General features: G+C 55.2%; 99 protein-coding genes. 83 read left to right on the top strand and 16 right to left on the bottom strand.

Features of this window, described 5'->3' with window-relative positions; translation table 11 throughout:
* Positions 1–341 precede the first annotated feature (341 nt).
* The gene (locus ACTCIA_RS00995; RefSeq protein WP_462999938.1) at positions 342–1,787 is read right to left on the bottom strand and encodes a class I adenylate-forming enzyme family protein; all 1,446 of its coding nucleotides are present in this window, start codon (positions 1,785–1,787) and stop codon (positions 342–344) included.
* Positions 1,788–1,841: 54 nt separating this feature from the next.
* Between ACTCIA_RS00995 and ACTCIA_RS01000 the strand changes: the two genes are divergently transcribed.
* From ACTCIA_RS01000 to ACTCIA_RS01090, 19 genes are all read left to right on the top strand, one after another.
* Positions 1,842–2,216 carry a hypothetical protein gene (locus ACTCIA_RS01000; protein WP_462999939.1) on the top strand — a complete coding sequence of 125 codons (375 nt, stop codon included), beginning with the start codon at positions 1,842–1,844 and terminating at the stop codon, positions 2,214–2,216.
* 274 nt (positions 2,217–2,490) lie between these two features.
* Positions 2,491–3,435, top strand: coding sequence for an ACP S-malonyltransferase (locus ACTCIA_RS01005; protein WP_462999940.1), 945 nt, complete (start codon positions 2,491–2,493; stop codon positions 3,433–3,435).
* Positions 3,432–4,373: an SDR family oxidoreductase gene (locus ACTCIA_RS01010; RefSeq protein WP_462999941.1), complete on the top strand. Its 942-nt coding sequence runs from the start codon at positions 3,432–3,434 to the stop codon at positions 4,371–4,373. The genes ACTCIA_RS01005 and ACTCIA_RS01010 overlap by 4 nt, the downstream gene beginning before the upstream one ends.
* Before the next feature lie 4 nt (positions 4,374–4,377).
* A complete protein-coding gene (locus ACTCIA_RS01015; protein ID WP_462999942.1) occupies positions 4,378–5,364 on the top strand; it encodes a ketoacyl-ACP synthase III in 987 nt (328 codons plus the stop codon).
* Between the two features lie 167 nt (positions 5,365–5,531).
* On the top strand, positions 5,532–6,092 hold the full coding sequence (fabA, locus tag ACTCIA_RS01020; protein ID WP_462999943.1) for a bifunctional 3-hydroxydecanoyl-ACP dehydratase/trans-2-decenoyl-ACP isomerase: 561 nt from the start codon (positions 5,532–5,534) through the stop codon (positions 6,090–6,092).
* Between the two features lie 123 nt (positions 6,093–6,215).
* Positions 6,216–6,977: a 3-oxoacyl-ACP reductase family protein gene (locus ACTCIA_RS01025; RefSeq protein WP_462999944.1), complete on the top strand. Its 762-nt coding sequence runs from the start codon at positions 6,216–6,218 to the stop codon at positions 6,975–6,977.
* Positions 6,967–7,440, top strand: coding sequence for a 3-hydroxyacyl-ACP dehydratase FabZ family protein (locus ACTCIA_RS01030; RefSeq protein ID WP_462999945.1), 474 nt, complete (start codon positions 6,967–6,969; stop codon positions 7,438–7,440). Before ACTCIA_RS01025 ends, ACTCIA_RS01030 begins: the two co-directional genes overlap by 11 nt.
* Positions 7,433–8,716: a beta-ketoacyl-[acyl-carrier-protein] synthase family protein gene (locus ACTCIA_RS01035; RefSeq protein ID WP_462999946.1), complete on the top strand. Its 1,284-nt coding sequence runs from the start codon at positions 7,433–7,435 to the stop codon at positions 8,714–8,716. Before ACTCIA_RS01030 ends, ACTCIA_RS01035 begins: the two co-directional genes overlap by 8 nt.
* 18 nt (positions 8,717–8,734) lie before the next feature.
* Positions 8,735–9,001: a phosphopantetheine-binding protein gene (locus ACTCIA_RS01040; protein WP_462999947.1), complete on the top strand. Its 267-nt coding sequence runs from the start codon at positions 8,735–8,737 to the stop codon at positions 8,999–9,001.
* Between the two features lie 8 nt (positions 9,002–9,009).
* A complete protein-coding gene (locus ACTCIA_RS01045) occupies positions 9,010–9,750 on the top strand; it encodes a lysophospholipid acyltransferase family protein (protein ID WP_462999948.1) in 741 nt (246 codons plus the stop codon).
* Complete coding sequence (locus tag ACTCIA_RS01050; RefSeq protein ID WP_463000035.1) at positions 9,740–10,405, top strand: 4'-phosphopantetheinyl transferase superfamily protein; 666 nt, start codon at positions 9,740–9,742, stop codon at positions 10,403–10,405. The genes ACTCIA_RS01045 and ACTCIA_RS01050 overlap by 11 nt, the downstream gene beginning before the upstream one ends.
* Positions 10,406–10,665: 260 nt before the next feature.
* Positions 10,666–10,956: an acyl carrier protein gene (locus ACTCIA_RS01055; protein WP_462999949.1), complete on the top strand. Its 291-nt coding sequence runs from the start codon at positions 10,666–10,668 to the stop codon at positions 10,954–10,956.
* Positions 10,956–12,194, top strand: coding sequence for a beta-ketoacyl-[acyl-carrier-protein] synthase family protein (locus ACTCIA_RS01060; protein WP_462999950.1), 1,239 nt, complete (start codon positions 10,956–10,958; stop codon positions 12,192–12,194). Before ACTCIA_RS01055 ends, ACTCIA_RS01060 begins: the two co-directional genes overlap by 1 nt.
* A 1-nt stretch (position 12,195) precedes the next feature.
* Positions 12,196–12,966, top strand: a complete 771-nt coding sequence (locus ACTCIA_RS01065; protein ID WP_462999951.1) for a lysophospholipid acyltransferase family protein — start codon at positions 12,196–12,198, stop codon at positions 12,964–12,966.
* Between the two features lie 78 nt (positions 12,967–13,044).
* A complete protein-coding gene (locus tag ACTCIA_RS01070) occupies positions 13,045–14,814 on the top strand; it encodes a sigma 54-interacting transcriptional regulator (RefSeq protein ID WP_462999952.1) in 1,770 nt (589 codons plus the stop codon).
* A 233-nt stretch (positions 14,815–15,047) separates the two neighbouring features.
* Entirely contained in the window at positions 15,048–16,226 is a 1,179-nt protein-coding gene (locus ACTCIA_RS01075) for a thiolase family protein (RefSeq protein WP_462999953.1), read from the top strand.
* Between the two features lie 37 nt (positions 16,227–16,263).
* Positions 16,264–18,078 (top strand): acyl-CoA dehydrogenase, encoded by a 1,815-nt coding sequence (locus ACTCIA_RS01080; RefSeq protein ID WP_462999954.1) that lies wholly within the window; start codon positions 16,264–16,266, stop codon positions 18,076–18,078.
* A 45-nt stretch (positions 18,079–18,123) separates the two neighbouring features.
* Complete coding sequence (locus tag ACTCIA_RS01085) at positions 18,124–18,858, top strand: acyl-[acyl-carrier-protein] thioesterase (protein WP_462999955.1); 735 nt, start codon at positions 18,124–18,126, stop codon at positions 18,856–18,858.
* A 27-nt stretch (positions 18,859–18,885) separates the two neighbouring features.
* Positions 18,886–20,328, top strand: coding sequence for a 4-hydroxyphenylacetate 3-hydroxylase family protein (locus tag ACTCIA_RS01090; protein WP_462999956.1), 1,443 nt, complete (start codon positions 18,886–18,888; stop codon positions 20,326–20,328).
* A gap of 21 nt (positions 20,329–20,349) precedes the next feature.
* Here the strand turns inward: ACTCIA_RS01090 and ACTCIA_RS01095 are convergent, their stop codons facing one another.
* Entirely contained in the window at positions 20,350–21,015 is a 666-nt protein-coding gene (locus ACTCIA_RS01095) for a TetR/AcrR family transcriptional regulator (RefSeq protein WP_462999957.1), read from the bottom strand.
* Between the two features lie 287 nt (positions 21,016–21,302).
* On the opposite strand from ACTCIA_RS01095, the gene ACTCIA_RS01100 reads away from it, so the two are divergent.
* The 11 genes from ACTCIA_RS01100 to ACTCIA_RS01150 all read left to right on the top strand — a co-directional run bounded on the left by ACTCIA_RS01100 (position 21,303) and on the right by ACTCIA_RS01150 (position 33,706).
* Positions 21,303–22,499 (top strand): thiolase family protein, encoded by a 1,197-nt coding sequence (locus ACTCIA_RS01100; protein WP_462999958.1) that lies wholly within the window; start codon positions 21,303–21,305, stop codon positions 22,497–22,499.
* 76 nt (positions 22,500–22,575) lie between these two features.
* On the top strand, positions 22,576–24,363 hold the full coding sequence (locus ACTCIA_RS01105) for an acyl-CoA dehydrogenase (RefSeq protein WP_462999959.1): 1,788 nt from the start codon (positions 22,576–22,578) through the stop codon (positions 24,361–24,363).
* 27 nt (positions 24,364–24,390) lie between these two features.
* A complete protein-coding gene (locus ACTCIA_RS01110; protein WP_462999960.1) occupies positions 24,391–25,644 on the top strand; it encodes a thiolase family protein in 1,254 nt (417 codons plus the stop codon).
* A gap of 170 nt (positions 25,645–25,814) precedes the next feature.
* Positions 25,815–26,978, top strand: coding sequence for a glutaryl-CoA dehydrogenase Acd (gene acd / locus ACTCIA_RS01115; RefSeq protein WP_462999961.1), 1,164 nt, complete (start codon positions 25,815–25,817; stop codon positions 26,976–26,978).
* 117 nt (positions 26,979–27,095) lie between these two features.
* Positions 27,096–28,361 carry an ABC transporter substrate-binding protein gene (locus ACTCIA_RS01120; protein WP_462999962.1) on the top strand — a complete coding sequence of 422 codons (1,266 nt, stop codon included), beginning with the start codon at positions 27,096–27,098 and terminating at the stop codon, positions 28,359–28,361.
* A gap of 187 nt (positions 28,362–28,548) precedes the next feature.
* Positions 28,549–29,808, top strand: coding sequence for an ABC transporter substrate-binding protein (locus ACTCIA_RS01125; protein WP_462999963.1), 1,260 nt, complete (start codon positions 28,549–28,551; stop codon positions 29,806–29,808).
* A gap of 91 nt (positions 29,809–29,899) precedes the next feature.
* Positions 29,900–30,763 (top strand): branched-chain amino acid ABC transporter permease, encoded by an 864-nt coding sequence (locus tag ACTCIA_RS01130; protein ID WP_462999964.1) that lies wholly within the window; start codon positions 29,900–29,902, stop codon positions 30,761–30,763.
* Between the two features lie 3 nt (positions 30,764–30,766).
* Complete coding sequence (locus tag ACTCIA_RS01135) at positions 30,767–31,741, top strand: branched-chain amino acid ABC transporter permease (RefSeq protein WP_462999965.1); 975 nt, start codon at positions 30,767–30,769, stop codon at positions 31,739–31,741.
* A 15-nt stretch (positions 31,742–31,756) separates the two neighbouring features.
* Positions 31,757–32,515 (top strand): ABC transporter ATP-binding protein, encoded by a 759-nt coding sequence (locus tag ACTCIA_RS01140; protein WP_462999966.1) that lies wholly within the window; start codon positions 31,757–31,759, stop codon positions 32,513–32,515.
* Entirely contained in the window at positions 32,515–33,225 is a 711-nt protein-coding gene (locus tag ACTCIA_RS01145) for an ABC transporter ATP-binding protein (RefSeq protein ID WP_462999967.1), read from the top strand. The genes ACTCIA_RS01140 and ACTCIA_RS01145 overlap by 1 nt, the downstream gene beginning before the upstream one ends.
* Before the next feature lie 88 nt (positions 33,226–33,313).
* A complete protein-coding gene (locus ACTCIA_RS01150; protein ID WP_462999968.1) occupies positions 33,314–33,706 on the top strand; it encodes a universal stress protein in 393 nt (130 codons plus the stop codon).
* A gap of 96 nt (positions 33,707–33,802) precedes the next feature.
* Here the strand turns inward: ACTCIA_RS01150 and ACTCIA_RS01155 are convergent, their stop codons facing one another.
* Entirely contained in the window at positions 33,803–35,209 is a 1,407-nt protein-coding gene (locus ACTCIA_RS01155) for a sigma 54-interacting transcriptional regulator (RefSeq protein WP_462999969.1), read from the bottom strand.
* Between the two features lie 253 nt (positions 35,210–35,462).
* Between ACTCIA_RS01155 and ACTCIA_RS01160 the strand changes: the two genes are divergently transcribed.
* From ACTCIA_RS01160 to ACTCIA_RS01360, 41 genes are all read left to right on the top strand, one after another.
* Positions 35,463–37,892, top strand: coding sequence for a tetratricopeptide repeat protein (locus ACTCIA_RS01160; protein WP_462999970.1), 2,430 nt, complete (start codon positions 35,463–35,465; stop codon positions 37,890–37,892).
* 9 nt (positions 37,893–37,901) lie between these two features.
* Entirely contained in the window at positions 37,902–38,306 is a 405-nt protein-coding gene (flgB, locus tag ACTCIA_RS01165; RefSeq protein WP_462999971.1) for a flagellar basal body rod protein FlgB, read from the top strand.
* A 17-nt stretch (positions 38,307–38,323) separates the two neighbouring features.
* Positions 38,324–38,755, top strand: coding sequence for a flagellar basal body rod protein FlgC (gene flgC, locus ACTCIA_RS01170; RefSeq protein WP_462999972.1), 432 nt, complete (start codon positions 38,324–38,326; stop codon positions 38,753–38,755).
* A gap of 5 nt (positions 38,756–38,760) precedes the next feature.
* Positions 38,761–39,057, top strand: coding sequence for a flagellar hook-basal body complex protein FliE (fliE, locus tag ACTCIA_RS01175; RefSeq protein ID WP_462999973.1), 297 nt, complete (start codon positions 38,761–38,763; stop codon positions 39,055–39,057).
* A 110-nt stretch (positions 39,058–39,167) separates the two neighbouring features.
* Complete coding sequence (gene fliF / locus ACTCIA_RS01180) at positions 39,168–40,709, top strand: flagellar basal-body MS-ring/collar protein FliF (RefSeq protein WP_462999974.1); 1,542 nt, start codon at positions 39,168–39,170, stop codon at positions 40,707–40,709.
* Between the two features lie 6 nt (positions 40,710–40,715).
* Positions 40,716–41,726 carry a flagellar motor switch protein FliG gene (fliG, locus tag ACTCIA_RS01185; RefSeq protein ID WP_462999975.1) on the top strand — a complete coding sequence of 337 codons (1,011 nt, stop codon included), beginning with the start codon at positions 40,716–40,718 and terminating at the stop codon, positions 41,724–41,726.
* A complete protein-coding gene (locus tag ACTCIA_RS01190; protein WP_462999976.1) occupies positions 41,719–42,474 on the top strand; it encodes a FliH/SctL family protein in 756 nt (251 codons plus the stop codon). Before fliG ends, ACTCIA_RS01190 begins: the two co-directional genes overlap by 8 nt.
* Positions 42,475–42,476: 2 nt before the next feature.
* The gene (gene fliI / locus ACTCIA_RS01195; RefSeq protein ID WP_463000036.1) at positions 42,477–43,787 is read left to right on the top strand and encodes a flagellar protein export ATPase FliI; all 1,311 of its coding nucleotides are present in this window, start codon (positions 42,477–42,479) and stop codon (positions 43,785–43,787) included.
* Positions 43,787–44,224, top strand: coding sequence for a flagellar export protein FliJ (gene fliJ / locus ACTCIA_RS01200; protein WP_462999977.1), 438 nt, complete (start codon positions 43,787–43,789; stop codon positions 44,222–44,224). Before fliI ends, fliJ begins: the two co-directional genes overlap by 1 nt.
* On the top strand, positions 44,221–44,730 hold the full coding sequence (locus ACTCIA_RS01205) for a MotE family protein (RefSeq protein ID WP_462999978.1): 510 nt from the start codon (positions 44,221–44,223) through the stop codon (positions 44,728–44,730). The genes fliJ and ACTCIA_RS01205 overlap by 4 nt, the downstream gene beginning before the upstream one ends.
* 67 nt (positions 44,731–44,797) lie before the next feature.
* On the top strand, positions 44,798–46,384 hold the full coding sequence (locus tag ACTCIA_RS01210; RefSeq protein ID WP_462999979.1) for a flagellar hook-length control protein FliK: 1,587 nt from the start codon (positions 44,798–44,800) through the stop codon (positions 46,382–46,384).
* A gap of 20 nt (positions 46,385–46,404) precedes the next feature.
* Positions 46,405–47,067: a flagellar hook assembly protein FlgD gene (locus ACTCIA_RS01215; RefSeq protein ID WP_462999980.1), complete on the top strand. Its 663-nt coding sequence runs from the start codon at positions 46,405–46,407 to the stop codon at positions 47,065–47,067.
* Positions 47,068–47,162: 95 nt separating this feature from the next.
* Positions 47,163–48,839 carry a flagellar hook protein FlgE gene (locus ACTCIA_RS01220; protein WP_462999981.1) on the top strand — a complete coding sequence of 559 codons (1,677 nt, stop codon included), beginning with the start codon at positions 47,163–47,165 and terminating at the stop codon, positions 48,837–48,839.
* A 229-nt stretch (positions 48,840–49,068) separates the two neighbouring features.
* Positions 49,069–49,848 (top strand): motility protein A, encoded by a 780-nt coding sequence (locus ACTCIA_RS01225; RefSeq protein ID WP_462999982.1) that lies wholly within the window; start codon positions 49,069–49,071, stop codon positions 49,846–49,848.
* A gap of 21 nt (positions 49,849–49,869) precedes the next feature.
* Positions 49,870–50,628 carry an OmpA/MotB family protein gene (locus ACTCIA_RS01230; protein WP_462999983.1) on the top strand — a complete coding sequence of 253 codons (759 nt, stop codon included), beginning with the start codon at positions 49,870–49,872 and terminating at the stop codon, positions 50,626–50,628.
* Between the two features lie 79 nt (positions 50,629–50,707).
* Complete coding sequence (locus tag ACTCIA_RS01235; RefSeq protein ID WP_462999984.1) at positions 50,708–51,202, top strand: flagellar basal body-associated FliL family protein; 495 nt, start codon at positions 50,708–50,710, stop codon at positions 51,200–51,202.
* An 18-nt stretch (positions 51,203–51,220) separates the two neighbouring features.
* Positions 51,221–52,234, top strand: coding sequence for a flagellar motor switch protein FliM (locus tag ACTCIA_RS01240; protein ID WP_462999985.1), 1,014 nt, complete (start codon positions 51,221–51,223; stop codon positions 52,232–52,234).
* A 3-nt stretch (positions 52,235–52,237) separates the two neighbouring features.
* Positions 52,238–52,621 carry a flagellar motor switch protein FliN gene (fliN, locus tag ACTCIA_RS01245; RefSeq protein WP_462999986.1) on the top strand — a complete coding sequence of 128 codons (384 nt, stop codon included), beginning with the start codon at positions 52,238–52,240 and terminating at the stop codon, positions 52,619–52,621.
* Between the two features lie 5 nt (positions 52,622–52,626).
* On the top strand, positions 52,627–53,010 hold the full coding sequence (locus ACTCIA_RS01250; protein ID WP_462999987.1) for a FliO/MopB family protein: 384 nt from the start codon (positions 52,627–52,629) through the stop codon (positions 53,008–53,010).
* Entirely contained in the window at positions 53,007–53,765 is a 759-nt protein-coding gene (gene fliP / locus ACTCIA_RS01255) for a flagellar type III secretion system pore protein FliP (protein WP_462999988.1), read from the top strand. The genes ACTCIA_RS01250 and fliP overlap by 4 nt, the downstream gene beginning before the upstream one ends.
* A gap of 179 nt (positions 53,766–53,944) precedes the next feature.
* Entirely contained in the window at positions 53,945–54,211 is a 267-nt protein-coding gene (fliQ, locus tag ACTCIA_RS01260) for a flagellar biosynthesis protein FliQ (protein ID WP_462999989.1), read from the top strand.
* On the top strand, positions 54,201–54,977 hold the full coding sequence (gene fliR, locus ACTCIA_RS01265) for a flagellar biosynthetic protein FliR (protein WP_462999990.1): 777 nt from the start codon (positions 54,201–54,203) through the stop codon (positions 54,975–54,977). Before fliQ ends, fliR begins: the two co-directional genes overlap by 11 nt.
* Positions 54,978–54,989: 12 nt before the next feature.
* Complete coding sequence (gene flhB / locus ACTCIA_RS01270) at positions 54,990–56,057, top strand: flagellar biosynthesis protein FlhB (protein WP_462999991.1); 1,068 nt, start codon at positions 54,990–54,992, stop codon at positions 56,055–56,057.
* Positions 56,054–58,138: a flagellar biosynthesis protein FlhA gene (gene flhA, locus ACTCIA_RS01275; RefSeq protein WP_462999992.1), complete on the top strand. Its 2,085-nt coding sequence runs from the start codon at positions 56,054–56,056 to the stop codon at positions 58,136–58,138. The genes flhB and flhA overlap by 4 nt, the downstream gene beginning before the upstream one ends.
* On the top strand, positions 58,128–59,357 hold the full coding sequence (gene flhF / locus ACTCIA_RS01280; RefSeq protein ID WP_462999993.1) for a flagellar biosynthesis protein FlhF: 1,230 nt from the start codon (positions 58,128–58,130) through the stop codon (positions 59,355–59,357). Before flhA ends, flhF begins: the two co-directional genes overlap by 11 nt.
* 26 nt (positions 59,358–59,383) lie before the next feature.
* Positions 59,384–60,214 (top strand): MinD/ParA family protein, encoded by an 831-nt coding sequence (locus ACTCIA_RS01285; RefSeq protein ID WP_462999994.1) that lies wholly within the window; start codon positions 59,384–59,386, stop codon positions 60,212–60,214.
* A 16-nt stretch (positions 60,215–60,230) separates the two neighbouring features.
* The gene (locus ACTCIA_RS01290; protein ID WP_462999995.1) at positions 60,231–60,947 is read left to right on the top strand and encodes a FliA/WhiG family RNA polymerase sigma factor; all 717 of its coding nucleotides are present in this window, start codon (positions 60,231–60,233) and stop codon (positions 60,945–60,947) included.
* Positions 60,948–60,976: 29 nt separating this feature from the next.
* Positions 60,977–61,378, top strand: a complete 402-nt coding sequence (locus ACTCIA_RS01295; RefSeq protein ID WP_462999996.1) for a hypothetical protein — start codon at positions 60,977–60,979, stop codon at positions 61,376–61,378.
* Between the two features lie 129 nt (positions 61,379–61,507).
* Positions 61,508–62,236, top strand: a complete 729-nt coding sequence (gene flgF / locus ACTCIA_RS01300; protein WP_462999997.1) for a flagellar basal-body rod protein FlgF — start codon at positions 61,508–61,510, stop codon at positions 62,234–62,236.
* A gap of 34 nt (positions 62,237–62,270) precedes the next feature.
* Positions 62,271–63,059, top strand: a complete 789-nt coding sequence (gene flgG, locus ACTCIA_RS01305) for a flagellar basal-body rod protein FlgG (protein ID WP_462999998.1) — start codon at positions 62,271–62,273, stop codon at positions 63,057–63,059.
* A 4-nt stretch (positions 63,060–63,063) separates the two neighbouring features.
* Positions 63,064–64,008 carry a flagellar basal body P-ring formation chaperone FlgA gene (gene flgA / locus ACTCIA_RS01310; protein ID WP_462999999.1) on the top strand — a complete coding sequence of 315 codons (945 nt, stop codon included), beginning with the start codon at positions 63,064–63,066 and terminating at the stop codon, positions 64,006–64,008.
* A 1-nt stretch (position 64,009) separates the two neighbouring features.
* Positions 64,010–64,726: a flagellar basal body L-ring protein FlgH gene (locus tag ACTCIA_RS01315; protein WP_463000000.1), complete on the top strand. Its 717-nt coding sequence runs from the start codon at positions 64,010–64,012 to the stop codon at positions 64,724–64,726.
* Between the two features lie 16 nt (positions 64,727–64,742).
* Complete coding sequence (locus tag ACTCIA_RS01320; protein ID WP_463000001.1) at positions 64,743–65,843, top strand: flagellar basal body P-ring protein FlgI; 1,101 nt, start codon at positions 64,743–64,745, stop codon at positions 65,841–65,843.
* A 22-nt stretch (positions 65,844–65,865) separates the two neighbouring features.
* Positions 65,866–66,183: a rod-binding protein gene (locus ACTCIA_RS01325; protein WP_463000002.1), complete on the top strand. Its 318-nt coding sequence runs from the start codon at positions 65,866–65,868 to the stop codon at positions 66,181–66,183.
* A 153-nt stretch (positions 66,184–66,336) separates the two neighbouring features.
* Positions 66,337–66,627, top strand: coding sequence for a flagellar biosynthesis anti-sigma factor FlgM (gene flgM, locus ACTCIA_RS01330; RefSeq protein ID WP_463000003.1), 291 nt, complete (start codon positions 66,337–66,339; stop codon positions 66,625–66,627).
* Complete coding sequence (locus tag ACTCIA_RS01335; protein WP_463000004.1) at positions 66,620–66,985, top strand: hypothetical protein; 366 nt, start codon at positions 66,620–66,622, stop codon at positions 66,983–66,985. The genes flgM and ACTCIA_RS01335 overlap by 8 nt, the downstream gene beginning before the upstream one ends.
* A 3-nt stretch (positions 66,986–66,988) precedes the next feature.
* Positions 66,989–68,653, top strand: a complete 1,665-nt coding sequence (flgK, locus tag ACTCIA_RS01340) for a flagellar hook-associated protein FlgK (protein WP_463000005.1) — start codon at positions 66,989–66,991, stop codon at positions 68,651–68,653.
* Positions 68,654–68,659: 6 nt separating this feature from the next.
* Entirely contained in the window at positions 68,660–69,592 is a 933-nt protein-coding gene (locus ACTCIA_RS01345) for a flagellin N-terminal helical domain-containing protein (protein WP_463000006.1), read from the top strand.
* A 109-nt stretch (positions 69,593–69,701) separates the two neighbouring features.
* Positions 69,702–70,697, top strand: coding sequence for an ABC transporter substrate-binding protein (locus ACTCIA_RS01350; RefSeq protein ID WP_463000007.1), 996 nt, complete (start codon positions 69,702–69,704; stop codon positions 70,695–70,697).
* Positions 70,698–70,873: 176 nt separating this feature from the next.
* On the top strand, positions 70,874–71,116 hold the full coding sequence (gene csrA, locus ACTCIA_RS01355) for a carbon storage regulator CsrA (RefSeq protein WP_463000008.1): 243 nt from the start codon (positions 70,874–70,876) through the stop codon (positions 71,114–71,116).
* Complete coding sequence (locus ACTCIA_RS01360) at positions 71,113–71,565, top strand: flagellar assembly protein FliW (RefSeq protein ID WP_463000009.1); 453 nt, start codon at positions 71,113–71,115, stop codon at positions 71,563–71,565. Before csrA ends, ACTCIA_RS01360 begins: the two co-directional genes overlap by 4 nt.
* Positions 71,566–71,602: 37 nt before the next feature.
* Here the strand turns inward: ACTCIA_RS01360 and ACTCIA_RS01365 are convergent, their stop codons facing one another.
* Both ACTCIA_RS01365 and ACTCIA_RS01370 read right to left on the bottom strand, forming a co-directional pair.
* The gene (locus ACTCIA_RS01365; RefSeq protein WP_463000010.1) at positions 71,603–72,742 is read right to left on the bottom strand and encodes a hypothetical protein; all 1,140 of its coding nucleotides are present in this window, start codon (positions 72,740–72,742) and stop codon (positions 71,603–71,605) included.
* 85 nt (positions 72,743–72,827) lie between these two features.
* Complete coding sequence (locus ACTCIA_RS01370; RefSeq protein WP_463000011.1) at positions 72,828–73,256, bottom strand: hypothetical protein; 429 nt, start codon at positions 73,254–73,256, stop codon at positions 72,828–72,830.
* A 770-nt stretch (positions 73,257–74,026) separates the two neighbouring features.
* Between ACTCIA_RS01370 and ACTCIA_RS01375 the strand changes: the two genes are divergently transcribed.
* A complete protein-coding gene (locus ACTCIA_RS01375; protein WP_463000012.1) occupies positions 74,027–75,034 on the top strand; it encodes an HD-GYP domain-containing protein in 1,008 nt (335 codons plus the stop codon).
* Between the two features lie 18 nt (positions 75,035–75,052).
* Here ACTCIA_RS01375 and ACTCIA_RS01380 read toward each other — a convergent pair whose 3' ends face one another.
* Both ACTCIA_RS01380 and ACTCIA_RS01385 read right to left on the bottom strand, forming a co-directional pair.
* Complete coding sequence (locus ACTCIA_RS01380) at positions 75,053–77,269, bottom strand: HAD-IIB family hydrolase (RefSeq protein ID WP_463000013.1); 2,217 nt, start codon at positions 77,267–77,269, stop codon at positions 75,053–75,055.
* Positions 77,253–78,170, bottom strand: coding sequence for a carbohydrate kinase family protein (locus tag ACTCIA_RS01385; protein WP_463000014.1), 918 nt, complete (start codon positions 78,168–78,170; stop codon positions 77,253–77,255). Before ACTCIA_RS01385 ends, ACTCIA_RS01380 begins: the two co-directional genes overlap by 17 nt.
* Before the next feature lie 148 nt (positions 78,171–78,318).
* On the opposite strand from ACTCIA_RS01385, the gene ACTCIA_RS01390 reads away from it, so the two are divergent.
* The 9 genes from ACTCIA_RS01390 (at position 78,319) to ACTCIA_RS01430 (ending at position 87,891) form a co-directional block, all read left to right on the top strand.
* Positions 78,319–78,441 carry a hypothetical protein gene (locus tag ACTCIA_RS01390; RefSeq protein WP_463000015.1) on the top strand — a complete coding sequence of 41 codons (123 nt, stop codon included), beginning with the start codon at positions 78,319–78,321 and terminating at the stop codon, positions 78,439–78,441.
* Entirely contained in the window at positions 78,438–78,821 is a 384-nt protein-coding gene (locus tag ACTCIA_RS01395) for an ArsR/SmtB family transcription factor (RefSeq protein WP_463000016.1), read from the top strand. The genes ACTCIA_RS01390 and ACTCIA_RS01395 overlap by 4 nt, the downstream gene beginning before the upstream one ends.
* Before the next feature lie 18 nt (positions 78,822–78,839).
* Positions 78,840–80,852, top strand: coding sequence for a heavy metal translocating P-type ATPase (locus ACTCIA_RS01400; RefSeq protein WP_463000017.1), 2,013 nt, complete (start codon positions 78,840–78,842; stop codon positions 80,850–80,852).
* Between the two features lie 44 nt (positions 80,853–80,896).
* Positions 80,897–82,171 (top strand): molybdopterin molybdotransferase MoeA, encoded by a 1,275-nt coding sequence (locus ACTCIA_RS01405; protein WP_463000018.1) that lies wholly within the window; start codon positions 80,897–80,899, stop codon positions 82,169–82,171.
* A complete protein-coding gene (locus ACTCIA_RS01410; protein ID WP_463000019.1) occupies positions 82,164–82,376 on the top strand; it encodes a hypothetical protein in 213 nt (70 codons plus the stop codon). The genes ACTCIA_RS01405 and ACTCIA_RS01410 overlap by 8 nt, the downstream gene beginning before the upstream one ends.
* 121 nt (positions 82,377–82,497) lie before the next feature.
* Complete coding sequence (ptsP, locus tag ACTCIA_RS01415) at positions 82,498–84,813, top strand: phosphoenolpyruvate--protein phosphotransferase (RefSeq protein WP_463000020.1); 2,316 nt, start codon at positions 82,498–82,500, stop codon at positions 84,811–84,813.
* Between the two features lie 25 nt (positions 84,814–84,838).
* Positions 84,839–85,489: an HAD-IB family phosphatase gene (locus ACTCIA_RS01420; RefSeq protein ID WP_463000021.1), complete on the top strand. Its 651-nt coding sequence runs from the start codon at positions 84,839–84,841 to the stop codon at positions 85,487–85,489.
* Between the two features lie 145 nt (positions 85,490–85,634).
* Positions 85,635–87,284 carry a phosphoglucomutase (alpha-D-glucose-1,6-bisphosphate-dependent) gene (gene pgm, locus ACTCIA_RS01425; RefSeq protein WP_463000022.1) on the top strand — a complete coding sequence of 550 codons (1,650 nt, stop codon included), beginning with the start codon at positions 85,635–85,637 and terminating at the stop codon, positions 87,282–87,284.
* Positions 87,274–87,891 (top strand): class I SAM-dependent methyltransferase, encoded by a 618-nt coding sequence (locus ACTCIA_RS01430; protein WP_463000023.1) that lies wholly within the window; start codon positions 87,274–87,276, stop codon positions 87,889–87,891. Before pgm ends, ACTCIA_RS01430 begins: the two co-directional genes overlap by 11 nt.
* Here ACTCIA_RS01430 and ACTCIA_RS01435 read toward each other — a convergent pair.
* Together ACTCIA_RS01435 and ACTCIA_RS01440 are read right to left on the bottom strand one after the other, a co-directional pair.
* The gene (locus ACTCIA_RS01435; protein WP_463000024.1) at positions 87,875–88,588 is read right to left on the bottom strand and encodes a class I SAM-dependent methyltransferase; all 714 of its coding nucleotides are present in this window, start codon (positions 88,586–88,588) and stop codon (positions 87,875–87,877) included. The two genes, ACTCIA_RS01430 and ACTCIA_RS01435, sit on opposite strands and share 17 nt — an antisense overlap.
* A complete protein-coding gene (locus tag ACTCIA_RS01440) occupies positions 88,569–89,822 on the bottom strand; it encodes a glycosyltransferase family 4 protein (protein WP_463000025.1) in 1,254 nt (417 codons plus the stop codon). The genes ACTCIA_RS01435 and ACTCIA_RS01440 overlap by 20 nt, the downstream gene beginning before the upstream one ends.
* Before the next feature lie 374 nt (positions 89,823–90,196).
* Between ACTCIA_RS01440 and ACTCIA_RS01445 the strand changes: the two genes are divergently transcribed.
* Positions 90,197–91,120, top strand: coding sequence for a dihydroorotate dehydrogenase (locus ACTCIA_RS01445; protein ID WP_463000026.1), 924 nt, complete (start codon positions 90,197–90,199; stop codon positions 91,118–91,120).
* Between the two features lie 32 nt (positions 91,121–91,152).
* On the opposite strand, the gene ACTCIA_RS01450 is transcribed toward ACTCIA_RS01445, so the two are convergent.
* The 7 genes from ACTCIA_RS01450 to ACTCIA_RS01480 form a co-directional block, all read right to left on the bottom strand.
* Positions 91,153–92,691 (bottom strand): 2-isopropylmalate synthase, encoded by a 1,539-nt coding sequence (locus ACTCIA_RS01450; RefSeq protein ID WP_463000027.1) that lies wholly within the window; start codon positions 92,689–92,691, stop codon positions 91,153–91,155.
* On the bottom strand, positions 92,688–94,307 hold the full coding sequence (gene cimA, locus ACTCIA_RS01455) for a citramalate synthase (protein WP_463000028.1): 1,620 nt from the start codon (positions 94,305–94,307) through the stop codon (positions 92,688–92,690). Before cimA ends, ACTCIA_RS01450 begins: the two co-directional genes overlap by 4 nt.
* Before the next feature lie 98 nt (positions 94,308–94,405).
* The gene (gene ilvC, locus ACTCIA_RS01460) at positions 94,406–95,458 is read right to left on the bottom strand and encodes a ketol-acid reductoisomerase (protein ID WP_463000029.1); all 1,053 of its coding nucleotides are present in this window, start codon (positions 95,456–95,458) and stop codon (positions 94,406–94,408) included.
* A gap of 240 nt (positions 95,459–95,698) precedes the next feature.
* Positions 95,699–96,187, bottom strand: coding sequence for an acetolactate synthase small subunit (ilvN, locus tag ACTCIA_RS01465; protein WP_463000030.1), 489 nt, complete (start codon positions 96,185–96,187; stop codon positions 95,699–95,701).
* A gap of 51 nt (positions 96,188–96,238) precedes the next feature.
* The gene (gene ilvB, locus ACTCIA_RS01470; RefSeq protein WP_463000031.1) at positions 96,239–97,927 is read right to left on the bottom strand and encodes a biosynthetic-type acetolactate synthase large subunit; all 1,689 of its coding nucleotides are present in this window, start codon (positions 97,925–97,927) and stop codon (positions 96,239–96,241) included.
* Positions 97,928–98,085: 158 nt separating this feature from the next.
* Positions 98,086–99,756: a dihydroxy-acid dehydratase gene (gene ilvD / locus ACTCIA_RS01475; RefSeq protein WP_463000032.1), complete on the bottom strand. Its 1,671-nt coding sequence runs from the start codon at positions 99,754–99,756 to the stop codon at positions 98,086–98,088.
* A 362-nt stretch (positions 99,757–100,118) separates the two neighbouring features.
* Complete coding sequence (locus ACTCIA_RS01480; RefSeq protein WP_463000033.1) at positions 100,119–100,835, bottom strand: alpha/beta hydrolase; 717 nt, start codon at positions 100,833–100,835, stop codon at positions 100,119–100,121.
* A 719-nt stretch (positions 100,836–101,554) separates the two neighbouring features.
* Here ACTCIA_RS01480 and rlmD point away from each other — a divergent pair.
* The gene (gene rlmD / locus ACTCIA_RS01485; RefSeq protein WP_463000034.1) at positions 101,555–102,943 is read left to right on the top strand and encodes a 23S rRNA (uracil(1939)-C(5))-methyltransferase RlmD; all 1,389 of its coding nucleotides are present in this window, start codon (positions 101,555–101,557) and stop codon (positions 102,941–102,943) included.
* Positions 102,944–103,087: the final 144 nt, after the last annotated feature.

Genomic DNA, 103,087 nt, shown 5'->3' on the forward strand with positions numbered 1-103,087 from the left:
GCCCGGGGGTGGTTTGCGAGTCGCATTGAGCGCGCAAGCGGTCAGCAGGGAGCAAACCGCCACCGGGCCGGCATCATGCGAAAATTATAGAACCAGGCAATAACAGCAACTGTTTTGATGTTACTTAGAAGTGTTCCCCCCGGGCCGCAGCCCAGGACCGAACACTGCAAATAACTTTTTGCCATATGCTTAAAAGCTTTGATTTTATTTTTTTGAGCCTTGAGCCTTGAGCCTTGAACCTTGAACCTTGAACCTTGAACGAAGTTATTTAGAAGAAGCCGTGTGCAAACATCCAGAGCCAGGGAAAAACAAAGTTCCCGCAGCGAACATGAGAGAAGGGTCTATTCTGCGTCCAGGAGCTTGCGGATTTGGGTGCTGTCGTATTTACCGGCCGGTGATACCGGGATCTGGTCGGTGAGCCGGATTTTGCGGGGCAGGGCATAGCCGGGAAGGCGGTCTGTGAGGTGGCGGCGGATTTGGGACAGAGAGGTTTGTGCAGCGGCAAGGGCCCGGATTTCGTTTCCCCGGCTGCCGTTGTCGGCCACGCTCAATACGGCTGCATCCGATACTTCCGGCATTTCCAGTAAGACCGCCCGGATTTCATCCAAATCCACCCGCTTTCCCCCCACCTTGACAATCCGGTCGGCCCGGCCCTCCAGGGAAAATGCATTGGGCCCCACCACGCGGATGCGGTCGCTGGTGACAAAAAAGTTGTCTGCATCCACGGGAAGCTCCGGGGATATGAAATTCGAGCTGATGGCCAGGCATCCGTCTGTTTGTTTCCATTGAATGCAGTCAAAAGGCGTAAAATGCGGCTGGACGGTTGTGCATACCCGGGAGGCGATGCCGCCGGTCTCGGTGGAGCCGTAAATTTCAGTGATGCCAAGGCCGGTTTTTTCATAAAAGGCCCGGCTGTCCCCGGGCTCCAGCCGGGCTGCGGAGCAGAGGGCGACTGCCAGGCTCGAAGCCGGCAGATCCATGCCTGCAGCCATCCTGTAATGAAGCGGGATGCTCACAAGGTATGTGGCCCGGTGTTTTTCAATGGCGGCCCGGATTTCATTGGGGTAGGTCGGTACCCCCTCGACAACCCCGGCGCCCGCCACAAGGGGGGTGAGCACGGAAAACAGCAGGCCGTAGATGTGGCAGGGCGGGACCGTGGCCACAAACCGGTCCTGTTGGGTTACCTGCATTTTTTGTGCGTGATAAATGGCTTCAAAAAACAGGTTGCCGATGGTTTTGCTCCAGGTGCGGGGGGCGGCTGTGGAGCCGCCGGTAAAAAGCTTGACAAAGACCTCGCCGGGCTCCCGGATCAAAGAGGCGTCAAAAGTCGTATGCCCGACAGAAGGCGGTACCGGGCTCACTGCTTCAACCTCCGGGGGCAGCTCCTCCGGGGCATCTGTGACAGCCTTTGAAAAACCATGCTCCTGCCGGATCCGGGCGAGCACGGATTTTTCATATGAATAGGGCAAAATAAGGGTTGCCGGGCGGGTAAGCGCTGCAAGCAGGGCCGCGGCGATTTTCCCGCGGTCGGTTGTACACAGACACAGGCTGACCGGTCGGTCTTTGTCAAACACCCCGTGCTGAAACCCGGCGGCCATTGAATAGATGTTTTTGTAGGTCCAGCTTCCGGGAACAAAGTCATCATCTGCGTTGGCCGGGCCTGCGGCCACATTTTTCAGAATTGTAAAAGGCGGCATCATGTCTTTTCGGATCAATATACGGGTAAACAGAATCAAAATCAGATGAAAATCAATCCTTGCGCGAGAATTGGATATAATATATTGCATTTTGACTTGCAAGCGGTTATTTCCGGAATTATTCAACCCCATAAGGAGGCGATTGTGGGTCTTTCCAGAATGCTGGCCGTAAAATTGATTAAAACACGCTTTGTCCGCCGCGCTGTGCGGGAAAACGCCGACCTGGAGATTTTCCGGCAAAAACCCACTCCCCGGTTCATTGCCGGCCTGGTTTTGATTGGGGCCAGTTATGTCTTTTGCTGGCCGGTTATCAGTGCCCTGGGGGTTTTTGCCGCCTACATGCGCCAACCCCTGTGGGTGGTGGCCGGCGCCCCCTTGGTTTGGACCACGACCCATTTTCTGTGCATGTTCGGCGCATATCTGGCCGGCAAGGAGCATTCCAGGGCCTTTTTGAAATGGGCTCTGCGCCTTTTTGTTGAAAAACACGCCCCTGACTGCCTTCCGGACAAAATCTGCTGATTTGCCGGCCCCCGTCTTTGTGATCTTCTTTTAATATCTTGTTTTTATTTGATTATGATTTGTGCCCGACATTGCGTGTACCCGGCTTGTACACGCAATGTTTGATTGGAGGGCTTTGAGACGGGTCTCTTCGTGGCGGAATAATTCCATTTATTTTTAAAATTCAAATAGTTGTCCTGAGAATCCATGTTTTGGTATGGTTCTTGTATGCAATATAGCGAACAACACACAACCATTTATCTATTATTCAAGCGGTTCGCATATGGAGGTTAAAATGAGCAGCAATACAAAAACAGCAGTGGTTTTTCCGGGACAGGGAACCCAGCGGCCGGGCATGGGCAAGGATTTTTATGACAATGTATCCGCCAGCCGCCTTGCTTACGAGGAAGCATCTGACGTACTGGGATGGGACGTTGGCGCCATGTGCTTCGGGGAAAATGAAAAAATCAATCTCACCGAGTACGCACAGCCTTCCATCCTGGCAACCGAGATCGCGATGTTAAGGGGTCTTCAGGAACTTTACGGCTTTTATCCGGATTATTTCGGCGGTCACAGCCTGGGAGAATACACGGCCCTGGTGGCCGCCGGCGCCATGCCCTTTGCAGACGCCCTGAAAACCGTGGAAACCCGCGGCCATCTGATGCAGGAGGCCACCCCCCCCGGAATCGGCGCCATGGCGGCAGTGATTGCCAAAAACATTGATATTGAAAAAATCCGCAAAATGCTCGAAGATCTTCCCATGGATGTGGCCAATATCAATTCCACCGACCAGGTGGTGATCAGCGGCCATGCCGGCAGCATGGACAAGGCAAAAGAGCGCATCAGCGGGTCCATGGAAAATCAGGACGACATGCGTTTTGTGCCCCTAAACGTCAGCGCGCCTTTTCACAGCCGCTTTATGAACGCCATCAAGGAAGCCTTCCGGGAAGTGCTGGCCGCGGTTTCCGCAAGGATGAATTCCAAAAACGCTGCACGGGTGACCTCCAATTACACGGGTTTGTTTCATGGGGCCACATCCGACCGGGTCATTGAGGCATTGGTGGCCCAGTTGAGCGGTTCGGTGAAATGGCGTGACAACATGCAGGCCCTGGCGGCCCAATCCCGGCAGATCTATGAGATCGGGCCGAACCGTCCGCTGAAGAATTTTTTTCGCAGTCTGGATATCCAGTGCAAGTCCATTACCAGTCTTTCGGCAGCAAAAAGGGAATTTAGTGCATGATGGCTTTTGACAGCAACTATTGGGCGGTCATTATCGGCGGCTCCAGCGGCTTTGGCCTGGCTGCGGCCAAAAAACTGGCCGCCCATGGAATGAATCTCTGTATTGTACACCGGGACCGGCGCAGCGCAATGAAGAAAATCGAGCCGGAATTTGACAAATTGCGCCAGACCGGTGTGAATCTGCTGGCTTTCAATCTCGACGGACTCTCTGATGAGGGACGGACCCGGGTTCTTGACGAGCTTTCCCATACCCTGGCCGATCAGGGACGCATCCGCCTTGTGCTCCACAGCGTGGCTTTTGGCAATCTCAAGCTGCTGGGTCCCTATCCGGGCTCTCCTGTGCCGGGCCAGACCCGGAACCTGCTGGCCAATGAGGCAGGAGTGTCTGCCGAGCGCATGGACGAGATTGTGCAAAGCGCGTTTTCACAAGGCTACAATGCCGTCTATCCCCTGGTTGATGACAAGGGCGATTACAGCAACCGCCAGTTTCTCGGGGCGGAGGATTTCAACCGCACCCTCCAGGCCATGGGATACAACATTGTGGAATGGGTCCAGGATATCCTGTCCAGAAACCTTTTTGCAAAAGACGCCCGGGTGCTTGGCCTGACAAGCGAGGGAAACACCGTGGCCTGGAAGGGGTATGCGGCAATTTCCGCGGCCAAGGCGGTGCTTGAATCCGTCAGCCGCGCCATGGCTGTTGAATTTGCACCCAGCGGGATCCGCTCCAATATCATCCAGGCCGGCATCACCGATACTCCGGCCCTTCGCGCCATTCCCGGAAGTGACCGGATCCGCGCCCAGGCTGTCTTGCGCAATCCCTTCGGCCGCCTGACCACCCCGGAGGACGTGGCGGATGTGATTTATCTGTTGTGCACGGATGAAGCCGCATGGATCAATGGTGCGCTCATCTGCGCGGATGGCGGGGAGAGGGTCGGATAAGCCAATGCTTTACCTTCACGGCCTGGGTCATTTTTACCCGGACAATGTCATTGACAATCAGTTTCTCAGGGATCTGGATATCGGCAGCGATGAGCAGTGGATTCTGGAGCGCGTGGGCATTGCCGCCCGCCGTACCTCCCTTCCCCTGGATTATATCCGGCACACCAAAAACCGTGATCCCAGAGCGGCCACCGAGGCAAGCCTGTATACCCGGTCCGGGGCCGGGGCGGCGGCAGCCCGCATGGCCCTTGAGCGGGCGAAAATTGATACCCAGGATATCGGCATGGTGATTTCCGGGACCTCCACGCCCAGATACACCATTCCTGCAGAAGCCTCTGTGATTGCAGCAGAACTGGGCATTCAGGCCCCGTGCATGGACATGAACGCGGCCTGTTCCACTTTTCTGGTGCAGCTGGCTTTCCTTGATGCCATGGCCCCGGAAAAGGCCCCGGGTTTTATCCTGGTGGTCAATCCGGAAAATTACACCCATGTGGTGGATTATTCCGACCGCAGGGTGGCGCCTTTGTTTGGTGACGGTACCAGCGCGGCCGTGGTTTCAGCCCGGCATCCGTCACGCTTCTGCTTTGAATCCCTGCAGTACGGATCTGATCCGGCCTCCTGGGACAGGGTGCAGATTCCCAGCGGCGGCCATTTCAGGCAGGACGGCAGTCAGGTTCAGCGCTTTGCCATCCGCAAGGCCACAGAAGGCGTGCGCCGGCTTCAGGAGGAATACCCTGAAAACCGGGACCAATTTCGGTTTGTGGGCCATCAGGCCAACCTGATGATGCTTCAAACCGTCTGCCGCAGGTGCGGAATTGATGAAGGCCGGAACCTGTACAACGTGGTCGAATACGGAAATACCGGGTGCTCAAGCGCACCGGCCGTGCTCAGCCAGAATTGGGAGCAGCTGCAGCCGGGTGATCACATTGCCGTGGCAGTGGTGGGCTCCGGTTTGACCTGGGGCCACGGTTTGCTTAAAATCAACGATTGATGGCGCCCTAAAAGTCCAATATCTGCGTTACACGCAATTTCTCAGAATTTCACGTACGTCTAAGTACGCTGCATTCTTCGAAATTGCGCAAGCCTTGATCTTGAACTTTTTATGGCGCCATCTGAAATCAGACATTTTACAGTGTCATGAACGATTCGGAATAAAATATGCAATACCAACAGTTTTTACAGCAGGAGCAATTTGATCTGGCTCAGCTCATCGCCTTTTCCTACGGCCGACTGGTCAGCGACCCTCCGGCGGATTTTGACGCCCGGCTGCCGGCACCGCCTTTTTTGATGATCGACCGGATCGTGTCCCTTGAGGCCAACGGCAACAAGGGCGTTATCACGGCTGAACAGGACATCCGGCTGGACGCCTGGTATTTCCAGTGCCATTTTCCGGGTGATCCGGTACAGCCCGGATGCCTGGGCGTGGATGCGGTCTGGCAGCTGCTTGGCTTCTACGGGGTGTGGCGCGGGGCATTGGGCGCGGGCCGGGCCCTGGGATGCGAGGAAGTGGTGTTCAACGGCCAGATCCGCCCGTATAACGAGGTGGTGCGCTTTGAAATCGAGGTGCTCCGGTTCAGGGAGATGAAAAGCAACGGATCTGCCATTGTGATGGCCAACGCACAGATTCTGGCCGACAACACCCCGGTTGCCACGGTGAAAAAAGCCCGGGCCGGGATTTTTAAAAACATCGCAGACAGCAATTATCCGAGAATAGAATAGAAAGTTTTAAGTTTTAAGTGTTAAGTTTTAAGTATTTCCTTTCAAGTCTTAACTCCTTGGTTTTTTTCTTAATACTTAAAACTTAAAACTTAAAACTTAACACTTTTTTTAACCGAGGTATATATGACCGATACAGAAAAGACATGCGCAGACAAGCCCGTGGCCCTGGTCACCGGCGGGGCCGGGGGCATTGGAGCGGCCTGCTGCCGGGCGCTTTGCGACAAAGGCTTTTGCGTGGCCATCCATTTCCGCAAAAGCGCCGAACCCGCCCGGAAATTGCTCGAAGAGCTCCAGGCCAGGGGCGGGGCCGGTTTTCTGCTTCAGGCGGATCTGGCATCTGCAGAACAGATCGATGCCATGGTCAATGAAATCAAAAAACAGGCCGGTCGTGTGGATGTGCTCGTCAATAATGCGGGTTTTACCTTAAATGACATGATCCTGACCATGAAGCTCGATGACTTTGACGCCCAGCGGAGCGTGGGGCGCGGGGCCTGGTACCTGACCAAGCGGGTGCTGCGGGTGTTTATGTTCCGGCGGGCATCCGGCCGGATCATCAATATTTCCAGTGTTGTGGGTCACACCGGGAACGCCGGCCAGGTCCCCTATACCATGGAAAAGGCGGCCACCGATGCCATGACCAAATCCCTTGCCAAGGAACTGGCCGGGAAAAACATCCTGGTCAATTCCGTTGCCCCGGGTTTTATTGATACGGACATGACAGAAGCCCTGCCCGAAGACATCCGTGAACAGATCCTTTCGGCAGTGCCCCTGGGCCGGATGGGCCGGCCTGATGAAGTCGCCGAAGTGGTGGGTTTTCTGGCCACGGGTGCATCCTATATTCAGGGCAGCGTGATCCATGTCAACGGAGGCATGTATGGGGGCTGATGCGCGGATGATCCAACAGGTCCTGGATCTGATTCCCCAGCAGCGGCCCTTTCGTTTCATCGACGATATTCTGGAAGTCGATGACAAGCACATCAGGGCCGTCTACCGGTTTCGGGACGATGAGTTTTTTTATCAAGGCCATTTCCCCGGCCATCCGGTCACACCTGGGGTGATTCTGATTGAGACCATGGCCCAGGCCGGGGTCGTGGCCCTGGGGATTGCCATTTTGCTGCACCAGAACCGGCCGGTATCTGAAATCCGGCAGTTAAAGACGCTTTTTACATTTGCCGAATCCGTGGAGTTTACCGGCATGGTGGCGCCCGGGGAAAAAGTGGCAATACTTGGAGAAAAGATTTATTTTCGCAGGGGCAGCATTAAAACAAAGGTCAGCATAGAGCGGCAAAACAAGCAAAGCGTTTGTACGGGCGTGCTGATGGGAACAGGAGTGAAACTCGATGCATAAAAGGGTTGTTGTTACGGGAATGGGCGTTGTCAGCCCCAACGGCATAGGATTGGACAATTTTGAAACCGGCCTGCGCCGGGGAGCCTCCGGGATTCGTTTTATACCCCGGCTTGAAGATCTGAAATTCGGATGCCGCATCGGTGCCGTACCCGAAGGTTTTGACGAGGCTTGCAGCCGGTATTTTGATAATTTCCGGCAGCAGTCGTTTTTGAGCGAAACCATCCGGTATGCGGCTGTATCGGCCATGGATGCCTGGAAAGATGCCGGTTTTGCCATTCCCGGAGACGAAGATGGCCCGGACTGGGATTCGGGCACGGTGTTTGGCTGCGGCATATCGGACATGGAGGTGATCGCAACAGAAGTGGTGCCCACGGTCAATGAAGGAAGGGTCAAAAGACTGGGCACCCGGGTGGTGGAACGGGTCATGGGCAGCGGCACAAGTGCGCGCATCGGCGGACTGCTGGCTTTGGGAAACCAGGTGACCTCCAATTCCTCGGCCTGCAGCACGGGCTCAGAGGCCGTGGTGGAGGCGGTCTGGAAGATCCGCACAGGTCTTGCCAAACGAATGGTGGCCGGCGGTGCTGAAGGCGCTTCGCCTTACACATGGAGCGGATTTGATTCCATGCGCGTTCTGGCCAGGAAATTCAACGATGATCCTGAAAAAGGATCCCGGCCCATGAGCGCATCCGCATGCGGGTTTGTGCCTGGCGCCGGGGCCGCGGCCCTGGTGCTCGAAGACCTGGAAACCGCTCTGGACCGGGGCGCGCGGATTTATGCCGAGGTCAAGGGTGTTATGGCCAATTCCGGCGGCCACCGAAACGGCGGTTCCATGACCGCGCCCAACCCCGAAGGAGCCCAGCGCTGTATCCGCGGGGCAATGAAGGATGCCGGGGTCGGCCCGGAGCAGATCGATGCCATCAACGGTCATCTCACTGCCACGTTTGCCGATCCCCATGAGGTGAAAAACTGGTCCGCCGCCCTGGGCCGGCAGGCGGCGGATTTTCCGTGGATCAATTCCACCAAGTCCATGATCGGCCACTGCCTGGGCGCCGCAGGTGCCATTGAAACCGTGGCGGCCGTGCTGGAACTTGATCGGGGTTTTCTGCACCCGTCGATAAACTGCGAGGATCCCCATCCGGAGATTGCCTCTTTTGCGCACCGGTTTGTCACCACGTGCAAGGAAATGCCGGAACTCAAAACCATTGCCAAGGCCTGTTTCGGATTCGGGGATGTCAATTCATGTCTGATTCTGCAAAAATGGGAAAATAAATATTAACATATGGAGGTAACAAAAATGGATAAACAACAGATTTTCGACGATGTGGTGGGCATTATCAAAGACTATGTCAAGGATGAATCAAAACTGGCAAACGTGAGCATGGAAACCTCCATTCTCGATGATCTCAAGGTCAATTCCGCCCGTCTCGTTGATATCATTATCCAGTTTGAAGACACCTTTGACATTGAAATCGACGATGATGACGCAGACAGTATCCGCTCCATCGGTGATGCGGTCAATTATATCGCTGGCCGGGTGGGCGCAGACCAGGGCGCTGAATAATTCATCCTATGGACGACCGGATAAAACGCTCTTTAAACACCCAGGAGATGCTGGGCCGGTTTGCCGTGTGGCTCACCGCGCCCCTCATTGTCCTGGCCATCCGTCTTGCCGGCTGGCGGATCCGGGATCTGGCCGCGGTGCGCCGCCGGATCCGGGATTTAATGCGCCAGCACAAGGGGCCATGGCTGATTTGCGCCAATCATCTGACCCTGATTGATTCCTTTATCCTGGCCTATGCCATGTTTCCCACCTGGCGATACATGACAGATTTTCACATGGTGCCCTGGAACATGCCGGAATACATGAATTTTAACCGCAATCGCCTGGTGGGGGGATTTTGCTATCTCACCAAGTGCATTCCGGTGGTCCGGGGCGGCGACCGGGAGGGGGTCAAGCAGAGCCTGGAAAAATGCGTGCAAATCCTTCAAAAGGGCCAGAACCTCATGATTTTTCCCGAAGGCACCCGTTCGCGAACCGGGCGGGTCAACACCCGGGATTATACCTATAATGTGGGGCGATGGATGTGTCAGATGTCTGACGTCCGGGTGCTGTGCATGTATCTGCGCGGCGACAGCCAGGATACCTACAGCGATTTTCCCGTCCGGGGCGAAACCTTTACCCTCATGGTGGAGCCGTGCCGCCCGGCAACCAAACTCAAGGGACTGCGGGCCCACAGGGATTGTGCCGGGCAGATCATCGGGCATCTTGCGGATATGGAGAAGCGGTATTTTGCGCGCAGTGGGAAATGATGTGGTGGATCTGGGAACAGACGGCGCATGCGGTAAAAGCCGGGACAGGCGCTTTGTTTCCCGTGTGCTCACGGCATCTGAGCAAAACCGGCTGGCAGAAAGCCAACACCCCGACGCCTGTCTGTGGGCGATGTGGGCCGCCAAGGAGGCCGCCTACAAGGCCGTATCCAGAATTTTTCCGGATATTTCCGCATGGCCCGGCCGCTACGAGACGGTGTTTGACCATCCGGGCCTGCCCCGGCAGTTTGCCGGCACGGTCAGCACCCCTGAAGTATCCGTGTGTGTGCGCCTCCATTGGGATGAAAACCGTGTCCATTGTGTGGGGCTAATCGGTTCTTCGGAGTTATGGCAGGACCTGACAGCCCATGTGTTCGAACCCGATTACGATGCACATCCGGAAATACAGTCTTCAGCAAAACAACTTTCCGCCGCTGCCCGCACCGCTGCGGCCGCAGCCATTGGTCTGCATACGGGCCTGCCCCAGGGCCTTGTAAAAATTGAGCGTACTCGCGTTTCTCAGCGCTCGGTCCCGCCTGTTGTCAAAATTCAGGGCATCCACACGGAAATTCCCGTCAGCCTCAGCCATCACGGCCGGTTTGCGGCTTTTGCCTTCCTTGCACCCCTTCAGGCCCAATCTGCTGCAATGTGTTCTTGACTATTTACACCGTATTTTTTACAAATAGATTTTGATGGCGCCGTAAAGAGTCCAATATCTGCGTTACGCGCAATTTTTCAGAATTTCACGTACGGATAAGTACGCTGCATTCTTCGAAATTGCGCAAGCCTTGATCTTGAACTCTTTACGGCGCCATCTGAAAAGTTCCAAGGAAGTCCAATTTTGCAAAAATCTAAATCCGGGCATGGCCCTTTGCGGTTTTGTGCGGGTGTTTTTCAAACAACCGGGCAGATATCCATATGAGCAGTAGCCGACAGGACATTGAGGCCGAAATATACAGAATTTTCCGGGAGCAGTTTGAAATCGAGGATCCGGGTCCGGATGAGGATCTGCGGGAAGTCCATGGTTTTGACAGCATTGACGCCATTGAACTGCTCATGGAAATTGAAAAGCTTTTTCAGGTGGAAATGGATCAGGAAACCAAAAAGGAAGCCTTGTCCTATATCCGGACCATAAACGGTATCTGCGATTACATAGAGCAGGTTCTGCCCGATGCAGATGCCCGGGTATCAGAGGCGGTCAACCGCTGATGGATCGAAGAGTCGTCATCACCGCAGCATCTGCCGTCACGCCCATCGGCAATTCAAAGCAGAAGATTGTCCACAGCCTTCAAAACGGCGTTTCCGGGGTCCTGCCCCTGCGCCATGACGATCTGCTGGCCGATTATCTGCACTGCCGGGTCTTTGGCACTGTGCAGGAACCCATAGAGTACGGTTTTGAGCGAAAATACCGCAAAACCATGGGGCCGGTGTCCTATTACGCCTGCCACGTGGTTGGACAGCTGCTGGAGCAGTCCGGGCTGAGCCGGGAATTTGTCTCCTCGGGCCGCCTGGGCGTGGCCTTCGGCTCCACCCACGGCAGCCCCTCGGTGCAGCGCCACATCTACAAGGCCCTTTACCACCAGGAAAAAGGTGTTTCCGGCTCCCTTGGCGCGGTGGATTACCTGAAGTCCATGGTGCACACCACGGCGGTGAACATCACCAAAATGTTTGAGATCACCGGCCGGGTGATCTGTTCCTCCACTGCCTGCACCACAAGCAGTCAATCCATCGGCTACGGTTATGAAATGGTGAAATACGGAATGCAGGATGCCATGGTGTGCGGCGGTGCCGATGAATACGACACCACCACCGTGGCGGTGTTTGACAACCTGCTGGCCTGCTCCACGGCATACAATGACCGGCCCGGACAGACCCCCCGCCCCTTTGACGACGACCGCGACGGTCTGGTTGTGGCCGAAGGCGCCGGCGCGGTGCTGCTGGAGGAATACGAAGCCGCCAGAAAGCGGGGCGCCCCGATTCTGGGCGAAGTCATCGGGTTTTCCTGCAACAACAACGGCGGTGATCTGATTTTTCCCAATCTCGACGGCATCACCCGCACCATCCAACTGGGCCTGGAAAGCGCCGGGATCGGGCCGGAGGCAATGGATTTTATCAGCGCTCATGCCACGGGAACCAAAATGGGCGATGTTATTGAGGCCCGGGCCATTGAGCAGGTTTTCGGAAACTCGCCCATGGTGACCGGACTGAAGGGATACACCGGCCATACCATGGCCTCCTGCGGCGTGATTGAAACCATCATGACCCTTTACATGATGGAAAATGGCTTTGTCGCCCCCACCCTGCACCTGGAAAATATTGATTCCAGATGTACCGGAATCGGCCATGTCACCCAATTGAAAGATAAAGCCATTGATATTGCATCCGTGCAGAATTTCGCATTCGGCGGGGTCAATACCAGCCTTGTGCTAAAAGTCCCTGCGCTCTGATATGAGCCGGTTTGTCCGATTTTTCAAGCCTGTGGTGGACACCGGGGTGACCCTGGTGCTTTGGGGGTATTTCATTTTCGGGTTTCTTTTTTTCTTCTCACCGGTTTACGCCTGGGCGTTTTTATTTGCCGCAGACCGGACCCGGGCCTTTCAGCGGCTCAATCACCTGTTTTTCAAAAGCTTTGTCCGACTGGTGCGCTTTGTTGTGCCGGGTTTGAAAATTCGCATGGATAAAAGCCTTGAGGGTCTTGGCCCCTGCGTGGTGGTGGCCAATCACCGCTCCTATCTGGACCCGGTTTTGCTGACCGCAGTTTTTGAAAAACACACCACCATTGTCAAAAGCGCATTTTTCCGCACCCCGGTGTTCGGCCGGGTCATCCGCACAGCCGGCTATATCCCCTCGGATACCGCCAACGGGTTTTCGGATCTGTTGCTCTCCCGCATGCAGCAGTTTCCTGCTTTTTTCCAACAAGGCGGAATTGTGTTTATTTTCCCTGAAGGCACCCGAAGCAGAACCGGCCGCCTGGGGGAATTTAATCCCGGGGCGTTTAAAATCGCCCGCCGGTTTGGAGTGCCTGTGGAAGTGCTTTGCGTCACGGGCACGGACCGGTTGTTTTCTCCGGGCCGGTTTTTATTTCACACCTGCATTGAAAACCGCATCACGGTCTGCCGGGCCGGAGCCATCTCCGCAGATCAGGTCCGGCAGCTTTCCTTAAAGGAGCTGATGCAAAAAAGCCGGGAAATTATGGAAGCCGGTCTTTCGGATTCGTGATTTGCCGGTGGCGATTGTGGTAATGGTGCAGGTTGGCATTGGCAATAAAACCGCAGAATATTTTGGCAAAAAATGGACATGACAGAAAACAACCATTCCGGCCGGTCCCTAGGGGAACGTCTGCTTGAGCTGGAAGCCGAGAAAAAATCCCTGGAAACCATCATAGAGAGTATCGAGGATGGTTTTATCGAAACCGACCTGCGGGGCAATATTACCCGGTTTAACCGGGCCTTTTGCCATATCAGCGGCTATGGGCCCGAAGAAGCCCACGGGCTTTCCTACCGCAAATACATGGATGAGCCCACTGCCCTGAGCGTGTACCGGGCGTTTAACAAGGTATACAAGACCGGGGTGTCCAACAAGGCATTTGATTATGAGATCATCCGCAAAGACGGCCAGCGCCGCAACCTGGAAATCTCCATTGCCCCCATCCAGGGCGAGGACGGGCGGGTCAGCGGGTTTCGGTGCGTGATGCGGGATGTGACCAAGCGCAAAAGGGCCGAAAACGAGCTAATGGGCCAGCGCCGACGGCTGGAGGCCATCTTCCGGAGCGTGGATGACGCCATTGTCACCGTGGACACGGATCTCAACGTGGTTGAGGCCAATGACGCGGCAGCCAAGATTTGCGGGATCCAGGCAGAAAAACTGCCGGCAGCGTTTACATGCGGCCATGACGGGCAATGCAGCTGCGCATGCCTGGATATTGTCAAGGAAACCCTGGCCAGAAGAAGGGCCATGCGCGATTATCAGGTCGCCTGCGGCCGGCAAAGCGCGCCCATGCAGAAGGTAAGCCTTTCCTGCGCCCCCCTGGAGGATCCCGCAGGAAGCTTTCTGGGCGCGGTGCTGGTGATCCGCGACATCACCCGTCTCACGGATCTGGAACGAGAGCTGGAACAGCGGCACCAGTTTCACCGTATCATTGGCAAAAGCCACCAGATGCAGAAGATCTACCGCCTGGTGGAAGATATTTCCGATTATGAGGCAACTGTTTTGATCCGCGGAGAAAGCGGCACCGGCAAGGAGCTGGTGGCAAGGGCCATCCACGACAGCGGCAGCCGGCGTTTTAAGCCATTTGTCACGGTCAACTGTTCGGCCCTGGCCGAACAGTTGCTGGAAAGTGAACTCTTCGGCCATGTAAAGGGGGCGTTCACAGGTGCGATCCGGGACCATATCGGCCGGTTTCAGGCCGCCAACGGCGGCACCCTGCTGCTTGATGAAATCGGGGAAATCTCGCCGCTGATCCAGCTCAAGCTGCTGCGGGTGCTTCAGGAAAAAGAATTCGAGCGGGTGGGCGATTCGCGTTCCGTGCGCGTGGATGCCCGGGTGATTGCCTGCACCCACCAGGATTTAAAGGAAAAGGTCCGGCGCGGGGAGTTTCGCGAGGATCTTTATTACCGGTTAAATGTCCTGGAAATCCGGATTCCGCCTTTGCGCGAGCGTCCCGAGGATCTGCCCCTTCTGGTGGAGCATTTTGTGCGCCGGTTTGAGAAAAAATTCCGCATGTGCATCGACGGGGTCAGCCCCGAGGTGATGGATGTGTTTATGAAATATCACTGGCCCGGCAATGTCCGGGAGGTGGAGCACTGCATTGAACGGGCCGTGATCTTAAGCCGGGGCGGTACAATCGGCATTGAACATATTTCCGGGGAAATTCTGGGCAGCATCCGCTCGGGCAGACCGGCAAAGGCCATGAAAAAAGAAGACGAAATCCGCAGAATTGCCCAAATCCTGGAGCAGACCGACTGGAACAAGGCCAAATCCGCCCGGCTTCTGGGCATCAGCCGCAAGACCTTGTATCAGAAAATCCGCAAATATCAGATTGCTCCGGAAAAATCCGCCCAGGTGTAACCGGTTTCACATGTGTGGGGTGACAATTTTGTTTCTTTTATTCACGAATCCGGCTGCAATGGCTGGATGACATTTGGTAAGCCCTTCCTTTTTTTCATTTCTTCCGGTTGGTTATCCTCTATTCAAAAGGCGGCCTATCAGCTGACTATAATGGCATGGATTTTGATAGTCTGATGTGAAGACATGTTTCCTGTATACCAGAGGAATAAAATCATACCAGGAGAGGTTTACCCATGAAGGAAGTGGTCATTACAGCAGCGGTCAGAACGCCTGTGGGCAAATTCGGGGGGGTGTTTCAATCCCTGGGGGCCCTGGATCTGACCATTCCGGTGATCCGGGCGCTGGTGGAAACAACCGGCATTAACGCCGGCATTGTCGAGGACGTGTTCTGGGGCTGCAACTATCAGAAAACCTACCGGGAAAACAACCTGGCCCGGGTGGCCGCGGTAAAGGCGGGTCTTCCTGTAAGCGTTGCCGGCATTACCCTTCATCGCAACTGCACGTCCTCCATGTCGGCCATCCAGATGGCCTATTACCAGATCAAATGCGGGGAGGCGGATGTGATCATGGCCGGTGGAACCGATTCCATGAGCAATGCCTCCTACACCATAGAGAAAATGCGAAACGGCGCTCGCATGGGCCACACCCAGGTCCGCGATTCCATGTGGGATTCTCTGACAGAGCTCGGCATTGGCCCGGCCATGGGCATTACTGCTGAAAATCTGGCGGAGAAATATGACATCAGCCGCCAGGCCCAGGATGAGCTGGCCCTGACCAGTCATCAGCGGGCAGTGGCAGCCATTGATCAGGGTAGGTTCAAAGATGAAATCCTGCCCCTGGAGGTTAAAGCCGGAAAAGAGACCCGTACGGTGGACACGGACGAACACCCCCGCAGGGACGTGTCCATGGAAGGCTTTGCCAGGCTCAAGCCGGCGTTTAAACCCGACGGTACGGTGACGGCCGGAAATGCCTCTGGGATCAACGACGGTGCCGCGGCAATGCTTCTGATGTCTGCGGAAAAAGCCAGAGAACTCAACCTGCCGGTGCTGGCGGTGGTTTCCTCTGCTGCCACTGTCGGCGTGGATCCGGATATCATGGGCATCGGACCTGTTGAGGCCATTCCAAAGGCCCTGAAAAAAGCCGGGTTTTCCATTGCCGACATTGAGCTTTTTGAGATCAACGAGGCCTTTGCCGCCCAGTATCTGGCCTGTGAAAAGGCCCTTGAGCTCAACCGGGACATCACCAATGTCAATGGCAGCGGCATCAGCCTCGGCCATCCCGTGGGCGCCACGGGCGCCCGGATTACCACCACACTGCTTTTTGAAATGAAACGCCGCAATCTCAGTAAAGGTGTTGCCTCCCTTTGCGCCGGCGGCGGAATGGGGACCGCCCTGGTTGCTGAGCGGGCATAACCGTTTTGACTTTATAGACAAAGAAAGAACAAAAATCATGGCCCAGATTCTTGCAGACCGCAGAGATATCGATTTTGTGCTCTATGAGCAGTTTGATGCAGAGCAGTTGACCCGCTTTCACAAGTTTGCCGATCAGAACAAAAAACTTTTCGACATGCTCATCACAGAGGCCCGCAACCTTGCCGTCAAAGAGATTCTGCCCACAAATGCGTTAGGCGATGAGCAGGGCGTTGTTTTTGAAAACGGGCAAGTGCGGGTGCCGGAATGCTTTCACCGTCCTTTCCGCCTGCTGCTCGACGGGGAATGGACTTCGATGATCGAAAGCCCGGAATACGGCGGCCAGGGCATTCCCAACATGATCAACACCGCTGTGCTGGAATATATCTGGGGCGCCAACTACTGCCTGGCCAATTACGGCATGATGGGACACGGCACCGGAAAGATGATCGAGCTGTTTGGCACACCCGAACAAAAGGCTCTTTTTGTCAAAAAGCTCTACAAGGGCCAGTGGGGCGGCACCATGCTGCTGACCGAACCCGAGGCCGGATCCGATGTGGGTGCACTGACCACATCAGCGCGCAAAAACGCTGACGGCACCTACTCGATTACCGGAAACAAGATATTTATCACCAACGGCGAACATGATCTCACCGAAAATATCATCCATCCGGTCCTGGCCCGGGTGGAGGGAGCGCCTGCGGGCACCCGGGGGATTTCCATTTTCATTGTGCCAAAGATCCGGGTCAATGCGGACGGCTCGCCCGGGGAGCCAAATGATGTGGTCTGCACCGGGGTGGAAAAAAAGATGGGTATCCACGCCAGCGCCACCTGCAGCATCGCACTTGGCCAGAAAGGACAGTGCCGGGGCCTTTTGCTTGGCGAGGAAAACCAGGGCATGCCCATTATGTTTCACATGATGAATGAGGCACGCTTAAACGTGGGTTTTCAGGGATTTACCTATGCCTCTGTGGCGTATTTGTATGCAGCCAATTATGCCAAACAGCGCATCCAGGGAAGAGACATTGCCGCGGGAAAGGATCCCGAGGCGCCAAACGTGCCCATTGTGTCCCATCCGGATGTCCGCAGGATGCTGATGTGGATGAAAGCTCATGTGGACGGCATGCGAAGCTTTATCTACTATGTATCGCTTCTTATGGACCGCAAAAACGCCGACCCGGAAGGCAGCCGGTCTGAAACCGACCAGGATCTCATTGATTTTTTCATCCCCCTGGCAAAGGCTTACTGCAGTCAGCGCAGCTTTGACGTTTGCGCAACCGCCATGCAGGTCTACGGCGGATACGGGTATACCCGGGAATTTCCGGTGGAGCAGCTCATGCGCGACTGCCGGATCACCTCCATTTACGAGGGCACAGACGGCATTCAGGCCATGGATCTCATCGGGCGCAAACTGCGGCTCAAAAACGGGCGCTTGTTTGCCTGTTTTGTCGAAGACGTGGGAAAAACCATTTCCCGGGCAAGGGATATACCGGCTCTCACGGACCTGGCCGATGTTCTGGCCCGGGCGCTGGCCAGGCTGGAGCAGGCCGCGGGCAAAGTGTCCGGGCAGGGCTCTGCTGATCAGATCAGAACCGCCTATGCCTATGCATTTCCGTTTCTGGAGGCCACCGGTGATGTGATTGTGGCATGGATGCTGTTGTGGCGGGCCTGCGTGGCCTCGGAAAAATTGGCGGCCAAAGTGCGCAAAAAGGATAAAAACTACTATCAGGGCATGGTGCAGACGGCTGAATTTTTCATTTGCAATCTGCTGCCCCCGGCCATGGGAAAGATGGATTCCATTGTTTCGCCCGTCAGTGCGGCCATTGATATCGCTGATGACTGCTTCGGCGGATAAAAAGACCAATAAGTCCGCCGCCGCCGGCATTTTGCAGGAGAGCCCATGAAAGTTGCCACCAGCAGGGATATTTGTTTATTTGAAGTGGATGAAGACTTTGTCCTGCGGCCCAGGGTCCTGCTTAACTGCATGCAGCAGGCCGCTGCCCTGCATTCCCAACAGGCCGGGTATGCAACCCCGGATATGTTAAAGCAGCAGAAAGCCTGGGTCCTGTATCGTCTTGCATTACAGGTGCACAACCAGCCGGTTTTCGGCGCGCCCCTGGAAATCGTGACCTGGCACAAGGGCACCCGTGGGTTTCGGTCATACCGGGATTTTGAAATCTATCAGCAGGGGCGCAAAAGCGTGTCCGCCGCCAGCCTGTGGCTCTACATTGATCTTGTCCGCAAAAAAATTCTCAAGGTGCCCGGAGATGTGGCCCAAAGCTATACCGTGGAGACAGATGTTGCCCTGGATGCTGACCTGGACCGCTGGAAGCCGCCGGCCATCCATGAGCCCGACATCACACGGACAATTGCCATCCGCTCTTCGGATTATGACCCCCTGGGGCATGTCAACAATGCCCTGTACTTTGACTATCTTGAAACCCTGGCTGCACCCCTGCTGGAAAACCGCCTGAAGTTCGGCGCTATTGTCATCCAGTACAACAGGGAAATCCCCGGACAAACCCCGGAGGTCTGCGCAGCCTTGAAAAAAGGGGAAAACGGCTATATTTTTGAAATCAGATCCGCAGCAGACGTGCATGCAGCAGGCGAGTTTGTTTTGCATCCACAGAAATAAAACAATTTTACATATAGAGGTGCCACCATGATGACAGCCCGGCAATATGAAGAAAGCCTTCGAAAACTAAACCTTGTGGTCTACATGTTTGGCGAGCGCATCTCCAATCCTGTGGATCATCCCATTATCCGCCCTTCCATGAATGCGGTGGCCAAGACCTATGAACTGGCCCATCAGCCGGAACACGAAGATCTGATGACCGCAACCTCGCATTTGACCGGAAAGAAGATCAACCGGTTTACCCATATCCATCAAAGCGTTTCCGACCTGGTAAAAAAAACAAAAATGGGCCGGCTGCTCGGAGCCCACACCGGCTGCTGTTTTCAGCGGTGTGTGGGCATGGATGCCTTAAATGCCATTTCCATTGTCAGCCATGACATTGACGCCAAGTATGATACCCAATACAAAGACCGGTTTTTGAAATACCTTGAATATGTGCAGGAAAATGATCTCACCTGTGACGGGGCCATGACCGACCCGAAGGGGGACCGCTCCCTTCCGCCCCACAAGCAGCCGGACCCGGACATGTACGTGCATGTGGTAAAGGAGACCGAAGAGGGCATTGTGGTGCGCGGGGCCAAGGCTCATCAGACCGGGGCGGTCAATTCCCATGAAATCATTGTCATGCCCACCATTGCCATGCGCGAGCAAGACCGGGACTATGCGGTCTGCTTTGCCCTGCCCAGCGATGCTGAGGGCATTACCTATATCATGGGGCGCCAGTCCTGTGACACCCGAAAGACCGAGCAGACCCGGCTCGATACCGGAAATCCGGCATTCGGCGGACATGAGGCCCTGGTGATCTTCGATGATGTGTTTGTCCCCTGGGACCGGGTTTTCATGTTCCGGGAATATGAGTTTGCCGGCGTTCTCGTGGAAAAGTTTGCCGGCTATCACCGCCAGAGTTATGCCTGCAAGTCCGGGGTGGGCGATGTGCTCATCGGGGCCACCCAGACCGTGGCCGAATACAACGGCACCCAGGGAGCCTCCCATGTAAAGGACAAAATCATTGAGATGAACCATCTTAATGAAACCCTTTTCTGCGGATCTTTGTCATGCGCCGCAGAAGGCCATAGAGAACCCAGCGGCACCTACAGCGTCAACACCCTGCTGGCCAATGTGTCAAAGCAAAACGTGACCCGTTTTCCCTATGAAATCGCCAGGCTGGCCCAGGACGTGGCCGGCGGGCTCATGGTGACCCTGCCGTCGGCTGCTGATTTTGCCTCTTCGGAAACCGCCCACTGGCTGGAAAAATATTACGGTGCCAGTGCGGATGTGCCAACTGAAAACCGCCGCCGTATTCTGCGGCTTATTGAAAACCTGACTTTGGGAACCGCTGCAGTGGGTTATCTCACCGAATCCATGCACGGGGCGGGCTCACCCCAGGCTCAGCGGATCATGATTGCCCGCCAGGTGAACATGCAGCAGAAACAGCAGATGGCCAAAAGCCTCTGCGGCATTGAGGAGTAAGGGCCTTTTGGATCGGGGGTGTTATTCGGATCTTGTCATGTGGACGTTGATGTTGACGGGGGGTTGCTCGGCAGTGGCGCGGATGCCGGCGAAAAGGGTGTTAAAAAGCGTATCTGTCAGGCTTGTCAGATTTTCGGGCTTGCCCAGCAGGCTTTTTCGGGTGACCAGGTGCTCGATGCTGCCCCAGATCATGGCACGGATCACATACGGGTCCAGGTCCGGCCGGAATTCATTGCTTTCGATGCCTTCTTCCAGCACCTGGATGTAGTTTCGCGCAGAGGATTGAACAACCCGGTAGGCCTCGGTTTTTAAAAAGTTGGGATTGCCCTTTAAAATCAGCATCACCACGTTGGCGTAATCCGGATTGTCCTCGTAAAGGGCCAGGTGGCGGTGGATCAAAAAGCGCAGTTTGTTTGCGGCACCGTGTATGTAGGGCAGAATCTCGCGGTTTTTTTCCTGGTACTGCTGGATGATTTCCGCGGGAATGGCAAACAGCAGCTCTTCTTTGGATGAGAAGTATTCGTAAATGGTTGCTTCCGATACCTTGGCCTTTTTGGCGATATCGGAAATCGTGGCGGTCTGAAAACCCTTCCGGGCAAAAATGTACTCAGCGGCCTTTAAGATGGCTGCGGCTTTTTTGGGGTTTTTCAGATTTTTTTGGCTGCTTTTGGGAGTTTTGTTCGTCATTGTATACACCGGTTATTGGGTTGATCGATCTTTATTCTATCAAAATTGAAACATACTAAAATTTATTTTTAAATGTCAAGGCTTATTTTTAGTTGGATAATAAAAAACATTGTTTTTTTTAAATGGAACTATGATTTTTTCAAAAAGAGCATTGACAGACTTGGTTTTCTCCGCTAATTTTTCTTCTTATACAATCACCGCACAAGGATCGCCGACCAGGGTGGCCCTTGCTGCAGCCCGGATCCGGTAAAGACCGGATCGGTACAGAGGAAACGGGAGATGCATAAATGTCCAGTCCTTTCAGCGATGTGGTGGTAGTCGATGCCGTGCGGACCGCTTTCGGCCGTGCCGGTGAAAAGGGAATCTTCTGGAATACGCGGGCCGAAGATCTGTGCATCCCTTTGTTAAAGGCGCTTGTTGAGCGCAATAGCGGCTTTTTGCCGGACATGGTGGAAGACAGCATCTGGGGGGTCACCAACCAGGTCAAGGAACAGGGGGGGACCATCGGCCGCCTGATTCCGATTCTGGCAGACTGGGGATGGGAGATTCCGGGATGTTCCATTGATCGCATGTGCGCAAGCGGGCTGACCGCAGTGGGTTTTGCTTCCAGCCATATTGCCTGCGGCATGGCAGATTGCCTTCTGGCCGGCGGAGTGGAGCACATGGGCCATCTGCCCATGGGATTTATGCGCGATCCCCACCCGGATGCCGAGCAGATGCTGGGCGGTCCTTCAGCCTTTAACATGGGCATGACAGCGGAAAATATCCATGACCGGTTCCCGGAGTTCACCCGGCAGATGGCTGATGAATACGCTTATCACTGCCAGCGCAAAACCGATGAGGCCGTGGCTGCGGGAAAAATGGACCACATGATCGTGCCCGTTGAAGTACAGCTGCCCGACGGTACAAAAACCGTTGCAGGCAAGGATCAGCATCCCCGCCCCGAAACCACCCTGGAAGGCCTGTCCAAGCTAAAGACCCCGTTTCGGGAGCAGGGCGGCCGTGTGACAGCGGGCAATTCCTCGGGATTAAATGACGGGGCTGCCGTGGTGCTGCTCATGAGCCGGGACATGGCGGAAAAACACGGCCTTGTTGCCAAAATGCGGTGGGTGTCCACCGGTGTTGCCGGCGTGGATCCCACAATCATGGGCACCGCACCGGTCCCGGCCACTCAAAAAGCCCTGGCAAAAGCCGGGCTGACCATGGATGACATGGACATCATTGAAATCAATGAAGCCTTTGCCGTCCAGGCCCTTTACTGCCTGGACCGCCTTGGCGTGGCTGCAGATGACCCCCGTGTGAACAAGTGGGGCGGGGCCATTGCCTACGGCCATCCCCTTGCCGCTTCCGGGCCCAGGCTGGTGGCTTTCATGAAAGGCCTGTTTGCAGAAAACCCAAATGCCCGCTATGGCCTGACCACCATGTGCGTGGGCAGAGGGCAGGGCTACTCCATCATATGGGAAAACCTCAACCGGGCATCATAGGGCGTTTTTTCAACACCGGCTTCCGGATTTTTCTTCGTTTGTCTAATTCAATTAAGGATTTGCCCGAGGATTTGTTATGACGCATTTTAAAATCAACCAGAAAGACATCTTTTTCATATTAAAGGAACAGCTCGGCTACGGCAGTCTCTGCAGCCTTAAGCGTTACCGGTCATTGACCGAAGAAACTTTGGATCTGCTGGTCACAGAGGCCATCCGGTTTGCCAAAAAAGCCGTGGCCCCCTTAAACGAGATCGGCGAAGAGCAGGGCATCCGCTACGAGAAGGGACAGGTGCGCTGCCCGCCGGAGTTTGCCGAGGTTTTCCGCACATACGGACAGGACGGCTGGACAGCAGCGGCCCGGGACCCCGAGTACGGCGGCCAGGGCTTTCCCCACATGATGCGCATTGTGGTCAATGATTTCATGTACGGGGCCTGCCAGTCCTTTAACATGGCCCCGAGCCTGACCCACGGCGCCGCCCACCTGATTGAAAGCTTCGGCACCACGGATCTTAAAAAGGCTTTTGTCCCCCGGATGTATGACGGCACATTTTCCGGCACCATGTGTCTGACAGAGCCTGATGCCGGCTCCAACCTGGCCGCCACCCAGACAGTCGCGTATCCGGAAGGAGATGATTATAAAATCAAGGGCAGCAAGATTTTTATCTCCTGGGGGGAACACAACATTGCCGATAACATTGTGCACCTGGTGCTTGCCCGTATTGACGGCGCCCCTGAGGGGGTCCGCGGCATATCCCTGTTTGTTGTGCCCAAGTACCGGTTAAATGAGGACGGCAGTGTGGGAAAATTCAATGATGTGGTCTGCACGGGTATCGAGGACAAGCTGGGCCTGCACGCCTCTCCCACAGCAGCCCTGAGCTTTGGTGCAAAAGACGGGTGTGTGGGGTATTTGTGCGGCGAGCCCAACCGCGGCCTGGCCCACATGTTCCAGATGATGAATTCCGCACGGATCAATACGGGTGTGTCCGGGATGACCCTGGCCAGCACGGCCTATCAGAACGCCCTGGAATACACCCGCCAGCGGGTCCAGGGCAGGGATCCGGCCAAAAGAAAAGACGGCTATGTGTCCATTATCCATCATCCGGATGTGCGCCGGATGCTGCTGTGGATGAAGGCCTCGGTGGACGGTATGCGCTCGATGATCTATACGGCCGCCTTTTGGGCGGATCTGGCCGCTGAAGGCGAAGATGAGCAAAGCCGGCAGCATTACCAGGCCCTTACCGATTTCATGACCCCCATTGTCAAGGCCTATTGCTCGGATGCGGGTTTCCGGGTCTGCGAAACGGCCATGCAGTGCCTGGGCGGCTACGGCTACTGCCGGGATTACCCAATTGAACAGTATATGCGCGATGCCAAGATCATGAGCCTCTACGAGGGAACCAACGGGATTCAGGCCATTGATCTGATGGGCCGAAAAATGCGGATCAATGACGGGGCCATGTTTGCCGCATTTGCCAGAGAGCTGGAAAATTTTATTGATGCCCGGCGGGATCATGAGCATCTGGGCGGCCATGTGCGGGATCTGGAAAACGCCTTTGCCCGGGTGCGGGAAATGGCTGATGAAATGAGCCGCCGCAGCAAGGATGATCCCCTTCAGTGGGCTTCTTACACGTATCCGGCCCTGTTGTGCTTCGGGGATCTGGTGATGGTGTGGCGGCTTTTGGACATGGCCTGCATCGCCTGGGACCGGGCCCGGAAAAAGGGCCGGAAAAACGAGTTTTTCCGGGGCAAGGTGGCCCAGGCCACGTTTTTTGCCGACATGGTGCTGCCCCATACCATTCAGCGCGCCGGCACCTGCACGCGCCAGGGCCGGGAGATTGTCGAAATTGCCGATACGGCATTTTAATAAAGTCAACGTTTCAAGGAGCAAGTGATGTCTGATGACCGCATTGTGATCGCAAACGGCGTGCGAACGCCGGTGGGTGCATATATGGGCGGCCTGCGAACAATACAGGCCTATGATCTGGCCGCAATGGTGCTAAACGAGGCCGTGGCCAGGGCCGGCATCGAGCCGGGCCGGGTGGATGAAGTGATCATGGGACAGGCCTACCAGAACGGCGAATATGTCAATATCGCGCGCATGGCCCTGCTAAACGCCAACTGGCCTGAGGAAATTCCCGGCTTTACCATTGATCGCCGCTGCTGCACCGGGCTGGAAGTCATCCGGCTGGGCGCCTCTTTGATTAAAAGCGGGGATGCGGAAATTGTTGTGGCCGGGGGCGTGGAGAGCATGTCCAATGCCGAGTTTTACCTGCCCGGGGATATCAAGTGGGGAATCGGCGGACAAAAGGGAATGCCCCGGGGCCATGGGGATATGTCCATCTGGGGACTGCCGTTTTATGACAGAATCCAGCGGGCCCGGGTTATGAGCCAGCCCGAACACCGCTACGGCAAGCTGCCCTCCATGATGTCCTGGGCTGAAACCGCTGCTGTGGAGGAAGACGTAACCCGGGAGGAATGCGACCAGTGGGCCTTTGAAAGCCAGAAAAAAGCGTGCGCCGCCTGGGATCAGGGAAAATTCGACCAGGAGGTGATTGCCGTCTCTGTCCCTCAGAAAAAGGGAGACCCTGTGGTGGTTGACAAAGATGAAACCCCGCGCAGGGATACAAGCATGGAAAAGCTGGCCCGGCTCACCCCGGTGCTCGGGGGGGTGTGCACGGCCGGCAATTCCTCGAGTGAAAACGACGGTGCTGCGGCTGTGGTGCTCATGTCTGAAAAAAAGGCCAGGGAACTGGGAGTTGAGCCCTTTGCTGCAGTCAAATCCGTTGCTGCGGCCGGAGCCGATCCCACCCGTACCCATCTGACGGTCAATGCCGCGGTGAAAAAAGCCATGGGCCTGGCCGGTGCCCGGTTAGAGGACATGGAACTCATCGAGATTCAGGAAGCCTTTGCCGCTCAGGTGCTTGCGGATTTAAAGGATATGGGTGTTTCTCCCGATGATTACGGCAAGGTCAACGTCAACGGCTCGGGCATTTCCCTGGGCCATCCCATCGGCGCCACCGGCGTGCGGGTTCTGGTGACCCTGATGCACGAAATGCGCAGAACCGGTGCCAAAACCGGCCTGGAGTGCATCTGCGGGGGCGGCGGTCTGGGCATTGCCGCAATATTTGAAAGAAGTCAATTTTGATGGCGCCGTAAAAGTCAAATATCTGCGTTACGCGCAATTTTTCAGAATTTCACGTACGGATAACTACGCTGCATTCTTCGAAATTGCGCAAGCCTTGATCTTGAACTTTTACTGCGCCATCTGAAATCAGACTTTTTGCGGTGCCATCTATTATAGAAGGAGATTTCTGCATGCAATTTGAACTTTCCAAAGAACATAAAATGCTGCAAAAAGCCGTACGGGAATTTGCAGACAAGAAAATCGCCCCCAATGCCGACCAGTGGGATGCGGACAACTACCTGCCGGTCAAAGAGGCCATCAAGCCCATGGCTGAACTGGGCTTTATCGGCACCGTGATTCCGGAGGAATACGGCGGCGAGGACGCCGGCTGGATGGCCGCGGCCATCATCACCGAGGAAATCGCCCGGGCTTCGAGTTCCCTGCGGGTCCAGATCAATCTCATCGGGATCGGATGCGCCTACCCCATTTATCTTTACGGCACAGAGGCGGCCAGAAAAAAGTATGTCCCAAAACTGTGCGCCGGAGAGATGCTGGGCGCCTTTGGCATCACCGAACCCAATGCGGGATCTGATGTCATGTCCATGGAGACAGTGGCCGAGGACAAGGGGGATCATTTTGTGTTAAACGGCTCCAAGACCTGGATTTCCAATGCCAACCAGGCTGATGTGGCCGTGATTTACTGCTATACCGACCAGGAGGCCAAGACCAAGGGCCTGTCCGCACTGGCCGTGGAACTCAAGAATTTTCCGGGCATCACCACCTCGGATATTGACAAGCTGGGGTCTCACTCCTCGCCCACGGGGGAAATTTTTTTCAACAACACCCCCGTTCCCAAGGAGAACCTGCTGGGCCAGCCCGGTGACGGGGCCAAAATCGTTTTCAGCTCCCTTGCCAACACAAGGCTGTCTGCGGCGGCCGGTGCCGTGGGATGTGCCCGGGCATGCTATGAAATGGCCTTGAAATACTGCAACCAGCGCGTTCAGTTCGGCCAGCAGATCGGCAAGTTTCAGATGAACCAGGAACTGATCGCAAAGATGGCAACCGATATCGAGGCCGCACGCCTGCTGGTATACAAGGCTGCCTGGCAGAAGGACCAGGGCAAGCTCAACAACGGCTTTGAAGTGGCCCAGGCCAAGTACATGGCCGGAGAGGTGGCCATGCGGTGCGCGGAATCCACCATGCGCATCATGGGCGCTTACGGGTATTCCACGGAGTACTCCCTGGCCCGGTATTACCGGGATATCCCCACCTATGTGCTGGTTGAGGGATCAGCCAATATCTGCAAGCACATTATCGCCATGGATCGTCTGGGATACCGGAAAGCCAACCGGTAGTCCCAAAGGTGTTATAAACGGGCAGGGCGGTCCTGCAGACTGAAAGCCGCGCCTGCGGAGGGCAGTGCTTTTTCGGCCCTTGCCTGCCCCATCATAAACCCAAAGGAGGGGAGCAAGATGCGAAGATGGAAGCCTTTTCCATGGATTTTCGTGACAGCAATGCTGGCAATGGGGCTGTTTGCTTCCGGCGCCTGGGCCGGGGAAGTGGTCATCGGGTTTACCGGCCCGCTGAGCGGACCGGCCGCCCAGTACGGACGCGACAATGTGGCAGGCCTGGAAATGGCCATCAAGGATATCAACGAGGCCGGCGGAATCACGGTGGACGGTGAAAAATACAGCTTCAGACTCCAAACTTATGACGATCACATTGATCCTACCGCTGCGGTCAACAACGCCAGAAGGCTCAAATCCAGGGACGGGGCCAATGTAATCTTCAATCCCGTGTTCAATACCCTGGCACCACTGATGGAAATCAATCAAATGCGCGGCTCCGAGTTTCTGCTCATGGCCTATACAAGCACACCGGCAATTGATTTCATTGACAATAATCTGACCATTTCCATTCCTCCGCCGTTTAAGGCCTATGCATGGGCCTATGCAGACATCGCCTGGGAGAAGGGCTGGCGCAAAGGTGCCATGGTGGTGACCCTGGGCGCCTACGGAGATGAATGGCGGGAAACCTTTGCCGAGCATTGGGAGGATATCGGGGGAGAGATCGTGGCCGACAAACCGGCCAACTATTATGCGGAAACCGATTTTTCATCCCAGTTGGCCGCGGTTTTGGCCAAAAATCCGGACTTTCTGCTCATTGGCGGCCCCTCGGATACCACGGCCCTTGTCATTGAACAGGCCAGAAGCATGGGGTTTGACGGCGGGATGATCATGGTGGACCAGGCCAAGATGGATTATATCGCCAATGTCGCCTTTGACGGCGATCTTTCCCTGATGAACAACGTCATCGGCGTGGCCCGGACCCTGGATATCGCGCCCAGGCCCGTCATGGAAAAATTCCATGAGCGTTATGTCAGCAAATACGGCGGAGAGGATACCTCGGAGAACGTGTTAAACTATGCTGCCATGCGCATGGTGGCCGCGGCCATGGAAGCCGCCGGCAGCGTGGATGACCCAAAGGCCATCAAGGCGGCATTCTCCGGGATTCTGCCCATGGAGCCGGAAAAAAGCCTTGTCGCCTACATGGGCATCCGGGGTACGCGGCTTCTGGTGCCCGGCACCGTGCAGGTGATCAAAGACGGTGCGTATCAGAGGCCCAATCAGAATATCTGGTGGCCCAAAACCGAGGCGGAATACGAAAAAGTGCTGGAGAAAATACCCGAACGGGAGGTGACAAGCCGGTATCTGCCCATAGAAGAGTATATAAAGTAAAACCCATGTTCATCGCAGCAGAGATGATGTCAAAAAACAGATTTGCTTTTTATCACCGGATGGGTCCGCTCGTGGATGCATCCGGTGCAGCACGTGATCCTTTTGGCAAAGCGCCTTGCTTTTGAGCGGGGCATATGCGGAGTCAGGGGATCTTTGAGACATCTCAAACAAAAAAGAGGGGGAAGTGATGAAAAGTGTCAAGCGTTTTTCGTTGAGCCTGGTATTCGGGCTTCTGGCAGCTGTGCTGATGGTTTCAGGTGCATGGGCGGCAGAAGCGGTGATCGGATTTACCGGTCCTTTGAGCGGTCCGGGCTCCGGTTACGGACGGGATAATGTAAACGGCCTGAAAATGGCGGTCCAAGACATCAATGCAAAAGGCGGGATCATCATTGATGGTGAAAAATACACGTTTAAGCTTGAAACCTATGACGACATGATTGATCCCACCGCGGCGGTCAACAATGCCCGCCGCATGCGTTCAAGGGCAGGGGCCAGGGTGATTTTCAACCCGGTGTTCAACACCATCGCCCCGCTGATGCAGGTAAATGAGCAGCCCGGCTCCGAGTTTCTGCTCATGGCTTATTCCAGCACCCCTAAAATCGATCAGATGGACAATGATCTCACCGCATCCATTCCACCCCCGTTTACCGCATATGTAAAGGCATTCTCCGACATGGCCTGGGAAAAGGGCTGGCGCAAGGCGGCCATGGTGGTGACCCTGGGGGCTTACGGGGACGAATGGCGCGAGACCTTCAGGCATCACTGGACCGAGCTCGGCGGGGAAATCACGGCGGACAAGCCGGCCAATTATTACACGGACACGGATTTCTCCTCCCAGCTGAGCGCGGCTTTGGCAACAGATCCGGATTTCCTGCTCATCGGGGGGCCGTCGGAACCCACGGGACTGGTTATTGAACAGGCCCGGAATCTCGGGTTTGAGGGCGGATTTGTTCTCGTTGATCAGGCAAAGATGGACTATATCGCAAACGTGGTCTTTGACTGCGATCTTTCATTGATGAACAATGTTATCGGCATTGCACAGGTGCTTGATGTGCCGTCGCCCGTGGTAAAGGAATTCAATAAACGTTACCAGGAAGAATTCGGCGTTCACAACACCTTTGAGGCCATGCTCAATTACTCGGCACTCAACATTGTTTTTGACGCTATGCAAGAGGCGGGCACCGTCGAGGACCCAAAAGCCATCAAGGCAGCCATGGCCAAGGTCCTGCCCCAGAGCGAAGAAAATGTTCCCACCCCTTATCTTGGAACCCGGGAAACCAAGCTCCTGGTGCCGGCAACAGCGGGTGTGATTGCAGACGGGGACTATGCCGAGGCCTATCAGTATATCTGGTGGCCCGGGGATGAAAAATCTTTTGAAAAGTATAAGGAAATGGCGCCAAGCGGAATTGAGACCCGCTGGATATCACTTGAAGGATATAATAAGTAAAAGCTGGCTTTTTTTCTTTCTGACAAACGGATGGCCGCCGGAGTTTTTTCGGCGGCCATCGGCTTGATTTGCCAACAAAGGGTGAGAGTTGATGGAACTTTTCCTGCAGCAGGTTTTCAACGGCATCATGTTCGGCAGCACCTATGCGATTGTCGCTCTGGGGCTGACCCTGGTGATGGGGATTTTAAACATCCCCAACTTTGCTCACGGCCACCTTTACATGCTGGGCGGGTATCTGCTTTACTACTTCGGCGTCACCATGGGGCTGGGCTACTGGTTCGGCTTGATATTTTCCGTGATTTGCCTTGGCCTGGTGGGTGTTCTCATGGAGCGTTTTATCTACAGGCCGTTAAACAATCAGCCCCATATCAATGCTTTTATCGCAGCCATTGGCGCGCTTTTGTTCCTCGAAGCCCTGGCCCTGGTGGTATGGGGACCCCAGGGATTGCGGGTGCCCAATCCGCATCCCCAGATCGTTCATTTTCTGGGTATGACCATAGGCATCCAGCGGCTGCTGGTTATTATGGGTGCCGTGGCCCTGATCATGGCGCTTCATTTGTTCATGAAAAAGACGATCATGGGCACAACAATCGAGGCGGTGGCCCAGAACCGTGAAGGCGCAATGCTGACCGGAATTAACGTCAACCGGGTTTCGGCCATGACTTTTGCCATTTCCGCGGCCACGGCAGCGGTGGCGGCCAGTCTGATTTCGCCGATTTTCATGCTTTCACCGGCCATGGGCGCCATCCTTGGCATGAAGGCGTTTGTCATCGTAATTCTCGGCGGCATGGGAAGCATCCCCGGCGCCATCCTGGGCGGATACATCCTGGGACTCATTGAGGCGCTGGGCGGCGGATATATTTCTGCGGCCTACAAGGACGTTTTTGCCTTCGGAGCGCTGATTCTGATTTTGTCCATCAAGCCAACCGGTTTATTCGGCAAAAGGGAGGTTTAAACTGTGTTTACAAAACCCGTTCACACCCGGCTTCTTTACGCAGCCATACTCATCGCAGCCCTGGCTTTACCCTGGTATGTCCCGGATGCCTATATTTTTCAGATCGTGACCATGAGCCTGATTTTTGCCATTGCCGTATCGGCCATGAACCTCATCATCGGGTTTACGGGTCAGGCATCCCTGGCCCACGGAGCGTTTTTCGGCATAGGCGCCTACGGGGTGGCCATCATGACCAAGGCCGGCATCTCCTTCTGGCTTGCGCTTCCGGCCGCCGCCCTGATTGCCGCTTTCATTGGTTTTTTTGTGGGACTGCCCTCCCTGCGGACCCGGGGCTCTTATTTTGCCATTGTCACCCTTTGTTTCGGGGTGATTCTGTGGATTGTGGCCGGCAACTGGATTGAGCTGACAGGCGGCCACAACGGGATTTTCGGCATACCCAGGCCATCTCCCATACCCGTGCCCGTTGTCGGCCCCATTGAATTTTTCACCCAGACACCCTTGTATTACCTGGCACTGGCCGCGCTCCTGCTGACAATCTTTGTTCTTCGCCGGCTTGTTTTCTCTGTTTTCGGGTTGAGCCTGATGGCTGTGCGCAATAATGAGCCCCTGGCCGATGCCGTGGGCATCAATCCCTTTGCCACCAAGCTGATTTCCTTTGTGATCGCCAATTTTATCGCCGGCCTGGCCGGCGGCATGTATGCCGCCATTATCGGTGCGGTCAGCCCGAGCGCTGCCGGTTATATGATGACTTTTAATTTTTTGATTTATTTGATTCTCGGCGGTATGGCCACTTTGAGCGGGCCTGTTGTGGGCGCCTTTGCCATTCCCATTATCATGGAATTCATGCAGTTTCTGGGGGATTTTCGAATGCTGATTTTCGGTGCTTTGCTGGTTTTTGTGATTATTTATTTTCCCCAGGGGTTTGTGGGCGGTCTGCGTCAGTTGAACCAAAAAGTCGCCGCCTGGCGTCAACAATAAATATCAGGAGTGGACATGCTTCGTGTTGAATCTCTGACCAAGCGTTTTGAGGGCCTGGTTGCCGTCCAGGACCTGAATTTTGAAATCATCAAGGGTGAAATTCTGGCGATCATCGGCCCTAACGGGGCCGGAAAATCAACGGTTTTCAATCTGATCACCGGAACCCTGCCACCTACTTCCGGAAATGTGTTTATCCACGAACAGGACATCACCGGTCTGAGACCTTATAAAATCGCCGGCAAAGGGGTTGCCAGAACTTTTCAGACCACCAGCCTTTTTGACCAGCTCAGGGTGATCGACAATCTCATGATTGCCTATAAGTGGCGCACCCGGCTGGGTTTCTGGAATACCCTTTTACATACCCGGGCATGGAAACACGATCAGGCCGAAGCCTATCAGAAGTCCATGGAAACCCTTGAGTTTTTGGGTCTGGAGGAAAAAAGCGATCAGTTCGTGCCGGTATTGTCCCAGGAGGAACAAAAGCGCCTGGCAATGGGTATCGCCCTGGTCAGCCAGCCGCAGATTCTTTTGCTCGACGAGCCCACAGGCGGTTTGATTCAGGAGGAAACCGACCGGATAACGGATCTGATCAACAAGATCCGGGATCACGGCACCACAGTCTGTATCATCGAGCACAAGATGCAGATGATCATGGGCATGGCTGACCGCATTGTTGTTTTAAATTACGGCAAAAAAATCGCCGAGGGAACGCCTGACCATGTGAAATCGGATCAGGCAGTGATCACGGCCTACCTGGGAGGGGAAGTCAAATAATGCTGAAGCTCAAACAGGTGCATACGCAAATCAGTGGACTCCACATTATCCATGATGTCTCCCTGGAAATCAAGCGGGGGGAATTCGTGGCATTGCTGGGCAACAACGGCGCAGGCAAAACCACCCTGTTTCGGACCATTGCCGGGGTGTTAAAGCCCGGCTCCGGAGCCGTTGAGTTCAACGGGATTCCCATCTATCAGATGCCGGTGCATAAAATTGTGGATCTGGGCCTGGTGCTGTGTCCCCAGGGACGCCAGTTGTTTCCCCAGCTATCCGTGCAAAAAAATCTCATGATGGGGGCCTATCCCCTGCGCAAAGACAAAATCCGGATTCAGAAAAACCTGGATCGCGTCTATGAGCTGTTTCCGGTGTTAAAGGAACGCAGCCATCAGCAGGCCGGTACGTTCAGCGGCGGTGAGCAGCAGATGCTGGCCATTGCCCGGGCGCTGATGAGCGAACCCCAGATGCTGCTTCTCGATGAACCGTCAGTGGGGCTGGCGCCCTTGATTGTGCAGCAGATGGCGGAAGTGATTTCCAATATCAACCATGAAATGGATACCACCATTTTTCTCTCCGAGCAGAACGCCAACATGGCGCTGAATATCACGGACCGGGGATATGTGCTGGAAAGCGGGGTTTGTGTGCTGGAAGGCGAATGTGAACAGCTCAAAAACGATGAAATGGTGAGAAAAGCATATATCGGTGCCTGACAGGGTTGATCTGTTTTCGGCAATGGTATATATAATCCGTGGAAAAGGCAATCCTCCACATATATTGATTCCAGCAGCGAGGTTGATCATGAAAATAATGCTTTGTTACACCGGCTCCCGGTCTTCTCACTCCGCCTTAAAGGAAACCGTTAAAAGGGCCAGGGCCATGGATGCCCAGGTTTACCTGGTGGCATCCATGGAAAAGGGAACAGAAGATGAGCAGAAAACAATCGGACAGCTTGAGGCGGCCTTAAAGGATGCCGAAGAGCAGTTGAAAAAAGAGAATATTGCGTGTGAAACCCATCTTCTGGTGCGGGGCATGACCCCGGAGGAGGACCTGCTGGCATATGCCAGGGAACAAAACGTGGATGAAATCGTCATCGGCATCCGCAAGCGATCCAGGATGGGAAAACTTCTGTTTGGTTCCACAGCCCAGTTTTTGATTTTAAATGCCCATTGCCCGGTTTTGACTGTAAAGTAAATCGGTCGGGTCCTCTGCCCGGGAACAATCTTACCGCCCTGTGCCGCTCCCGACTCCCCAAAAGGGCGGCAGGGCGGATCTGCCGCATCGTTTTGCCTATATTTTGACTTCCAGATGCCGTTTTTTGATTTTTTCCAGCAGGGTGGTGCGCTTCATGTTGAGCAGGCGGGCCGCCTCTTTTTTATTTCCCTCGGCCATGCGAAGCGCCTTGAGGATAAGCTGGTTTTCAAATTCCTGTGTCATGGCATGAAAATCAAGATCTTCACTGATATTGTTTTGTTTTTCCGCCTCTGAGTTGTCCGCAGGGTCGCCTAAGTCCTGGAATCTCTGGGGCAGGGAGGCCACATCAACCGTGTCTCCCCCGTGGAGGATGCACATGCGCTGAACCAGGTTCTGCAGTTCCCGGACATTTCCGGGCCAATCATAGGCTTTCAGCCGCTGCAGGGCCTGGTCCGTGAATCCGAGAGGGACATTTTTCCTGCCCCGATTGTACATGAGCAGAAATTTCTGCACCAGGTGCGGGATGTCTTCGGTGCGCTTGCGCAGCGGCGGCAGGGTAATGGGCACGACGCTTAACCGGTAATACAAATCTTCGCGAAATATGCCGTCAGCTACAGCCTGCTCAAGGTTTCGGTTGGTTGCGGCAATTACCCGCACGTCAATCTGGGTGGTTTTTACCGATCCCACAGCCTCAAAATTCTGCTCCTGGAGGACCCGGAGCAGCTTTGCCTGCAGGTTGGCTTTCATATCCCCGATTTCATCAAGAAACAGCGTCCCCTTATCCGCGTGCGCCAGCCGGCCTTTTTTGGCCCGGTTGGCGCCGGTAAAAGCCCCTTTTTCATATCCGAACAATTCGCTTTCCAGCAGTTCCTCGGGAATGGCCGCGCAATTTAGGGGGACAAAGTTATATTTATTGCGCTCCGGTGTCAGATCATGAATGGCCCGGGCCACCAGTTCCTTTCCGGTGCCGCTTTCGCCTTTGAGCAAGACATTGCCTTCGCTGTTGCCGGCAATGCGTTCGATAATCTCAAAGAGTTTTTTCATGGGCCGGGATTCGCCGATGATACCGGCGAATCCGTCGCTTTTGCGCAGGCGCGGTTTGTGCTGAAGGCTTTGGGCCAGCAGTTTCTGGTATTCCAGGGCGTTTTTTACCACTTCCAGGATTTCCTGCTGGTAAATGGGCGTGTGAATATAAAAGTATGCCCCGGCCTGCAAGGATTCCACGACATGCTGACGGCCCCCGGGCGGCATGACCACTATGGGAACCATTGCCGGGTTGATGGCAATGCCTTTTCGGATGAGGTCCAGTCCCGACTTGTCCGGAAAGAACAGATCCGTGACCAGAAGTTCCACCGGTCTGTTGTTGTTGATAAATTCCAGGGCCTCTGTCGAGTTTTTGGCTTGAAAAATACTGGCTTCAGTCTGCTCTTTGAAAAAAGCGGCCACTTCACTGGCCGCATTGTCTCCCGGTTCAACCACCAGGACGGAAATATTTTTGAGCATGTTTCACCCTTGTTCAAACAGGCGGTTTATTAAATGGGTGTCAGTTGGAAACTGCTTGAAAACAGGAAATATAATACATTTCATGTCAAAATACTGACATGGTGGGGGCAATGTCAAGAATTCTTTTGTTTCATTTGGCTTATGAACAGCCGCAAACAATTTGCCTTCGTATTATTCTGTTTGATTACAAAATGTTGTCGTCTTTTTGCAAATCTGGCCTCAGTTTTGCATATATGCCCTCCAGGAGGCGTATATGAACCAGATTTTTCGGGCGGTCGGTATTGCATGCATATTATTTGTTTTGACAACAGGGCTGTGTCTGGCCGGCAGTGCCAGTTTGCTGGGTATGTCCTATGATCGGCAGGAAAATGTGAATCAGGTGGATCTTGTTTTTGACAGGATCCCGGAAATCCATGTCAGCCGTTCCGGGCAGCGTGTACGGGTGGAAATGGAAAATACCCGGATTTCCGATTCGGTTCGAAAAATTGCCGGCAAGGACTTGGCTCCGCCTTTGGTAAGGATCAAGCTCAATTCCGAAGGAGCAAAAAGTATAGTGGATTTCTATTTTCGGCAGATACCCCGTTCCGTGGATATCACCAGGGATAAAGCCAGCGCCAGGCTGACGGTCAATGTGTTCTGGGACCGGCAGCAGGCCGGCAGCCGGCCGGCAATTCAGGATCAGCGGGTGGGCCGGCTTCACCCGATTCGCCACGGGGCTGCGGCCCGGCAGATGATTTCTTCGGATTATACAGGTCAATGGACCGAATTTTTTGCCCGGTTTGAATGGCCGCCGCAATGGGATCTGCCGCTAAACTTTTCTCTTCCCCCGTTTCCCGGACCCCTGGTTCTGGAAAACCGGGCTTTTCTGCCGGATGCACTCGTGGAACTGGTCAACGGCGGAATGTGGCAGGCTGTGGAAAACAAGACAGCAGAACTGCTCGACGGCGATATCGGCGGCCGGCAGGCGGATTTGTACCAGCTGGTGCTGGCTGAATCCCTGATTCGGCAAAACCGGAATCAAAAGGCCTTGTCGGTGCTGGAAAATATGGAGCCGGGTGCTGAAAGGCCTCAGATTCGGGCCTGGCAGATTTATTTTCAGGTCCGTGCGACAGCCGGGATGGGGGAGTATTACCGGGCCGCCCGCATTGCCGAAACCCAAAGGAAAACGGTTTTGCAGGAAACTCCCGCAGCCGGCTGGTTTGCCATTCTGGACGCTGAAATGGATTTGGCCATGGGAGAGCCGGAGCCGGCACTTGACGCGTTGGAACAAGATCTGGTTTATTCCGGGGCCGCCGCTGGCATTGCTTGGCTTCGCAAGGGCGATGTCCGGTATGATCTCGGGGATATGGAGGCCGCATCGGATTCCTATGATCAGGCTGTTTCTGAGCTGCGCCTTGTGCAGCAATACCCTGGTTCTCTTGCCAGGTATACCTCGCTGCTTTACCGAAAGCAGCAATATGACACCGCCTATCGCCACTGGTTTCTGCTGTCTGAAATACTTGCCAAAAGAGCTCCCGCGCACAAGCCCCTGGCCGACTACTGGGCGGCCATGGCCCTGTTTCATTCAGGCGAGCCCAACCGGGCGCGGCTGATGCTCTGGGAAATCGAGGAAAACGCCGGAGATTCAGAGGCCGCACTCCGGGCAAGGCTGAAATTAATGGATCTGGATGTGATGGAAAAGCCGTATCCGGATTTCGACGCCCTGCTGCCGCGATATGATTCGATCATTGAGGCCGGCGATAAACGACAGATCCGGGAGGAAGCTTTTTTCAAGCAAATTCTGGCCTGCCATCTGGGCGGAAATGAGCTTGCGGCTGTCCGGCAGCTGGGTCGGTTTTTTGACGATTACTGGGCCGGAGAATTGCTGGCTGAAGCCCAGGCCCTGTTTGTGGAAATTTTTCCGGATGCCATAGGCGCCATGCTAAAGCAGGAAGCTTATTTCGAGGCGCTCACCCTGGTTTCCAAGCATCGGGATCTGCTCGCACAAGCCCCGATCACTTACGGATTTTTATATGACCTGGCGGAAAGTTACACCCGCTCCGGGCTTCTGGACCAGGCAGCCACCACCTACCGCTATCTGATGGATTTTGAAAAGGACGAAAAAAAACAGGCCCGGATCTTTCTGCCCCTGATACGGACCTGTGATCAGCAGGGCAACCATGGCCAGGTGATGCGTTATGCCCCGGATTACTTAAACCGGTTTCCGGACGGCTCTGATCGCAGGGAGGTGTTTTACTATTATGTCCGGGCGCTGGCCAAAACCGGCCAATCCCGGGAGGCGTCACGAATGCTGAGGGAAAACAAGCGGCCTGTTCATGAAAAAACCGATCTCCTGGCGGGAGAGCTTTTTTTTGAACAAAAGAAATACAGGCTGGCTGCATGTTATCTGGGCCGGGCTTCGGCCATGGCCGGGCAAAGCGGTTTGCCGGAAACGGATTTGAAACGGGCTGAAGCCTTGTTTTATCGCGATAAATGGCGGCAGGCCGCATCAGTTTATGAATCCCTTCTTGATGTGGATGAATACAGGGGACAATCGGCATACCGATTGATCCGGACTTATCTGAACATGGGAAACCGGGATAAGGCCCTTAATCTTTACCGGCAAATGTCCGAAATGGAAATAGAAGAGTCCTGGCTGGCCCTGTCAGCCCAGGAAATCGAGATTGAGAACCGGATGAACTAGGGAGGTATTATGTCAGTCAACGGCATTTTTGACAGCAATATCCAACTGCTCGATCAGGCGCTTTCATTGAGAATCCGCAAGCATGAAGCCATCTCCGCCAATATTGCAAATGCCGAAACGCCCGGTTATGCACGCCTGCGCATGGATTTTGAAGATGCCATGGCCGCGGCTGCCGGCAGATCGGATGACACGCAGGCGGTCACCCATCCCGGGCATATGCAGGCCGGCGCAGGCCAGGCCGAGGGGCTTGTTTATCGTCAGCAGGACCCAAACGTCATAGGAGATGGCAACAATGTGGTGATGGAGCAGGAAATGATGGATCTGGCCGAAAACCAGATCCGGTACGAGGCAGCCATTCAGATGCTGAACAAAAAATTCAGCATGCTGAAATTTGTGATTCAGGAAAGAGCATAAACCCAAGGAGAAATGCAATGGATATTTTCGGCGCCATGGACATCGGTTATTCGGCTTTGCGGGCCCAGACCCTGCGGTTGAACGTCATCGGCAGCAATCTGGCCAATATGGAGACCACCCGTACCCCGGAAGGCGGCGCTTACCGCAAAAAATCCGTGGTTTTTACAAGCGAGCAAAACAGCTTTGCCCGGGAGCTTGAAAACAGCAGCCAACAGCAGGCCCGGGGGGTGCGGGTAGAGCGGATCATGACCCACCAGGGAGAAGGCAAAATGGTCTATGAACCTTCTCATCCGGATGCAAATGAGGAAGGCTACGTGGAAAAGCCCGATATCAGCCTGGTGGAGCAGATGACAGACATGATGAAGGCCAGGGGAAGTTATGAAGCCAACGTGACTTCCATAAAGGCGGCCCAGCGCATGGCCATGAAGGCACTGGAAATCGGGAGGTAGAAGCAATGGCAGACTCCGTTATGGCAGCTGCGGGCAGTATATCTGCAAACCCCGGGACCAGTGCGGCGCAGAAAGCAGATGCCGCCGGGCCGGAAGGCGGTTTTGAAAAAATGTTAAACGAGACAGCGCAAAACCTGAAAAAGGCGGATCAGGCAATTCTGGAGGCCAACACCGGCGGTCCCACCGACCTTCATGATGTCATGATCGCCATGGAAAAAGCCGATATTTCACTGCGTCTTGCAGTGCAGGTGCGCAACAAGGCTGTGGATGCTTATCAGGAAATAATGCGCATGCAGGTATAGGACGGCCTTGTTTTTGCATAGGGTCTTAACCGGGGATCATGCATTGAATACATCAAGAGATTGCGCGGGCCGATCTGATTTACTGCACTTGCAATACGGGATAAAAAGCAATGGAAGAAACAAAGCCTTATCAAAAATTCATGGAAAACATCCGCAACTGGCCCCTTTCCAGAAAGCTGTCTTTGGCCGGTGTCGGCCTGCTGTCCCTGATCTTGTTCGGGGTGCTGATTTTCCAGGCCGGCAAGGCTGATTTCCGGCCTTTGTATACGGATCTGCCCCGCCAGGAGGCCGCCTCGGTAACCCAATGGCTCAAGGAGGAAGGGGTTGCCTACCGGCTGGAAAACAGCGGCCGATCCATTCACGTGCCGGCCGATCTTGTGTATGAAACCCGCCTGAACCTGGCCGGCCAGGGACTTCCCCGGCAGGGGGGAGTGGGATTTGAGATTTTTGACAAGCAGGATTTCGGGGTCACCAAATTTACCCAGAAAGTCAATTTCCAGCGGGCCATGCAGGGCGAACTGGCCCGGACCATTGCGGCCATGGAACCTGTGAAATCGGCCCGGGTACATCTGGTGCTGCCCGAGGATCGTCTGCTCCGGGAGCAGCAAAAGCCCGCCAAGGCATCGGTGGTCCTGGATATAGAGCCGGGCCGGAGCCTGGATGCCACCCAGACCCGGTCGATTGTTCATTTGGTTTCCGGCAGTATCGAGGGGCTGGATAAAAACCATGTCACGGTACTCGATACCGGGGGGCGGCTTTTGAGCGAAAACCGCGCCGATGATCCCGGCCTGGTAATGCTGCCGGACAAGCTGAAATTTAAAAATACCCTTGAAAGCCGGCTGGAACAAAGGGTGCAGTCACTTCTGGACCGGGCCCTGGGCCGCGGCAATTCCCAGGTTCGCGTAACCGCAGGCCTGGATTTTACCAGGGAAGACATTACCACCGAGGAATACGACCCGGACAGCCTTGTGCCCAGAAGCGAGAAAATCACTGAAAGCCGATCCGGACGAGAGCAGGGCGGCGGGGTTCCGGGGGCGGAATCCAACCTGGGAGACAACCAGGAAGCCGGCGGCAATATGATGACCGAGTCCAGAAATTCCGAGGTGATCAATTACGAAATCAGCAAGACAGTCAAGCAGATTCAACGTCCGGTGGGCGATATCAAGCAGATTTCGGCAGCAGTGCTGGTGGCCGACACTTTTGATCCCGCAGCCAACAACGGCGAGGGTCAATGGGTGCCCATGGCCCCTGAAAAGCGCGATTCCATCCGAACAATGGTGTCATCCGCCCTGGGTCTGGACGCCGAGCGGGGCGATCGTGTGGAGGTGGTTTCCATGCCGTTTCAAAAGGAAACGGCAGAAGCCGGAACCCGGGAGACATCGCCGGGTCTGCGTGATTATCTGCCTTATGCCAAGTACATCCTGCTGCTGATTTGCGCGCTTCTGATTTATCTGGCACTGGTGCGGCCCATGATCCGGACCCTGCGGGGGCAGGCCGTAGCCCGGCAACCGCAATATGCGACTGAGCTGCCGGATGCATACGGCCATCAGCAGACAAAGGCGCTGGATGCCCCCGCAGCGCTGCGGGGAGAGCTGGACAGTTTTTCCGTAACACCGGCCCAGGTGGTCAAGGCCTGGCTCAAGGAGGGGTAAGCAGCAATGAGCAAGGATTTTTCAAAAATGAGCGGAGCTGAAAAAGCAGCCTACCTGCTGCTTTGTCTCGGCGAGGATACAACTTCTGAAGTGTTTAAGGAATTAAAGGATGACGAGGTCCGCTGGATCAGCAGTTACATGAAAAACGTCGATCACGTGCCCGCGGATCTGGCCAAACAGGTGGTGGATCAATACCGCAAAACCCAGCAGGAATATGCCGGCCTGTTTGTGGACGGCGGAGAGTTTATCAGCAACGCCCTGGCCTCCACCGGCGATGCCAAGCGGGTGGAGTCTTTGATGGAGGATTTGAATTCGGGTTTTGACGGCAAGCCCCTGGAAACCATTTCCATGATGGAGCCCCGGATGGTGGCCGACCTGTTGAAAAACGAACACCCCCAGACCGTGGCCCTGATCCTGTCAACCCAAAAGGCCGAGCATACCGGCAATGTTTTGCAATATCTGCCCGAGGAACTACGCTCTGATGTGGTTTATCGGATCGCACGGATTGAAAAGGTTTCTCCGGAAGTCATTCAGCAGATTGAAGAAGCACTGCAAAGGGAGATCGGCGGGTTTGTTAAAAAGGATCAGCATCACGTGGGGGGTGTGGATAAAGTTGTCGAAATTTTGACACGGATGGAGAAGAACCTGGAGCAGCAGATTTTATCCGGCATTGAGGAAGTTGACGCGGAAACCGCGGAAACCATCCGCAATTCCCTGGTGACCTTTGAGGATCTGAGCAATATTGACAACCGTGGCATGCAGAAAATTCTGCGTGAGGTTAAGAATGAAACCCTCACCCTGGCGTTGAAAACCTCGCCTGAAGGTATCAAGGAAAAGATCTACCATAACATCAGTGAACGGGCGGCTGAAATTATCGCAGAAGATCTGGAAGCCCTGGGTCCGGTGCGGCTCTCAGACGTGGAGCGGGCCCAGCAGAGCATTGTCAAAATCGCCCTGCGGCTCGAAGAGGAAGGTCAGCTGGTCTTGCCGGGGAAAGGACAGGAAGCCCTTGTCTAAAATATTTCATGCAGGAAGTGATGTTGCGTGTCAGCCGGTTCGTTTTGCCGACCTGGAACAGGCCGGGGGCATGGGGGACGGCCTTTTTGTTCCCCTGTGGCCCGCAGCCGGAGCATCGGGTAAAAGTGAAGCCAATGCCGGCGATGCCATACAGGCCGAAAAACCGGGAGGGGATCAAGGTTCGGCCATGCCCGAAACAGCCCGTGAATTGTCTGAATCCGAGGAGGTCAAGAAACCGGAGCCTGCCGTTGATCTGGAGGCGGTAAAAAAGGAAGCCTATACCCGGGGCAAAAAAGAGGGCCGGGCCGAAGCGGAAAAAAATTTGCACACAAGCGCACAGGCACTTGCCGAAGCCCTGGAGCAGATCAGCCGGCTGCGCGAGTCTATGCTTTTAAAAAGCCGCGAAGACATGGTCCGTCTGATCATGGGTGTGGCCCGGCAGGTGATCCACAGGGAGATCTCGGAAAAAAAGGATATTATTGTCAGCACCGTTGCCGGAGCTTTGGAGGCGGCAGTGGCAGATGATGAATATTATATCCGGGTGCATCCCGATGATCTGGAAATGGTCAAAGACCATGAACCTCTTTTTCTGGCGGCCATGAAGGGGTTGCGCAACATCTATTTCATTTCTGACGAAAATATCTCCCCTGGCGGGTGTAAGGCCGAATCCCGGGGCGGGGATGTGGATGCCACCATCGAGTCCCAGCTCGGGGAAATTGAGCAGCATCTCAAAAGGGCGATTGTTTGATCATGGATGGTGTGGTCGACTCCCTTAAGCAGTTTAATCCCATGCGGGTACGGGGAAAAGTCACCCGGATAGTGGGCATGGTCATTGAAGGCCATTGCCCCAGTGCGACCATTGGCTCATTGTGCGAGATCATGCCCCTCAACGGCGGACAGTCCATATGGGCCGAGGTGGTTGGGTTCAGGGATCAGTCGGCCCTTCTCATGCCCCTGGGGGAAATGCACGGTCTGGGTTCGGGCAGTCTGATCCGGGTCATGGATGCAAGCGCTCATATCCAGGTGGGACCGGATATGCTCGGCCGGGTGGTCGATGCCATGGCCAACCCTGTGGACGGCAAAGGGGTCATTGAATATACGGATTATCGCCGGCTCTACCAGTCTCCGCCGAGTCCCATGGAACGAAGCCCCATTAATGACCCCCTGGACCTGGGGGTCCGGAGCATCAATGGTCTGCTGACCTGCGGCACAGGCCAGAGAATGGGAATCATGGCCGGCTCGGGCGTGGGCAAAAGCGTTCTGCTCGGAATGATGGCCCGCAACACCCGGGCGGATGTCAATGTGATTGCCTTAATCGGTGAACGGGGCCGGGAAGTCCGGGAGTTTATCGAAGATGACCTGGGCGAAGACGGGCTTGCCCGATCCGTGGTGGTGACAGCCACCTCGGACCAGTCTCCGCTTTTGCGCATGCGCGGGGCCTTTATTGCCATGTCTGTGGCGGAATATTTTTGCGCCCAGGGCAAGCACGTGCTGCTGCTGATGGATTCAGTGACCCGTTTTGCCATGGCCATGCGCGAAATCGGCCTGGCTGTGGGCGAGCCGCCCACCACCAAGGGATATACACCATCGGTGTTTTCACGCCTGCCCAAGCTGCTGGAACGCGCGGGCAATTTTTCAGACATGGGCAGTATCACGGGCCTTTTTACAGTGCTCGTGGAAGGCGACGACATGAATGAGCCCGTGGCAGACGCGGTACGCTCCATACTCGACGGCCATATTGTCCTGTCAAGGGATATCGCGGCCAGAAACCACTACCCTGCCATTGATGTGCTGCATTCCACCAGCCGGGTCATGAACCGGCTGGTGGATGAGCAGCATGCGCGACACAGCGCCCGGATCCGGGAAATTCTGGCCGTATATGCCGAGCAGGAGGACCTGATCAATATCGGCGCCTACCAGCCCGGCAGCAATCCGAAAATCGACACGGCGCTTAAATACATTGAGCCGGTAAATCATTTTCTGCGCCAGGATTTAACTGAGCAAGCCACCATGGAGCAGACCCGAAAGCAGATGAAAAAACTGTTTGAAAAGGAGACCTGATGAAATCGTTTAAACTCCAGTCCCTGCTTGATTACCGGAAACGGCTTTCCGATCAGGCACACCAGGCGGTTGTGGTTGCCATGGAGCATAAAAATGCGGTGGCCGAAGCGCGCAGGCAGGCGGAAAAGGAAAGACAGCGCCTGTGTCTGGAGCTTGAATCAGCCAAGGCCGGCAATTTTCGTATGGAAGAGGTGCTTTTGTACCAACAGTGTATCTGCGCAAAACAGGACCAGTTGCGCCGGCTTGAGGAAAAACAGGCCCGGGCCGAGGCAGCGGTGGCCGAAAAGCAGCAGAAGCTGGTAAAGGCCAGGCAGAAAAAGCGGATTCTGGAAAAGCTCAGGCAAAACCGCATCGATGCGGAAGAAAAAAACCAGGCCCGCCAGGAGCGACTGATGACAGATGAGGTGGCAATCCTGGGATTTGGAGGGGGAAAATGAAGCTCGGTCTTCAGGTGATTGTCTGTATAACGGCAGTGGCCCTGGCAGGCCTGGCTGCACCCGATGCCCGGGCCCAGGAGCCGGAGGTGATTTTTGAGTGCGAAGACATCGGCACCGAGGCCCGCAGGATGCTGGACCGGCTTCAGCAGGAGCGGAGGAAATTCGCCGAGCGGGAAAAGCAGCTTGATCGGCGCGAAAATGAATTAAAGATTTTGCAGGATGAGGTCGATAAGAAAATCGAGCGGCTAAAGACACTTCGTTCAAAACTTGATCAAATGCTGGCTGAAAAAGAGCAGACGGAAAATGAAAAAGTCAAACAGCTCAGCAAAATCTATCAGAAGCGCAATCCCGCCGGAGCGGCAGCAAGCCTGGCGGCCATGGACAAGGACCTGGCTGTATCGATTCTTTCCATGATGCGGGATAAATACGCCGGTGAGATTTTAGACAACATGGAACAGGAAACAGCCGTGGCCTACAGTACTTCACTGGGCCGGCTAAGCCCGTAAACACAAAAAAACCGGATTCTTGGACAAACAGGGATAAATCAGCATGATCTTTTCACAGCTTGGTTTAATGCATGCAAACACCGGTACCTCCCGGGATATCCTCCAGGGCCCTGGCACTGAGGGCGGCACCGGCGGCGGCCATGCCGGAAAAGATGCTCACAAGGCGGCCAATTTCTTGCAAATGCTTGTGCGGGCAGCGGGCTCAGAGGGGGGCAAGGTCCCGGAAGCCGCCGGAACCGGGGAACAATGCGAGGCGATTTCAGACCGGGGGCTGGAGGAATGGCTGGGACAGATTCTTGACTTTCTGGAAAAAAACGGGCTTTCGGCCGGCATTCTGAATTCTGCTTTTGACCGGAACGGGCGGGTTGATATGGCGGACGGCCGGAACAGTTCAGGCAATGCCCGGATTCTGGAAAATCTGCTTGTCAACGGCGGTTTGAATCAAAGCGCCGGGCAGGGCGGCGATTTAACGGCCATGTTTGAAGACGCCATGGATTCAGGGCTGGACAGTGAGATTCGCCGGATCATGGCACAAATAGCAGGCGGGCACGGCGGACAGGACAGCCGGCCTGAAACGGATCAATCCATGCGCGTGCTGCTGCAGTCCCTGGTGGACAATTTAAAGGGCGCGCAGAAAAATGCCCCGGAAGCCGGGGACCATGCGGGCAGAATCGATTCTCAGGGCGGCAGTCCGGCAATTGCAGAGCGGTCTTATCATTTGATGCCGGAGATCCAGGCAGTATTGAAAAATTCCGCTCAGGGACAGGGTGCGCCAGGCGGTACCAATGCCGGCCTGCCCCCGGATACGGCCGCGCAGGCCCTGCAGGAATTTGCAGCCAAAACCGCCCGGGGAAACGAGCTGCCCGAAGACACGAACTCCCTGCGGGTTCGGCTTCAGGCATCAGAGAAATCAGATGAATTTCAATTGATTGAAAATCCGGGAAAGACCGGACGAACCGCCCGGCCTCAACCTCAACAGGAACCCGGTTCTGATAATCTCCGGGCCATGCTCGACTCCCTTGTTTCCAACACCATGGAAAAAACCGTGGCCACGGAAAGGACGGAAAACCGTCAGAACATCTTAAAGGACGGCGGCGGCCCGGCCGGCGCGAACATGAATACGTCTGCGACGACCACCGGGATGTTCGGGCGGGCGGAAAATGCCGCCAATGTGGTTCAGCCCGGGGGAACTTCATTTGACAGCCAGGTAAAGGCAGCGGAACATCAGGTGGTCAACCAGGTTTCCGTGCGCCTGTTTACCGGTGTGCGCCAGGGATCCGGCAACATGACCATCCAGATCCACCCGCCGGAACTGGGCTCCGTAAAGGTCAGGATTGTCTCTGATCAGGGAAGCTTAAACGTTCATCTGCATCCCCAGAACCAGCAGGTGGCCGCCATTCTGGAGCGGCACCTGCCGGCCCTGCATCAGTCCCTGGCAGATCAGGGCATTGATCTTTCAGGGCTTCATGTGAGCGTGGATTCCGGCGCGGATCAGAATGCTTCCGGCTTTGAGGATCAGGAAGGGGATTTTACGGCAGATCGGAGAACTTTCAACAGTGAAGCGGAATCCGATGAAAATGCTTTGGCCCAGTCAGCGGAATCTGAGAACACGGCGGCTTACAATCAGGGTACGGGTCTGAGCCTGCGGGTATAAGTCAAGGAGGAAAAAAGCAAATGAATGCAATTGATACTCTCCAGCAGTCAGCCGGTTCTCAAGGAGCGGCTGCGGCATCCAAGGTTGCGGCCAAGGATCTGGGCAAGGACGATTTTTTAAAACTCCTGGTTTCCCAGCTGGAACATCAGGATCCGCTCAACCCCAGCGACCCCACGGAATTTACCGCCCAGCTGGCTCAGTTTAGTTCCCTGGAGCAGCTTACCAACATCGGTGAAAGCATGGAGTCCATCAATACCCTGTCTTCGGAATTCGGACGCCTGTCTGCGCTTTCGCTTATTGACCGAAATGTGGTGGTCAATGACAACGCCTTTGTTTTTGACGGCGAGCAGGCCCGGCTCGGCTTTTCCTTCCAGGATCCCGTGGAGTCGGCCACCCTTTATATCAGAAATGAAAACGGTCAGACCGTCGGCAAGGTGGACGCGCCTGCCCCGGGAACCGAAGAAAACTGGGTTACCTGGGACGGTACCAGCAGTTCGGGCCAGCCCCTTGACCCGGGGAAATATAGTTTTTCGGCTGTGGGCAAAAACGCCGATGGCGAGGAAACCGAGGGCCGGGCCCTGGTGGAAAGCCGGATTACCGGTGCGGATTTTTCCGACTCAGACCAGACCCTGCTGACCGACAACGGGCCTGTGCAGGTTTCGGAAATCACCCGGGTGCGGTAACATGACACGGGACATCCGGGCGTGTCAGGATTTTGACGCGTCCGGTCAATGAACGCAAAAGATGAATTTACCCATATAAAACAGGAGATACGACCATGAGTTTAGGCGGTGCAATGAACAGCGGCATTTCCGGGCTTCGATCCTTTTCCAGCGCCATGGGCGTGATCGGAAACAATCTGGCAAACTCCAACACCGCAGGTTTTAAGGCCAGCAGAACCCTTTTTTCGGACCTGATTCCCGACACGGTTTCCGGCTCCGGCGGCACCAGCCAGGTGGGAAGGGGCTCGGGACTGTCCACTGTGGATGATATTTTCACCCAGGGCTCCATTGAAAGCACCAGTTCCAGCCTGGACCTGGCCATCGAGGGCACCGGCTTTTTCATGGTGCGCAACCCGGATGCCCAGGCCAGCAGCTTTACCCGTTCCGGTGCCTTCCGGTTAAACGAGGAAGGCTACATGGTCAACCCCGAAGGCTATGTGGCCCAGGGCTATGAACATATCGGCGGGGGCGAGTTCCAGGACCTGGCCGGTGATATTCAGATCAATACCCGCTCCTCTGTGCCCGGAGAGGCATCTTCCATGGTGGAGCTGACAACCAACCTCAATGCCAACACGGATACCAACAAGGCCGCGACTCCGGGCCGGGCGGGAATCGATCTTGCGGGAGTAGATTTAAGTACGGGTCCTTTAGATGGGGTCAACGTTTTCGTTGATGGCACCGAGCTTCAAGATGTGGACTTTACTTCTCTTCCGGCAGGCGGATGGGGTGACATAACAACAGCGGAAGAACTTGCCACTGTGTTAAACAGCGCGTCCAATCTTTCAGCTTCCTATGATGATGTTGCAAATATGCTCACCCTGTCCACAGAAGCCGGTGACACTCTGGGCTTTAATAGTTCTGATCCCTTGGTTGACGGCACGGGTGGTGCTGTGGGTGAACTCGAAAGTCATTACAACGGCACCGGATGGGATATCAACAATCCCGTGGCGTCCTCGGATTTTGCCACTACTTCGGAAGTTTATGATTCTTTGGGCAACACGCATCTGATCACCACTTATTTCAGAAAAACCGCTCTCAATCAGTGGGAGTACAATCAGGTGGTGGCTGGTTCAGAACTGGACATGAACGAAGGCGATTTCAGTGTTGAAGACATTTCCCTGGACTCGGAGAACCAAATTGATCAGGTCCGGGTTGGCACCGGCAGTGTTGGTTTTGATGATTCCGGTCTTCTCAACACCATTAACGGCCAGACTCAGCAGGATATGGGAAGCGCGTGGCCGGAAGTCAGCATAGCAGAAGACAAGCTGGTGTGGGATAACGGCTCCAGCCAGGGAGATCCCTTGGGCTACACCTTGAACCTCACCCAGTTTGCCACCGAATCCCGGGTGGTCACCCAGCAGTCAGACGGCTACAGTTCCGGGTATCTCAATGATATCAGCGTGGACAAGGAAGGCGTCGTCACGGGTACCTATTCCAACGGTGAATCCCGGTCCCTGGCGCGGCTGGCCCTGGGCAAGTTTGCCAATGAAAACGGCCTGGAAAAGCTGGGCAACAACCTCTACTCCCCCACACGGGAATCGGGGCCTGCTGATATCGGAACCCCGGGGGCCGGTTTCGGCCGGATTTTTTCCAACTCCCTGGAGCAGTCCACAGTGGACATTGCCGAGGAATTTACCCGGATGATCACCACCCAGCGCTCGTTTCAGGCCAACTCAAAGACCATTACCACCACGGATGAAATGCTGGCCGAAGTGATCAATATCAAGCGGTAGAGGCCAAGTCAAAAATTTGTCTTTTTAGTAGGGCCGGTCTGTCAGGACCGGCCCTTTTTATTTTATGGCCCGGCGCCGGCGCCTTTCGGAAAAACAAAAAAAACTCCGTAAAATTACTGAAAGCCTGAAGACATCCCTTTTGTTTGCCGTTGCTTCCTCCCTGTCCGGTCCGTTTATCATGGTTTGGTATGAAGCTTGCAAAGCAAAAGGCGAAAAGGAGATCTTGTTTATGGATTTTTCAACGCTTCTGGGTATTGTGGCTGCTTTCGGGCTGATGATCATGGCGATCATGAGCGGCAGCGGAATTATGGTTTTTGTCGAACCCCAGTCCATCATGATCGTTGCCGGCGGCACCCTCGGCGCCCTTCTGGTGCATTACCCGTTTGGCGAGGTGCGCCGGGCTTTTTCCGTGGCGCAGAAGACCTTTTTTTACAAGGAAGTGCCGCCCCTGCAGCTCATTGAGCAGTTAACCGAATTTGCCGGCAAAGCCAGAAAGGAAGGGCTTCTTTCGCTTCAGGCCATGGCCAAGCAGGTGGAGGACCCGTTTCTGGTCAAGGGTCTGCAGATGGCTGCTGACGGCCATGAGCCCGAAGCCCTGGAGCATATGATGGTCCGGGAAATCGACTATATCCGCGAACGTCATGAAAGCGGGGCCGAGATTTTCGCCGCTCTGGGCACATATGCCCCGGCCATCGGCATGGTGGGAACCCTGATCGGACTGGTGCAGATGCTCCAGAGCATGGATGACCCCTCCACCATTGGTCCGGCCATGGCCATTGCCCTGCTGACCACCTTTTACGGCTCTGTTGCAGCCAATGTCGTTTTTCTGCCCATGTCCGGGAAACTCAAGACCCGGTCCCAGCACGAGCTGCTCAAAAAAGAGCTGATCGTGGAAGGCATGAACTCGATTCTGGCCGGGGAAAACCCCCGGGTCATGGAACAAAAGCTTCACGCCTACCTCCAGCCCAAGGACCGGCAGAGCGTGTTTCAGAAAAAAAAGAAAAAATAGCCAGTCTGCGGGGGCATTTTCATGGCAGTCAAAAGAAAGAAAAAAAACAGGGAGAGCAACGGACCCTCGGCTCCGGCCTGGATGGTGACTTACAGCGACATGGTCACTTTGCTGCTGACCTTTTTTGTGCTCATGCTTTCCATGGCGGAAATGGACAAGGTCAAGTTCCAGCGTGCCGTGGTGTCCCTGCAGGGGGCATTCGGCATCATGGAAAACACGCCTCCGGATGAAACCCAGACCGATGTCATTGTTCCGGAAATCGAGCCCATTCCCCTGGAAATGCTCCAGAGCGTATACCGGAAAATGCTGCTGGATCTGCAAAAGCTTGAGCTGGATGAAGACATTGAGCTGGTCAAGGATCGCGGTGCCATCGTGCTTAGAATCAAGGAAAAGGTGCTCTTTGATCTGGGTTCCACCCGGCTGAAAAAACAGGCCGAGCCTGTGCTGCGAAAAGTGGCCCGGCTGGTCAAGCCCCTGCCGTTTCAGGTCCGCATCGAAGGCCATGCCGACAGCCAGCCCTTTGGCGCACTGGATCAGAACAATTGGGATTTGTCCGCCCGGCGGGCAATCGGGGTGGTGAAATTCATCGCCCAAAATGAACTGCTTTCCCTGGATCGGTTGTCTGCGGTGGGATACGGGGCTCAAAAACCCCTGGTGCCCAATGACACTCCGGAAAACCGCGCTTTGAACCGGCGGGTGGAGTTCGTCCTGGAAACCCGCGGTGATTACCGGCAGGAGCTGCCTTTTCTGGTGGATTCCAGCGATCAGCTGCCCTTTTAAGCAAATTCCCGGATACCGGGTTTTACAATTTATCATTGTTGGAAAATTGCAATAACCATTGAATCAAGGAGTGGCCGTCATGGCAAAAGAAAAGGAAAAACAAGCACCGGAAAAAACCGCCAGTCCAGTCAAGCGGCTGCTTTTTATCGGGGTGCCGGTTCTGTTGATCTTACTTGCTGCAGCAGGAACAGGGCTTTACCTGCTGGGCGCATTGAACACAACAGGTTCAGCCGAAGCCCGGCAGTCCGATACCGGCAGGGATAAAACCGAGCTGGGGCCCCTGGTGGAGATGGATGATTTTGTGGTCAATATCGTTCACCGGGACAGCACCCGTTTTCTGAAAGTGGGCATCACCCTGGAGACCCGGGACCAGGCCAGCAGCGAATCCGTTAAAAAGCGCATGCCCCAGATCACCGATTCCGTACTGCTGCTTTTGGGCAACAGGAAATACGACGATGTCAAGGACCTTCAGGGCAAAATGCAGCTCAAGGCCGATCTGCTGGCCAAGATCCGGTCTCTTGCCGGCAAGGGTGAGGTCACCAATCTTTATTTTACTGATTTCGTGGTTCAATAACAAACAAAGAGGCGTCCAGTGGAACGGATTTTAACACAGGAAGAAATTGACGAGCTGCTTTTGGCTTTTGATGACGGGCAAATCGAGCCCGCTTCCGGAGGCCCTGCCGGCGGCGCGTCTTCGGCTGCCGCACCCAGGGGGGAGAAGCGGGTTTCCAGCATTGATCTGATTCGGGGCCAGAATTACAGCAAGTGGCGAATCGCCAACCTGGACATCGTGTTTAATTCCTTTGCCCGTTATTATTCCATTGCCCTTTCCAACAGCCTTCAGCAGGGCGTGACCGTCTCCAGGGCCGAAATTTTGTCCAGGTTTTTCGAGGATTTTCTCGTCAGCCAGGAAAAGACCGGGCTGCTGGGGGTGATGTCTTTGGAACCGCTTAAGGGCAACGCGCTGATTATCTACGACAAGGCCCTTTGCTTCGGCATGGTGGAAGTAATGTTCGGCATGCCCGGCGGTGCCGAGTTCATGACATTTGACCGGGATGTCAGTGCCATTGAGGCCAATATTATAAAGGGCCTGATGACCGAAGGCTGCAGGGTTTTTAACCGGGCGTTCGAGCCCCTTGAACAGCTTGCCACCCGGATCACCCGGGCGGAGACCAACTGGAAGATGTTAAACATCCTGGCCCCGGAAACCGAGGTCATCCAGGTCAGCTTTTCCGTACAGGTGGGAGACCTGGAGGGAAAGATTCAGCTCGTGATTCCTTATTTCTCTCTGGAGCCCTTTAAGGACCGGCTTCGCAACGAGGGCCTGCAGCTTTCCGAGGACAGAAAGGAAGCCTCCTGGGGCCGGTTTCTGACAAAGGAGGCCGAGAAAATGGAAATTTCGGTTTCAGCCGTGTGGGGGGATTTGATTCTCACAATCGGAGAAATTTTAAGCCTGGATAAGGGAGATATTATCGGTCTGGATTATGATGAACAGTGTCCGGTCACTGTTATGGCCGGCGCGCAGCCCAAATTTGGCGCCCAACCCGGGGTAAAGGACGGCAAAAAGGTCGTCCGCCTCATCAAACAGGAAGTCGCAGGAGAGTAAATCATGGCGGAAAGCAAAAAACAGGATGCAGAAGGCACAGCGCAGGACTCGCAGGCGTCCCGGACAGAGACCTCCCGGGGGCGGTTGGAATCAGCGGCAGGGGATGCGGCAAACGGGGACAACCAGGCCAAGGGGATTGATTTTCTGCTGGATGTTCCCCTGCAGGTTTCCGTGGAAGTGGGACGGGCCCGGATGCTGATCAAGGATTTTCTGCAGATGAAAGAAGGCGGGGTCATTGAGCTTGACAAACTGGCTGACGAACCCCTGGACCTGTATGTCAATTCCCGGCTCATTGCAAGGGGGGAGGCTGTTGTGGTCAATGAGAAATTCGGCCTGCGGTTAATCGATGTGGTCAGTCCGTCTGAGCGCATCGAGAAGTTGAGGTAGCGTCCATGGCCAGACTGTTGTTTTTCATTTTATTGATTGTGCCCGCAAATCTTTTCGCCGCTGAGACGGCTCCGTTGAACCTGTTTCGTTCAGGGTTGAAGCTGGCCGTGGCCATGGCCATTGTCATCGGGATCATGCTGCTTTTCCATGCATTGAGCCGAAAGGGCTTCCGCCTGCTGGAAAAACGTCAGGGCGGGCGCATCCGGGTAATGGAATCACGCCCCATGGGCGGCAGAAAGGCCCTGTGCCTGGTGGAGGTCGACGGCCAGCGCCTGCTTCTGGGATTGGGCAACGACCGGGTGGAACTGCTGCATCATTTTGATGCAGAGGCAAATCCGGCCACGCAGTTTGAAAAACACCTGCGCAGCCATACCGAGGTCCAATCATGAAGGGCGCGCATTGGGTCTATATCGTCCTGGCCATTGCGGCCATGTGGCTGTGTGCCGCAGGCAATGCCGCAGCGCAGGAATCCGCGGCCCTGACACTTCAGATGGACGGCGGCGGGGGCACGGGACAGATCTCAACAGTGATTCAGATCATGGTGCTGCTCACCGTGCTGAGCATGGCCCCGGCTATTTTGCTGATGACCACCTCGTTTATCCGCATTGTGGTTGTGCTCTCCTTTCTGCGCCAGGCAATGGGGACCCAGCAGATGCCGCCCAACCAGATTATCATCGGTCTGGCCATGTTTTTGACGCTTTTCATTATGGCCCCGGTTTTTACCCAGATCAATGAAGAGGCGCTCCAGCCTTATCTCCAGGAAGAGATTGAAGGCCGCCAGGCCCTGGAGACAGCCGCCATCCCCATGCGCGAGTTCATGTTCGGCCAGGTCCGGGAGGCGGATCTGGCGCTGATGAGACAGATTTCCGGAAACGAGCAGGTCCCGGAGACCCGGGAGGATATTTCAACCATTACCCTGATTCCGGCGTTTATGCTTTCTGAACTCAAGCGCGCCTTTCAGATCGGGTTTATGATTTTTGTGCCCTTTCTGGTCATCGACATGATCACCGCCTCGGTGCTGATGACCATGGGCATGCTCATGCTGCCGCCCATTATCATTTCCCTGCCGTTTAAGGTGCTGCTGTTTGTGCTCGTTGACGGGTGGAATCTGGTTGTGGGTTCTTTGATGCAAGGCTTTTATTAGTTCAAGGTTCAAGGTTCAATGTTCAATGTTGTTTCCAGCCCTCAACCTTGGACCTTGAACCTTGGACCTTGGACCTTGAACCTTGAACCTTGAACCTTGAACCTTGAACCTTGAACCTTGAACCTTGAACCTTGAACCTTGAACCTTGAACCTTGAACCTTGAACCTCAGGAGTATTATATGACTGAAGAAATGGTTGTGGAACTGATCCGGCGGGCGGTTATCGCCGTGCTGCTGGCGGCCTCTCCCATGATGATCGCCGGGCTTGTGGTGGGACTGGTGGTGAGCATCTTTCAGGCCGCCACCCAGATCAACGAGCAGACCATGACCTTTGCCCCCAAGATCGTGGCGGTTCTGGCTGCTCTGGTCATTGCCGTTCCCTGGATTTTGAATATCGTGCTTGGGCTGGCCCATGAAATTTTCGGAAACATGATCATTGGAAGTTGAACTCTTTGAAATTGAGACCTGGTATGTGTTTCTGGTGATTTTATCCCGCATGGCGGCGATAATGGGATCGCTTCCCATTTTTACCGCCTCTCAGGCGGCCATGCGCCTTCGGCTCGGGGTGGCCGCCGGTCTGGCGGTGCTGCTTTTTCCTGTGCTGGAGATCTCCCTTGCGGCCATTGATAAAACCCCTGCCGGCTTGATTTTCATTATGGCCCAGGAAGCTGCGCTCGGATTTTTTCTGGGTTTTGTGATCCAGCTGATTTTTTTTGCCGTCCAGTTCGGCGGAACCATTGTGGGCTACCAGATGGGCTTTGCCGCCGCCAATATTCTCGACCCCCAGCACCAGCAGCAGATCCCCCTGCTTTCCCAGTTCCAGAACGTTTTTGCCATTCTTCTTTTCCTGGCCTTAGATATTCATCACCTGGTGATCCGGGTCATGGCCCGTTCCTATGAGGTGCTGCCCCCGGGAAACCTGGACATGGAGGGCGGGGCGGTGTTGTTTTTAATGGATTTGACCGGCCAGATGTTTGTTTTGGGCCTGCAGCTGGTAGCGCCGGTGATGGCGGTGCTCATGGTCTCCATGTTTATTCTGGGCATCATGTCCCGGGTTTTTTCCCAGCTCCAGGTGTTTCTCTTGTCTTTTCCCATCAATATCTCCCTGGCCCTGATCTTTCTGGGCCTGGGCGCGGAACTGGCCTTTGTGCTCCTGGAGCGGGAGTTTGCCCAACTGCCGGACAAGCTCATGCGCATTTTGCAAATGATTTAAAGGGGATTTGAAATGGCCGAGGAACAGCAACAGGAAAAAACCGAGGACCCGACTGAAAAGCGGCGCCGGGAGTTTCGGGAAAAAGGGCAGGTGGCCCAGAGCCGCGAGGTCAACACCGCCATGCTCTTAACCGGCCTGCTGGTGCTCTGGTCTTTTTATGCCCCGGTTTTCTGGTCGGATTTGCAGGCCTTTCTGGCCTTTTTCTGGCGCACCTGCAGCGAGCTGCCGGTATCTGTGGGCTCCATGCGTCCAATGATGGTTTTTATTATTTCCGGGTGCGCGGCCATTGTCTGGCCCCTGCTGCTCACGGGCCTGGTGCTGGGGGTGCTTGCCGGATATCTGCAGGTGGGGGTGTTGTTTACGGCAAAGCCCCTGCAGCCGGATCTGAGCAAGCTCGATCCCATCAAGGGCCTGGGTCGGATGATATCCAAGCGATCTGCCTTTGAGGCTTTGAAATCCTTCGGAAAAATTATTCTGGTGGGCGTGCTGGCATACTGGACCCTGATTGGCCGGTTTGATGAATTCATGGGCCTTGCCGGTGTTGCGCTTCCCGGGGTTGTTTCCTTTATGGCGGATGTGGTGTTTGTGATTCTGGTCAAGTGCTGCCTGCTGCTGGCCCTTATTGGCCTGGTGGATTACATCTTTTCCAGGTTTGAGATGGAAAAAAAGATGAAAATGACCAAGCAGGAGGTCAAGGAGGAAAACAAGGAAACCGAGGGGGATCCCCAGCTCAAGCAGAAGGTCCGCGCCATTCAGCGGGATATGGCCAGGCGGCGGATGATGGAGGATGTGCCCAAAGCGGATGTGATCATCACCAACCCCACCCATTACGCGGTGGCCCTTTCCTACAGACGCCGGGAAATGGATGCTCCCGAGGTTCTGGCAAAGGGTGCGGACCACATGGCCCGGCGCATCCGGGAAATCGCGTCTGAACACAATGTGCCCGTTGTTGAAAATCCGCCTGTGGCACGGTCTTTGTATGAAGTGGAAATCGGGGACCGGATTCCGGAACACATGTTTAAGGCAGTGGCTGAAATTCTGGCTTACGTATACAGCTTGAAAAACGGGGAAAAGAAATGATTCGTGAAATAATGGCGCAGCGCTGGGACCGGATTTTTGTCCGAAGCGACGTGTTTGTGTCCCTGGGGCTGGTGATGATTCTGCTGGTAATGATCATCCCCATGCCCCCGATGCTTCTGGACTTGTTTCTGGCCTTGAATATCACCGTGGCCCTGATGATTCTCATCATTACCCTGTATGTGCAAAGATCCCTGGAATTCTCCATTTTCCCCACGGTGCTGCTGGTCACCACCCTGTTTCGCCTTTCCCTGAATGTGGCCTCCACCCGTCTGATCCTGCTTCAGGGCCATACCGGCGAATTCGCCGCAGGCAAGGTCATCCAGTCATTCGGGCAATTTGTTGTGGGCGGCAATTACGTTGTGGGCATTGTGGTGTTTCTGATCCTGGTGGTGATCAATTTCATCGTGATCACCAAGGGTGCGGGCCGGGTGGCCGAAGTATCGGCGCGTTTTACGCTCGATGCCATGCCCGGCAAGCAGATGGCCATTGACGCGGATTTAAATGCCGGTCTCATCAATGAAGAACAGGCCCGTAACCGGCGCGAGGACATAACCCGGGAAGCGGATTTTTTCGGCGCCATGGACGGGGCCAGCAAGTTTGTGCGCGGAGATGCCATTGCCGGCATTGTGATTACCATGATCAATGTCTGCGCCGGGTTTATCATCGGCGTGCTTCAGCAAAACATGCCGCTTGGCGAGGCCGCCCAGAATTACACCACCCTGACCATCGGAGACGGCCTGGTCAGCCAGATTCCGGCGTTGGTGATCTCCACCGGGGCGGGTATCCTGGTTTCCCGAAGCGGCGGGATAGGCGATTTCGGAAGCCAGCTCAAAACCCAGTTCAGCGTGCATGTCCGGGCCATCTGGGTTGTTGGCGGGATTTTACTCGGTTTTGCCCTGATTCCCGGATTGCCTTTTTTGCCTTTTCTGGTGCTTTCCCTGCTTTTGTTAACCATGGCCCATTTTGTTGGCAAACAACAGAAAGCCGATCAGGCCGAAGCCGAAGTCCAGCCGGAAAAACCCGAAACCGAGCCGGAAGAGGATTACGAACAATTGCTGAGCGTGGATCTGCTGGAACTGGAGGTGGGCTACGGTCTGATCCGGTTTGTGGACGCCTCCCAGGACGGCGAGCTGCTCGGCCGCATCCGGTCGATCCGCAAGCAGTTTGCGCTTTCCATGGGTTTTATTATGCCGCCGGTGCATATCAAGGACAACCTGCAGCTAAAGCCCAATGAATACCGGCTGCTGCTAAAGGGGGTTTCCATTGCATCCGCGGAGATGACCCCGGGTCATTTCCTGGCCATGGATTCGGGCGGGGCAACCGAGAAAATCAAGGGCGTTTCCGCAGTGGAACCCGCTTTCGGCCTGCCTGCGGTCTGGATTTCCGAAGACAAAAAGGAACGGGCCCAGATGGCCGGCTATACAGTGGTGGACTGCAACACGGTAATGGCCACCCATATCAGTGAAGTGGTCAAGCGGCACGCACATGAGCTGCTCGGCAGACAAGAGGCACAGAACTTGCTTGATAATATTTCCAAGAGTTATCCCAAGCTGATCGATGAACTGATACCCAATCTTATGAGCCTTGGAGGCGTGTTGAAAGTGCTGCAGAATCTGTTGCGGGAAAATGTATCCATCCGGGATCTGAGAACCATTCTCGAGACCCTGGCCGACTGGGCACCTGCTGTCCAGGACCCGGATCAGCTCACCGAATACGTCCGGCAGGCCCTGGCGCGCCAGATTACGGCATCAGTGGCGGGTGAAAACGATACCCTCGCGCTTATCACTTTGGATCACGACGTGGAAGAAACCGTTGCCGGTTCGGTCCAAAGAGGCGGCCAGGGAGGTGTGCTGGCCCTTGAGCCCAAAAAGGCCCGGTCCCTTCTGGAAGGCATCGGCGGGCAAATGGAGAAATTCACCGGCGGCACCAGCCCGGTATTGCTCTGTCCGCCGGCGATCCGACTCCATGTCAAAAAATTGACAGAAAGATATTTTCCCAACCTGACGGTTATCTCCCATAACGAGGTGGCCCCGCAGGTCAAAATTCAATCCCTGGGAACGGTGAGGTTCAATGCAGGTTAAAGTCTTTGAAGCAGCGGATATGCGTTCGGCCATCGCAAAGGTCAAAAAGGCCCTGGGCCCGGATGCGTTGATTTTATCCACCCGAAGCCTGGCAGACAGCAAGCAGGGGCGGGGCAACCGGTCCGGCATTGAAGTGACTGCCGCTGTGGATGCGGATTTGTCCCCGGCTTCTTCGAATACAGCCGGAACCGGTTTTCAGCAGGTTCTGGAAAAAACCCGGAAACCAACCGTATCTGCGCCGGATTCTGACAGCGGGGATCGGCCGGAGGATGCCGGCCTGATGGCGGAATTCAGGCAAATGAAGCGCTCTTTTGAAAACCTGTCCAAAAAGGTGGCCGGATGGGAAGGCCGGATGGAAAGGGGTTTGCCGGCCGGACCGGGGCAGGACGGAAGGCTGCCGGGCCTGTCCGGGCTGGGCATCAGCGATTCAGTGCTGGATTTGCTTGCAGAGTCGGCATGTCGACAGGAAGACGAATTTTTGGCCGGTCAGGACCCGGACCCCAGGGAGGTTCTCATCCGCGGCATCCGCGATCATATCCGGATTGAAAATCCCTTGTCCGCAGGTCTGCACGGTCAGCGACGCCTTGTTTTCATGGGTCCCACGGGAGTCGGCAAAACCACAACCATTGCCAAGGTGGCGGCCTGTGCCATGCTTCATTACGGAAAGAAAATCGTCCTTGCCACAATTGACAATTACCGGATTGCCGCAGCCGAACAATTAAAGATTTACGGGCAGATCATGGATGTTTCCGTTGAACTGGCCCGCTCGCCGGATCAGCTGGCAGATATTTTTCAAAGGCACGCAGACAAGGACCTGATTCTGGTGGACACGGCCGGCAGAAGTCCGAGAGATGACATGCGCCGCAATGAACTGGCCGCATACCTGGATCCGGCCCTGAAAACGGAAAATCATCTGGTGTTGTCGGCCACCACCGGCCGGCAGGACCTGGAAATGGCCATTGACCGGTTTTCTTTCCTTGATCCGGCCGGCCTGGTGCTCACCAAGCTCGATGAATGCGAGATGCTGGGACGGATCCTCAATGCAGCTGTCTGCGCCGGGCGGCCGCTTTCTTTTTTCACCAATGGTCAGCAGGTCCCGGAGGACCTGTTGTTTCCCGAGCCGGACAACATGGCGGAAATGATCCTTAACCCTGAAGAGGCGGTGGCACAATGGAATACCCCGGATACCCGGATCAGGCCGGAACACTGCGTCAACTGAGCCGGGATTTTGAAATGGAGTCTCGTATGAACCAAACAAGCCCGAAAACTGCACGGGTGATGTCTGTGACCAGCGGCAAGGGCGGAGTGGGCAAGACGGTCTGCGTGGCCAACCTGGCAGTGAGCATGGCCCGGCAGGGATACCGGGTGCTGGTTATTGATGCGGATTTGGGATTGGCCAATATTGATTTGTATTTCGGTGTGAGCCCCAGGTTTAATCTGAATCATTTCTTTTCCGGCCAGAAGGCGCTCGAAGAAATCCTGGTTCCGGCAGCAGATCAGATCACCATACTGCCCGCCGGCTCCGGGGTGCAGCGTTACACTCGCCTGGAAGCCGATCAGAAGCTGTCTTTGATGGAGGGCCTTGATTCCCTGCACGGAAAATTTGATGTGGTGCTCATTGACACCGAAGCGGGTATTTCTGAAAACGTCACCTATTTCAACGTGGCCGCCCAGGAGATCCTGATGGTCACCACCCCGGAGCCCACGGCCATATCCGATGTATACGCCCTGATGAAGCTTCTTTCCACCCGGTACTATGAAAAAACATTCAAGCTGATTGTCAATTGCGTGACCTCGGCAACCGAGGCGCTGGATGTCTATCACAAGCTCACCCTGGTCAGCAGCCGTTTTATTGACATCTCGATTGATTTTTTGGGCGCCATACCACTGGACTCCCGGTTTACAGAGTCGGTGCGCCGGCAGAAAACCCTTGCAGAGCTGTATCCCGATTCCGGGCCGAGCCTGGCTTTTGCCGAACTGGTGGCCGCAATGGAATTGGAATCTGAAACCCTGGCACCCAAGGGCACGCAGCAGTTTTTCTGGAAACAGCTGCTGGCCTGCAGTGAAGCCCGGTAGAAAAGAGGAAGACAAAATGATGTACCAGGCAAACGTATATGATCAAAGAGATGAGCTGATCCGGTCCCACCTGGATTTTGTGGATTTTGTCGTATGCCGGATGCGGCCCCAGATTCCCGTATTCGTTTCCAAGGACGAGCTGCGAAGCGCTGCCATGCACGGTCTCATGGAGGCTGCGGCCCGGTTTGATCCGGGCCGGGGTGTGATGTTTAAAACCTATGCGGAAACGCGCATCCGGGGAGCGATTCGGGATGAGCTCCGGAAGATGGACTGGTTTTCACGATCCATGCGCGAAAAGCACAACCGGGTCCTTCGGGAGATCAAGCGGCTGGAGCAGGACCTTGGCCGGACGCCCACGGAAGAAGAAATTGCCGGGGCCATGGACATGGAACTGGGCCAGTACCACAAGATGTTAAACGAAATCGGCCATTTGGGCATTGTCAGCCTCCACGAGGTGTTAGACGGCGATTCCGGTGGCGATACGTTTATGGACCAGCTCGAGGATCCCCGCACCCGGAGCCCGGAGGATTCTCTGGGCAAAAAGGAGCTGGTGGGTATGCTGGCCGGGGCCATTGACCGGCTTACGGAAAAAGAGCGTCTGGTGGTGACCCTGTTTTACTACGAGGAATTTACCCAGAAGGAAATCGCCGGCATTCTGGAGCTGTCCGAGGGCCGGATTTCACAGCTTCACAGCCAGGCGCTGGTCAAGCTCAAGGCAACGCTGCCCCAATAGCCGGGAAGCGCTTTTCAAGGATTGTGCAAATGGAATCCCTAACGACTCTGATGATTTTTTTGTTTTGCCTGGCGGGCATTGCCTGCGCCGTTGTCCTGGCCGGTGCCATTTGGTGCCGCCGGGTGATTTTGTCCATAAACAGCCGAATCAATGAGCTCAACGGCCGGATCCGGGAGATGGAAGACCGGGGCGGAACCGTTTGTGAGAACACGAATACCCGGGTCCGGAGCCTGACTTCAGATCAGCTAAGCGCCCGGTTTGAGCAGGCTGATAAAATGCCGTCATCTGATGTTTCCGCCAAATACCGGCATGTGGCCCGGCTGGCGCGCTCCGGGCTGGGCGCAGCCGAGCTTTCCGAAATTCTGGATGTCTCGCTTACGGAAGCAGATCAGATGCTTTTGCTGGCCAGGCGGACAGGCAAAACTGCATAACCCGGTCAGGGATATTTTTTCCGGCGGCCTGCCGCTAAACCATATCCGCAAGCTGCCGATAAGCATTCTGTAAAGGATTTAAAATCACGGCCGGTTTTTCGGTTTTCAACCAAACAAGGGTGAAAATGCATGGGATCAGGAATTTACAGCGCCCTGTCGGGTGGTATCGCCAGGATGCAGAAAATGGAAACATCGATCAACAACCTGGCCAATATGGGCAATCTTGGCTACAAGGCCAGTCAGCTGTCCTTTGAATCCCTGATCAATGATCAGCTTCAGAACAGCTCGGGCAAGGGCATGAATTACTGCCGCACCGCATCCCGGTATATTGATTTTTCCCAGGGACCCCTGGTGGAAACCAGCCGCAGCCTGGACCTGGCCATTGAGGGGGACGGATTTTTCAAGGTGGCCGGGGAAGACGGCTTTTTTTATACCCGTCAGGGCAACTTCCGTTTAGACGGAGAGGGCAACCTGGTAACCGCCACCGGGGGATTGCAGCTGGTTGGCGGCAACGGCCCGGTGAACCTGCCGCACAATGACGTAAACATTGACGAGAAGGGGCAGATCACCGCAGACGGCGTGCAGATCGGGCAGGTGGATATCTACGGGATATCCGATCCCCAGGCCCTGAATCAGCGGCCGGACGGTCTTTTTGCACTTGACGGGGAAGCACAGGAGCAGCCGGCAGCAGACGGTGACCGGCTCCACCAGGGCAGCCTTGAGCAGTCCAATGTCAGCGCCATGCGTATGACCACGCAGCTCATTGAAACCCAGCGGGCCTACACCGCGTATCTCAATACCATGAAACTCTATAGCGATCTTGGCGAAAAGGCCCGTGAAATCGGGCGGATCGGATAGCGTTAACCAAGCAACGGACTACAAGGATAACCTCATGATTACAGCACTATATTCTGCAGCAACCGGTATGGAAGCCCAGGAGACCAATATCAATGTGGTTGCCAATAACCTGGCCAATGTCAATACCACCGGGTTTAAAAGAAGCCGGGCCAATTTTCAGGACCTGCTTTATCAAAACGCCAGAGCCGTGGGCAGCGCGGCAACGGCCGACACCCAGGTGCCCACCGGCATTCAGGTGGGGCTGGGCACCCGAACGGCCTCTGTGGAAAAGGTGCATACGGTCGGGGATCTGCAGAGAACCGGCAATGATCTGGACATGGCCATTGAAGGAAACGGGTTTTTCCAGGTGGAGCTGCCCGACGGTGAAACCGCCTATACCCGGGACGGAAGCTTTAAAAAAGACAGCGAGGGCCGGCTGGTGACAGCCGACGGAAATCCGGTTCTGCCGGAGATCGTGATTCCGGAAAACGCCACCAAAATCGCTGTTGGCCAGGACGGGACGGTCACGGCATTTCTTGACAGCGAGGCCGCCGGCAACGAAATCGGAACCATGGAACTGGCCCGTTTCGGCAACCCGGCCGGGCTCATCAGTCTTGGCAACAATCTGCTTCAGCAATCCGACGCATCCGGGGACCCGATACTCGGGGAGGCGGCCAATGATGGTTTCGGCGGCATTGCCCAGGGATTTCTGGAGGGGTCCAATGTGAGCATCATGCAGGAAATGATCAACCTGATTTCCGGCCAGCGCGCCTATGAAGTCAATTCCAAGGCCGTGAAAGCCTCAGATGAAATCCTGCAGCAAACCACCCAGCTTGTGGTGTAATCTTATGCGTGCTTTCCTTTTTTGCCTGTTGTTGATCATTGCTGCGCCCTTTCCGGCTTCCGGCCTGGAAGTCGTGTTCAAAGCCGATGTGGTGGCCCGTTCGGATATGCTTACCATCGGGGATGTGGCGGATTTGCGCCCTGAAACCGAAGCCCGTGACCTGGCGGGGACTGAGCTTTTTGCCGCCCCGGATCCGGGAGAAACCCGGTGTTATAAAAGCCGAACCCTGATGGCTTACGTGCGGCAGGCCGTTTCCGCAGATCACAAGGTAAAGCGGGGAGGGGCGGAACAGGTATGCGTTCGCCATGACGGAGCCAGGCTTTCCGGGGGAAAGATCCAGACCCTTGTCAACGAGCACCTGCAGTCAGCCCTTTCGCACCTCGGGGCCAAAAAGGTGGCCTTTGAAATGCGCAACCCCCCGGACAGTCTCAGTCTTCCAAAGGGTGAGGCGGAATATGAAATTCTGTTTGCCGGAAACCGGATACTGGACGCCAGAAAAGTTACAGTGATTGTTCGGGTGGACGGAAATGTGGTGGAAAATCTCAGTATTGCCGGCCGGATCCGGGCCTACCTGCCCGTGGTGACAGCCGCCCGGAAACTGGGGCGCAATACAGTGGTCACTGAAAATGACCTGGCCATGCGGGAAAAAAATATTGCCGACCTGCGCCGACCCTGCCTTGATTCGGAATCCGCCGTGGGAAAACGCGTCAGGCGCGCTGTGCCCATGGGGCAGGTGCTGGAGAAAAGTGATCTGGATGCGCCAGTGCTGGTCAAGCGCCGTGAGGTGGTGACAATGATTCTGGATCAGGGCCCCATGCGCATCCGGGCCCGGGGCATGGCAACGGTAAACGGCAAAATGGGGGAAGTGATCCCGGTGCAGAACATGAGTTCCAAAAGAGAAGTCATCTGCGAGGTGACCGGAAGAAAACAGGTACGGGTGGAATTTTAAAATGAAATCAAAACTATTCATCCTGTTGATGGCCGCCCTGGTACTGGGGGCATGCGCCGGCCGGCAGCAGCCCGGCCCCTCCGGGCAGGATTCATCCATTGAAAAGCCGGCAACCCAAAGCCGGGAGAAGGCCTTGCAGAAGAAGCCGTCTGCCGCATCCCGTACAGGATCTCTCTGGCAGAACAACGGAAGCTCATTGTTTGCCGCCAATATCGCCACCGGAGTGGGTGATATTGTGACTGTCACCATATCCGAGCAGGCCAGCGCGGCAAAGGAGGCGGAAACCTCCACCGGCCGTTCATCTTCGGCCTCTGTGGGTATTCCCAAATTATTTGGTTATGAAACCGCACTGGCCAACAAGAACCGCAACCTGGACCCGTCGAGTCTGATTTCCGCAAGCACGGACAACTCCTTTGAAGGCTCGGGCAGCACCTCCCGGGAGGAGCGGCTGTCGGCCACCCTGACCACAAGGGTCATTGAAGTAGTGGAGGGCGGGAACCTGAAAATTAAAGGCTCCAAGACCGTGCGGGTCAACAACGAGGACCAGATCATCCGGCTGACAGGGATTGTCCGGCCCTATGACATCACAGCTTACAATACCATTGATTCCAAATACATCCTCGATGCCCGCATCGAGTATACCGGCGATGGCATTATATCGGAAAAACAGCGTCCGGGCTGGCTGGCCCGGCTCATTGACATTGCCTGGCCTTTCTGATGAAAGGAAGAGGAATATGAAAAAACTGACAATTCCCATAGTCCTGTGTCTGATCCTGGCCTGGTCTGCTTCCGGGTTCTGCGCCCGGATCAAGGATTTGACTGAACTCCAGGGCGTGCGCGACAATCAGCTTTTGGGATACGGCCTGGTGGTGGGGTTAAACGATACCGGAGACAGCGATAAAAACGGCATCACCATGCAGACCGTGGCCAACATGATGGAGCACATGGGCATGACCCTGGACCGCAGTGAAATCGATGTGGAAAACGTGGCTGCTGTCATGGTCACTGCCAATCTGCCGCCTTTTGCCAGGGCCGGCACCAAGATCGACATCGTGGTTTCGTCTTTGGGCGATGCCGAAAGCCTGTCCGGGGGAATGCTTTTGCGCACGCCGCTTATGGGCGCAGATAATGAGGTCTATGCCGTGGCCCAGGGATCCGTTGTCGTTGGCGGAATCTCCCTTTCCGGGCAGGCCGCCTCTGTTGAAAAAAATCATCCCACGGTGGGCCGGATCCCCGACGGGGCCCTGGTGGAGCGGGAAGTGGGGTTTTCATTGCCGGGCAGCGGCCCGTATGTGTTTCATCTCAAGGAAGCCGATTTTACCACGATTTCCAGGATGGTGACAGCGGTCAATTCCGGTTTTGACGAAAATATCGCCCGGGCGGTGGACAGCAAGAGTATGGCGGTGGATCTGCCCGCTGATTTTTCCGCCAGCCCGGTGCAGTTTCTCTCCCGCCTGGAGAATCTGGATGTTCAGCCGGATGCAAAGGCCAGAATCGTGGTCAATGAAAGAACCGGCACCATCGTCATGGGCGCAAATGTCCGGCTTTCCACCGTGGCGGTCGCCCATGGCAACATCAAGCTGACCATACGGGAAAGACCCGGTGTTTCCCAGCCCGCCCCATTTAGCCGGGGAGGGCAGACCGTGGTGGTGCCCGATACCGAACTGGAAGTGGAAGAAGAGAAGGCCCGCTTCATGGTCATGGAGCGCGGTGTCAATGTGGGTGATGTGGCAGCGGCCCTAAATGCCATCGGTGTTACGCCCCGGGATGTGATCGCCATTTTCCAGGCTGTAAAAGCCGCTGGCGCCCTTCAGGCCGAACTGGTTGTGATGTAGTACATTTAAAGGATATTCAATCATGAAACTGGCGTTTGATCCCCGGCTCAGTCTTCCGCAGGCTCCGGTGGACAGAAGCGATGATACCGGAAAGCAGAAGGATCCTGAAGCGCTCAGGGCTTTGTGCCAGGACTTTGAGTCCATTTTGATTCAATCCATGTTCAAGGAGATGCGAAAGACCATTCCGGAATCAGAGCTTCTGGATACGGATATGGCCTCTGATCTTTTCGACGAGATGATGGATATGGAAGTGGCCCGGGACATGGCCCGAAAAGGGGGCTTTGGTTTGGCTGATCAACTTTACCGGCAGCTGCAGGGCCCGGGGGAAGGATTGGATTGAAAAATATTTTAAAGTTTTTTTGCAGTCTTGCCGATAAGTAATATCAGAAACAGGTAAAACGTATCAGAAACGGGCCTGAAAATGAAAATCCGGTGCATTCCGCCCGGATTCGGGTTTCAGGCCGGCAGGGATGCAATCAAGGGACATAAGGCCATGAAAATAGATCCGGCGCATGTGGTAAAGCAGTTTGAGGCCATACACAAGAAGCAGTCCGTGAATGCTGCCGAAAAGACGGCCAAAGCCAGGGAAGGCGACAAGGTGGTTTTTTCAGAAGAACTCCGTGAAATGCAGGGTGTCAACAACGATATGTCTGCGGACGCACAGCGGCAGGCACGGCTTGATTCGGTCAAGGAGCAGATTTCAAACGGCTCCTATTCCCCGGATTCGGTCAAGGTGGCCGAGAGCTTGCTGCAGTATATCGCGGGAACCCAAAACCATGAATAGAGCCGATCTGCCGGCATATCTGCGGGAACTCCAGGACCTGATCGCCCGGGAGCGCAAGGCCGCAAGCGAATTGCAAGTCGATGAAATGATGGCTTTGACCGCCCGCAAGGAGTCACTGCTGCAGGAATTGCTGCCCGTGGTTGACTCCCTGGGAGAATTGACCGAGCAGGAACGGCAGATGGCCGATGCCGTGTACTCGGAAAACCTTAGAAATGCGTATTTTTTCTGGTCAGCCCTGAAATGGGTCCGTCAGTCTGTTTGTTTTATCAATGACCAGATATCTCCGGCATCCTACAAGGGCAACGGTTCCGTGGCCCGGGCCCGTCACAGTGGGGCGCTGCTTTCCGGGAGGGCTTAGGTCATGAGTTTAAATATCGCATTGCACGCCGGTTTAAGCGGGGTTTTGACCCACCAGAAGCAGGTGGAAGTCACGGGCAACAATATCGCCAATGTCAACACCCCTGGTTATTCCCGCCAGACCCTGAGCGTGTCGCCCGGCAAGGCCCTTAACATCAACGGCCTGCTTCTGGGCCAGGGCGTGGATGCGGAAACCGTTAACCGGGAATATGACAAGTTTGTTTCCGGCCAGCTCGTGGAACAGGGCGATATGCTGGGCCATGAGGAGGCCAAAAGCAGTCCTTTGGCTGAAATCGAGCGAATCATGGGCATTGGCGAAGATTCTTTGGCCTCTGAAATCGAGGGTTTTTTCGGGGCCTGGCATGATCTTTCCGCCAATCCGGGCGGCTCGGTGGAGCGCGACCAGGTAATCTACAAGGGAGAAAATCTCCTTAATTCTTTTTCTCAGCTGGAATCCGGGCTTGTGGATGTGCGCCGGAATATTAATGACAGCTTAAATGCCGAAGTCAACGGCATTAATCTGAAACTTCAGAAAGTTGCCGAGCTAAACGCCAGCATCAAGGACAAGCAGTCGCTGGGCCATGTGGCCAACCGGGATCTGGATGAAAGGGATGTGGTGATCAAGGAGCTTTCAGAAATCCTTGGGATGCAGACCTTTGAAACCGGCCAGGGCCAGGTCGGCCTCCAGTTGCCCGGAGGGGTTCCTTTGGTTCAGGGAAACCGGGCCATGGAGTTTGAAGGCTATTACGAGGGCGGAAATCTGCAGGTGCAGATCCGCTCCGGTGATGTTGTCCTGGAAACCGACCGAACCAATTTCGGCGGTAAATTTCGCGGGCTGATGGAATTGCGCGATCAGTTCATCCCTGAGCTGGAGCAGGATCTCGATGATTTGCGCCATGGCATTGTCACCAATGTCAACGCCCAACATGAGGCCGGCTATGATCTGGACGGCAACACAGGGCGGTCGTTTTTCACCCGGCCGGCATCGGCTCAGAGTGAAACCGGATTTGCGGATCCCGTAGCCCTTGCTCTGGATACCGGAGACATCGAGATCAACGGCAGCACCATCACCATTGATGCACAAAACAATTCCCTTTACGGCATCCGGGATGCCATCAACGATTCTGATGCAGGCGTGATTGCCTCGGTGGTGCATGACGGCACCGACCATCATCTGGACCTGACCCCGAAAACCCGGGGCGCGGATGTGGAATCCGATTTCAGCCAGATCTCCGATTTTATTGATGAAGATACCGACGGGGATTTCTTTGACGCCGCCGGCTCCGAGCAAATCTCGGTGGCCATTGATTCCACCGACCAGGTGGCTGCGGCCGGGTTTCCTGAAGGCGCACCCGGTGACAATGTCAATGCCATGGCCATCCATGAATTAAACAGCTCAAAGCTTATCAATGGTGATCAAACGTTTGTGGACGCATACGGCCGGATCGCAGCCACCGTGGGAACTGAAACCCGGAGAAACACCATGGCCCGGGAGGGTGCGGCCGACACCATGGATCAGCTGGAAAACCTGCGCGAATCCATGGTCGGGGTTTCCCTGGAGCAGGAAATGATCAACCTGACCTTGTTTCAGAGGGGGTTTGAAGCCTCCTCGCGGTTTGTGCAGACCATAGATGAAATGATGGGCACGCTTATCGGATTAAAGAGGTAATCGCATATGAAATCCACCCTGGCCATGAATTACCGCATGCTTTCATCCAATCTGGAGCGGTCCTCGAACCGGCTTTATGATTTACGCCAGCAGGCGGCCACGGGCAAGCAGATGAACCGCCCGTCGGACAATCCTTCGGGAATCCGGCCGGTTCTGGATTACCGGGTCAAAACCCAGGCCGCAGAGCGCAGTTTAAACCAGATGTCCATGGCCCAGGGGGAGATGGAAGTTCTTGACTCCAGTCTGGACCAGGTGGAAAACATCCTGGTGGCGGCCAAGGAAACCGGAATTGCCGCCATCAGCGGGGCGGCCAATGAGGCTGACCGGCAGACCTATGCCGACAAAATCGGCCAGCTGCGCGAGGAATTGCTCCAGGCGGCCAATACCCAGAACGGGGGCAAATACATGTACGCCGGGTATTCGGAAAGCACAGTCCCTTTTCGGACGGTTGATGATGGGACCGAGGATTGGGATGTGGAGTATGACGGTGACGGTCATGCAAAGACCGTGGACATCGGTACCGGCAATCAGGTTCAGGTGGCTTTGCCCGGAAACGAGTTGTTCCTGGGCGATTATGACAATGATGGCATCACTGATGCGGACGGCGAAAATCTTTTTGCCGCTTTAAAGGATTTTGAAGCCGCCATAAGGAACAATGACAAGGCAGCCATGAACAATGGCCTGGAAACGCTCGAAGAGAGTGCCGACCAGGTCCGGCGGCTGCGGGGGCGGATGGGCAACAATGCATGGCGCATCGAGCGGGCCAGCGAGCAGTTAAACGGTGCGGCCATTGAATTTGAAAAAATTCTGTCAAGCTACGAGGATGCCGATGCCCTGGAGGTTTTCTCCCAGCTGGTACAGCAGGAGACCGCATTTGAAGCTGCATTAAATGTCACTACCCGTATTTCCAAGCTCTCCATTTTGGATTTCATGAGGTAAAAAATAAGGGATCCGGCAAACAAAGTGACGTTGGAAACGCTGCAACCGCCTGTTTCCGAACAGGAAATCTATATTGTTGATCAAGTCAAATCACGAAAGGAACAAGAGAATGAAAAACGGTTTAATGAAAGTGTTATGGATCTGTCTTGCCGTATCAATGCTCTGGACCGGCACAGCCCTGGCTGCGGGCAAGGTTGTGGTGGTAACAGGAGCCAGTAAACAGGACGCCAAAGATGTGGGTACTTATCAACCCGTGTATGACGGAATTAAAGAAGCCCTGGCGCAGCGCGATACGGAGATCGTATTTCAGTACGTAAAACTTGACGGAGCCCCGGACGAGGCCACCCGGGTGGAAAGAGGCCGCGAGGCGGCAAAAAAAGCCCTGGCTGAAAATCCGGACGTGGTAATGGTGTTAAACGACGAGAGCGTTGTCTATGTGGCCACGCAAATCAAGGATACACCGGTGGTGTTTGGATATATTTTCAGCGATCCCGAGCAGCTGGGTCTGCCTCAGGATAATGTTACCGGTGTTACCCGCAGAAGCTTTGCTCCGGATATCTGGAAGCTTGCCCGGGAGGTGACAGGGGCTGAGACCGTGGGGCTGATAAGCAAAGACAGCCGCTCTATGGCCGGTGTGAAAAGCTACATCCTGGCTGGTGCGGATAAGCTTGAGCAGGTCAGCGGTGTGCGCGTTGAGGATGTGTACCTGTGCGACACGTTCGGGGAGTGGTCCGGCCTGGTCAATAACTGGGAGCATGATCTGATCTATCTGGCTGACACCTCCCGAATTGAGAAAAACGGTGAACGCATGGATGCAGCCGAGTTGGTGGGCTGGACCGTGGAAAACGCCGACGTGCCAGTGATTGGCGCTACAGAGCGGGATACCGAGGCAGGCGCAATGTTTTCCATTGTCACTTCAGAAAAGCAGATCGGCTGGCAGGCCGGGCAGATGTCGGCAAAGATTCTCGACGGCACGCCGGTATCTGATATACCCATGGAGGCCGGCGAAAAGGGCAAGCTGCTGATCAACGGGACAACGGTTGAAAAAATGGGGGTTGATATTCCATATGACACTCTTTCCTCGGCTGAAAAAATTTATGAATAATTGAAACAACTCCGGCAAAAAGGATCCGCCTGCTGAAAATCCCTGTTTATCGTTGACATGAAAAGCCATTCATGTGACATGTCCAAAAGATGGCATGTCACATGAATGGTATGCATCCGGGAAATGCTTCCGGAAAAGTGAAACCGTGTCCGATGCAGCGCCAGGGAGGGCGGCAGATGCTTGTATTAACCCGCAGAGCCGGTGAGGGGATAATCATCGGCGATGATGTGAAAGTCACGATCCTGGAAAGCCAGGACGGCAAGATCCGAATCGGGATTGAAGCCCCACGGGATCGGAAAATTTATCGTCAAGAGGTGTATGACCGCATATGCATGGAGAACCGGGAAGCCAGTCAGTGGGATGCAGAAAAACGCGATATTCTGGAAGCCGTGCTTCTGAAAAAGGAGGCGGGCAATTGAGTTCCCAGGAAACGACCGGCAAAAAGACTTTGCAGACGCGTTTTGGAGAGGTTTCATATGATCCTGACAAGATGATCCGGTTTCCCGAAGGCCTTGTCGGCTTTGAACAACTGCGTGATTTCGTGGTGCTGCCCAACAAACGTACCGATGATCCGCTTTTTTGTTTTCAAAGCGTGGATGCGCCGCATCTGAGTTTTTTGCTGATCAACCCGGCCCTGTTTTTTCCGGATTACCAAATCGCTCCGGGTCCGGAGGAACTTGAAAAGCTGGCCATAAAAGAACCGGACCCGTATTTCGTGCTCACAACCATCACCTTTCATGAGAACCAAAGCATCACCCTCAATCTTCTGGCTCCGGTGATCTACAGCCCGAAAACAGACCGGGCCGTGCAGGTGATTCTCGACGGATCCGGATACAAGGCAAAAACGCCGCTGCCGGAAAACCAATAAACACCGATGCCGATTCCCGGGCAGCCCTGCAAACAGGCTACCACGATGGTTCAAGCACTTGCTGCAAGATTTTTTCCGCTTCCTTGTCCCCGCCTGTAAACCCGGCCTTCAGATCCACATATACCTGAACCGGTGACACACTGGCAATGGGCACCCGAATGTCTTTTTCAATGTCTGCCACGGTTTTTTCAGAGGGTCGGCAGTACTGCAGGCGCGATGCGGCCTGAACAGGATGCCCTCCGTAAAACACGCCTGGATCTGCGCTGTGTATCATAGCCACGTTGGCATCTTTTGCCCCGGTTTTTTCAAATCCCAGTTCATCTGCTGCAAGCTCCGCACCCCCGTAAACCCTTGCCTGTATTTGGCGGTAATAGTCAATGCCCGAGGCCATGTGAACGGCTGCAGACAGCCCTGTAAAGGCCAACTGAAGCCCTTTTTTGCGGCAGGTTTCCGCTATTGCGTTTTCCGCCTGAAGAAAATCCGCGGATGCGTAGAAAAAGGAAACCTGTTCACGGGAGTTGTCAGCCGATGCCATGTGCTCAAGGATTTTTCGGGGGCGGGCCAATATGATCTGCTGCCGCCTGTTGTCGATCCATTCCCGGTCCTTTAGAATCTGCTTTACATTGGAAACCAGACCCAGGCTAACGCCCGCCTCTGCAGCCAGATCCCGGGTCTTCCAGCGCCGTCGCGGATGACAGAGCAGTACCCGCAGAAGCCGTGCGGCTTTGGGGCGATTGAGGGATTTCAGGCGTCTTTTGTTGGTATAAGGGTTGGGCCGCCCCCGGGTGTGGAGAAACAGGCCGTCTATGGCGATTCTGCAGTTTCCGGCAAGATCCATGTATCCCACCCCGTATTTCCGGCAGATCAGGGCCGCCTGCTCTGAAATATACGGGGCGGCAAATACCGGGTAGGCATGGGACCATCTGTTTTGCTGGACCATCAGGTGGTTGACCGCCTCCCTTGCCAGTCTGGGCTCTCCGTTGGTGCGGGTGTTGATCAGCAGCACACGGGGGCCGGTTTGTCCGAAAATTTCCATGACAAAATCCGGGCCGTCGTTGTCGCGGATTTGCCTTTGCACAATCGTGCTGTCCACCATTCCGGTTTCATTCAAAAGCGCTTCAAGTTTTTCCTGTAGGGCTTTCTGCAGCTCATCTGCGGACAAGGGCTTGCCGGTCATTTTTTTGCATCACCTGTTTGGGTCTGGGCCTTGATATCCCTTTTTTTTGTGAAAAAACATTATAATTTAGTTTAAAATTATATATTCAACGCATGTTGAATGTTAATTTAAAATGAACAAAATTAAAAATCAAATAATTTTTATTGATAATGTTCTGTTCAACATAAGTTGAACAATCAAAATCGATGAAATTTGTAATTAAACTGCTTACGAGCAGACAAAATGGTTTCCTTCCTCCACAAACCGCCATCTTCGTCTCAGGAGAGGTGACAGCGACAGCATCGGCATAACCAGGACATAATCCGCTTGTGCCGATTTTCGCATGTGTCGGGGCGGGTGCGGTTTGTTTGTCTGCGGCGTGCTTTTGGCGCTCGTCCCGGGGCTTTGGCTGGAATTTTAAAAACTCGGGCGGATCGCCCTCAGACAGTTTAAAATTCCGGTCGCCAAAGCCCCGGTCCGATCTTATGCCGAAACCGCGCCAATGCAGCCAAACAAACCACCCCCGCCCCGCCACATGACCAGCGTACCGGAAATATGCAGCAGCGATTGCTTTTTAATGGGAAGTCCTCTGAATTTGAATCGATGCAGGGTTGATGTCCTGGAAGGGTGTTTCTAATGTGTTTTAAGGGGTTATCAAATTTGATGGAATCGTAAAAAGGCCCAAATCGGATATAACCGCCAATCAATAAACAAATAACTTGTTGATTTTAATTAACACTTAATCACTTAAAACTTAACACTGCCTGTAAAAAAGACTTTTTACAGGCTCATCAAATTTGAGCATGGTCTCCAAGGAAGCCCGAAGGGCGGGGGCGGGTTTTTGAAGCGACATTGAGAATTTTTGCGGGAAAATTCAGCCGGTGCCGGAGCCGGAAAATTTCAAACTGTTTGAGGGCGAATGCCCGAGTTTGTAAATTTTGGCGAAGGCATCGGCTGAATCCGCAAAAAGGCTCAGGAGCGAAAAAAACCCGCCCCCGGCCGCAGGGCTTTCTTCCTCCAGAGCAGCACCATTTTCAACCCAGAAGAAGTCACAAGCGCAACATCGGCATAACCAGGGTATAAGCAGCTTGTGCCGCTTTTCGCATGTGTCGGGGCACGGGCAACGAGGCCAACCCGGCTGCCATGCTCACGAACAAAAAGCGAAACGTAAAGGTGGTGATCATGAACCGATGACGTTGTTTTTTTGGGCGTCATGCCTAAACAATTTCTGGCTTTGTCCGATAAGTTTTATTCAACGGCTATGGCGCAAATCTATACAGACCCAAGGATGTTGGGGAGTTGAAAATGAGCGGGGCCTCCTACAGGCAAAAAAATGAAGCATCCCGAAACGAGCTGCAGCCGGAGGGCAACTATTTTCCCGTGTCCCCGGATACGCTCAATCCCAATGCACTGACCGATTTCCAGGTATATTTTAAACGGGGCAGCCGCTATGTGCTCTATACCCGGGAGCGCCAGTATTTTTCCCATGAGCTCAAGCAGCGACTGGTGGAAAACGGCATTGATACGGTTTATATTCCGTATGACCAGCAGCCCTCCTATGAATCCTACATGCTCGATAACCTGGAGTGGATTTTAAATGATCCGGAAATTTCCGTGGATGTTCGATCGCGGGTGTTTCTGGACATTACCGCCGGGCAGGTGAAAAAAATTTTTGAAGACCGGATGCCGGCACTCGACGAAAATACCCTTAAAGGGGTGAGCCATGTGGTGAAATCCAGCCTTTCGTTTTTGTCCACCCCCGAGGCCATGGAAAATATCGGCCGGTTTGTTTCTCATGATTATCAGACTTTTTCTCACGGCGTGCATGTATTTACCTATACCATGATGCTGATGAATTGCCTGGCCGAACAATGGGAGGAGCAAACCCTGGTGGATGTGGGCGTGGGGGCGTTGCTCCATGATATCGGCAAAACCCACGTGCCGGTCAGGATTTTAAACAAGCCAGGGCCGTTAAACGAACAGGAATGGAAGCAGATCAAGCTTCATCCTGTACACGGCATGCGCATGTGCACCAACGTGGATTTGCCTCAGATGAGTTTGAACTGTATTGTGTTTCATCATGAGAAATTTGACGGCACCGGCTATCCCACCGGTATGCAGCAGGAGGAAATTCCCGTGCCGGTGCGCGTTTTGACCTGTTGTGACGTCTATGACGCCATTACCTCAAAGCGTTCCTATGCCCCGGCCAAAACACCGTTTGAAGCATTAAAGATCATGGGCGAGGAAATGCAGGGCGCATTGGATCCCAGGATTTTCAAAATGTTTATCAAGGTTCTGGGTAAAAAGCAGTAGCCCGGCAGTTCGGGGTTTTTATGATTTTTTCCGGTTTTTCGGGGAACCGGCCCTGGTAAAGCGGTATTTCCGGATGCCCTCCAGGATGCCGCCGGAGGTGGGGCTCTCTGCGAAATAGATTTTGTTTACCCCTTTGAGTTCCTCGAGTTCCGGGCTGTAGTTGCCCACCACCACACCCATCTGCTCGCCGCGCAGCATTTCCGCATCATTGCCTGAATCCCCGCTGACCAGAAAATGCGACAATGGGATTTCCCACTTGTAGCTTAAATATCGGATGGCCTTGCCCTTGGATGCCCGGTAGGGGATAATGTCGAGATATTTTTCATGGGAATAGACCAGGGTGTAACGGAGCTTTTTTTTTGTCAGGGCGTCGTGGATCTTTGCGATCCGGTCCTTTCCCGGATCCATGTCATAGCTGACCTTGTATTTGCGCTGGGCCGCCTGGTCCTGGAGCTTGAGAAAGCTGAATTGTTTCAGTGTGTTTTTGATTTTTTCCGGCTCCCAGCGCTGGGCGATATGCGTATCCCATCCCTGATCATACTGCAGGTCCAGGCCATAGTAGATTTCCGTGCCCACGTCCGAGACCACCACATCCGGCCGGGGCAGACCGTGTTTTTCCAGTACCTCCATGGCCGAGTCCGCCCGCCGGCCCGTGGCCACGCCAAAGCCCACTTTCTCACGGTTTTCCGTAAGCCACTGGATCAACTCGGCAAGATCCTCGTTGTCCTGGCCGATCAGGGTGTTATCAATGTCGGTGATCAGGAAGAAATTGACTTTTGACAATCGCTTGCCAACGGATTTTTCCCTGGCAGAGGCCCTTTGCTGCCGGCTGGAGCCGAATCTTTCATCCAGAAGCTGGATCACGGCATCTGTGAAGGACTGGGCGTGGCTGTCCCAGGTGTAGTATTTGCGCACGTTCATGATACCGTTTTTGGAGTATTGCTGCCACAGTTCCTCATCTGTGAGGATTTTCCGGATGGCGTCGGCGATTTGCGTCTGATCATCGGGATTGATGAGAATACCGTTTTCGCAGTTGCCGATGATATCCCGCGGGCCCCCGTCATTTGTGGACACCAGGGGCAGGCCCGTGGCTGCTGCTTCCAGCAGGGTGAGCCCAAAGGGCTCTGTGAGGGCCGGATTGACAAACACCCCGCGTTTTTCCGCGGCAATCCGGTAAAGCTCGGGTACTTCGTATTCCACGTCATGTTTTTTGGGGATGGCCATTTTGCCGTAAAGGTCATAGCGGTCCATCATCAACAGCATTCGCGTGAGTACATCCTTTTCATTTTCCTCCATTTCGTTGATATCCTTGCGGATGCCGGCAAACACGGCCAGGTTGGCCATGGCCTGCAGTTCGCGATCTTCACCGTAAGCCTGGACCAGGCCGGAGATATTTTTGCGCTTGTCCGGACGGGAAAGCGCCAGGATCAAGGGTTTGTCCGGATACATCAGAAACCGTTCCATCTGGTTGAGCAAATTGGCCTGGGCATACTTGGAAAATTCGGATTTCTCCACTTCCGGCAGCCGGTGGTGGTAATACGGATGGAAGCGCTCAACGTCGATGCCAGGGGGAATGACCTTGTATTCCGGGGTTTTGGCGTTTTTGTAAACCCCGTACTGATCCTCGATTTCCTGGTTGGTGCTGGTAACAATCAGGTCGGCTTTTTTCAGGATTTGTTCTTCTGTCTTAATGCGGGTTTCGATATTGTATTTTTTGTTGATCTCCGATTCCCGCATGCCGTCGTTTAGCAATTTCTGTTTTTTGGGAATTCCCAGGGAATGGCCGGTAAACACAAAGGGCAGCCCGTAGAGCTCTGAGAGTTTCATGGCCACATATCCCGCATCCGGATAATGGCCGTGAAACAAATCAGGGATATCATCTTGTTTTTTAATGAATTTGATGACCTTGTCCACATATTCATCCAGGTGGGGCCAGAGCAGTTCTTTTCGCATATATCGCTTGCCCCGGCACTGGATGCGAACAATGCGGCAATTGTCGCTGAACTCTTCCACGGGCTTTGCATAATCGTCTGAAACCCTGGGGTCTTCGATGAGGCGTGTAAACAGGTCCACCCGGCGCACATTTTTGCTGCGGCTCAGATGCCTGGCCAGCTCCACCACATAAAGCACCTGCCCGCCTGTATCCGCATCCCTTCCCAGCTCAGGATTCTGAAACCTGACCAGCCCGTGGATGCTAAACATCTGGATATAAAGCTCTTTATCCGTTTCCGTCATTGGGTCCTCCTGTGGTGGGTTGAAGCAATGGCAAATAAAGCTCCCGGTCTTCCGGGATGGCGCCCTGGATTTGACAAATGCGGGCGGCAAATGCAGCGGCTTGGTCGAGGATGTGATCCGGGGACCAGTTTTGCAGATATCCCAGGGCCACCACTGCGGCATAGGCATCACCGGCGCCCACAGTATCCACAACCGGCCCTTTGTCCGGCACCCGGGTTTCATGGCAGAAGCCCGGGGTGTAGAGGCGGCTGCCGCGTTCCCCCATGGTCAGCGAAACCATCTCTATGCCATTGGCTTCCATGAGCCAGCCGATGAAGTCGTCTTCGGATCCGGCAGGTCTGCCGGTCATCTCGCGGATTTCCTTGAGTTCCTCGTCATTGATTTTAAGGATATCCGCCCTGGCAATGGAGGCGAGAACCGTCTCTGTGCTGTAGCAGCCGGGGCGCAGATTGATATCACAGAAGCATTTGCTCCAAGTCCTGCGATTGTCGAGAAACTTCTGCATCCGGGCGGCCATTTCCGGCGTGCGCTGAACCAGGGTGCCGAAATAGATCAGTTCCGGGCTCTGGTTATTTACACAATCCGGCGAGTCAGGCAGTTCGATGTGGTCATAGGCGGTATTGGTGATGATTTCAAAACTATGGCTCCCGCCCTGTTGAGGGTGAACCATCACCTTGCCGGTGGGATGCCGGGGGTCTGACTGGATGTGGCTGGCATCAAATTTGTTTTGCCAAAGAAAGTCAGAAATTTCTTTTCCGATATCGTCCTGCCCGATGCGGGAGATAAAGCAGACCGGCAGGCCCGTTTGCTGCAGGTGATAGGAAAAATTAAAAGGCGCCCCGCCGATGCGCCGGTATTGCGGGAAAATATCCACGAGGATTTCGCCGATGACAAGAATCACAATTGTCCTCAGGGGCTTGTGTTGGAATCGATTGGGTATTTCATTGCTATAATAAAGCGGTTTTGCGCAATTGTCAAACAACGGGCGAAGCTTCGCCCTTTTGTGGGCTGCGGTCCGAAGCCGGTGCGGCCTTGCCGGAACCGGACGGATGAAAAACAAGATTGAGCTTGACAATCAAGCCGTTCTTGATCATATTATTACTTGTTCATATAATGAATTGAATAAAAAGGGCGGCCGTATTTCGGCCGCCCGGAAAGAAGGGGAAAAATGACAGTGCCGGAAAGTCAAAACATTGCAGAAGTATGCGCAACCAAGATGATCCATCACGATATCATCGCGCAGGTGGGTGCATCCATGCCGGAAGACCGGGGACTTGCGGATCTGGCCGGGTTTTTTAAAATCTTCGGGGACAAAACCCGCATCCGCATTCTCTGGGCATTGTCTGCAGCGGAAATGTGTGTCTGCGATCTGTGCTGTCTTTTGGGGATGAAGCAGTCCGCTGTTTCCCAGCAGCTCAGGATATTGAAGCAAACCCGTCTGGTCAAATACCGGCGGGAAGGCAAGGTGATATATTATTCCCTGGATGATGCGCATATTCGCCGGGTTCTGGAGCTGGGCCTGGAGCACGTCATGGAAAGCCAATCATCCTGATTAAAAAAGGAAATTGTCATGTCTGAATCTATAGATAGTCTCAACGGTCCGGCTGCGCACGGGCGTGACCCGCAGTGCTGTGCTTCATGCGGATGCAGCCATTCATCCGCCGTAGGCGAGGCCGAGGCCTTTGATGTGCGGCGCGAGGTTATAAAGCTTGTTGCTGCAGCAGTCTTGTTTGCCGGAGTGCTGCTTTTGGAATATACGGCTGTGATCCGCCTTCCGGCAATTGGGTTTTATGTTTTCATTGCAGCGGCTTATTTGACTGCAGGGGTCGGGATTCTGGCGGCAGCCGGGCGCACGCTGGTGAGGGGCGATTTTTTTGACGAAAACGTGCTCATGGCCATTGCCACCCTGGGAGCCATGGCCATCGGGGCCTTTTCAGAGGCCGTGGGCGTGATGATCTTTTACCGGGCCGGAGAGTTTCTGCAGGGCCTGGCCGTGTCGCGCTCCAGGCGCTCAATTGCCGCCTTGCTGGCCCAGCGGCCCGATGTGGTCAATTTGAAAACCGAGACCGGAATTTCCCGGGTGGCACCGGAGAGCGTGGCCGTGGGCAGCCTGGTTCTGGTTAAGCCGGGGGAGAAAATCCCCCTGGACGGCCGGATCACGGACGGCGCATCCCAGGTGGACACATCCGCGCTCACAGGGGAATCCGTGCCCAGAGGGGCGGGTGCGGGAGACGAGGTGATGGCAGGGGGTGTCAACCTTTCAGGCACCCTGACCGTTGCGGTCACCCGGCCTTATGATCAGTCCTCCATTGCCCGGATGGTGGAGCTGGTGGAAAATGCAGCCGCCCGCAAATCCGCCACTGAGCAGTTTATCACCGTCTTTGCCCGGTATTACACCCCGGCGGTGGTGGCCGCGGCCGCGGCCGTGGCTTTTTTGCCGCCAATGCTGATCGACGGTGCCGGGTTTCAGCAATGGATTTACCGCGCCCTGGTGCTGCTGGTCATCTCCTGTCCGTGCGCGCTGGTGATCAGCATTCCCCTGGGATATTTCGGCGGCATCGGCCGGGCTTCCAGGCACGGGGTGCTGATCAAAGGTTCAAATTATCTCGATGTGCTGGCAAAACTGCACACCGTGGTATTTGACAAAACCGGGACCCTCACTGAGGGCGTGTTTGAGGTCAATGGCGTTGAAAGCGCAAACGGATACAGCGCTGAGCAGGTGCTGGCCTTTGCCGCCAGGGCTGAGCAGTATTCCAACCATCCCATTGCCAGGGCCATTGTCAAAGCGTTTGACAAAAACGGAGAGCCTGTGAGTCCGGAAGGTGTTTCCGGGCACGGGGAAACCTCGGGTTCAGGGGTTGCCGCCCGGGTGGATGGCAGGAGCGTTCTCGTGGGCTCGGGGCGGTATCTGCGGGCTCAGGGAATTTTGCCCGGCCGGGACGGGCAGAGCCGGAGCGGCACTGTGGCGCATGTTGCCGTGGACGGAAATTATGCAGGCTATATCGTTATCAGCGACCGCATTCGGAAAGAATCGCAGAAAGCGGTTTCCCGTCTGCGCCAAAACGGCGTGCGCCGGATTGTGATGCTTACCGGTGACAATGCTGAAACAGCCCGAACAGTGGCGGAAACCCTCGGCCTTGATGATTATTTTGCCGATCTTCTGCCCGGGGACAAGGTGACGGCTTTTGAAAAAATCCAGGCCGATGCGGGCAAGGGGCAAAAGGTTGCATTTGTGGGCGACGGGATCAATGACGCCCCGGTGATCGCCAGGGCCGACGTGGGCGCGGCCATGGGGGCGGCGGGTTCGGATGCAGCCATTGAAACCGCAGACGTGGTGCTCATGACCGGCTCGCCGGAGAAAATGGCGGACGCCGTGACAATGGGCAAACAAACCCGGGGGATTGTGTGGCAGAATATTGTGCTGGCCCTGTCCATCAAGGCGGTGTTTATCGTCCTTGGGGTTGCGGGTCTGGCCACCATGTGGGCGGCTGTGTTTGCGGATGTGGGCACCGCGCTGCTGGCGGTGATCAATTCCACCCGGCCAATTTCAATTGACGCTGCGGCCGCATATATGAAAAGATAAAAGATTCTGGTTTTTTCATACAAGTCCCTGGCGGAGAGCTTTGCATGCGTTGTGACATCGGATTTGACGAGGCCCTGGGCCTGACCCTGGAAAATGTTTTTCCAATGGCATCTGAGACCATTGCCGTTGACCGGGCCGTGGGCCGGGTGGCGTTTGGGCCGGTGCATGCACGGGTGGACTCGCCTTCGGTCAATGCATCGCTGAAAGACGGATATGCCGTGGTTTCCGCGGACGTGGAAACAGCCAGCCCGGACTCGCCGGTGCACCTGGCGCTTTCCGGCGTTATGGCCGCTGGGGACCGGCCCGGACCTGCCGTGTTGTCGGGAAAGGCAATGCGCATTTTAAGCGGTGCGGCCATCCCGCCGGGCGCGGATGCAGTGGTGGCAGAAGAATTCACGGATAAGGGCCGGCCCCTGGTTTCGGTGCACGCACCGGCCGAGCCGGGGCGCAATATTTTGGAAAAAGGCACTGACGTGCAATGCGGTGAGAGCATTTGTCACGCCGGCGGTTTGCTGACCCCCCAGGTGATCGGGCTGATGGTGGCAGCCGGGATTTTTGAAGTGCCGGTTTTCCGCCGGCCGGAAATAGGGCTTTTGGCCACGGGCAGCGAGATCCTGCTTCCCGGAAAGCCGTTTGAGGGGGGCAAGCTGTATGCCAGCAATGTGGCCCTTCAGCAGGCCTGGCTGGCTGACGGCGGTTTTGACGTGAAAATGCGGGTCTCCGGAGACAGCCGCCAGCAGATGGCAGAGCAAATTCTGGGCCTGGCAGAGCAGACAGACGTGCTGGTCACCTCCGGCGGTGCCTGGAAAGGGGACCGGGACCTGGTGGTCCGGGTCCTGGAGGATCTGGGCTGCAAAATGATTTTTCACCGGGTGCGCATGGGCCCGGGCAAGGCCGTGGGCATGGGCATTCTGGGACCAAAACCCGTGTTTTGTCTTCCCGGGGGACCCGCATCAAATGAAACCGCTTTTTTGTTTATGGTCTACCCGGCCATCCGGAAAATGGCGGGCCTGGATTTCAGCCCGTATCTGCACTTCCATGGCCGGATAGAGAGCACGGTGCGCGGCCAGGCGGACTGGACCCAGTTTGTGCAGTGCGACATCAGCAGAAACAGTGCCGGGATTGTTTTGCATCCCAAAAAATTAAAAAGCCGCATGGCGGCCATGGCCAAAACCCCGGCCGTGATCGTGATTGCCGAGGGCGTGGAAAAAATCGATCAGGGCAGCAGGGTGTCTTTTACCTGCTTTGATCCGAGCCTGTTCATGCATTGCCCGCAGGGCCGGCTACAATCCGAAAAGGAATCGTCCGATCATGTTTGAACAAAAAAAGAAGCAGCTCCAAGAGCAGCTTGCAGAAGTGGAAAAACAGCTTGCGGATCTCAATGAAAGAATCCCGCCCCATTCCGTCAAACCCGTGTTCATCCGGCAGCTCGATGAACTGGAGCAACAGCGCGATGAAATTCAAAAACAGCTCCGGCAGTTGGCAAGCCGTGCAGAAAGCGTTTTTACAGACGAAAACCAATGAATCCGGGTTGAATTTCTCCGGCACCGGCGCTATTGTTAGGCACATTTGAAATATCGCACCCAATTTGCAAATATCGGGAGCAGGCGTGTTCCCGGACGCAATGCAAGCGGAAAAAACATCCATGAAGGCACAGCAGATCAGCATACTTGAAGATATATTTCAGACCCTGAAGGATTCGGAAAATCCGGAATCCGCTCTGGAACAGATCGTGGCCAAGGTGGCCCGGAGCCTGAATATTGATGTCTGTTCAGTCTATGTGTATGATCCCCTGGAAAACCGTCTGGTGCTGAAAGCCACTCACGGGCTTTCGGCTTCATTTGTGGATTATATTGAAATGGACACCAGCGAGGGGCTGACCGGCATGGCAGTGGAGCAGATGCAGCCGGTGCTGGTGGTCAATCCCGCCACCCATCCCAGGTTCAAGTATTATGCGGGAAGCGGCGAAGAACGCTATACCACTTTTCTGGGATTGCCGCTGATCTATCACCAAAAGGTGCTCGGGGTCCTGGTGGTCCAGACATTGGCGGAAAATGGCATCCGGGAGAAAGACATTCCGCTTTTTTCCAATATTGCCAGCCAGATTTCGGCCACCGTGGCCTATACCGGGTTGCTCGAGGACATGTCTGCGCGCCGGCCGGGCCTCCGCCGGCGCCTGCCGGTTATGGAAATTTCCCGGAGCCTGCCGGAACGTCCGGCGCCGGACTATCTGTGGGGTGATCCGGTCTCCGAGCAGGTGGCAGAGGGCTATGCCCATTATCTGCCCGAAAATATTGATTTTGATCAGGTACAATGCAGCCTGTCGGATCTTCCGGAATCTGAAATGGAACGGCTGAATCATGCTTTTGAACGGGCATCCGGCCAGATTCGGCAGGTGGCCCGCACCGGCGCCGGTCTTTCCGATCAGGAATCGGCCATTCTCGATGCGCATTTGATGTTTCTGCGGGATGCGGGATTGAAACGCAAAATCAAGGCGCAGATCGATTCGGGCAAATGCGCCGAGTATGCCTTAAAACAGGTGATCCTGGAGTATGTGGAAAATTTCCGGGGCATGGAGGATGCCTATTTAAGCGAGCGCGCCGCAGACGTGCTCGATATCGGCAGGCGGGTGCTGGGCCATCTGGTGGGCGTCTCCGGCGACCCCCACGAGCCCATGACCCGTCCCACTATTGTGGTGGCCTCAGACATTTCCCCCGTGGATCTGCTGGCCATGCGGCAGCCCAACCTAAAGGCCATTGTCACCGCCCGGGGAGGTCGTACGTCCCACACGGTGATCCTGGCCCGATCCCTGGAAATTCCCATTGTCATCGGGGTTGAGCACCTTTTTGAAAATGTCCGGGAAAAGGACTACCTGATCGTGGACGGATCCTCCGGGTTTGTGTTTGTCAATCCCGAGGAGGCTGTTCGGGAGGAATATGCGCGCAGGCAGGCGGAAAACCAGCAGATCCGGCTGCGTTTGTCCGCGCTCCGGGATTTGCCGGCCGTCACGCTTGACGGCGTGCACGTGCGGCTCGGGGCCAATATCGGCCTGCTTTCCGATATCCCCCATGTCCGGGAATACGGAGCGGATCACATCGGCCTGTACCGCACCGAGTTTCCGTTTCTGCTCAGAAAAAGTTTTCCCACCGAAGAAGAACAGGTGGAACTCTACACCCGCATGCTGCAGAAGGCAGAAGGCAGAACCGTTACCATCCGGACTTTCGACGTGGGGGGAGATAAGTTTCTGTCTTATCTGGATTATCCCAAGGAGGACAATCCCTTTCTGGGATGGCGCTCCATCCGCATCAGCCTGGAGCTGGAAGAGGAATTCCGAAAACAGATCCGGGCCATTTTGCGTTCTTCCGCCCATGGTCCCGTGCATCTGCTGTTTCCCATGATTTCCGGGGTTGAGGAGATCCGAAAGGTGATCGCTCTGGTGGATTCCGAAAAACAGGCCCTGGATGAAAAGGGCATTGAATATGACCGTCAGATTGCCACGGGCATTATGATCGAGGTGCCCGGGGCTGCGGCCATTCTCGGCCGGCTGCTCAAATACGTGGATTTCGTGAGCATCGGCACAAATGACCTGATCCAGTATCTGCTGGCCGTGGACCGCAACAACAAAAAGGTTGGCAATCTCTACAATGCCCTGCATCCGTCGGTGATTGTCACCATTGCCGAGATTGTCAATGTCTGCAGGCAGCATCACAAGCCCGTGAGTATCTGCGGGGAATCGGCATCCAAGCAGGAATGCCTGCTTCTGTACGTGGGCATGGCCGCAGACCGCATCAGCATGACGCCCTCCTCGATTCCTGCGGCCAAGCAGTTTATCCGGGGCATCCGGTACGAGGACGCCCGCTGCGCACTGGATACGGTTTTGGAAATGGAGGACGTGGAAAGCATCAATGATTTTCTGAGCCATTATATTGAAAATCTTTCTTCCAACCATCCAGAAAATTGAACAAGACAGCCGGAGCCTCCTTTTCATGAACAACGGCCAAAGCGTTAAACCCTACGTGTTTTGTGATTTTGACGGCACCATCACCGCAGAGGAAAGCCTGCAGGCGGTGCTGGAACATTTTCTGCCGGAAAAGTGGCATCAGATGAAAGCCAGGCTCGAATCCGGGGCCGTGACCCTGCGCAGCGGGGTGCGGGAGATGCTTGAAGCCATTTCCTCTGACCAGTACCCGGACACCCTTGATTTTGTGCGCCAGATTCCCCTGCGGCCGGGTTTTGCCGAACTGCTGGCATTTCTCAGGGCCCGGGATATTCCCTTTGTCGTGATTTCCGGGGGCGTGCGGGGCATGGTGGAAGCCGGGCTCGGGGATCTGACGGGCCGGGTGGATGAAATTTTTGCCGTTGACGTGGACGACTCCGGTCCTTTTCTAAAGGTGCATTCCGGGTTTGAAGGCGGAGATGAACTGGTGGCCAAGGCAGCGGTGATGGACCGGTTTGACGCGGATTTCCGGGTGGTGATCGGCGACGGAATGACCGACCACAATATGGCCCGCCACGGGGATTTGGTGTTTGCCCGGGGCCGGCTGGCCCGGTATCTGGAAAAACACAACATCGATCATGTCCCCTGGAAGGATTTTCACGATGTCCGCAAAGTTCTCGAAAAACGATTTTCACGATAATTCTGTCAAATAATGCTACCATGAAGAGCCTGAAGAGTATGAAGGTCATGAAGGAAAAAGTTTAAACAAGACCTTCTTCCCGGCCTCCATGCTCTTCATGGTTTAAAATACAGTGTTTCAAACTATGGAACAAAGGAAGTCTGCCATGTCCGTACACGAAAAAGCCGGCAAGCGCGCCACAAGTGACATGCTGATCCATGTGCCCGGGCTGGTTTCAGCCTATTACACCCGGCATCCGGATCCGGACGACCCCGCCCAGCAGGTGGCTTTCGGCACCTCCGGACACCGGGGCTCGTCGCTTCGCAACAGTTTCAACCAGGCCCATATCCTGGCGGTCAGCCGGGCCATCTGCGAGTACCGGAAACGGGAAAATATTTCAGGCCCGCTGTTTATGGGCATGGATACCCATGCCTTGTCCGAGCCGGCCCTGATCACCGCCCTGGAAGTGTTTTCCGCAGCAGAAATTCCCGTGATGATCCAGAAAGGTTTGGGCTATACCCCCACGCCGGTGATTTCCCATGCCATTTTGACCTACAACCACGGGCGCAGCCAGGGCCTGGCAGACGGGGTGGTGATCACCCCTTCCCACAACCCGCCCGAGGACGGGGGGTTTAAATACAATCCGCCCCATGGCGGACCTGCGGGAACCGATGTCACCGCCGTGATCCAGGACCGGGCCAATGCGCTGATGGCCAAAGGGGTTGAAAACATTGCCCGCATTCCCTTTGAACGGGCGAAAAAGGCGTCCACCACCCAAGAATACGATTATATTGAACCTTACGTGGATGACCTGCAAAATGTTGTGGACATGGACACCATTTCCGGTGCGGGCCTTAAAATCGGGGTGGATCCCATGGGCGGTGCGGCGGTGTATTTCTGGGAGCCCATTGCCCAGAAATACGGCCTGGATCTGGAAGTGGTCAACACCGGGATTGATCCGGCCTTTGGGTTCATGCATTTGGACAAGGACGGAAAAATCCGCATGGATTGTTCATCTCCCTATGCCATGGCCGGTTTGATTGATTTAAAGGACCGCTTTGACATCGCCTTTGGCAATGATCCGGACGTGGACCGCCACGGCATTGTCACCAAAAGTGCAGGCCTGCTCAATCCCAACCATTACCTGACCACAGCCATCTGGTATCTTTTCGCAAACCGCCCCCGATGGCCCCAGGGCGCGGCCGTGGGCAAAACACTGGTTTCCACGGCCATGATCGACCGGGTGGCAAACTTTCTCAAACTCCCCCTGCAGGAGGTGCCGGTGGGGTTTAAATGGTTTGTGCAAGGGCTTTTGAGCGGTCAATACGGGTTTGCCGGCGAGGAAAGCGCCGGGGCTTCATTTTTGAGAAAAGACGGCACGGTCTGGTCCACGGACAAGGACGGCATTATCTTAAACCTGCTGGCAGCCGAGATCACTGCAGCCACACGGACCGATCCCGCGGGCATTTACAGCCGGATCGAGGAACAATTCGGCCAGTGCGTCTATGAGCGCATGGACGCCCCGGCAACAGCGGAGCAGAAACGGATTTTAAAAAACCTGTCTTCAGAAATGATCACAGCAGATGAATTGGCAGGCGAGCCCATAGAGCAGGTGCTGACCCGGGCCCCGGCCAATGATGCCCCCATCGGCGGGCTCAAGGTGGTTGCCCCCAACGGCTGGTTTGCGGCCCGGCCCTCGGGCACCGAGGAAATTTACAAGATTTATGCAGAAAGCTTTAAGGGAGCGGATCACTTGCGGCAGATCCAGCAGCAGGCACAGCAGATTGTGAAAAAAGCCTTTGAAAATGGAAATTGATCCCGCGCTTGTCAATCAGACCAAGGGCTTTCTGGACCCGGAAGAGGGCCGGCGGCTTTATGAACTGGCCCTGGAGGCCTCACCAAAGGGCCCTTGTCTTGAAATCGGCAGCTATTGCGGAAAATCCAGCCTTTACCTGGGAGCGGGCTGCCGGCAAAACAATGGTATTCTGTTTTCCGTGGACCACCATCGCGGCTCAGAGGAACAGCAGCCCGGGGAGGGCTATTTTGACCCGGAAACCTGGGATCCGCGAACCGGCCGAATTGACACCCTGCCGCTGTTTCGCACCACCCTGGAACGCGCCGGGCTTGAGCAGACAGTGGTGCCCCTGGCATGCGCCTCGCCGGTGGCCGCACGCATGTGGGCCACACCGCTTTGCCTGGTTTTTATCGACGGTGGGCACAGCCATGAAGCGGCATTTGCCGACTACAAGGCCTGGGCCACCCATGTGACGGCCGGCGGTTTTCTGGTGATCCATGATATTTTCAAAAACCCGGAACAAGGCGGCCAGGCCCCGCATCATATCTATGAGCTGGCCCTGGCCTCGGGTTTGTTTGAGGCCCTGCCCATGACCAAGACCCTCGGGGTGCTCAGGCGGCTTTTTTGAAATAAAGCACCAGGCTTTTTCCCATTACAGGGTTTAAAAGCCGGTCAGCCATGCGGGTGATTTTGGGCTTTTTCATCAGGTCCCAGGTCAAAAACCGATGATATGCCGCCACCGGGGCGGCGGAATCGTTTTCCGGCCCGGCCATGCATTTGAGCCACCAGTAGGGCGAGTGCAGGCTGTGGGCCCAATGGCGGCTCGTCAACTCCAGGCCCAGGGACGCAAACAGGCCGGTGATCTGTTTTTTGCGGTATATGCGCACATGGCCGCCATCGGTGTTGCAATAGGTTTCTGAAAGGGCCCAGCAGATTCTTTCCGGGAAATACCGGGGCACGCTGACCGCAAGGCTTCCGCCGGGCTTGAGTATCCTGAAAAGTTCTTCTGCGGCCTGCTTGTCATCAGTGATGTGCTCCATGACCTCGGAGCAGATCACATGGTCAAAGCTGTGATCCCCAAAGGGCAGTTTTAGAATACTTGCGGCGCACAAGGCCCATCTGCCCTGACAGGGCCCGCCGTACTGTTCGTGGATGCGGATGTGCTCATCTGCTTTAGCCAGATCCGCAAAGTTGATGTCTGCACCCACCACCGTGACCCCCGGCCGGGCGCAGGCCCCGCACACGTGGCGGCCCGCCCCGCAGCCCATGTCCAGAATTCTGTGGCCGGACCGGATACCCAGGCGGTTATAGTCGATGGTAATCATCAATGGTCCTTTCATAAGCGGCGGCTGTTTTTTCCGCTACCGCGTTCCAGCTCAGATGCCGGCGCACCCGCTCGTATCCGGCTTGTCCGATTTTCCGGGCTTTTTCCGGGTGATCCAGCAGGTCCGTGATGGCTGCGGCCAGGGCTTTTGGATCCGCCGGCGGCACCAGGACGCCGGCATCGCCAACCACCTCGGGAAGGGCCCCGCCTGTTGTGCTGATCACCGGCACGGCGCAGGCCATGGCCTCGCCCGCGGGCAGGCCGAAGCCCTCGTATACCGATGGCACCACAGCCATGGCGGCCCGGGCGTACTGGCGCACGAATTGCCCGTAGGATATGCGGCCGGTAAAGGTGACAATCCGGCCAAGACCCAGCTTTCTGACCATTTTTTCCACCATGCCGTTTTTTTTGGGCGTGCCCACCACAATGAGCCGCACATCCCGGGTTTGGGCCACTGCGGCCACTGCCGGCAAAAGATGATGCAGGCCTTTTAAGGGGGTGTCTGCACTGTTGGTAACAATGATCCGGCCGGGCTCGCGCTCGATTTCGGCAATGGGATAGAACAGCTCGGTGTTGATGCCGTTTGGCACAACAGAAAACCGGTTTTCCGGGATCTTGAATTCCCGGCTGATATGCCGGCGGGTAAAGCGGGAAACCGTTATCAGGCCGGGCAGGGTGCGCGCCACCTGCTTTTGCATCCCGATAAAGGAATACCAGCGGATCTGCTGGAGCTTTTTCCAGAACGCGGGTTCGGTTTTCACGGAAACATCCCGGTCCACGGTAATGGGATGATGAATGGTGGCAATCACCGGTATTTTCCGTTTGATCGACCAGATTCCGTAGGAAAGGCTCTGGTTGTCATGCACGATGTCATAGCCGCGGGTCTTTTCTCTGAAAAACCGGGCAGCCCGCATGCCAAAGCAGAACGGTTCGGGAAAGCCCATGGTGGATACCCCGAGCCATTCAAGAAAATTTGTCGTGTCTGCCAGCTCTGTAATCGAAGGCAGGCGAAAAAGGTTTTCAGGGTTGTACAAGTCCAGGCCCCGCAGTTTGATCAGGCCCACTTTCTCATCAAGTACCGGGTATTCGGGCCCGGACACCACATCCACGTGATGGCCCAGGCGCACCAGGGCAGAGCTGAGATTGCGCACGTATACGCCCTGGCCGCCGCAGTGGGGATTGCTGCGGTAGCTCAGCAGGCAGATACGCAGGGGTCTTTGGATTGGGGTTTTCATTTGAACCCTTCAATACAGCCCGGACAGTCGGACCGTCAAGATGTTTTTCCGTAAAGGCCTTGCAAAAAAGAGTGATCAACGATTTTTCGCATGTGGCGGGGCGGGGGTGGTTTGTTTGTCTGCGGCGTGCTTTCGGCGATCGGACCGGGGCTTTGGCTGGATCCGCAAAAAGGCTCAGGAGCGAAAAAACCCGCCCCCGGCCGCAGGGCTTTCTTCCCTCCGGCTGGGGCCTGTTTTTTTTGTGCAGGACGGGTTGGGTACGGACCGGATTTTTCCGGTTTTCCTTCTTGACCGATCCGCGGTTTCATGTCATTGATTTTCACTGCACTAAGGAGTCTTTTATCCCCATTGTCTGGTAAAACGGAAAAGGCATTATGACCCAGCACCCGGACCTGGCCGTGGATATCGGCGGAATCTGTCTGAAAAATCCCGTGATGACCGCATCCGGCACTTTCGGCTACGGCCTGGAGTTCTCGGATCTGGTGGACCTCAATGCCCTGGGGGCCATTGTGGTCAAGGGGCTTTCCCTGCAGCCGGCCGCCGGCAACCCCCCCCCGCGGATCGTGGAAACCGCCTGCGGCATGTTAAACGCCATCGGCCTGGAGAACATCGGCATTGAGGCGTTTTTAAACGACCGGCTGCCCAAGCTGGCCGCCTATGACACACCCGTGATTGTCAACACCTACGCCAAAACCGTTGAGGAATATGCGGAACTGGCTGCGCGCATGGACCCGGTGGAACAGATCGCGGGCATGGAAATCAATATTTCATGCCCCAATGTCAAGGCCGGTGGCGTGGCCTTTGGGGTGGATCCGGATGCTGCGGCCACGGTGGTGACCGCAGTCCGCAAAAAAACTGCAAAGCCGGTGATCGTCAAACTTACTCCCAATGTCTCAGATATTGTCTGCATTGCAAAAAAGGTGGAAGACTGCGGGGCTGACGCTGTATCGCTGATCAACACCATCACCGGCATGGCCGTTGACATCCATACCCGCCGTCCCAAGCTGGGCAATATCACCGGCGGACTGTCCGGCCCGGCCATCAAGCCCGTTGCCCTGCGCATGGTCTGGCAGGTGGCAGGGGCTGTAAACATCCCTGTTATCGGCATCGGCGGCATCATGTGCGCCCAAGACGTCCTGGAATTCATGATCGCCGGGGCCACGGCCGTGGAAGTGGGCACGGCCAATTTTGTCAATCCCTCCGTGACCACCGAAATCATAGACGGCCTTGTTGCCTATATGGAGCAAAACCGCATCAGCCGGATTGTCGATCTGATCAAAACCATAAAAGTCGATTAATCAAACCCCCGCAGCCGGTGCGCGGAAATGTTTTAAAGCGCCTCAGATGTGCGCGCCGGGTTTTCCTTGAGATATTCCAGCCGGTTTAGTCCATTGATATAGGCGTATGCACTGGCGGTGATAATATCCGGGTCCGCGCCCCGGCCCAGGGCAATGACTTCATCTTCCTTGAGCCGCACTGTAACTTCTCCCTGGGCGTCCGTGCCCCCTGTCAGGGCGTTGACAGAAAATCGCAGAAGCGAGGATTGGGTTTGGGTCAGCTCGGATATGGCGTTAAACGCCGCGTCAATGGGGCCGTTTCCGCTGCCGGTGCAAAAGGCTTCCGCTCCGTTGATCAGCATTTTCACGGTGGCCGTGGGCAGCACGGTGGTGCCGGCGGTGACATGCAGATACTGCAGGGAATAAATGTCTGCTGTGCGCAAAACCCCTTGATTGACCAGGGCTTCGAGGTCCTCGTCAAGCACCACCTTTTTCTTGTCCGCCAGTTCCTTGAATTTTTTGAACACCAGCTTGATCTCTTCTTCGGAAAGATCATAGCCGATGTTTTTCAAATGCTTGTGCAGGGCGTGCTTGCCCGAGTGCTTGCCCATGACCAGCTTGCTGGTGGTCAGGCCGATGGTCTCGGGCTTCATGATCTCGTAGGTCATGGGATTGGCCAAAACCCCGTGCTGATGAATGCCGGCTTCGTGGGCAAAGGCGTTGGCCCCCACAATGGCCTTGTTGGGTTGCACCGGCATACCCGTGATCATGCTCACCAGCCGGCTGATCCGGTAAATGCGTGTGGTTTCAATGGCCGTTGTCACCGGCAGGTAGGTGGGCCTGGTGTTTAACGTCATGACCAGTTCTTCCAGAGACGTGTTGCCGGCCCGCTCGCCAATGCCGTTGATGGTGACTTCGGCCTGCCGGGCGCCGTTTTCAATGGCCGCCAGTGTGTTGGCCACAGCCAGACCCAGGTCGTTGTGGCAGTGCACGCTTAAAATCACCCTGTCAATCCCGGGTGTGTTTTTGCGCACGTAAGCCACAAGCTCGCCGAACTCGTGAGGCACGGCATAGCCCACTGTATCGGGCAGGTTGATCACCTTTGCCCCGGCATTGATCACGGCTTCAAAAACCTGGCACAAAAAATCCGGATCACTTCTGGAGCCGTCTTCTGCTGAAAATTCTACGTTACCGGTAAACGAGCATGCGTATTTGACCGCATCCACCGCGCTTTTGAGCACCTCGTCGCGGGACATGTTGAGTTTGTACTGCATGTGAATGTCCGAGGTGGCCAGAAACGTGTGGATGCGGGGCTTGGCGGCATGGCCCACCGCCTTCCATGCCCGGTCAATGTCATGAACCGATGCCCGGGCCAGGGCCACGACTTCAGAGTTGCTCACTTTCCGCGCCACTTCGGCCACCGCCTCGAAATCGCCCTCTGATGCCGCGGGAAAACCGGCTTCTATGGCATCCACCCCCAGTTTTTCCAGCTGGGTGGCCAGGCGCACCTTTTCGGCGGTGTTCATGCTCGCCCCTGGCGACTGTTCCCCGTCGCGCAGGGTGGTGTCGAATATGTATACCTTTTCCTTCATTTGCCTTGCTCCTGCGGGCTCTGGTTGTTGCCGTTGGTGATCCGCGCCAGTTTGTACTGGAAGCTGTCTGCCAGGGCCTGCCAGCTTGCCTCGATAATGTCTTCGGAAACCCCGATGGTGCTCCAGATGGCTTCTTCATCCCGGGATTCGATCAGCACCCGGACCTTGGCACCGGTGCCGTCTCTGCCGTCCAACACCCGGACCTTGAAATCCACGAGATGGACCGGATCGAGTACATTGCGGTAGACGTTGTTTAATGCCTTGCGCAGGGAATTGTCCAGGGCGCTGACCGGGCCGTGGCCTTCTGCGGCGGTGATTTCCTCGATGCCCTCCACATTGATCTTGATCATGGCATGGGAATGGCACGGACGGTCTTTTTCCTTTTCCACGGTCACCCGGAAGGATTCGAGCTCAAAACACGGCTGAAACTGGTCCGTGAGCTTTTCCATGAGAATGCGCAGGGAGCCGTCTGCCACGTCGTACTGGTAGCCTTCCTGCTCCAGCCGTTTTACCGTGTTGACAATCTCTGCATAATCATATCCGTTTTCATCCACCGGAAATCCCAGTTCCCGGGCCTTGTAGCGGATATTGCCCTTGCCGGCCATGTCCGAGATCAGTACCCGGCGGCGGTTGCCCACAAGTTCCGGGGTGATGTGTTCATAGGACCGGGGCTCTTTCATGATGGCGTCCACGTGCAGTCCGCCCTTGTGGGTAAAAGCGCTTTTACCCACAAAAGGACGGCTGTTGACGGGCGTCATGTTGGCGGTTTCACTTACATACAGCGACACTTTCTGAAGTTTTGCCAGATTTTCCTCGGAAATGCAGGCATAGCCCATTTTCAGCTGAAGAATCGGGATGATCGAAGTCAGATCCGCATTGCCGCAGCGCTCCCCGTAGCCGTTGATGGTGCCCTGAACGATAGTGGCCCCGGCGCGAATCGCGGTAATGGAGTTGGCCACGGCAAGGTTTGAATCGTTGTGGGTGTGAATTCCGATATGAATGGGCCGGTCTGAGCTGTTGTCGATCACTTCCCTGATGGCCGTGGTGATCTCCTCGATTTCATGGGGCAGGGCGCCGCCGTTGGTGTCGCACAGGCAGATGGTATCCGCCCCTCCGGCCACGGCCGCCCTTATGGTGCGGGCGGCGTACTCCGGGTTTTCCTTGTACCCGTCAAAAAAATGCTCGGCATCGTAGTGCACTTCCAGACCGTTTTTTTTCAGGTAGGCCACGGAGTTTTCAATCATCTCCAGGTTGGCCTCCAGGGGGATGCCCAGGATCTTTGTGACATGCAGATCCCAGGTTTTGCCCACAATGGTGCCCACCTGTGCGCCGCTTTCAAGGACCACATTGAGCTGCCGGTCGTCTTCAGGCGTGCTGCCGTGCTTGTGCGTGGCGCAAAATGCCGCTATCCTGGCATGCTGAAACGTTTCTTTGGCCGCCAGTTGGAAAAAATCAAAGTCCTTGGCAGAGGCCCCGGGCCACCCGCCCTCGATGTAATGGATACCCATATCATCGAGTTTGCGGGCGACCTTGAGCTTGTCCTGGGCCGTGAAACTGATTTTTTCTCCCTGGGTGCCGTCTCTCAGGGTGGTGTCATAAAGCCGTATGGATTTCATGGAAACCTTCTTTTTTTACTTCTGTATTACCTGAATTGAGCGTTTCAGATTTTTAAAAGCAATTCATTTGATTGAAAATCGCACAATTCGGGTGTTGATTATTTTCCGCGGCGGTCCGGCCGCAGGGAACGTACAGCCGTCCCGGCCGTCCACATTTCGGAATTTTTGATGGCATCGAGTTCCCGGGTCAGTTTTTCCCGGTAATCCGGCGTGCTGTTGGCTTCCAGGACCCGCTGGGTTTCCTTGCCGGAGGCAACACTTTGATACAAATTTTCAAACACCGGGGCCACGGCATCCCGGAACTTGGGGGCCCAGTCCAGGGCGCCGCGCTGGGCCGTGGTGCTGCAGTTGGAAAACATCCAGTCCATGCCGTTTTGATCCACAAGCCGGATCAGGCTCTGGGTGAGTTCCTCCACGGTTTCGTTAAATGCCTCGCTGGGGCTGTGGCCGTGGCTGCGCAGGGTGTTGTACTGGGCTTCCATGACACCGGCCAGGCATCCCATAAGCACGCCGCGCTCGCCGGTGAGATCGCTGAAGACCTCTTTTTCAAACGTGGTGGGAAACAGATATCCCGAGCCGATGGCAATGCCGATGGCCAGTGCCCGCTGTCTGGCGCGGCCGGTGTAATCCTGGTGTATGGCAAAACTGGAATTGATGCCCTGGCCTTCCAGGAAGTTGTTACGCACGCTGGTGCCCGAGCCCTTGGGGGCCACGAGGATCACATCCACGTTTTCCGGCGGGATAACTTCTGTCTGGTCCTTGTAGACAATGGAAAACCCGTGGGAGAAATACAGGGCGTCGCCTTCATTGAGGCATTGTTTGATTTTGGGCCATGTGGCCACCTGGCCGGCATCAGACATGAGCTCCATGATGATGGTGCCGCGCTTTGCCGCTTCTTCCAGGGGGAAAAGGGTTTCTCCGGGCACAAATCCGTCGGAGACGGCCTTTTGCCAGTACTCGTCGCCCTCGAGCTGGCCCACGATCACCGAAAGCCCGTTGTCCTTGAGGTTCAGCGCCTGGGCCGGGCCCTGCACGCCGTATCCGAGCACCACGATGGTTTCGTCTTTCAAAACCTCACGGGCCTGCTCCATGGTAAATTCATCAGAGGTGATCACCTCTTCTTCCACTCCGCCAAAATCGAGTTTCGCCATGTCTTTGTCCTCCAGTTATTTTTGATTGTAAGTAAAGTTGATGGTGCCGTAAAAAGTCCAATATCTGCGTTACGCGCAATTTCTCAGAATTTCACGTACGTCTAAGTACGCTGCATTCTTCGAAATTGCGCAAGCCTTGATCTTGAACTTTTTATGGCACCATCTGAAATCAGACTTTTTACGGTGCCATCAAAGTTTGTCTTTGGCTTGCCGCTTGAATCTTTCAAATTTTCAAATGCCTTATCTGCTTTCCCGGGGCAGGGCCACGCACCCGGTGCGGGCGATTTCCCGGATGCCAAAGGGCTTTAGCAGGTTTAATACAGCTTCGATTTTTTCGGCATCGCCTTCGATTTTCAGGGTAAAATGCTCCATGCCCACGTCCACAACCTGGCCCCGGAAAATATCGGTGATGCGCAGAATCTCGGCCCGGTGATCGGCCCGGGCATTGACCTTTATCAGGGCCATTTCCCGCTGCACATACTGGGTGCCGGTCAGGTCAATGACCTTGAGCACGTTGATCAGCTTGTTTAGCTGTTTTTGAATCTGCTCGATGATCATGGGGCTGCCCTTGGTGACCATGGTGATCCGGGAGATTCCGGGATCCACGGTTTCAGCCACGCTCAGGCTTTCAATATTGTATCCGCGGCCGGAAAACAGCCCGGTGATCCGCGAGAGCACGCCCGGCTCATTGTCCACGAGAATGGAGAGTAAATGTTTTTTTTCGCTCATCATCAAATCCTTTTTTCAACCGGTTCTTGCAGATGTCCTATCGGGTTGGCCTTACACCAGAAGCATCTTCTTAATCGGCGCCCCTGCGGGCACCATGGGATAGACGCTTTCCTCCGGCTCCACGACAAAATCCATCACCACCGGCTTGTTGCATTCCAGTCCCTGACGCAGAACCGATGCCACTTCATCCGGGGTTTTCGCCCGCAGCCCCACTGCACCGTAAGCCTCGGCGAGTTTGACAAAATCCGGGGCATGGACAAACTGTGTGGACGAATAGCGCCGTTTGTAGAACAGTTCCTGCCACTGGCGCACCATGCCCAGAAAGCCGTTGTTTAAGATCACCACCTTCACCGGAAGATTGTACTGCACTGCCGTGGCCAGTTCCTGGATGTTCATCTGAATGGAGCCGTCGCCGGCGATGTCGACAACGGCGGTGCCCGGTGCGCCCACCTGAGCGCCGATGGCCGCGGGCAGCCCGAATCCCATGGCGCCCAGCCCCCCGGAGGTGATAAAATGGCCCGGCTCTTTGACATGGTAATACTGGGCCGCCCACATCTGGTTCTGGCCCACTTCCGTGGAAATGATCGCATCGCCGCCCGTGAGGTCATAAAGGGTTTCAATCACGTACTGGGGCTTGATCACCTCTGCCTGCTGATAAGCCAGAGGCGTGGTTTGCTTCCATTCATCAATCTGTGCAAGCCAGGGCTTGCGGGTTTCTTCCAGCTCTTCCCATTTCTTTTTATCCACAAGCGTGTTGATCTCCGCCAGGGAGATCTTGCAGTCGCCCACCACGGGCACGTGCACCGGCACGTTTTTCTGTATCGAGGTGGGATCGATGTCGATCTGCACGATTTTGGCGTTTGGGGCAAACTCGTCGACCTTGCCCGTGACCCGGTCGTCAAAGCGCACCCCCACGGATATGAGCAGATCGCATTCAGAAACCGCCATGTTGGCCCGAAACGTGCCGTGCATGCCCAGCATTCCCAGCCATAACGGGTCTGTTCCCGGAAAGCCGCCCAGCCCCATGAGCGTGCTGGTCACCGGGATCTGCAGCTTGCGGGCCAGTTCCGTGAGTTCGTGATGGCCCTTGGACAGGCTGACCCCCCCGCCGGAAAAAATCACCGGCTTTTGGGATTTGGCAATGAGATCCACCACCTTGTTGAGCTGCTTGATATTGGGCTTGTAGGTGGGGTTGTAGCTTTTGAGCTTCACCTCTCCGGGCACGTTGAACTGGGTTGTGGCATTGATTACATCCTTGGGCAGATCCACCAGCACCGGTCCGGGCCTGCCGGAGCGGGCGATGTGAAAAGCCTCCTTGATGGTGCGCGCCAGGTTGCGCACGTCCTTGACCAGGTAATTGTGCTTGGTGCAGGGCCGGGTGATGCCCACAATATCGACTTCCTGGAAGGCGTCGTTTCCGATCAGGGCCGTGGGCACCTGGCCGGTGAATATCACCATGGGAATGGAATCCATGTATGCCGAGGCAATGCCGGTGACCGTATTGGTGGCCCCGGGCCCGGAGGTCACCAGGCAGACACCCACCCTGCCGGTAGCCCGGGCATAGCCGTCAGCGGCATGGGCTGCGCCCTGTTCGTGGCGAACCAGCACATGGTTGATGCTTTTTTCCTCCATCAGGGCGTCATAAATATCAATCACCGCTCCGCCCGGATAGCCGAAAACGGTGTCCACTTCTTCTTCCTGAAGCATTTTCAGCAGTATCTCAGCACCTTTGAGCTTCATTGTCTGTCCTCGTCATTCTCTGATAGGCCTGTAAAAATTCTTTTTACAGGCAGTGTTAAGTTTTAAGTGATTAAGTGTTAAGTAAAATCAATAAGTTTTTTATGATACAATCATCAATGTTTTTGCGGGTTATAAAAAAACGGTTTCAGGGTCGGATGTTATTCCTTTAATACGGCTCCCTTGTCCGCTGAGGTGACCTGTTTGGCATATCTGGCCATGTAGCCTTTGGTGATTTTCGGCGCCGGGGCCTGCCATGCGGAAAAACGTTTCTGCAGCTCCTTTTCATCGACCTTCAGGGAAATGCTTTTGCCGGCAATGTCGATGGCGATTATATCGCCTTCTTTTACCACGGCAATGGGGCCTTTCTGCATGGCTTCGGGCGAGACATGCCCGATGGCCGCCCCGCGCGTGCCCCCGGAAAACCGGCCGTCGGTGATCAGGGCAACATCGGCATCCAGGCCCATGCCGGCAATGGCTGAAGTGGGGGTGAGCATCTCGCGCATGCCGGGTCCGCCCATGGGACCTTCATACCGGATGACCACCACGTCCCCCTTGTTGATCCGGCCGTCCATGATGGCTTCAGTGGCGTCCTCCTCGGAGTCAAACACACGGGCAGGGCCCTCGTGCTGCATCATCTTGTCCACCACCGCGGATTGTTTGACCACGCATCCGTTGGGGGCCAGATTACCGAAAAGCACGGCCAGTCCGCCCACCTTGTGATGGGCCCGGTCAACGGGGCGGATGATCTCGTTGTCGATGACACGGGCGGCGCCGAGGTTTTCCTTGACGCTTTTTCCCGTGACCGTCAGACACGAGGTGTCAATCAGGCCCGCTTCGGCCAGGGTTTTCATGACCCCGCCGATGCCACCGGCGTTTTGCAGGTCCTCGATGTGATGGGCCCCGCCAGGGCTCAGGGAGCACAAATGCGGAATCCGGTTGCTGATGTCGTTGATCCGGTTTAAATCCAGGGCCATTCCGGCTTCGTGGGCCAGGGCCGCAATATGGAGCACCGTGTTTGTGGAACACCCCAGGGCCATGTCCACGCACAGGGCGTTTTCAAATGCGTCGTGTGTCAGGATCCGGCTCGGCACGATCCCCTGTTCGTGCAGGGCCACTATCTGGATGCCGGCCTGCTTGGCCAGCCGGATCCGGGCCGACATTACCGCGGGTATGGTGCCGTTTCCGGGCAGGCCCAGGCCGATGGCCTCTGTGAGGCAATTCATGGAATTGGCCGTAAACATCCCCGAGCATGATCCGCAGGTGGGGCAGGCCGCATCTTCAATGCCGCAAAGTTCCTGCTCCGACATTACCCCGCGCCGGACTTTGCCCACGGATTCAAATACCGAGATGAGATCTACCTTTTCGCTCGGGTTTTGCGGGTTGCGGCCGGCCAGCATGGGACCGCCGGAAATGAAAATGGCCGGGATATCCAGGCGCGCGGCTGCCATGAGCATTCCGGGAACGATCTTGTCGCAGTTGGGAATCAGCACCAGGGCATCAAACGCATGGGCTGTGGCCATGATCTCGATGGAATCAGCAATCAGTTCCCGGCTGCCCAGGGAATATTTCATGCCTTCATGGCCCATGGCAATGCCGTCGCATACGCCGATGGTGCCGAATTCCACAGGCGTGCCCCCGCCCATGTAAATGCCGGCGCGGACCGCCTCGCTGATCTGGTTTAGGTGCGTGTGGCCCGGCACCACGGTGTTTACTGAGTTGGCAATGCCGATCAGCGGCCTGCGGATTTCATCATCAGTGTAGCCCGCGGCCTTGAGCAATGCCCGGTGGGGTGCCCTTCCGATTCCCTGTTTGGCGATGTCGCTTTTCATGATTTGTCTCCCCCTGAAACAAAAAAACCGTTATCAGCTTTCGGGGCTGATAACGGTTTATGTAAGAATTTATGCTGCTTAAAAATTTTTACGAGCCATTATCAACCCCGTTTCCCGTCCAGTAGGCCTACGCCCAGTACGGGTACGATAATCAGAATAAGGCTGAAAATGACCGGCCGGATATTCATTTTGGCAATCCGTTTTTTAATCAACTGATTTTCAGTTCAACTGGCTTCTTTCGGTTCCTGCAGAGAAAAATTGCAGCAAAAATCAATTACTGGATTCCAAATTCCCTATCAGCCGCACAAGGACCTTGTCAACCCTTTATTTTGATATTTTTCCTTCTTCTTTGTTGCTTATAATCAACCGGTTTTGGAAACCAGGTGCCGGCCGAACCATTTCAGGGTGTTTTCCATGAATGTCTGCTGGTGTTCCGGCTGACTCAACGGGTGATCGCCGCCGGGCAGGCAAAGGAGTTTTTTGGGCGTGCCGGCGGCATCGTAAATTTGCAGGGCGTTTTCGTAAGGCACCACCGGGTCGGCATCCCCGTGGCAGACCAGCAGGTGGTGGACCTTGGCAAGGTTTTCTGTGAGGTCATAGGTCAACTGATCCCTGCGGATTCCGGCAAGGTCCGGATCTGTCTGATAATCTTCGGGGATGTGAATGGCGGAAAACCGGATGGGTGCGGCCAGGGTGACCACAGCGTCAAAATCTGTTTCCCGGGCCGCATGCAGCACCACCGCCCCGCCCAGGCTGCTGCCGAAAAGACCCGCAGAGCGGCCCAGGTCCGGGCGCCGGCCCAGCACATCCATGGCAGCGGTCAAATCCCGGCACCGGCCTTCAAAGGTGGTCACTTCCGCAAATACCCCGTCGCTTCTGCCGCATCCCCGGTGATCAAACCGGAAATAGGCGATTCCCATGCGGTTGCATTGCCGGGCCAGGTCCTGCTGTTTGGGGGAGTCGCCGTTGGACAGCATGCCGTGGACCCCTATGACAAAAGAGGGTTTTGGGGTTTGCGTCAGGTGCAGGGTGCCGTGCAGCCGCAGACCGTCTGCTTCAAAAAACAGGGTTTCCTGCATATGGGCGCCTTTTTGATGCCAGGTGATTCAAAATGTCATGCAACAGTCGTGATGGCGCCGTAAAAAGTCCAATATCTGCGTTACGCGCGATTCCTCAGAATTTCACGTACGGATAAGTACGCTGCATTCTTCGGCAATCGCGCAAGCCTTGATCTTGAACTTTTTACGGCGCCATCTGAACACTTACTTTTTACGAAACCATCAGTCGTGAGCGGTAAATTGTCAATATATGTATCTTTTTCGGTATTGCAACGCAATTGGATTTGATGGATTGCAACGATTTTCGCATTGCGGCGTCCGGGGCGGGTTTGTTGGGCTGCGGATCGCTTTCGGCGATTCGCGTGCGCCTTTGGCTGGAATTTCAAAAACTCGGGCTGTCGCCCTCAGACAGTTTGAAATTCCGGGCGCCAAAGCCGCCCGCGAATCTTTTGCCGAAACCGCTCCAATGCAGCCCAACAAACCCGCCCCGGAAGCCGCAATGTGCGGGTTCCGGTAAAATTCAATCCGTTGATTTGGACTGCATCCGATGGCAAAACACAAAGGTCAAGATCAAGGCGCGCAAATCCCGAGAAATGCAGCGTACTGGCAGTACGTGAAATTTCGAGGGATGCAGCGCAACGCAGATATTGACCTTTGTGTTTTGCCATCGGCTTTGTTTGACAGACCGTCATGATCCGGATTATGAAGCAAGAGAAAACATAAAAGGTATTGGATGGATTATGACGGTTAAGAAAAAACAGGAAATTGAACTCGATGTCACGGGTATTGCCTTTGGCGGCCGGGGCATTGCCAAAATAGACGGGTATACAGTCTTTGTGGACCAGTCCGTGCCCGGCGACCGGGTGCTGGCCCGGATCGTGAAAAAGAAAAAATCCTATGCAGAAGCCCGAACCCTGCAGATAATCGAGCCGTCGGCTGACAGAATCGAGCCGCCCTGCCGGTATGCCGGGTGGTGCGGGGGGTGCAAGTGGCAGTTTCTGCAATACGGGCGCCAACTGGAATACAAGCGCCGGCATGTCAGAGAAGCCGTGGAGCACATCGGGCAGATCTCCGGGGTGCCGGTACATCCGGTGCTGCCGGCGGACAAGATATTCGGGTACCGCAACAAAATGGAGTTTTCCTGTTCTGACAGGCGGTGGCTGCTGCCCGAGGAACTCGGCCGGGCCGATATCCCGAAGGATTTTGCCCTGGGCCTGCATGTGCCGGGCACCTTTGATAAAATCCTGGATATTGACGCCTGCCTGCTGCAGCCGGAAAAAGGAAACCGCATCTTAAATGATGTGCGCGACCGGATCCGGGCCTCAGGGTTGGCCCCTTACGGTCTGCGAACCCACGAAGGATTCTGGCGGTTTGTGATGCTGCGCCATTCTCTGGCCGAAGACCGCTGGCTGGTCAACCTGGTCACCGCAGCCGAGGACCGCGGGGCGCTGGCGGCTGTTGCCGACTATCTCATGGAGGCCCACGATGATATCGCCGGGGTGGTCAACAATGTCACGGCCAAAAAAGCCGCTGTGGCCGCAGGCGAATATGAACTGCCCGTTTCCGGCCGGGCCTTTGTCCAGGAGCAACTCGGCGATTTTGTCTTTGAAGTTTCGGCCAATTCCTTTTTCCAGACCAACACCGCACAGGCGGAAAAACTCTATGATACCGTGCGCAGATATGCACAGTTAAGCGGATCTGAGTCTGTGGTGGATCTTTATACCGGAACCGGTACAATTCCGATCTGGCTCTCAGCCGATGCGGGCCGGATCACCGGTCTGGAAATCGTGGAATCGGCCGTGGCTGATGCCGGAAAAAACTGCGAAAAAAATCAGATCACCAACTGCAGATTCGTGGCCGGCGATATCCGGCAGTCCATATCACAGATAGAACACAGGCCGGATCTGATGGTCATTGATCCCCCCAGGGCGGGCATGCACAAGGACGTGGTAAAATCCGTACTGGATATGGCCCCGGAAAAAATCGTGTATGTCTCCTGCAATCCGGCCACCCTGGCCCGGGATCTGTCATTGATGGCCGAAACCTATCACGTGGCTGAAATCCAGCCGGTGGACATGTTTCCCCACACCTTTCACATCGAGGCTGTAGCCCGGCTGGTGCGCAAATAAGCCCAGCCATCCGGAAGAAGGCCCAAAAGGAAACTCCAGAAAGCATGATGGCGCCGTAAAAAGTCCAATATCTGCGTTACGCGCGATTCCTCAGAATTTCACGTACGGATAAGTACGCTGCATTCTTCGGAATCGCGCAAGCCT

Source organism: Desulfosalsimonas sp. (assembly GCF_055149105.1).

Excerpts from the sequence above, each read along its gene's own strand:
- flgC (WP_462999972.1), top strand. The coding sequence starts at position 38,324 with ATGGATATTTTCGGCGCCATGGACATCGGTTATTCGGCTTTGCGGGCC.
- ACTCIA_RS01290 (WP_462999995.1), top strand. The coding sequence starts at position 60,231 with ATGATGTACCAGGCAAACGTATATGATCAAAGAGATGAGCTGATCCGG.
- ACTCIA_RS01225 (WP_462999982.1), top strand. The coding sequence starts at position 49,069 with ATGGATTTTTCAACGCTTCTGGGTATTGTGGCTGCTTTCGGGCTGATG.
- ACTCIA_RS00995 (WP_462999938.1), bottom strand. The coding sequence starts at position 1,787 with ATGCAATATATTATATCCAATTCTCGCGCAAGGATTGATTTTCATCTG.
- ACTCIA_RS01105 (WP_462999959.1), top strand. The coding sequence starts at position 22,576 with ATGACGCATTTTAAAATCAACCAGAAAGACATCTTTTTCATATTAAAG.
- ACTCIA_RS01395 (WP_463000016.1), top strand. The coding sequence starts at position 78,438 with ATGACAGTGCCGGAAAGTCAAAACATTGCAGAAGTATGCGCAACCAAG.
- ACTCIA_RS01375 (WP_463000012.1), top strand. The coding sequence starts at position 74,027 with ATGAGCGGGGCCTCCTACAGGCAAAAAAATGAAGCATCCCGAAACGAG.
- ACTCIA_RS01295 (WP_462999996.1), top strand. The coding sequence starts at position 60,977 with ATGGAATCCCTAACGACTCTGATGATTTTTTTGTTTTGCCTGGCGGGC.
- ACTCIA_RS01095 (WP_462999957.1), bottom strand. The coding sequence starts at position 21,015 with ATGACGAACAAAACTCCCAAAAGCAGCCAAAAAAATCTGAAAAACCCC.
- ACTCIA_RS01315 (WP_463000000.1), top strand. The coding sequence starts at position 64,010 with ATGAAATCAAAACTATTCATCCTGTTGATGGCCGCCCTGGTACTGGGG.
- ACTCIA_RS01480 (WP_463000033.1), bottom strand. The coding sequence starts at position 100,835 with ATGCAGGAAACCCTGTTTTTTGAAGCAGACGGTCTGCGGCTGCACGGC.
- fliE (WP_462999973.1), top strand. The coding sequence starts at position 38,761 with ATGGCAGACTCCGTTATGGCAGCTGCGGGCAGTATATCTGCAAACCCC.
- ACTCIA_RS01335 (WP_463000004.1), top strand. The coding sequence starts at position 66,620 with ATGAATAGAGCCGATCTGCCGGCATATCTGCGGGAACTCCAGGACCTG.
- flgK (WP_463000005.1), top strand. The coding sequence starts at position 66,989 with ATGAGTTTAAATATCGCATTGCACGCCGGTTTAAGCGGGGTTTTGACC.
- ACTCIA_RS01130 (WP_462999964.1), top strand. The coding sequence starts at position 29,900 with ATGGAACTTTTCCTGCAGCAGGTTTTCAACGGCATCATGTTCGGCAGC.
- fliP (WP_462999988.1), top strand. The coding sequence starts at position 53,007 with ATGAAGGGCGCGCATTGGGTCTATATCGTCCTGGCCATTGCGGCCATG.
- ACTCIA_RS01140 (WP_462999966.1), top strand. The coding sequence starts at position 31,757 with ATGCTTCGTGTTGAATCTCTGACCAAGCGTTTTGAGGGCCTGGTTGCC.
- fliJ (WP_462999977.1), top strand. The coding sequence starts at position 43,787 with ATGAAATCGTTTAAACTCCAGTCCCTGCTTGATTACCGGAAACGGCTT.
- ACTCIA_RS01220 (WP_462999981.1), top strand. The coding sequence starts at position 47,163 with ATGAGTTTAGGCGGTGCAATGAACAGCGGCATTTCCGGGCTTCGATCC.
- ACTCIA_RS01210 (WP_462999979.1), top strand. The coding sequence starts at position 44,798 with ATGCATGCAAACACCGGTACCTCCCGGGATATCCTCCAGGGCCCTGGC.
- ACTCIA_RS01025 (WP_462999944.1), top strand. The coding sequence starts at position 6,216 with ATGACCGATACAGAAAAGACATGCGCAGACAAGCCCGTGGCCCTGGTC.
- fabA (WP_462999943.1), top strand. The coding sequence starts at position 5,532 with ATGCAATACCAACAGTTTTTACAGCAGGAGCAATTTGATCTGGCTCAG.
- ACTCIA_RS01320 (WP_463000001.1), top strand. The coding sequence starts at position 64,743 with ATGAAAAAACTGACAATTCCCATAGTCCTGTGTCTGATCCTGGCCTGG.
- ACTCIA_RS01440 (WP_463000025.1), bottom strand. The coding sequence starts at position 89,822 with ATGAAAACCCCAATCCAAAGACCCCTGCGTATCTGCCTGCTGAGCTAC.
- fliN (WP_462999986.1), top strand. The coding sequence starts at position 52,238 with ATGGCGGAAAGCAAAAAACAGGATGCAGAAGGCACAGCGCAGGACTCG.
- flgF (WP_462999997.1), top strand. The coding sequence starts at position 61,508 with ATGGGATCAGGAATTTACAGCGCCCTGTCGGGTGGTATCGCCAGGATG.
- ACTCIA_RS01010 (WP_462999941.1), top strand. The coding sequence starts at position 3,432 with ATGATGGCTTTTGACAGCAACTATTGGGCGGTCATTATCGGCGGCTCC.
- ACTCIA_RS01405 (WP_463000018.1), top strand. The coding sequence starts at position 80,897 with ATGCGTTGTGACATCGGATTTGACGAGGCCCTGGGCCTGACCCTGGAA.
- ACTCIA_RS01410 (WP_463000019.1), top strand. The coding sequence starts at position 82,164 with ATGTTTGAACAAAAAAAGAAGCAGCTCCAAGAGCAGCTTGCAGAAGTG.
- ACTCIA_RS01420 (WP_463000021.1), top strand. The coding sequence starts at position 84,839 with ATGAACAACGGCCAAAGCGTTAAACCCTACGTGTTTTGTGATTTTGAC.
- csrA (WP_463000008.1), top strand. The coding sequence starts at position 70,874 with ATGCTTGTATTAACCCGCAGAGCCGGTGAGGGGATAATCATCGGCGAT.
- flgM (WP_463000003.1), top strand. The coding sequence starts at position 66,337 with ATGAAAATAGATCCGGCGCATGTGGTAAAGCAGTTTGAGGCCATACAC.
- ACTCIA_RS01065 (WP_462999951.1), top strand. The coding sequence starts at position 12,196 with ATGAGCCGGTTTGTCCGATTTTTCAAGCCTGTGGTGGACACCGGGGTG.
- ACTCIA_RS01005 (WP_462999940.1), top strand. The coding sequence starts at position 2,491 with ATGAGCAGCAATACAAAAACAGCAGTGGTTTTTCCGGGACAGGGAACC.
- ACTCIA_RS01060 (WP_462999950.1), top strand. The coding sequence starts at position 10,956 with ATGGATCGAAGAGTCGTCATCACCGCAGCATCTGCCGTCACGCCCATC.
- ACTCIA_RS01365 (WP_463000010.1), bottom strand. The coding sequence starts at position 72,742 with ATGACCGGCAAGCCCTTGTCCGCAGATGAGCTGCAGAAAGCCCTACAG.
- ACTCIA_RS01390 (WP_463000015.1), top strand. The coding sequence starts at position 78,319 with ATGAAAAACAAGATTGAGCTTGACAATCAAGCCGTTCTTGATCATATT.
- ACTCIA_RS01235 (WP_462999984.1), top strand. The coding sequence starts at position 50,708 with ATGGCAAAAGAAAAGGAAAAACAAGCACCGGAAAAAACCGCCAGTCCA.
- rlmD (WP_463000034.1), top strand. The coding sequence starts at position 101,555 with ATGACGGTTAAGAAAAAACAGGAAATTGAACTCGATGTCACGGGTATT.
- ACTCIA_RS01075 (WP_462999953.1), top strand. The coding sequence starts at position 15,048 with ATGAAGGAAGTGGTCATTACAGCAGCGGTCAGAACGCCTGTGGGCAAA.
- ACTCIA_RS01030 (WP_462999945.1), top strand. The coding sequence starts at position 6,967 with ATGGGGGCTGATGCGCGGATGATCCAACAGGTCCTGGATCTGATTCCC.
- fliG (WP_462999975.1), top strand. The coding sequence starts at position 40,716 with ATGAGCAAGGATTTTTCAAAAATGAGCGGAGCTGAAAAAGCAGCCTAC.
- ACTCIA_RS01205 (WP_462999978.1), top strand. The coding sequence starts at position 44,221 with ATGAAGCTCGGTCTTCAGGTGATTGTCTGTATAACGGCAGTGGCCCTG.
- ACTCIA_RS01380 (WP_463000013.1), bottom strand. The coding sequence starts at position 77,269 with ATGACGGAAACGGATAAAGAGCTTTATATCCAGATGTTTAGCATCCAC.
- flgB (WP_462999971.1), top strand. The coding sequence starts at position 37,902 with ATGTCAGTCAACGGCATTTTTGACAGCAATATCCAACTGCTCGATCAG.
- ACTCIA_RS01085 (WP_462999955.1), top strand. The coding sequence starts at position 18,124 with ATGAAAGTTGCCACCAGCAGGGATATTTGTTTATTTGAAGTGGATGAA.
- ACTCIA_RS01350 (WP_463000007.1), top strand. The coding sequence starts at position 69,702 with ATGAAAAACGGTTTAATGAAAGTGTTATGGATCTGTCTTGCCGTATCA.
- ACTCIA_RS01345 (WP_463000006.1), top strand. The coding sequence starts at position 68,660 with ATGAAATCCACCCTGGCCATGAATTACCGCATGCTTTCATCCAATCTG.
- ACTCIA_RS01070 (WP_462999952.1), top strand. The coding sequence starts at position 13,045 with ATGACAGAAAACAACCATTCCGGCCGGTCCCTAGGGGAACGTCTGCTT.
- flgA (WP_462999999.1), top strand. The coding sequence starts at position 63,064 with ATGCGTGCTTTCCTTTTTTGCCTGTTGTTGATCATTGCTGCGCCCTTT.
- ilvB (WP_463000031.1), bottom strand. The coding sequence starts at position 97,927 with ATGAAGCTCAAAGGTGCTGAGATACTGCTGAAAATGCTTCAGGAAGAA.
- ACTCIA_RS01435 (WP_463000024.1), bottom strand. The coding sequence starts at position 88,588 with ATGATTACCATCGACTATAACCGCCTGGGTATCCGGTCCGGCCACAGA.
- ACTCIA_RS01045 (WP_462999948.1), top strand. The coding sequence starts at position 9,010 with ATGGACGACCGGATAAAACGCTCTTTAAACACCCAGGAGATGCTGGGC.
- ACTCIA_RS01285 (WP_462999994.1), top strand. The coding sequence starts at position 59,384 with ATGAACCAAACAAGCCCGAAAACTGCACGGGTGATGTCTGTGACCAGC.
- ACTCIA_RS01100 (WP_462999958.1), top strand. The coding sequence starts at position 21,303 with ATGTCCAGTCCTTTCAGCGATGTGGTGGTAGTCGATGCCGTGCGGACC.
- ACTCIA_RS01040 (WP_462999947.1), top strand. The coding sequence starts at position 8,735 with ATGGATAAACAACAGATTTTCGACGATGTGGTGGGCATTATCAAAGAC.
- ACTCIA_RS01055 (WP_462999949.1), top strand. The coding sequence starts at position 10,666 with ATGAGCAGTAGCCGACAGGACATTGAGGCCGAAATATACAGAATTTTC.
- ACTCIA_RS01430 (WP_463000023.1), top strand. The coding sequence starts at position 87,274 with ATGGAAATTGATCCCGCGCTTGTCAATCAGACCAAGGGCTTTCTGGAC.
- flhA (WP_462999992.1), top strand. The coding sequence starts at position 56,054 with ATGATTCGTGAAATAATGGCGCAGCGCTGGGACCGGATTTTTGTCCGA.
- ACTCIA_RS01400 (WP_463000017.1), top strand. The coding sequence starts at position 78,840 with ATGTCTGAATCTATAGATAGTCTCAACGGTCCGGCTGCGCACGGGCGT.
- pgm (WP_463000022.1), top strand. The coding sequence starts at position 85,635 with ATGTCCGTACACGAAAAAGCCGGCAAGCGCGCCACAAGTGACATGCTG.
- flhF (WP_462999993.1), top strand. The coding sequence starts at position 58,128 with ATGCAGGTTAAAGTCTTTGAAGCAGCGGATATGCGTTCGGCCATCGCA.
- ilvD (WP_463000032.1), bottom strand. The coding sequence starts at position 99,756 with ATGAAAAGCGACATCGCCAAACAGGGAATCGGAAGGGCACCCCACCGG.
- ACTCIA_RS01160 (WP_462999970.1), top strand. The coding sequence starts at position 35,463 with ATGAACCAGATTTTTCGGGCGGTCGGTATTGCATGCATATTATTTGTT.
- ACTCIA_RS01110 (WP_462999960.1), top strand. The coding sequence starts at position 24,391 with ATGTCTGATGACCGCATTGTGATCGCAAACGGCGTGCGAACGCCGGTG.
- acd (WP_462999961.1), top strand. The coding sequence starts at position 25,815 with ATGCAATTTGAACTTTCCAAAGAACATAAAATGCTGCAAAAAGCCGTA.
- ACTCIA_RS01325 (WP_463000002.1), top strand. The coding sequence starts at position 65,866 with ATGAAACTGGCGTTTGATCCCCGGCTCAGTCTTCCGCAGGCTCCGGTG.
- fliF (WP_462999974.1), top strand. The coding sequence starts at position 39,168 with ATGGAAGAAACAAAGCCTTATCAAAAATTCATGGAAAACATCCGCAAC.
- ACTCIA_RS01145 (WP_462999967.1), top strand. The coding sequence starts at position 32,515 with ATGCTGAAGCTCAAACAGGTGCATACGCAAATCAGTGGACTCCACATT.
- ACTCIA_RS01080 (WP_462999954.1), top strand. The coding sequence starts at position 16,264 with ATGGCCCAGATTCTTGCAGACCGCAGAGATATCGATTTTGTGCTCTAT.
- cimA (WP_463000028.1), bottom strand. The coding sequence starts at position 94,307 with ATGAAATCCATACGGCTTTATGACACCACCCTGAGAGACGGCACCCAG.
- fliQ (WP_462999989.1), top strand. The coding sequence starts at position 53,945 with ATGACTGAAGAAATGGTTGTGGAACTGATCCGGCGGGCGGTTATCGCC.
- fliI (WP_463000036.1), top strand. The coding sequence starts at position 42,477 with ATGGATGGTGTGGTCGACTCCCTTAAGCAGTTTAATCCCATGCGGGTA.
- ACTCIA_RS01250 (WP_462999987.1), top strand. The coding sequence starts at position 52,627 with ATGGCCAGACTGTTGTTTTTCATTTTATTGATTGTGCCCGCAAATCTT.
- ACTCIA_RS01215 (WP_462999980.1), top strand. The coding sequence starts at position 46,405 with ATGAATGCAATTGATACTCTCCAGCAGTCAGCCGGTTCTCAAGGAGCG.
- flgG (WP_462999998.1), top strand. The coding sequence starts at position 62,271 with ATGATTACAGCACTATATTCTGCAGCAACCGGTATGGAAGCCCAGGAG.
- ACTCIA_RS01120 (WP_462999962.1), top strand. The coding sequence starts at position 27,096 with ATGCGAAGATGGAAGCCTTTTCCATGGATTTTCGTGACAGCAATGCTG.
- ACTCIA_RS01090 (WP_462999956.1), top strand. The coding sequence starts at position 18,886 with ATGATGACAGCCCGGCAATATGAAGAAAGCCTTCGAAAACTAAACCTT.
- ACTCIA_RS01035 (WP_462999946.1), top strand. The coding sequence starts at position 7,433 with ATGCATAAAAGGGTTGTTGTTACGGGAATGGGCGTTGTCAGCCCCAAC.
- ilvN (WP_463000030.1), bottom strand. The coding sequence starts at position 96,187 with ATGAGCGAAAAAAAACATTTACTCTCCATTCTCGTGGACAATGAGCCG.
- ptsP (WP_463000020.1), top strand. The coding sequence starts at position 82,498 with ATGAAGGCACAGCAGATCAGCATACTTGAAGATATATTTCAGACCCTG.
- ilvC (WP_463000029.1), bottom strand. The coding sequence starts at position 95,458 with ATGGCGAAACTCGATTTTGGCGGAGTGGAAGAAGAGGTGATCACCTCT.
- ACTCIA_RS01125 (WP_462999963.1), top strand. The coding sequence starts at position 28,549 with ATGAAAAGTGTCAAGCGTTTTTCGTTGAGCCTGGTATTCGGGCTTCTG.
- ACTCIA_RS01015 (WP_462999942.1), top strand. The coding sequence starts at position 4,378 with ATGCTTTACCTTCACGGCCTGGGTCATTTTTACCCGGACAATGTCATT.
- flhB (WP_462999991.1), top strand. The coding sequence starts at position 54,990 with ATGGCCGAGGAACAGCAACAGGAAAAAACCGAGGACCCGACTGAAAAG.
- ACTCIA_RS01230 (WP_462999983.1), top strand. The coding sequence starts at position 49,870 with ATGGCAGTCAAAAGAAAGAAAAAAAACAGGGAGAGCAACGGACCCTCG.
- ACTCIA_RS01150 (WP_462999968.1), top strand. The coding sequence starts at position 33,314 with ATGAAAATAATGCTTTGTTACACCGGCTCCCGGTCTTCTCACTCCGCC.
- ACTCIA_RS01155 (WP_462999969.1), bottom strand. The coding sequence starts at position 35,209 with ATGCTCAAAAATATTTCCGTCCTGGTGGTTGAACCGGGAGACAATGCG.
- ACTCIA_RS01450 (WP_463000027.1), bottom strand. The coding sequence starts at position 92,691 with ATGAAGGAAAAGGTATACATATTCGACACCACCCTGCGCGACGGGGAA.
- ACTCIA_RS01445 (WP_463000026.1), top strand. The coding sequence starts at position 90,197 with ATGACCCAGCACCCGGACCTGGCCGTGGATATCGGCGGAATCTGTCTG.